The sequence below is a fragment of the Pseudoalteromonas sp. T1lg75 genome (genome assembly GCF_002964705.1).
GTDB lineage: Bacteria > Pseudomonadota > Gammaproteobacteria > Enterobacterales > Alteromonadaceae > Pseudoalteromonas.
The window spans coordinates 9,538-123,177 of sequence record NZ_PQCD01000018.1; the positions used below are offsets into that span (position 1 = coordinate 9,538).

Annotated in this window: 113 protein-coding genes and 2 tRNA genes; 39 read left to right on the plus strand and 76 right to left on the minus strand. The window is 48.7% G+C overall.

The genetic code is table 11. From position 1 onward, the window contains the following. Nucleotides 1-398 precede the first annotated feature (398 nt). From C2M36_RS04595 to argC, 7 genes are all read right to left on the minus strand, one after another. Nucleotides 399-962 (minus strand): hypothetical protein, encoded by a 564-nt coding sequence (locus C2M36_RS04595; RefSeq protein ID WP_105253908.1) that lies wholly within the window; start codon nucleotides 960-962, stop codon nucleotides 399-401. A 20-nt stretch (nucleotides 963-982) separates the two neighbouring features. Continuing rightward, complete coding sequence (locus tag C2M36_RS04600; RefSeq protein ID WP_105253909.1) at nucleotides 983-1,192, minus strand: hypothetical protein; 210 nt, start codon at nucleotides 1,190-1,192, stop codon at nucleotides 983-985. Between the two features lie 152 nt (nucleotides 1,193-1,344). Continuing rightward, nucleotides 1,345-3,210, minus strand: a complete 1,866-nt coding sequence (argH, locus tag C2M36_RS04605) for an argininosuccinate lyase (RefSeq protein ID WP_105253910.1) — start codon at nucleotides 3,208-3,210, stop codon at nucleotides 1,345-1,347. Nucleotides 3,211-3,224: 14 nt separating this feature from the next. Continuing rightward, nucleotides 3,225-4,424, minus strand: a complete 1,200-nt coding sequence (locus C2M36_RS04610; protein WP_105253911.1) for an argininosuccinate synthase — start codon at nucleotides 4,422-4,424, stop codon at nucleotides 3,225-3,227. Nucleotides 4,425-4,433: 9 nt separating this feature from the next. Beyond that, nucleotides 4,434-5,351, minus strand: coding sequence for an ornithine carbamoyltransferase (locus C2M36_RS04615; protein ID WP_105253912.1), 918 nt, complete (start codon nucleotides 5,349-5,351; stop codon nucleotides 4,434-4,436). Nucleotides 5,352-5,359: 8 nt separating this feature from the next. Then, complete coding sequence (gene argB, locus C2M36_RS04620; RefSeq protein WP_105253913.1) at nucleotides 5,360-6,130, minus strand: acetylglutamate kinase; 771 nt, start codon at nucleotides 6,128-6,130, stop codon at nucleotides 5,360-5,362. Nucleotides 6,131-6,140: 10 nt separating this feature from the next. After that, complete coding sequence (gene argC / locus C2M36_RS04625) at nucleotides 6,141-7,148, minus strand: N-acetyl-gamma-glutamyl-phosphate reductase (RefSeq protein WP_105253914.1); 1,008 nt, start codon at nucleotides 7,146-7,148, stop codon at nucleotides 6,141-6,143. A 228-nt stretch (nucleotides 7,149-7,376) separates the two neighbouring features. On the opposite strand from argC, the gene argE reads away from it, so the two are divergent. Continuing rightward, nucleotides 7,377-8,522, plus strand: coding sequence for an acetylornithine deacetylase (argE, locus tag C2M36_RS04630; protein WP_105253915.1), 1,146 nt, complete (start codon nucleotides 7,377-7,379; stop codon nucleotides 8,520-8,522). Nucleotides 8,523-8,598: 76 nt separating this feature from the next. Here argE and C2M36_RS04635 read toward each other — a convergent pair whose 3' ends face one another. The 13 genes from C2M36_RS04635 to C2M36_RS04695 all read right to left on the minus strand — a co-directional run bounded on the left by C2M36_RS04635 (nucleotide 8,599) and on the right by C2M36_RS04695 (nucleotide 19,895). Next, nucleotides 8,599-9,567: a PstS family phosphate ABC transporter substrate-binding protein gene (locus C2M36_RS04635; RefSeq protein WP_105253916.1), complete on the minus strand. Its 969-nt coding sequence runs from the start codon at nucleotides 9,565-9,567 to the stop codon at nucleotides 8,599-8,601. An 88-nt stretch (nucleotides 9,568-9,655) separates the two neighbouring features. Further along, complete coding sequence (phoR, locus tag C2M36_RS04640) at nucleotides 9,656-10,987, minus strand: phosphate regulon sensor histidine kinase PhoR (RefSeq protein ID WP_105253917.1); 1,332 nt, start codon at nucleotides 10,985-10,987, stop codon at nucleotides 9,656-9,658. A gap of 67 nt (nucleotides 10,988-11,054) precedes the next feature. Continuing rightward, complete coding sequence (gene phoB / locus C2M36_RS04645) at nucleotides 11,055-11,744, minus strand: phosphate regulon transcriptional regulator PhoB (protein WP_105188390.1); 690 nt, start codon at nucleotides 11,742-11,744, stop codon at nucleotides 11,055-11,057. A gap of 436 nt (nucleotides 11,745-12,180) precedes the next feature. Further along, nucleotides 12,181-13,245, minus strand: coding sequence for a class II fructose-bisphosphate aldolase (fba, locus tag C2M36_RS04650; protein WP_105213364.1), 1,065 nt, complete (start codon nucleotides 13,243-13,245; stop codon nucleotides 12,181-12,183). A 145-nt stretch (nucleotides 13,246-13,390) separates the two neighbouring features. Next, nucleotides 13,391-14,569, minus strand: coding sequence for a phosphoglycerate kinase (locus C2M36_RS04655; protein ID WP_105253918.1), 1,179 nt, complete (start codon nucleotides 14,567-14,569; stop codon nucleotides 13,391-13,393). Nucleotides 14,570-14,610: 41 nt separating this feature from the next. Then, the gene (epd, locus tag C2M36_RS04660; protein ID WP_105253919.1) at nucleotides 14,611-15,621 is read right to left on the minus strand and encodes an erythrose-4-phosphate dehydrogenase; all 1,011 of its coding nucleotides are present in this window, start codon (nucleotides 15,619-15,621) and stop codon (nucleotides 14,611-14,613) included. A 165-nt stretch (nucleotides 15,622-15,786) separates the two neighbouring features. Next, the gene (ampE, locus tag C2M36_RS04665) at nucleotides 15,787-16,635 is read right to left on the minus strand and encodes a beta-lactamase regulator AmpE (RefSeq protein WP_105253920.1); all 849 of its coding nucleotides are present in this window, start codon (nucleotides 16,633-16,635) and stop codon (nucleotides 15,787-15,789) included. 17 nt (nucleotides 16,636-16,652) lie between these two features. Continuing rightward, complete coding sequence (gene ampD / locus C2M36_RS04670) at nucleotides 16,653-17,225, minus strand: 1,6-anhydro-N-acetylmuramyl-L-alanine amidase AmpD (RefSeq protein ID WP_105253921.1); 573 nt, start codon at nucleotides 17,223-17,225, stop codon at nucleotides 16,653-16,655. A 37-nt stretch (nucleotides 17,226-17,262) separates the two neighbouring features. Then, on the minus strand, nucleotides 17,263-17,520 hold the full coding sequence (locus C2M36_RS04675) for a hypothetical protein (protein WP_105253922.1): 258 nt from the start codon (nucleotides 17,518-17,520) through the stop codon (nucleotides 17,263-17,265). Nucleotides 17,521-17,625: 105 nt separating this feature from the next. Further along, complete coding sequence (gene gpsA / locus C2M36_RS04680; protein WP_105253923.1) at nucleotides 17,626-18,636, minus strand: NAD(P)H-dependent glycerol-3-phosphate dehydrogenase; 1,011 nt, start codon at nucleotides 18,634-18,636, stop codon at nucleotides 17,626-17,628. Nucleotides 18,637-18,639: 3 nt separating this feature from the next. Continuing rightward, nucleotides 18,640-19,119: a protein-export chaperone SecB gene (gene secB / locus C2M36_RS04685; RefSeq protein ID WP_105253924.1), complete on the minus strand. Its 480-nt coding sequence runs from the start codon at nucleotides 19,117-19,119 to the stop codon at nucleotides 18,640-18,642. A gap of 67 nt (nucleotides 19,120-19,186) precedes the next feature. Then, a complete protein-coding gene (gene grxC, locus C2M36_RS04690; RefSeq protein WP_105253925.1) occupies nucleotides 19,187-19,444 on the minus strand; it encodes a glutaredoxin 3 in 258 nt (85 codons plus the stop codon). Nucleotides 19,445-19,463: 19 nt separating this feature from the next. Further along, nucleotides 19,464-19,895 (minus strand): rhodanese-like domain-containing protein, encoded by a 432-nt coding sequence (locus tag C2M36_RS04695; RefSeq protein WP_105188400.1) that lies wholly within the window; start codon nucleotides 19,893-19,895, stop codon nucleotides 19,464-19,466. Nucleotides 19,896-20,044: 149 nt separating this feature from the next. On the opposite strand from C2M36_RS04695, the gene gpmM reads away from it, so the two are divergent. From gpmM to C2M36_RS04720, 5 genes are read left to right on the plus strand one after another with little or no spacing between them, the layout of a single operon-like run. Then, nucleotides 20,045-21,580: a 2,3-bisphosphoglycerate-independent phosphoglycerate mutase gene (gene gpmM / locus C2M36_RS04700; protein WP_105253926.1), complete on the plus strand. Its 1,536-nt coding sequence runs from the start codon at nucleotides 20,045-20,047 to the stop codon at nucleotides 21,578-21,580. Nucleotides 21,581-21,591: 11 nt separating this feature from the next. After that, the gene (locus C2M36_RS04705; protein ID WP_105253927.1) at nucleotides 21,592-22,746 is read left to right on the plus strand and encodes a murein hydrolase activator EnvC family protein; all 1,155 of its coding nucleotides are present in this window, start codon (nucleotides 21,592-21,594) and stop codon (nucleotides 22,744-22,746) included. Between the two features lie 32 nt (nucleotides 22,747-22,778). Then, entirely contained in the window at nucleotides 22,779-23,312 is a 534-nt protein-coding gene (locus C2M36_RS16965; protein WP_105253928.1) for a S41 family peptidase, read from the plus strand. Further along, nucleotides 23,243-23,980, plus strand: a complete 738-nt coding sequence (locus C2M36_RS16970) for a S41 family peptidase (protein ID WP_105253929.1) — start codon at nucleotides 23,243-23,245, stop codon at nucleotides 23,978-23,980. The genes C2M36_RS16965 and C2M36_RS16970 overlap by 70 nt, the downstream gene beginning before the upstream one ends. Before the next feature lie 59 nt (nucleotides 23,981-24,039). Next, nucleotides 24,040-24,852: a divergent polysaccharide deacetylase family protein gene (locus tag C2M36_RS04720; protein WP_105253930.1), complete on the plus strand. Its 813-nt coding sequence runs from the start codon at nucleotides 24,040-24,042 to the stop codon at nucleotides 24,850-24,852. Between the two features lie 73 nt (nucleotides 24,853-24,925). On the opposite strand, the gene tkt is transcribed toward C2M36_RS04720, so the two are convergent. Further along, nucleotides 24,926-26,917 carry a transketolase gene (gene tkt, locus C2M36_RS04725; RefSeq protein WP_105253931.1) on the minus strand — a complete coding sequence of 664 codons (1,992 nt, stop codon included), beginning with the start codon at nucleotides 26,915-26,917 and terminating at the stop codon, nucleotides 24,926-24,928. 348 nt (nucleotides 26,918-27,265) lie between these two features. Between tkt and metK the strand changes: the two genes are divergently transcribed. After that, nucleotides 27,266-28,417, plus strand: a complete 1,152-nt coding sequence (metK, locus tag C2M36_RS04730; protein WP_105253932.1) for a methionine adenosyltransferase — start codon at nucleotides 27,266-27,268, stop codon at nucleotides 28,415-28,417. A 46-nt stretch (nucleotides 28,418-28,463) separates the two neighbouring features. On the opposite strand, the gene C2M36_RS04735 is transcribed toward metK, so the two are convergent. Together C2M36_RS04735 and C2M36_RS04740 are read right to left on the minus strand one after the other, a co-directional pair. Beyond that, nucleotides 28,464-29,138 carry an START domain-containing protein gene (locus tag C2M36_RS04735; RefSeq protein ID WP_158678855.1) on the minus strand — a complete coding sequence of 225 codons (675 nt, stop codon included), beginning with the start codon at nucleotides 29,136-29,138 and terminating at the stop codon, nucleotides 28,464-28,466. Next, on the minus strand, nucleotides 29,098-30,621 hold the full coding sequence (locus C2M36_RS04740) for a CYTH and CHAD domain-containing protein (protein WP_105253934.1): 1,524 nt from the start codon (nucleotides 30,619-30,621) through the stop codon (nucleotides 29,098-29,100). Before C2M36_RS04740 ends, C2M36_RS04735 begins: the two co-directional genes overlap by 41 nt. Nucleotides 30,622-30,810: 189 nt before the next feature. Between C2M36_RS04740 and C2M36_RS04745 the strand changes: the two genes are divergently transcribed. Further along, nucleotides 30,811-31,401, plus strand: coding sequence for a TIGR04211 family SH3 domain-containing protein (locus C2M36_RS04745; protein WP_105253935.1), 591 nt, complete (start codon nucleotides 30,811-30,813; stop codon nucleotides 31,399-31,401). Nucleotides 31,402-31,451: 50 nt separating this feature from the next. On the opposite strand, the gene C2M36_RS04750 is transcribed toward C2M36_RS04745, so the two are convergent. After that, nucleotides 31,452-31,934: a winged helix-turn-helix transcriptional regulator gene (locus tag C2M36_RS04750; RefSeq protein WP_105253936.1), complete on the minus strand. Its 483-nt coding sequence runs from the start codon at nucleotides 31,932-31,934 to the stop codon at nucleotides 31,452-31,454. Nucleotides 31,935-32,219: 285 nt separating this feature from the next. Between C2M36_RS04750 and putA the strand changes: the two genes are divergently transcribed. Continuing rightward, nucleotides 32,220-36,023, plus strand: coding sequence for a bifunctional proline dehydrogenase/L-glutamate gamma-semialdehyde dehydrogenase PutA (gene putA / locus C2M36_RS04755; RefSeq protein ID WP_105253937.1), 3,804 nt, complete (start codon nucleotides 32,220-32,222; stop codon nucleotides 36,021-36,023). An 84-nt stretch (nucleotides 36,024-36,107) separates the two neighbouring features. On the opposite strand, the gene C2M36_RS04760 is transcribed toward putA, so the two are convergent. Genes C2M36_RS04760 through C2M36_RS04770 form a run of 3 tightly spaced genes read right to left on the minus strand, consistent with a single transcriptional unit; the run spans nucleotide 36,108 to nucleotide 38,115 of the window. After that, nucleotides 36,108-36,293, minus strand: coding sequence for a general secretion pathway protein GspB (locus C2M36_RS04760; RefSeq protein WP_158678856.1), 186 nt, complete (start codon nucleotides 36,291-36,293; stop codon nucleotides 36,108-36,110). Next, nucleotides 36,253-37,182: a hypothetical protein gene (locus C2M36_RS04765; protein ID WP_105253939.1), complete on the minus strand. Its 930-nt coding sequence runs from the start codon at nucleotides 37,180-37,182 to the stop codon at nucleotides 36,253-36,255. Before C2M36_RS04765 ends, C2M36_RS04760 begins: the two co-directional genes overlap by 41 nt. 9 nt (nucleotides 37,183-37,191) lie before the next feature. After that, on the minus strand, nucleotides 37,192-38,115 hold the full coding sequence (locus tag C2M36_RS04770; protein WP_105254006.1) for an ExeA family protein: 924 nt from the start codon (nucleotides 38,113-38,115) through the stop codon (nucleotides 37,192-37,194). Nucleotides 38,116-38,280: 165 nt separating this feature from the next. Here C2M36_RS04770 and C2M36_RS17100 point away from each other — a divergent pair, with 165 nt between their 5' ends. Then, nucleotides 38,281-39,387, plus strand: coding sequence for a tRNA nucleotidyltransferase (locus tag C2M36_RS17100; RefSeq protein ID WP_105253940.1), 1,107 nt, complete (start codon nucleotides 38,281-38,283; stop codon nucleotides 39,385-39,387). Between the two features lie 56 nt (nucleotides 39,388-39,443). Here C2M36_RS17100 and C2M36_RS04780 read toward each other — a convergent pair whose 3' ends face one another. The 3 genes from C2M36_RS04780 to folB are packed head-to-tail and all read right to left on the minus strand — an operon-like array spanning nucleotide 39,444 to nucleotide 41,082. Next, nucleotides 39,444-40,247, minus strand: coding sequence for an undecaprenyl-diphosphate phosphatase (locus C2M36_RS04780; RefSeq protein WP_105253941.1), 804 nt, complete (start codon nucleotides 40,245-40,247; stop codon nucleotides 39,444-39,446). Beyond that, nucleotides 40,244-40,726: a 2-amino-4-hydroxy-6-hydroxymethyldihydropteridine diphosphokinase gene (gene folK / locus C2M36_RS04785; RefSeq protein WP_105253942.1), complete on the minus strand. Its 483-nt coding sequence runs from the start codon at nucleotides 40,724-40,726 to the stop codon at nucleotides 40,244-40,246. The genes C2M36_RS04780 and folK overlap by 4 nt, the downstream gene beginning before the upstream one ends. Before the next feature lie 2 nt (nucleotides 40,727-40,728). Next, nucleotides 40,729-41,082, minus strand: coding sequence for a dihydroneopterin aldolase (gene folB, locus C2M36_RS04790; protein ID WP_105253943.1), 354 nt, complete (start codon nucleotides 41,080-41,082; stop codon nucleotides 40,729-40,731). 171 nt (nucleotides 41,083-41,253) lie between these two features. Here folB and plsY point away from each other — a divergent pair, with 171 nt between their 5' ends. Beyond that, nucleotides 41,254-41,865, plus strand: coding sequence for a glycerol-3-phosphate 1-O-acyltransferase PlsY (gene plsY, locus C2M36_RS04795; RefSeq protein WP_158678857.1), 612 nt, complete (start codon nucleotides 41,254-41,256; stop codon nucleotides 41,863-41,865). Between the two features lie 21 nt (nucleotides 41,866-41,886). On the opposite strand, the gene tsaD is transcribed toward plsY, so the two are convergent. Further along, nucleotides 41,887-42,903, minus strand: a complete 1,017-nt coding sequence (tsaD, locus tag C2M36_RS04800) for a tRNA (adenosine(37)-N6)-threonylcarbamoyltransferase complex transferase subunit TsaD (RefSeq protein ID WP_105253945.1) — start codon at nucleotides 42,901-42,903, stop codon at nucleotides 41,887-41,889. Between the two features lie 196 nt (nucleotides 42,904-43,099). Between tsaD and rpsU the strand changes: the two genes are divergently transcribed. The 11 genes from rpsU to C2M36_RS04855 all read left to right on the plus strand — a co-directional run bounded on the left by rpsU (nucleotide 43,100) and on the right by C2M36_RS04855 (nucleotide 55,206). Continuing rightward, entirely contained in the window at nucleotides 43,100-43,315 is a 216-nt protein-coding gene (gene rpsU / locus C2M36_RS04805; protein ID WP_105188416.1) for a 30S ribosomal protein S21, read from the plus strand. Between the two features lie 21 nt (nucleotides 43,316-43,336). Next, on the plus strand, nucleotides 43,337-43,783 hold the full coding sequence (locus tag C2M36_RS04810; protein WP_105253946.1) for a GatB/YqeY domain-containing protein: 447 nt from the start codon (nucleotides 43,337-43,339) through the stop codon (nucleotides 43,781-43,783). A gap of 149 nt (nucleotides 43,784-43,932) precedes the next feature. Further along, nucleotides 43,933-45,705 (plus strand): DNA primase, encoded by a 1,773-nt coding sequence (gene dnaG / locus C2M36_RS04815; protein ID WP_105253947.1) that lies wholly within the window; start codon nucleotides 43,933-43,935, stop codon nucleotides 45,703-45,705. 124 nt (nucleotides 45,706-45,829) lie between these two features. Continuing rightward, nucleotides 45,830-47,677: an RNA polymerase sigma factor RpoD gene (gene rpoD / locus C2M36_RS04820; RefSeq protein ID WP_105253948.1), complete on the plus strand. Its 1,848-nt coding sequence runs from the start codon at nucleotides 45,830-45,832 to the stop codon at nucleotides 47,675-47,677. 86 nt (nucleotides 47,678-47,763) lie between these two features. Next, nucleotides 47,764-48,642, plus strand: a complete 879-nt coding sequence (prmA, locus tag C2M36_RS04825; RefSeq protein WP_105253949.1) for a 50S ribosomal protein L11 methyltransferase — start codon at nucleotides 47,764-47,766, stop codon at nucleotides 48,640-48,642. A gap of 276 nt (nucleotides 48,643-48,918) precedes the next feature. Next, nucleotides 48,919-49,884 carry a tRNA dihydrouridine synthase DusB gene (dusB, locus tag C2M36_RS04830; RefSeq protein ID WP_105253950.1) on the plus strand — a complete coding sequence of 322 codons (966 nt, stop codon included), beginning with the start codon at nucleotides 48,919-48,921 and terminating at the stop codon, nucleotides 49,882-49,884. Nucleotides 49,885-49,910: 26 nt separating this feature from the next. Further along, on the plus strand, nucleotides 49,911-50,201 hold the full coding sequence (gene fis, locus C2M36_RS04835; protein WP_010374122.1) for a DNA-binding transcriptional regulator Fis: 291 nt from the start codon (nucleotides 49,911-49,913) through the stop codon (nucleotides 50,199-50,201). A gap of 208 nt (nucleotides 50,202-50,409) precedes the next feature. After that, on the plus strand, nucleotides 50,410-51,996 hold the full coding sequence (gene purH, locus C2M36_RS04840) for a bifunctional phosphoribosylaminoimidazolecarboxamide formyltransferase/IMP cyclohydrolase (RefSeq protein WP_105253951.1): 1,587 nt from the start codon (nucleotides 50,410-50,412) through the stop codon (nucleotides 51,994-51,996). A 106-nt stretch (nucleotides 51,997-52,102) separates the two neighbouring features. Next, nucleotides 52,103-52,924: a class I SAM-dependent methyltransferase gene (locus tag C2M36_RS04845; protein WP_105199446.1), complete on the plus strand. Its 822-nt coding sequence runs from the start codon at nucleotides 52,103-52,105 to the stop codon at nucleotides 52,922-52,924. A gap of 12 nt (nucleotides 52,925-52,936) precedes the next feature. Beyond that, nucleotides 52,937-54,220 carry a phosphoribosylamine--glycine ligase gene (gene purD, locus C2M36_RS04850; RefSeq protein ID WP_105253952.1) on the plus strand — a complete coding sequence of 428 codons (1,284 nt, stop codon included), beginning with the start codon at nucleotides 52,937-52,939 and terminating at the stop codon, nucleotides 54,218-54,220. A gap of 155 nt (nucleotides 54,221-54,375) precedes the next feature. Then, nucleotides 54,376-55,206 carry a DUF2797 domain-containing protein gene (locus tag C2M36_RS04855; RefSeq protein ID WP_105253953.1) on the plus strand — a complete coding sequence of 277 codons (831 nt, stop codon included), beginning with the start codon at nucleotides 54,376-54,378 and terminating at the stop codon, nucleotides 55,204-55,206. Here the strand turns inward: C2M36_RS04855 and C2M36_RS04860 are convergent. Together C2M36_RS04860 and C2M36_RS04865 are read right to left on the minus strand one after the other, a co-directional pair. Next, nucleotides 55,154-55,969, minus strand: coding sequence for a putative bifunctional diguanylate cyclase/phosphodiesterase (locus C2M36_RS04860; RefSeq protein WP_105253954.1), 816 nt, complete (start codon nucleotides 55,967-55,969; stop codon nucleotides 55,154-55,156). The genes C2M36_RS04855 and C2M36_RS04860 overlap by 53 nt on opposite strands. Further along, nucleotides 55,966-57,681, minus strand: a complete 1,716-nt coding sequence (locus C2M36_RS04865; RefSeq protein ID WP_105253955.1) for a diguanylate cyclase domain-containing protein — start codon at nucleotides 57,679-57,681, stop codon at nucleotides 55,966-55,968. Before C2M36_RS04865 ends, C2M36_RS04860 begins: the two co-directional genes overlap by 4 nt. Nucleotides 57,682-57,754: 73 nt before the next feature. Here C2M36_RS04865 and C2M36_RS04870 point away from each other — a divergent pair, with 73 nt between their 5' ends. Then, on the plus strand, nucleotides 57,755-58,030 hold the full coding sequence (locus C2M36_RS04870; RefSeq protein WP_105253956.1) for a hypothetical protein: 276 nt from the start codon (nucleotides 57,755-57,757) through the stop codon (nucleotides 58,028-58,030). A gap of 15 nt (nucleotides 58,031-58,045) precedes the next feature. On the opposite strand, the gene C2M36_RS04875 is transcribed toward C2M36_RS04870, so the two are convergent. From C2M36_RS04875 to C2M36_RS04895, 5 genes are all read right to left on the minus strand, one after another. Then, nucleotides 58,046-58,978 (minus strand): histone deacetylase family protein, encoded by a 933-nt coding sequence (locus C2M36_RS04875; RefSeq protein ID WP_105253957.1) that lies wholly within the window; start codon nucleotides 58,976-58,978, stop codon nucleotides 58,046-58,048. Nucleotides 58,979-59,100: 122 nt separating this feature from the next. Then, a complete protein-coding gene (locus C2M36_RS04880; protein ID WP_105253958.1) occupies nucleotides 59,101-60,657 on the minus strand; it encodes a serine hydrolase in 1,557 nt (518 codons plus the stop codon). A 58-nt stretch (nucleotides 60,658-60,715) separates the two neighbouring features. Continuing rightward, the gene (locus tag C2M36_RS04885; RefSeq protein ID WP_105253959.1) at nucleotides 60,716-61,228 is read right to left on the minus strand and encodes a gamma-glutamylcyclotransferase family protein; all 513 of its coding nucleotides are present in this window, start codon (nucleotides 61,226-61,228) and stop codon (nucleotides 60,716-60,718) included. After that, nucleotides 61,225-61,851, minus strand: coding sequence for a LysE family transporter (locus C2M36_RS04890; RefSeq protein ID WP_105253960.1), 627 nt, complete (start codon nucleotides 61,849-61,851; stop codon nucleotides 61,225-61,227). The genes C2M36_RS04885 and C2M36_RS04890 overlap by 4 nt, the downstream gene beginning before the upstream one ends. Next, the gene (locus C2M36_RS04895) at nucleotides 61,848-62,627 is read right to left on the minus strand and encodes a hypothetical protein (protein ID WP_105254007.1); all 780 of its coding nucleotides are present in this window, start codon (nucleotides 62,625-62,627) and stop codon (nucleotides 61,848-61,850) included. The genes C2M36_RS04890 and C2M36_RS04895 overlap by 4 nt, the downstream gene beginning before the upstream one ends. Before the next feature lie 211 nt (nucleotides 62,628-62,838). On the opposite strand from C2M36_RS04895, the gene C2M36_RS04900 reads away from it, so the two are divergent. Beyond that, nucleotides 62,839-63,168 carry a 5-carboxymethyl-2-hydroxymuconate Delta-isomerase gene (locus C2M36_RS04900; protein WP_105254008.1) on the plus strand — a complete coding sequence of 110 codons (330 nt, stop codon included), beginning with the start codon at nucleotides 62,839-62,841 and terminating at the stop codon, nucleotides 63,166-63,168. On the opposite strand, the gene C2M36_RS04905 is transcribed toward C2M36_RS04900, so the two are convergent. Beyond that, complete coding sequence (locus C2M36_RS04905) at nucleotides 63,165-64,088, minus strand: amidohydrolase family protein (RefSeq protein ID WP_105253961.1); 924 nt, start codon at nucleotides 64,086-64,088, stop codon at nucleotides 63,165-63,167. The two genes, C2M36_RS04900 and C2M36_RS04905, sit on opposite strands and share 4 nt — an antisense overlap. Further along, on the minus strand, nucleotides 64,069-64,797 hold the full coding sequence (locus tag C2M36_RS04910) for an SDR family NAD(P)-dependent oxidoreductase (protein WP_105253962.1): 729 nt from the start codon (nucleotides 64,795-64,797) through the stop codon (nucleotides 64,069-64,071). Before C2M36_RS04910 ends, C2M36_RS04905 begins: the two co-directional genes overlap by 20 nt. Nucleotides 64,798-64,871: 74 nt before the next feature. Here C2M36_RS04910 and C2M36_RS04915 point away from each other — a divergent pair, with 74 nt between their 5' ends. Next, nucleotides 64,872-65,264: an acyl-CoA thioesterase gene (locus C2M36_RS04915; protein ID WP_105253963.1), complete on the plus strand. Its 393-nt coding sequence runs from the start codon at nucleotides 64,872-64,874 to the stop codon at nucleotides 65,262-65,264. Between the two features lie 3 nt (nucleotides 65,265-65,267). On the opposite strand, the gene C2M36_RS04920 is transcribed toward C2M36_RS04915, so the two are convergent. Further along, nucleotides 65,268-65,681: an META domain-containing protein gene (locus C2M36_RS04920; protein ID WP_158678858.1), complete on the minus strand. Its 414-nt coding sequence runs from the start codon at nucleotides 65,679-65,681 to the stop codon at nucleotides 65,268-65,270. A 178-nt stretch (nucleotides 65,682-65,859) separates the two neighbouring features. On the opposite strand from C2M36_RS04920, the gene C2M36_RS04925 reads away from it, so the two are divergent. Both C2M36_RS04925 and C2M36_RS04930 read left to right on the plus strand, forming a co-directional pair. Beyond that, on the plus strand, nucleotides 65,860-67,428 hold the full coding sequence (locus C2M36_RS04925; protein ID WP_234399088.1) for a S41 family peptidase: 1,569 nt from the start codon (nucleotides 65,860-65,862) through the stop codon (nucleotides 67,426-67,428). Then, entirely contained in the window at nucleotides 67,428-67,799 is a 372-nt protein-coding gene (locus C2M36_RS04930; protein ID WP_105253966.1) for a hypothetical protein, read from the plus strand. The genes C2M36_RS04925 and C2M36_RS04930 overlap by 1 nt, the downstream gene beginning before the upstream one ends. A gap of 54 nt (nucleotides 67,800-67,853) precedes the next feature. On the opposite strand, the gene C2M36_RS04935 is transcribed toward C2M36_RS04930, so the two are convergent. The 4 genes from C2M36_RS04935 to C2M36_RS04950 all read right to left on the minus strand — a co-directional run bounded on the left by C2M36_RS04935 (nucleotide 67,854) and on the right by C2M36_RS04950 (nucleotide 70,938). Then, on the minus strand, nucleotides 67,854-69,029 hold the full coding sequence (locus C2M36_RS04935) for a mandelate racemase/muconate lactonizing enzyme family protein (protein ID WP_105253967.1): 1,176 nt from the start codon (nucleotides 69,027-69,029) through the stop codon (nucleotides 67,854-67,856). A gap of 12 nt (nucleotides 69,030-69,041) precedes the next feature. Continuing rightward, nucleotides 69,042-69,809: a class II aldolase/adducin family protein gene (locus C2M36_RS04940; RefSeq protein ID WP_105254009.1), complete on the minus strand. Its 768-nt coding sequence runs from the start codon at nucleotides 69,807-69,809 to the stop codon at nucleotides 69,042-69,044. 128 nt (nucleotides 69,810-69,937) lie between these two features. Continuing rightward, nucleotides 69,938-70,237 (minus strand): c-type cytochrome, encoded by a 300-nt coding sequence (locus C2M36_RS04945; RefSeq protein WP_442792640.1) that lies wholly within the window; start codon nucleotides 70,235-70,237, stop codon nucleotides 69,938-69,940. A gap of 158 nt (nucleotides 70,238-70,395) precedes the next feature. Further along, on the minus strand, nucleotides 70,396-70,938 hold the full coding sequence (locus C2M36_RS04950) for a DUF2058 domain-containing protein (RefSeq protein WP_105253969.1): 543 nt from the start codon (nucleotides 70,936-70,938) through the stop codon (nucleotides 70,396-70,398). Nucleotides 70,939-71,149: 211 nt separating this feature from the next. Here C2M36_RS04950 and C2M36_RS04955 point away from each other — a divergent pair, with 211 nt between their 5' ends. Beyond that, entirely contained in the window at nucleotides 71,150-72,292 is a 1,143-nt protein-coding gene (locus C2M36_RS04955; protein WP_105253970.1) for an MFS transporter, read from the plus strand. On the opposite strand, the gene C2M36_RS04960 is transcribed toward C2M36_RS04955, so the two are convergent. Then, nucleotides 72,238-72,795, minus strand: coding sequence for a prolyl-tRNA synthetase associated domain-containing protein (locus C2M36_RS04960; RefSeq protein WP_105253971.1), 558 nt, complete (start codon nucleotides 72,793-72,795; stop codon nucleotides 72,238-72,240). The two genes, C2M36_RS04955 and C2M36_RS04960, sit on opposite strands and share 55 nt — an antisense overlap. Continuing rightward, nucleotides 72,795-73,187: a hypothetical protein gene (locus C2M36_RS04965; RefSeq protein WP_105253972.1), complete on the minus strand. Its 393-nt coding sequence runs from the start codon at nucleotides 73,185-73,187 to the stop codon at nucleotides 72,795-72,797. The genes C2M36_RS04960 and C2M36_RS04965 overlap by 1 nt, the downstream gene beginning before the upstream one ends. A 152-nt stretch (nucleotides 73,188-73,339) precedes the next feature. Here C2M36_RS04965 and C2M36_RS04970 point away from each other — a divergent pair. The 4 genes from C2M36_RS04970 (at nucleotide 73,340) to C2M36_RS04985 (ending at nucleotide 76,762) form a co-directional block, all read left to right on the plus strand. Further along, nucleotides 73,340-73,415: transfer RNA gene (locus C2M36_RS04970), tRNA-Ala, on the plus strand. A 423-nt stretch (nucleotides 73,416-73,838) separates the two neighbouring features. Next, complete coding sequence (locus C2M36_RS04975) at nucleotides 73,839-74,702, plus strand: DMT family transporter (RefSeq protein ID WP_105253973.1); 864 nt, start codon at nucleotides 73,839-73,841, stop codon at nucleotides 74,700-74,702. After that, nucleotides 74,699-75,418, plus strand: a complete 720-nt coding sequence (locus tag C2M36_RS04980) for a glycerophosphodiester phosphodiesterase (protein WP_105253974.1) — start codon at nucleotides 74,699-74,701, stop codon at nucleotides 75,416-75,418. The genes C2M36_RS04975 and C2M36_RS04980 overlap by 4 nt, the downstream gene beginning before the upstream one ends. 123 nt (nucleotides 75,419-75,541) lie before the next feature. Beyond that, nucleotides 75,542-76,762: a methyl-accepting chemotaxis protein gene (locus C2M36_RS04985; RefSeq protein WP_234399090.1), complete on the plus strand. Its 1,221-nt coding sequence runs from the start codon at nucleotides 75,542-75,544 to the stop codon at nucleotides 76,760-76,762. A 72-nt stretch (nucleotides 76,763-76,834) separates the two neighbouring features. On the opposite strand, the gene C2M36_RS04990 is transcribed toward C2M36_RS04985, so the two are convergent. Then, a complete protein-coding gene (locus C2M36_RS04990; protein WP_105253975.1) occupies nucleotides 76,835-78,082 on the minus strand; it encodes a glutamate-5-semialdehyde dehydrogenase in 1,248 nt (415 codons plus the stop codon). Further along, nucleotides 78,079-79,185 (minus strand): glutamate 5-kinase, encoded by a 1,107-nt coding sequence (gene proB, locus C2M36_RS04995; RefSeq protein WP_105253976.1) that lies wholly within the window; start codon nucleotides 79,183-79,185, stop codon nucleotides 78,079-78,081. Before proB ends, C2M36_RS04990 begins: the two co-directional genes overlap by 4 nt. A gap of 544 nt (nucleotides 79,186-79,729) precedes the next feature. On the opposite strand from proB, the gene C2M36_RS05000 reads away from it, so the two are divergent. Further along, on the plus strand, nucleotides 79,730-81,580 hold the full coding sequence (locus C2M36_RS05000) for a cation:proton antiporter (RefSeq protein ID WP_105253977.1): 1,851 nt from the start codon (nucleotides 79,730-79,732) through the stop codon (nucleotides 81,578-81,580). A gap of 107 nt (nucleotides 81,581-81,687) precedes the next feature. Here the strand turns inward: C2M36_RS05000 and rpmG are convergent, their stop codons facing one another. From rpmG to radC, 3 genes are all read right to left on the minus strand, one after another. Further along, nucleotides 81,688-81,843 (minus strand): 50S ribosomal protein L33, encoded by a 156-nt coding sequence (rpmG, locus tag C2M36_RS05005; protein WP_099643121.1) that lies wholly within the window; start codon nucleotides 81,841-81,843, stop codon nucleotides 81,688-81,690. A 12-nt stretch (nucleotides 81,844-81,855) separates the two neighbouring features. Beyond that, nucleotides 81,856-82,092 carry a 50S ribosomal protein L28 gene (gene rpmB / locus C2M36_RS05010; protein ID WP_010364213.1) on the minus strand — a complete coding sequence of 79 codons (237 nt, stop codon included), beginning with the start codon at nucleotides 82,090-82,092 and terminating at the stop codon, nucleotides 81,856-81,858. 336 nt (nucleotides 82,093-82,428) lie between these two features. Next, the gene (radC, locus tag C2M36_RS05015; RefSeq protein WP_105253978.1) at nucleotides 82,429-83,103 is read right to left on the minus strand and encodes a RadC family protein; all 675 of its coding nucleotides are present in this window, start codon (nucleotides 83,101-83,103) and stop codon (nucleotides 82,429-82,431) included. A 116-nt stretch (nucleotides 83,104-83,219) separates the two neighbouring features. Between radC and coaBC the strand changes: the two genes are divergently transcribed. Beyond that, nucleotides 83,220-84,407 carry a bifunctional phosphopantothenoylcysteine decarboxylase/phosphopantothenate--cysteine ligase CoaBC gene (gene coaBC / locus C2M36_RS05020; protein WP_442792639.1) on the plus strand — a complete coding sequence of 396 codons (1,188 nt, stop codon included), beginning with the start codon at nucleotides 83,220-83,222 and terminating at the stop codon, nucleotides 84,405-84,407. A 95-nt stretch (nucleotides 84,408-84,502) separates the two neighbouring features. Then, on the plus strand, nucleotides 84,503-85,090 hold the full coding sequence (slmA, locus tag C2M36_RS05025) for a nucleoid occlusion factor SlmA (protein WP_105253980.1): 588 nt from the start codon (nucleotides 84,503-84,505) through the stop codon (nucleotides 85,088-85,090). Between the two features lie 5 nt (nucleotides 85,091-85,095). Here slmA and zapE read toward each other — a convergent pair whose 3' ends face one another. Continuing rightward, a complete protein-coding gene (gene zapE / locus C2M36_RS05030) occupies nucleotides 85,096-86,241 on the minus strand; it encodes a cell division protein ZapE (RefSeq protein WP_234399092.1) in 1,146 nt (381 codons plus the stop codon). 54 nt (nucleotides 86,242-86,295) lie between these two features. Between zapE and rsuA the strand changes: the two genes are divergently transcribed. The 3 genes from rsuA to C2M36_RS05045 all read left to right on the plus strand — a co-directional run bounded on the left by rsuA (nucleotide 86,296) and on the right by C2M36_RS05045 (nucleotide 89,110). After that, nucleotides 86,296-86,994 carry a 16S rRNA pseudouridine(516) synthase RsuA gene (rsuA, locus tag C2M36_RS05035; protein ID WP_105253981.1) on the plus strand — a complete coding sequence of 233 codons (699 nt, stop codon included), beginning with the start codon at nucleotides 86,296-86,298 and terminating at the stop codon, nucleotides 86,992-86,994. Between the two features lie 233 nt (nucleotides 86,995-87,227). Then, nucleotides 87,228-88,592: an MBL fold metallo-hydrolase RNA specificity domain-containing protein gene (locus C2M36_RS05040; protein WP_105253982.1), complete on the plus strand. Its 1,365-nt coding sequence runs from the start codon at nucleotides 87,228-87,230 to the stop codon at nucleotides 88,590-88,592. A gap of 53 nt (nucleotides 88,593-88,645) precedes the next feature. Continuing rightward, a complete protein-coding gene (locus C2M36_RS05045; protein WP_234399093.1) occupies nucleotides 88,646-89,110 on the plus strand; it encodes an REP-associated tyrosine transposase in 465 nt (154 codons plus the stop codon). A gap of 252 nt (nucleotides 89,111-89,362) precedes the next feature. Here the strand turns inward: C2M36_RS05045 and galE are convergent, their stop codons facing one another. The 23 genes from galE to C2M36_RS05160 all read right to left on the minus strand — a co-directional run bounded on the left by galE (nucleotide 89,363) and on the right by C2M36_RS05160 (nucleotide 113,047). Next, nucleotides 89,363-90,379, minus strand: a complete 1,017-nt coding sequence (gene galE, locus C2M36_RS05050; protein WP_105253983.1) for a UDP-glucose 4-epimerase GalE — start codon at nucleotides 90,377-90,379, stop codon at nucleotides 89,363-89,365. 18 nt (nucleotides 90,380-90,397) lie between these two features. Further along, nucleotides 90,398-91,399, minus strand: coding sequence for an NAD-dependent epimerase (locus C2M36_RS05055; protein ID WP_105253984.1), 1,002 nt, complete (start codon nucleotides 91,397-91,399; stop codon nucleotides 90,398-90,400). Between the two features lie 11 nt (nucleotides 91,400-91,410). Beyond that, nucleotides 91,411-92,577 carry a nucleotide sugar dehydrogenase gene (locus C2M36_RS05060; protein WP_105253985.1) on the minus strand — a complete coding sequence of 389 codons (1,167 nt, stop codon included), beginning with the start codon at nucleotides 92,575-92,577 and terminating at the stop codon, nucleotides 91,411-91,413. A gap of 152 nt (nucleotides 92,578-92,729) precedes the next feature. Continuing rightward, nucleotides 92,730-93,605 (minus strand): UTP--glucose-1-phosphate uridylyltransferase GalU, encoded by an 876-nt coding sequence (galU, locus tag C2M36_RS05065; RefSeq protein WP_105253986.1) that lies wholly within the window; start codon nucleotides 93,603-93,605, stop codon nucleotides 92,730-92,732. A 184-nt stretch (nucleotides 93,606-93,789) separates the two neighbouring features. Further along, nucleotides 93,790-94,866, minus strand: a complete 1,077-nt coding sequence (gene wecA / locus C2M36_RS05070) for a UDP-N-acetylglucosamine--undecaprenyl-phosphate N-acetylglucosaminephosphotransferase (RefSeq protein ID WP_105253987.1) — start codon at nucleotides 94,864-94,866, stop codon at nucleotides 93,790-93,792. 128 nt (nucleotides 94,867-94,994) lie between these two features. Beyond that, on the minus strand, nucleotides 94,995-95,840 hold the full coding sequence (rfbD, locus tag C2M36_RS05075; protein WP_105253988.1) for a dTDP-4-dehydrorhamnose reductase: 846 nt from the start codon (nucleotides 95,838-95,840) through the stop codon (nucleotides 94,995-94,997). A gap of 42 nt (nucleotides 95,841-95,882) precedes the next feature. Next, a complete protein-coding gene (rfbB, locus tag C2M36_RS05080) occupies nucleotides 95,883-96,962 on the minus strand; it encodes a dTDP-glucose 4,6-dehydratase (RefSeq protein ID WP_105253989.1) in 1,080 nt (359 codons plus the stop codon). Nucleotides 96,963-96,965: 3 nt separating this feature from the next. After that, a complete protein-coding gene (gene rfbC / locus C2M36_RS05085; protein WP_105253990.1) occupies nucleotides 96,966-97,514 on the minus strand; it encodes a dTDP-4-dehydrorhamnose 3,5-epimerase in 549 nt (182 codons plus the stop codon). Then, nucleotides 97,511-98,389 (minus strand): glucose-1-phosphate thymidylyltransferase RfbA, encoded by an 879-nt coding sequence (gene rfbA, locus C2M36_RS05090; RefSeq protein WP_105253991.1) that lies wholly within the window; start codon nucleotides 98,387-98,389, stop codon nucleotides 97,511-97,513. Before rfbA ends, rfbC begins: the two co-directional genes overlap by 4 nt. Before the next feature lie 38 nt (nucleotides 98,390-98,427). After that, nucleotides 98,428-99,243 (minus strand): 2OG-Fe(II) oxygenase, encoded by an 816-nt coding sequence (locus C2M36_RS05095; RefSeq protein ID WP_105253992.1) that lies wholly within the window; start codon nucleotides 99,241-99,243, stop codon nucleotides 98,428-98,430. Further along, nucleotides 99,244-100,317, minus strand: coding sequence for a glycosyltransferase family 4 protein (locus C2M36_RS05100; protein ID WP_105253993.1), 1,074 nt, complete (start codon nucleotides 100,315-100,317; stop codon nucleotides 99,244-99,246). Next, complete coding sequence (locus C2M36_RS05105; protein WP_105253994.1) at nucleotides 100,317-101,117, minus strand: glycosyltransferase family 2 protein; 801 nt, start codon at nucleotides 101,115-101,117, stop codon at nucleotides 100,317-100,319. The genes C2M36_RS05100 and C2M36_RS05105 overlap by 1 nt, the downstream gene beginning before the upstream one ends. A 20-nt stretch (nucleotides 101,118-101,137) precedes the next feature. Further along, nucleotides 101,138-102,376, minus strand: coding sequence for a hypothetical protein (locus tag C2M36_RS05110; RefSeq protein ID WP_105253995.1), 1,239 nt, complete (start codon nucleotides 102,374-102,376; stop codon nucleotides 101,138-101,140). Then, nucleotides 102,366-103,187 carry a glycosyltransferase family 2 protein gene (locus tag C2M36_RS05115; RefSeq protein ID WP_105253996.1) on the minus strand — a complete coding sequence of 274 codons (822 nt, stop codon included), beginning with the start codon at nucleotides 103,185-103,187 and terminating at the stop codon, nucleotides 102,366-102,368. The genes C2M36_RS05110 and C2M36_RS05115 overlap by 11 nt, the downstream gene beginning before the upstream one ends. 2 nt (nucleotides 103,188-103,189) lie before the next feature. Next, nucleotides 103,190-104,293, minus strand: a complete 1,104-nt coding sequence (locus C2M36_RS05120) for a CDP-glycerol glycerophosphotransferase family protein (RefSeq protein WP_105253997.1) — start codon at nucleotides 104,291-104,293, stop codon at nucleotides 103,190-103,192. Then, on the minus strand, nucleotides 104,283-105,482 hold the full coding sequence (locus C2M36_RS05125; RefSeq protein WP_105253998.1) for an oligosaccharide flippase family protein: 1,200 nt from the start codon (nucleotides 105,480-105,482) through the stop codon (nucleotides 104,283-104,285). The genes C2M36_RS05120 and C2M36_RS05125 overlap by 11 nt, the downstream gene beginning before the upstream one ends. A 9-nt stretch (nucleotides 105,483-105,491) precedes the next feature. Further along, entirely contained in the window at nucleotides 105,492-106,112 is a 621-nt protein-coding gene (locus C2M36_RS05130; RefSeq protein WP_105253999.1) for an SDR family NAD(P)-dependent oxidoreductase, read from the minus strand. After that, the gene (locus tag C2M36_RS05135) at nucleotides 106,112-106,567 is read right to left on the minus strand and encodes an adenylyltransferase/cytidyltransferase family protein (protein WP_105254000.1); all 456 of its coding nucleotides are present in this window, start codon (nucleotides 106,565-106,567) and stop codon (nucleotides 106,112-106,114) included. The genes C2M36_RS05130 and C2M36_RS05135 overlap by 1 nt, the downstream gene beginning before the upstream one ends. After that, the gene (gene wecB / locus C2M36_RS05140; RefSeq protein ID WP_105254001.1) at nucleotides 106,560-107,687 is read right to left on the minus strand and encodes a non-hydrolyzing UDP-N-acetylglucosamine 2-epimerase; all 1,128 of its coding nucleotides are present in this window, start codon (nucleotides 107,685-107,687) and stop codon (nucleotides 106,560-106,562) included. The genes C2M36_RS05135 and wecB overlap by 8 nt, the downstream gene beginning before the upstream one ends. 2 nt (nucleotides 107,688-107,689) lie before the next feature. Beyond that, nucleotides 107,690-108,634, minus strand: coding sequence for a Wzz/FepE/Etk N-terminal domain-containing protein (locus C2M36_RS05145; RefSeq protein ID WP_105254002.1), 945 nt, complete (start codon nucleotides 108,632-108,634; stop codon nucleotides 107,690-107,692). Nucleotides 108,635-108,647: 13 nt separating this feature from the next. Further along, nucleotides 108,648-111,323: an SLBB domain-containing protein gene (locus C2M36_RS05150; RefSeq protein ID WP_105254012.1), complete on the minus strand. Its 2,676-nt coding sequence runs from the start codon at nucleotides 111,321-111,323 to the stop codon at nucleotides 108,648-108,650. Nucleotides 111,324-111,426: 103 nt separating this feature from the next. After that, nucleotides 111,427-112,206: a DUF481 domain-containing protein gene (locus tag C2M36_RS05155; protein ID WP_105254003.1), complete on the minus strand. Its 780-nt coding sequence runs from the start codon at nucleotides 112,204-112,206 to the stop codon at nucleotides 111,427-111,429. A gap of 19 nt (nucleotides 112,207-112,225) precedes the next feature. Further along, nucleotides 112,226-113,047 carry a mechanosensitive ion channel domain-containing protein gene (locus C2M36_RS05160; RefSeq protein WP_105254004.1) on the minus strand — a complete coding sequence of 274 codons (822 nt, stop codon included), beginning with the start codon at nucleotides 113,045-113,047 and terminating at the stop codon, nucleotides 112,226-112,228. A 289-nt stretch (nucleotides 113,048-113,336) separates the two neighbouring features. Between C2M36_RS05160 and C2M36_RS05165 the strand changes: the two genes are divergently transcribed. After that, a tRNA-His gene (locus tag C2M36_RS05165) sits at nucleotides 113,337-113,412 on the plus strand. Nucleotides 113,413-113,640: the final 228 nt, after the last annotated feature.

Sequence of the window (113,640 nt, forward strand, 5' to 3'; positions counted from 1 at the left end):
TAATACACCCAAAGGTGAAGAAGGCCGTTAACGGTGAGACCAGCGATGCAATAGTAGAGTGCGGCTATTTTCTTCTTTCTTAATTGCACCAAATAGAGAAGTAATACGGTGGCCGCATCGGCAAGGGACCAGTATATATACATGTAGCGACCCCACTCGAGGTAATAGGTGCTTAAATAAGATAACACCAAGACCACACATAACCCCAAAGGGGACGAGTCGCGTTTTTCCGGGGCTGAATAAGTCACCAAATTGAATAGCAGTGCCATCATCAAGCCCCAATTGATGAACACATTGAAAAGCCGAGCTATGTCCTCAAAACTAAAAAGTAAGAATATTTCTTTTAATGAAAAAGTCATTGTGATTGTTTCTTACTCAAGCCCTAATTGAGGAGCTGATTAACTTTGTTGTATTTGAAAGTTTTGAGAAAATTTACTTAAAAAAGATGATGAGTGGGTTGTAACTCTATGCTTAACGTAGTTTTTAAGAGTAATAAAACCGAAAATATCTTTATCGACAATTAGCACTACTATCATAAAGAAGTCGATAACGTTTACCCCAATTGAGTATACACTCCATAGCCACCACTCCTCTCTGTTGCCTTGGACTGTGATATCTAAATGCATAAATAAAAACAGTAAGGAATTGAGTGACAAGCCAATTATTACATATACAACGCCGGGAGAGACTTTCGATTTACCAATTGTTAATGCTGGAAGAATGATTAAGAGAGTGACTAGGTCATAGATAAACCAAGTCAGATACATATCTGATGTGCTAAAAAAGCCAAAAAAGTGATCGCTAATAAAATACGAGATGAACATGATGATGCTAACCAGGACAAGCTTAAAGTCCTTCTTGGCTTTAAAACCGATCAGCATTAAATTGAAAAGCATAGCCATCAGGAAACCCCAAACTACAAAGGCCCCCATAAATACGCCTATACTTTTTTCAAAATACATCCTTCATCCCGCATTCACTGTTAATTCTCTTTTTTAGGTGGATCTAAAATTACTGTACCACCGCCGCGCTGAATTTCCGCGTTACTTGCGGCTAATGCATCGCTTGATAAAGTTACTGTATCAGATTGTAGCGTCTGAGTGCTAGTAGTTTGCACTGTAGGCTGTTGAGTTTGCTGCTGTAACTTGGTGTAAGCTTGTGCTTGAATTTGTGTGTTGGCATTAACTTGCATAGTTAATCTCCTTTATAAACTAAGTTAAATTTTTATTAACACCAGTGTCAAAATAACACACTTGGTGCTGCTGTCACACTACAAAGAAAAATCTTAGCGACTGATATAGTTAATGCAGAACGCGTGCCAAAGTTAGCAACGCGTTCTCAATTTTAAGCAATTAACTTACAAGGTATCTCGCCTACGGAAGCATGTTGGAGGTAGAAATCCATGGCAACCTCGTCACAGTTCTCCTTGCGCAGGCAGAGTTCACAGTCTTTCATGACCTTTTCCGGTAAGCTGTCTTTACTGCTTTGCTCAAAACCAAGTTTAGCAAAGAAATTGGGTACACGCGTTAATACGATCACCCTTTTCAACGCCAATTTTTTGGCTTTTATCAGCAAATGATCCACCAGCATACGTCCCTGCCCTTTGACACCACATTCCGGGTTTACCCCGAGTGAGCGAATCTCCGCCAAACCGGTATCATAGATATAGAGTGATGCACAGCCGGTGACCTTGCCGTTTACCTCGGTAACAGCGAACTCATTAATCGAGTGCACCATGTCACTTTTAGCGCGCGGCAAATTCTCGCCGACCTTGGCCCAATACTGAATTAACTCGCTGATGGCTTCAACATCATGTAAGTTGGCATCGCGTACCGTAATGCAGTGCTGTTGTTTGGCATGTTTAATGGCGTGCGCCACCTGTTGCGGCGAGGTGCCGCCCAAAGCCTTACGCGCCTGCAAGCAAGCATCCAATTCAAGTACAGGATACACATCCTCGTCAATAACGCTGCTCACCGCTTGAAATTGCTCAAGCGTCAGTTGTTCCAGGTTTTTACCTTCGCCGATGGCCACCTGCACCAATTGACCGACGATATGGTGCCCTTCACGGAAAGGGATCCCTTTAGCAACCAGGTAGTCGGCCAGCTCGGTGGCATTCGCATGACCGCCTTGTGCCGCCGCTCTGGTTTTATCGCCGTTAACCTTAATACCGTTGATGCAGGATTGTGCCATATGCAAACAAGCCAACCAGGTTGGTAGCGCATCGAACAAGCCTTCCTTATCCTCTTGCATATCCTTGTTATAGGCCAGGGGCAAAGACTTAAGCGTCATCATCATGGCACTCATGGCGCCAAAAACCCGTCCGGTTTTACCACGGATCAGTTCCAGGGCATCTGGGTTTTTCTTTTGCGGCATCAAGGACGAGCCCGAGGTGACGTTATCCGCCAGCTCAACAAACCCCGCTTCGCCGGAGTTATAGAAGATCAGATCTTCGGCAAAGCGCGACAGGTGCAGCATGGAAATCGACGCCGTGCTCAATAGCTCAACCACAAAGTCTCTGTCCGACACTGCATCCAAGCTGTTGCGGGTTGCCTGGGCAAAGCCCAGATCCTGCGCCAACAGCTCACGGTCGATGGCATAGGCAGTACCGGCTAAGGCACCGCTGCCCAAAGGACATTGATCCATGCGCTTAACGGCATCTTGTAAACGGCTGGCATCACGCTCAAGCATTTCCATATAGGCCATACACCAGTGACTAAAGAGCACCGGCTGAGCCCGTTGCAAATGCGTATAGCCAGGCAAAACCGTACCGAACTCACGCTCTGCCAGGGCAAGTAGCGACTGCTTGGTAGCAATAAGGGCCTCGGCAATGGTGCTCGCGGTTTGCTTGCACCACAGGCGGAAATCCGTGGCCACCTGATCATTTCGACTGCGCCCGGTGTGCAACTTCTTACCCAGGTCACCTACCTTATTGATCAGCGCCGCCTCAACATGCGAGTGAATATCTTCTTCACCACTGAGCGCGACACTGCCTGGATTAGCCTGAACCTCTTCAAGTAACTCATACAATGCCGCCACCAAACGCTGGTGTTCGTCATCGGTTAACACGTCAACGCGATTTAACGCTCCCGCCCATGCCACAGAGCCAATAATGTCTTGCTCAGCCATCACATAGTCAAACGGCAAAGAATCGTTAAACTGTTTAAATGCTTCATCTGGACCCGATGAAAACCGTCCGCCCCAAAGTGCCATTGCCTTCTCCTACCTTACTTCTTCAACGCCGATATTCTGCTTGATAACGAGAACAAGCGAATAAAGCCTTCGGCGTGTGATTGGTCGTACACATCATCGGCACCAAAGGTGGCGAAATCTTCGCTGTACAGGCTGTTTGGAGATTTCTTCTGCACCGCGACAACCTGACCCTTATACATTTTCAACACCACTTCACCACTGGCAAACTCGGCAAAGGCCTCGGCCGCCGCCAGGATGCTGTCTTTCAATGGCGTAAACCAACGACCGTCATAGACCAGATGCGCAAACTCGCCGCCCAGGGTTTCTTTCCACTTGCGGCTGGCCTTGTCCAGTACCAATTCGTCAATGGCCTGCAGCGCCGCCATCATTACTGTGCCTCCCGGAGTTTCATAACAACCGCGCGACTTCATGCCTACCAAACGGTTCTCGACGATATCGACGCGACCAACACCGTGAGGAGCGGCTAATTCATTCAGTTTCACCAGACACTGATACGGGCTGAGTTGCTCGCCATTTACTGCAACTATCTCACCTTTTTCTAAGCTGATGCTGACCATTTCCGGCTGATCTGGTGCCTGCTCTGGTGAATTGGTCCAGGTCCACACCTGATCGCTTGGCTGACACCAAGGGTCTTCCAACTCGCCGCCTTCATGGGAAATATGCCAGGCATTGGCGTCACGGCTGTAGATCTTAGTCGCCGACGCGGCACAAGGAATATTGCGCTCGGCCAGATAATCCAACAGGGACTCACGGCTGGAAAGATCCCACTCACGCCAAGGGGCGATCACTTTAAGATCCGGCGCCAGAGCGGCAAAACAGGACTCGAAACGCACCTGATCATTACCCTTACCGGTACAACCGTGCGACAAGGCATCGGCGCCAACCTTACGGGCTACTTCAACCTGGGCCTTGGCAATAATAGGACGAGCCATCGAGGTACCAAGCAGATAGGTGCCTTCATAAATAGAGCCGGTTTTCAGCGTCGGATAGATATAATCGGCAACCATTTCTTCTTTAAGGTCAACGATGTGACACTCGGAAGCGCCCGAAGCAATGGCTTTTTCTTCCACGCCCGCCAGCTCTTCTGCGCCCTGGCCCACATCGGCCACAAAGGCAACCACTTCACAGCCGTAGTTTTCTTTTAACCAAGGCACAATTGCCGAGGTGTCCAAACCACCCGAGTAGGCCAATACAACTTTTTTAATAGTGCTCATCTCAAGTCCTTAAAAATTTGGGTTTAATAATGTAACTAACAGGGCGTTTTGTGCATGCATGCGGTTTTCCGCCTGTTGAATAATCTTAGAATAGTCGCTGTCCATCACATCCGAGGTAATTTCAAACTCACGGTGAGCGGGCTGACAATGTAAAACCGTTTGTGCGCCAGTCATATCTAACAGCTGTTTGTTAAGCTGATATGGCATATATTTTTCTTTTACCTGCTCAAGCGGGGTGTTATCGCCCATAGAGACCCAGGTATCGGCATACAGGGCGTTGGCTCCTACCGCCGCTTCAACTCGGTCGCTGACTAGGATAGAAGCGCCCTTGCTGGCAGCGATTTGCTCCGCCTGCTTCACAATTTGCGCATCCGGGCTACTGCCTTTAGGGCATACGGCCACAAAGTCGGTGCCCAAGGTGGCCGCCAACAGCATCAGTGAATGGGTAACATTGTTTCCTTCACCTAAATAAGCCAGCTTAAGTTGGCTTACATCGCCATGCACTTCCTGGAGCGTCAAAAAGTCGGCTAATGCCTGACAGGGGTGGTAAAGATCGCACAGCGAGTTCACTACAGGCTTGGAAGAAAACTCGCCGAGCTCTTCAAGCGTTTTGTGCTGGTTAACTCGAGCCACGATGGCATCGGCCCAGGTGCTGATATTCAGGGCAAAGTCTTTCACCGACTCCCGTGAGCCCATGGCACCATTTTGCTGGTCAAGGTATACCGCATGGCCGCCAAGCTTGTTTATGCCAATATCAAAGCTCAACCGCGTACGCAGGCTCTGCTTTTCAAATAATGTGACGATGGACTTGCCGGCCAGCGCCTGAGCATAATCCTGAGGTTGCGCCTTCATTTTTTGCGCTAAGGATAAAAGCGTTAAAATCTTTTTTTCATCCAACTCTAGGCCGGTAATAAAATCTTGTTTCATGGTGTTATCTACATAGTAATTTGGGTGCCAACATGCTCCCCTTGGAGCAATGCAATAAGGTTTTCTGGCTTTTGCCAGCTGGAGATGTACACACCACGTCGTAAGTGCTGGGCAGCAAGAAGGCTGGTCTTTACTTTGACCTCCATCCCGCCCGAGATAACTCCTTGTGCAATCAAGTCATCGATTTGTGCTTTATCTAGCTGATGCAGGGCTTTGCCCTGTTGGTCCAGTACCGCCTCCACATCCGTCATAAAAATGAGCTCGGCGCCCAGTAACTTAGCGATGGCCGCCGCCGCTTCATCGGCGTTAACGTTGTACCATTTCCCCTGCTCATCAAAACCGATGGAGCTCACCAGAGCGAGCCGTCCAGCATCAATCAGCAGGGGTAAAATTGAGTCAGCACTGGGCACACATTCGCCGACCTGACCCAGGGCTTTTAATTTTTGCTCGGCATTAATGCCCGCCTCAAACAGGCTTAAGCCCACCGGTTGCAGTTTGTTTTTAAGGGCCACGCCCAATAGTTGCTTATTGGCACACCCGGCCAGAGCGCCGACGATATAAGGCATTTGCTCCGCCGGACTAATGCGTAAGCCCTGATGTTTGGCGGTGGCAAAACCGGCGTCATGTAACCAGCGATCCACAAGGGCACCGCCGCCATGGACAACCACGAAATTAGCCTGTTGCTGAGAGCCCAGGGCCACAAAAAGCGCATCGAGCGCCGCGGGATTATTCAATACCGCTCCACCGAGTTTGATTACCCAAGTTTTCTTAGTAGTCATCATGTGTTCCTCATACCAAACCGGTGTTAATAGCCAGGCCCGCATTCAGGTTCATGCACTGCAATGCCTGACCCGAAGCGCCTTTAAGTAGGTTGTCTATGGCGACGCTGACAATCAGCTGTTGCCCTTTTACATGCCAACCGATGTCGACATAAGGCTGATTTTCAATGCCCTTGATGGATGCCACCTGGTTGGCGCCCAATAAGCGAATAAGGGGTTCGTCGGCCAGCACCTGATAGGCACCGCTGACATCATCCAGCGTTACATCGGCATTCAAGGTGGCATAAATGGTGGCCAAAATGCCGCGCTTAAAATTACCCAGGTGCGGTGTGAATAACACCGGATGCTGCAAATACTGTTCGATTTCCGGGGTGTGGCGATGGTTGAACAGGCCATAAGGCGCCAAAGAGACTTCGCAAAAATGGGTGCCGATATTAGCCTTACGCCCAGCTCCGGTTACCCCGGATACCGCATTGATGATCACCTGCTGATCGGCGGCCAATAAACCCGCTTGCTGCAATGGCTTCAGAGCATTTAAACTGGCGGTCGGGTAACACCCGGCCACGGCCACCAGCTGAGCGGTTTTAAGCGCTTCGCTGTGCCATTCCGCCAAACCATATACGGCCTGCGCTAATAGCTCAGGGTGTTGATGGGTGAAACCGTAGAATTGTTCGTATAAATGCGCATCGGCAAGACGAAAACCGCCTGATAAATCAAAAACCTTCAGTCCATGGGCGAGAAACTGGGGAGCCAGATCTACACTGACTTTATGGTCCGTACACAGGCATACGGCATCAGCTTGTGCAGCAATGGTGGCAATGGCGGTATCGTCTATGCCCTGCAACGGCAGATCCACTATGCCTTTGTGCTCTGGATACAGGGCACTGAGGGGTTTATTAAGATCCGCACTGCCGGCCGATACATAACAGCCAACCAGTTCAAAGTGAGGATGTGTTGCGACTAATTTGGCTAGCTCTGCACCGCTGTAGCCACTCGCGCCAATAATTACAATATTCATTAATTACACTCAAAAATCAGAAAGTAAGTAACGGGCGAGATGCCCGACGAAAAAAGCGAGTACACACAAGGGAGTTTGTGAGTACTCGAACTATCGTCGTGACGCTATGCTAAAGAGGTATTGAAGCATTTACTTAACCAATATTTATGCTGAAAATGTGAATTGATATTCACTATAAAGACATTTATATTATTATGCAATAGATATGAATAAATATTTGGAATTTATATGTCAAACCCAGATTTTCTTACGCGCTACCAGCAACTTATTGCCGCCCCCTCGATCAGCTCGCTCGATCCGGCGCTAAGTCAAAGTAACCGCGGTGTTATTGAGTTGCTGGCAACCTGGTGCGAATCCTTGGGTTTTCACAGTGAGGTCATCGAGCTGCAAAGCGCCCCCGGCAAATACAATTTACTGGCCAAACGCGGCAGCGGTGCAGGTGGCCTGATGCTCGCCGGGCACACGGACACAGTGCCCTTTGATGAGGGACGCTGGCAGCGGGATCCCTTTAAGCTTATAGCCGAAGACAACAAGCTCTACGGCTTAGGCAGTATTGATATGAAAGGATTTTTTGCTTTTGTTCTCAATGCCATTACCGAGCTTGATAGCAGTAAACAGCAGCGCCCTTTATTGCTGTTGGCCACCGCCGATGAAGAAACCACCATGGCCGGAGCTCAGGAAGTGGCTCGCTATCCAGATCTAAAACCCGAGCGTTGTATTATTGGCGAGCCCACCGACATGGTGCCCGTGTTTACCCATAAGGGGCATATGACTTCGGCGATTCGCATCATTGGTAAAAGCGGTCATAGCTCGGATCCGGAGCGCGGTATTAATGCCATTGAAGTAATGCATCTGGTGATTCAAAAGCTGCTGAAATTAAAAGAGGAACTAAAGAATAAATATTCAGTTCCTGATTTTGCAATTCCCTACCCGACACTGAACCTGGGTCATATCCATGGCGGCGACAATGCCAATCGTATTTGCGGCTGTTGTGAGCTGCAACTCGATATGCGCCCGCTGCCCGGCCTGAGCATCGCCGAGCTGCAAGCCATGTTGCTTGATGCCACCAAGGACATCAACGCACGTTATCCGGGCTCGGTGGAAGTGTGGGATATGCACGATCCCATTCCGGCCTTTGCCGGTACCAAGGACAGCGCCCTGGTCAAATTGGCGGAAAAGCTCTCTCAGCAACCGGCGGTCGCCGTTAACTACTGCACCGAGGCGCCCTTTATCCAACAACTGGGTTGTGAAACCATAGTGATGGGGCCTGGCTCCATTGAACAGGCGCACCAGCCCAATGAGTATCTGGCCATGGAACGCATTGCCCCTTCACAACAGATCATTAAAGAGCTTATCTATCAAAGCTGCTGGTAAGCCAAACCCTAAAACACAGGCATAAAAAAAGCCCCTCAATGAGGGGCTTTGCTATCTAATCAACAAGATTCAAAGATTAGTTTAAGCCTAGCTTCTTAAGCTCGCTTTCAACCATTTTTGCAGAAAGTGGTACATAGCCGTCTTTCTCAACAATCTTTTGACCGGTTTGTGAAAGTACCATTTTGATAAACTCGGCTTCGATTGGCGCAAGCGGTTTATTTGGGTGCTTGTTCACGTAAACGTATAGGAAACGTGATAGTGGGTACTTACCAGTAGCAACATTTTCTAACGTTGCATCTACGAACTTATCGCCTTTCTTCGCTAGAGGTACGGTACGAACACCCGATGTTTTATAACCGATGCCCGAGTAACCAATCGCGTTCACTGATGACGAGATTGACTGTACTACAGACGCAGAACCAGGTTGCTCGTTTACGTTGTTACGGAAGTCACCTTTACAAAGTGCTTTCTTCTTGAAGTAACCGTAAGTACCTGATACCGAGTTACGGCCGTAAAGCTGGATGTCTTTAGCAGCCCAGTCACCTTCTAGACCTACTTCACCCCAACGATTCACTTCTTCTGATGCACCACATTTACGAGTAGATGAGAAAATAGCATCTACCTGGTCGATACGAAGACCTTCGATTGGGTTGTCTTTGTGTACGAATACGGCAAGCGCATCAATCGCTACACGGATTTCAGTAGGCTTGTAACCGTGACGCTTTTCGAATGCTTCAATTTCTTTCGACTTCATCTTACGGCTCATAGGGCCAAAGTTAGCCGTACCTTCGGTCAATGCCGGTGGCGCAGTAGATGAACCAGCCGCTTGGATCTGGATATTTACGTTAGGGTAAATACGCTTATATTCTTCGGCCCAGAAAGTCATCATGTTGGCTAAGGTATCAGAACCTACTGATGAAAAGTTTCCAGAGATGCCGCTTGTTTTTTCATACTCTGCGATAGCTTTATCTGTGGCCATCGCCTGACCTGCAGTTAGGGCACTAACAGCAACGCCCATTGCAGCAACTAAGTTTTTAAATTTCATTGGGTTCTCCAATTTGTGTGTCCCATGTTTCAACTGCGACCATTGTGCAGCGACAAAATGACAGTTAGATTACTCGAAAATGACACTTTTATGACTTTGCCGAAAGTGGAGCATTTTGATTATTTGTTACTATCCAGCTCGGCGCAAAAGCAAACCAAAAACACGACCCCTTACCCACGGTGCTTTCTATATGCAGCTGTGAATCATGGCGTGATAACACGTGTTTGGTAATGGCCAGACCCAGTCCCGAACCACCTGTCTTACGGCTGCGGGCCTTATCAACACGATAAAAGCGCTCGGTTAAACGATTAAGGTGCTCGGGGGCAATGCCCTCACCGTTATCGCTGACGCTAAAGTGGGCGTAGCCATCCTTGCGCTGCCAGCACACGGTGATCTGCCCACCTTCTGGGGTGTAATGCACGGCATTGAAGACCAGGTTTGAAAAGGCACTGCGCAATTCATCGGCGGCACCGAGAATATCGAGCTCCGCGTCCACCTCAAAGACCAGGGTATGGCCCTTATCCTGATTCAGCGACTGCGCCTCGGTATGAATTAATTCCAACATCTGCGGCACATGCACCGGCTTATCGTTGTCGTGCTTACGCGCTCCTTCGATACGGGACAAAGACAACAGCTGATTGACCAGCGAGTCCATGCGTTGACACTGCTCTATCATGGTGCCATGCGCCTTATTCCACATCGCTGGCGGCGGCATATTGTCACCATCCATCATTTCCAGATAGCCGGTCACCACGGTCAGCGGCGTACGCAGCTCGTGGGACACATTGGCGACAAAGTCTTTACGCATCTGCTCAAGCTGTTTTAAACGGGTAATATCGCGCACCACCATCATGATCTGTGATTGCGCATAAGGCATCACCCTAAACTCCAGCACCTGTTCGCCATTGTGGGCTATGTCCAGCTCCAGGGCTTCTTCATAGGCCCCCTCGGCCATATAACGGCTGAATTTAGGATGGCGGATCAGGTTATCAATACGCTGACCATGATCGGTGGGCCATTGCAGTCCTAATAATCTCAGTGCCAATTGATTACACCAGACGATGCTGAAGTCCCGCTGCAGCACGATCACCGCATCGGGCACTGCCTCGGCGCCTTCGCGAAAACGACGAATTAAATCCGCTAACTCATTTCGCTTTTTGCGGTTGCGCTGTTGCAGGTGGTAGATCCCTTCAAAGACTTGCTCCCAGGCCCCTTCCCCTTCGGGAGGGTTAAAGCTGCGCTGGTTTATTAACCAATCGCTAAGACGATAAAGTTGGCGATAATGCCATAACAAGAGGGTAAAGGCGCCGAGGAAAAGAAGCAAAAAAGGCGCGCCTACAAGCACGCCTATCAGCACCAATGGTAAGAAATACATAAACAAACGCTTGGTTAAGGTTCGCTTATTAACTACTCGATACATACAATATCTCTGCTCTATGCCTGGCTAGGCATAAACCTACTCATCCATGAAAGTAATTGATGGCAGGCTAAACCTTACTGGAAAAACGATAACCGGCGCCACGCACAGTTTGTACTAAACGATCATGGCCCATGGGTGAGATCGCTTTACGTAAACGACGAATATGCACATCCACCGTTCTGTCTTCAACATACACATTTGTGCCCCACACATGATCAAGCAATTGCTCGCGACTGTAAACGCGCTCAGGGTGGGTCATAAAGAAATGCAATAAACGGAACTCGGTCGGACCCATATCCAATTCACTGCCCTGCGAGGTAACGCGGTGTGAAATAGGATCTAGGCGTAAGCCATGCACCTCGATGGCCTCTTCCAATGACGTAGGTGCCACACGGCGAATAACGGCTTTAATGCGCGCCATAAGTTCTTTCGGCGAGAAAGGCTTAGTCACATAATCATCGGCACCGACCTCCAGGCCTCGCACCTTATCTTCTTCCTCACCACGCGCGGTCAGCATGATGATGGGGATCTGGCGAGTGTGTTCGCTTTGCTTAAACTTTTTGGCAATTTGAATACCACTGCCACCTGGAAGCATCCAATCAAGTAGCACCATATCAGGGTAAGGCTCAACCATGGCCGCTATCGCAGAGTCGTAATCTTCAGCTTCGATAGCCTGAAAACCATTCTGTTCTAATACAAACACCAGCATTTCGCGGATTGGTGCCTCATCATCAACAACAAGAACTTTACGTGACATTCCATTTATCTCTAATCAGTTTCATTGGACTGATGTCATTATTATGACTTTTTGTGACAGTTTTATGAAAGACTACACCCTTAATGGTGATCTCGCAAAAATCCTTTTGATCCGCAGGGATCAGCGTTTTACTAAGCGAGCTTGGCAGGATCAGATTTGTACTAAGCAGGCTATTAGGGATCAATATTTTACTAATTGATCCCACCAGGGATCAGTTTTATACCAAGTATGACTAAGCCCTCTTCAACTAACCAACTGATAATTGCTCACTTCTTAATCAGCGCATCAAGCCTGAGCGCGGCAATCGATAAAATATTGATCCGAAAACGCCCCCGTGTTGATAAAAATCTGATCCCAAGGATCCTTCCTTGATAAAACCTTGATCCAAAAAAGCCCCGTGAAACACGAGGCTTTTTATTGGACTAAGTCGCTAAAATTACTTAATTTTAGGGCTTAGCTCACCGCTTAGGTAACGTAGGTGCATGTCATCAAGCGAGATAGGCTTGATCTTGCTCGCCTGACCCGCTGTACCGAATGCTTCATAACGCGCCACACAGATCTCTGTCATGGCTTTCGTTGCTTCGGCAAGGAACTTACGTGGATCAAAGTTCGCTGGGTTCTGAGCCAAGTGACGACGAACCGCACCTGTTGAAGCCAAACGCAGATCCGTGTCGATGTTTACCTTACGAACACCGTGCTTGATACCTTCAACGATCTGCTCCACTGGCACACCGTAAGTTTCAGGGATCTCACCGCCGAACTCGTTGATCACCGCTAGCCATTCTTGTGGAACCGACGACGAACCGTGCATTACTAGGTGCGTATCAGGAATACGGCTGTGGATTTCTTTGATGCGGTCAATCGCAAGAATATCGCCCGTTGGTGGACGAGTGAACTTGTAGGCACCGTGTGAGGTACCACAGGCGATCGCCAGCGCATCAACACCGGTTTTAGCAACGAAGTCTGCCGCTTCTTCCGGATCGGTCAGCAGTTGGTCGTGAGATAGTTTACCTACCGCGCCAATACCGTCTTCTTCACCCGCTTCACCGGTTTCCAGTGAACCTAGAACACCTAGCTCACCCTCAACAGATACGCCACAGGCGTGGGCCATTTCTACGGTGCGACGAGTTACGTCTACGTTGTATTCATAAGATGAAGGCGTTTTACCATCGTCAAGCAATGAGCCATCCATCATGACCGATGAGAAACCAAGCTGGATAGAACGCTGACATACCGCCGGTGAAGTACCGTGGTCTTGGTGCATTACTACCGGGATGTGTGGCCACTCTTCGATTGCCGCCAAAATCATATGGCGAATAAAAGGGGCACCCGCGTATGCACGCGCGCCGGCTGAACCTTGCACAATAACCGGGCTGTTTGTTTTATCGGCCGCTTCCATGATGGCACGCATTTGCTCTTGGTTATTTACATTGAAGGCAGGTACGCCGTAACCAAATTCCGCCGCATGGTCGAGAAGTTGACGCATACTGATCAAAGCCATTTCGCTTATCTCCAATTTTTGATAGCACCAGACTATCGGGTTTTTTGAACGGGATGATGCTTGGCTTTACCAAAGGTTTTACCAAGCGGAGCCCTAAGCTCCAAACACAAGGCCGGCGAAAGTGAGAGGCCGGCCTTAGAGTATCTTATTGTTTTGCTCGCTCTTCTAGCATAGCAACCGCAGGTAGTTTTTTCCCTTCCAGGAACTCCAAGAAGGCACCACCACCGGTAGAGATGTATGAGATCTTATCAGCCACATGATATTTATCAATGGCTGCTAGAGTGTCACCCCCCCCGGCAATCGAGAAGGCATCCGACTCGGCGATCGCTTTGGCAATGCTTTGAGTGCCGTTACCGAACTGGTCAAACTCAAATACGCCAACCGGGCCATTCCATACAATGGTACCGGCTTTGGCAATGATATCGCCAAGCTCTTTCGCCGTGTCTGGGCCGATATCGAAGATCATGTCTTCATCGGTCACTTCCTGCACGTCTTTAAGCTGAGCAACGGCCGATTCCGAGAACTCGTTACCAACCACTACATCAACAGGCACCGGAATATCGCCGCCGTTAGCACGGGCTTTCTCGGTTAGCTTTTGCGCTTCGCCAATCAGGTCTTGCTCATATAAAGATTTACCTACCGGGTGACCGGCTGCAGCAATAAAGGTGTTAGCGATACCGCCACCGGTAACCAATTGGTCCACTACATTTGATAGTGAATCAAGGACGGTTAGTTTGGTTGAAACCTTAGAACCACCAACAATGGCCACCAATGGACGTCGTGGGTTATCAAGGGCCTTACCTAGCGCGTCTAATTCCGCAGCAAGCAATGGGCCTGCACAGGCTACAGGCGCATGCATACCCACACCGTGGGTTGAAGCCTGAGCGCGGTGTGCGGTGCCGAATGCGTCCATTACGTACACGTCACATAAAGCGGCTAATTGCTTCGCCAGCGCTTCATCGTTGGCTTTTTCGCCTGGATTAAAACGCACGTTCTCGAATACCACCACTTCGTTGTCAGCAACGTCGACGCCATTTAGGTAATCTTTGGCTAAACGAACATCTTGCGACAGTTTGTCGTTAAGGTAATCAACAACCGGAGCCAGAGAGAATGCTTCATCGTATTGGCCTTCTGTAGGACGGCCCAGGTGCGACATAATCATCACCTTAGCGCCCTTGTCTAACGCCAATTGAATGGTCGGCAAGGCGGCACGTAGACGCGCATCAGAACTTACCTTACCATCTTTAATAGGCACGTTTAGATCTTCACGGATCAATACGCGTTTGCCTGCTAAATCCAAATCCGCCATCTTAATGACCGACATTCTCATCTCCTTAGTTATACGTTTTATACAAAGTTAGATGCTTATTTTTGCATCCACGCAGCCGAGGTATCGAGCATTCGATGAGCGAACCCCCACTCGTTGTCACACCATACTAGTAGTTTTATCAAACGTTTATGACTAACCCGTGTCTGTGTACCGTCGATGATGCAAGAATGTGCATCATGGTTAAAATCGACCGACACCAGAGGTTCTTCGGTATAGTCTAAAATGCCTGCTAAGCGCCCGTGCACCGCCTTGGCAATGGCTTGATTAACATCACTGAGCGAAACATCGCTATTGACTGTCACGCTCAAATCCATGGCGGTCACATTAATGGTCGGCACGCGCACCGCAATGGCCTCAAAGCGGCCATGAAATTTAGGTAAAATGCGTTCGATGCCACGCGCTAATTTTGTATCCACCGGAATTATAGACTGACTTGCGGCACGTGTACGGCGCAAATCGTCATGATAGGCATCGATTACCTGCTGATCATGCATCGAGGCATGAATCGTGGTGATAGCACCGGACTCGATACCGAAGGCATCGTCCAGCACCTGGATCACCGGGACGATACAGTTGGTGGTACATGAGCCATTGGACACTATGGTCTGCTGGGCATTTAATTCATGATCGTTAATGCCATACACTATGGTGGCGTCGACATCGGCATCAGCAGGTTGTGAAAACAACACCTTCTTGGCACCGGCATGCAAGTGTTTTTGCGCATCAAGACGAGAGTGATAGACCCCGGTGCACTCAAGCACAATATCCACCTCGTGCTGCTGCCAGGGCAAGGCAGAGGCATCTTCTTCACAATAAAGGGCAATCTTGTCGCCATCGACGATCAAGGCCTGCTCGGCGAGCTCCACGGGAAAGGCAAAACGCCCATGGGCCGTGTCGTATTTTAGTAAATGAGCAATGCCTTCTGGCTTAGCTAACTCATTGATCGCAACAATTTCAAATTCGCTGCGGCGTCCGCTCTCATATAAAGCTCGTAAAATATTGCGACCGATGCGGCCAAAGCCATTAATTGCCAGCTTAATTGCCATAACTACAGACTACCGCCTTGAAAAGTTGCCCAAATGCAGGTCTTAAAAGAATGGCCGCTATTGTAATAGACCTAGGCCTTGAGTGTAAGGGGGGAGTATAAATAAAAACCGCTGTGACTTAGGTTGTAAACCTGTGTGGTAGACAACCTAAGCTTATCCTCGGCCCTAAGACAAACCGCCAAACAGGGTAAGTAAGGCGATTAATGCTAAGAAGAAGAGCACATTACGTTTTACCAAACGCATCATACACTGGGCTTCTATAGTGCAGCCATAGTGCTCAATCTCAATTTGTTCGGCGGCCAAGGCGGTTTCGGTGATCACCTGGCGGTTTGACACCGAGAAATCGAGCACGTGGCGCAACCAACATTGGGTACCCTTGGAAAAGTTACCTATCACCAGATAACCTAAGCTGGCCACCCGAGCTACCGGCCACTCAAGCCAGTAGAGGATTTTACCCAGGGCGTGATGCCAGGGCGACAGCTCATGCTCTGTTTGTTCACTGAAATCGTGAAAGCTGCGCACCAGGGCATAAAACAAGGCCCCCGCCGCCCCGAGAAAAACAAACCAGAAAATAACCGTACAGTAAAAACGAAAGTTCACCCAGGCCAGGGTTTGCGCAAAGGTTTCACCATTTTCTTCATCTTCGGTGCGTTTTTGTCCCATTTGCAAGGCGTACAGAGTGGCCGCTTCGCCATCATCCCGAGTCAGGGCATTTAAATACCCCTTGTAATAGCCGCGCAGAGTGGCGCAACCGAAACAGGTGAGCACCACTGTGGTATTCACCAGCAACTGCCACAGGACAAAGTCACTGAGATTAGCCAGGGCAAAAACCAAGGCACTGGGGATCAATAACCACAGGATCATTCCAGCTTCTTTACCAAGGCCGCTAAAACGTTTGAGTAGCGAAACGCTTTGCCCTTGATACCAATGGGCATAGGTGGCAATTTGCCAGTTCTTTGAGCGCGCTCCGAGGCGTTCGGCGATAAGCGCAAATATGATAGCGATCAGAGTCATAGCGGCAATAACTTAACTTATATTTCCTTTAGTCTATCGCAATTACCGCTAAATGTAAGGTCAAAAAAGTATGTCCAATCAAACGCTTCGCCCGGATCTGTCTTACGTCCAGGGGCTATATCACTGTGCCCGACAATGCGCTCGCGGGTGATCTGCGGGTAGCGTTGTATGATGGCCAGGGTCAGTTGCGCCAGGCTCTGATATTGGGCTGGGGTGTAATCACTGTGGTCTGTGCCTTCAAGCTCAATACCTATGCTGAAGTCATTACAGCGCTCACGCCCGGCAAATTGTGAGACGCCCGCATGCCAAGCCCGCTCGCTAAAGGGGACGTATTGGCGCACCCGCCCCTGGCGGTCAATTAAACAATGGGCCGACACCCTTACCCCTTGCAAGGAACTAAAACTGGGATGGGCATCACAATCGAGGCAACCGGCAAACAAGGCATCAATATGGGGCGTGCCGTACTGTCCTTCGGGTAAGGAGATACAGTGGATCACCAGCAGTGACACTTCCCCTTGTGGTCGCGCATCAAAATGCGAGCAGGAATACTGCCGTGCGTGGGCGTATACCCCTTGTTCATTAATTGCCATAATCCTTCCCCTACAGCTTTACCGCCATGGTAAAAGTCTAGGGTTGATGGCGCAAGGGCAAAGCAGGTGAAAAGTCACAGATGCCGTGAGGATCAACCGTTACCAGCTCATTATTACGGTGTAATACCGCCAATTGCGGGGGCGGGCAATCGGTCCGTACAAAATCCAGCTGGAAGCCCAATTTGGTCAGGCTGTATACCTTATTAACCTGCTCACCTGTGAGCCTGGCGAAGTGTTGATTGAAGGTTCTTTTACCGTGACGGCGCTCCGTGCCCACTAGCTTTGTTGTTGCCATAATGTCCATCCTTTAGACGTTAGCTTGACCTTTAAGCATAGAGCAAAAAAAAGCACGGGCAAAATCCGTGCTTTTTTCTGTGACTGAAAGAACCTGGTCGGGCACTTACTCGGCGCGCTGTTCGCGCCCTAGCAAAGCCATGGCGGCTTCTTTCACGTCTTTGTTTTCATACAGCACCTGATAGATTTGCTCGGTGATCGGCATCTCGATACCACAGCGCTTGGCCAGCATATAGACTTCTTTGGTATTTCTATAGCCTTCAACCACCTGGCCGATTTGCTGCTGCGCCGCTTCCACATCCAGGCCCTGCCCTAAGGCTAAACCAAAGCGTCGGTTACGCGACTGGTTATCGGTGCAGGTCAGGATCAAATCTCCCAACCCGGCCATCCCCATAAAGGTTTCCGACTTGGCTCCAAGGGCACAGCCCAGGCGACACAATTCGGCTAAACCTCGGGTGATCAGCGCGGTACGGGCATTGGCGCCAAAACCAAAGCCATCAGAGATACCTGCACCTATGGCGATGACATTCTTGACCGCACCACCAAGCTGGATACCAATAAAGTCATTATTGCGATACACCCTGAATGAGCGACCACAATGAAGCAGACTAGATAAACGCTCGCAGAAGCTATCGCTGGTCGCCGACACCGAAATCGCCGTGGGTAATCCCGCGGCCATTTCTTTAGCAAAGGTAGGCCCAGACAACACCGCCAGTTCCACCTTATCGCCCAGTTTTTGCGTGGCCACATCTTGCAATAAGCGCCCGGTTTCTGGCTCAAGGCCCTTGGTTGCCCAGGCAACCTTGGCGTCGCTGCGCAACATAGGGGCAATGGTTTCCAACAGCCCGGCAAAGGCATGGCTGGGAACCACCACCAAAACGATGTCGCTGCTTTGCACCGCTTTTTCTAGCGAGCTTTCAAGGGCCAAGGTTTCAGGGAAAGGGATATCGCCGAGATACTGTTCATTTTTGCGTTCGCGAGCGAGCTTTTCGACTTGCTCGGCGTCACGGCCCCATAAGGTCACCGGATGGCCGTTACGGGCGAAACAAATAGCAAGGGCGGTGCCATAAGACCCCGCCCCTAGAACAGTAACAGCTGAAGGTGCTTTTATGCTCATAACTTATGCGTCAGCTTGTTGTGCTTGCTCTGCAGCACGTTGCTGCATGTATTGGGCAAATAGCGCGTCAAAGTTAACTGGAGCCAGGTTCAACTGTGGGAAAGTACCACGGTTAACCAGGTTCGACACGGCCTCACGAGCATAAGGGAAAAGTACGTTCGGGCAGAAAGCGCCAAGCATATGTGCCGTTTGTAACTCTTCTAGTTCACCGATAGTGAAGATACCAGCCTGTTGGATTTCACATAGGAAAGCCGTTTCTTCGCCGATAGTCGCGGTTACTGTGAGTGCCAACACCACTTCATAGATGCCGTTCTCTAGCTTGTTTGAACGCGTATCAATGTCTAGCTTAACTTCTGGTTTCCACTCTTTTTGGAAAATAGCCGGTGAGTTAGGCGTCTCGAAAGATACGTCTTTAGTGTAGATACGTTGAATTGAGAATTGCGCTTGTTGTTCTTGTGCTGCGCCTTGATTTTGCTCTTCCATTGTCGTTCCTATCAATCTGTTGATGGTACTGAGCCGCCTTCGCTGCGGCTCGATACCTAATAAGTTGTTATACGTTTAATAACGCGTTTAATTCGCCACGAGCTTCGAGTGCCATCATATCGTCGCAGCCGCCTATGTGCTGGTCGCCGATAAAGATTTGCGGCACTGTGTAGCCGCCATTTGCGCGGGCGATCATCTCGTCACGTAGCTCGGGCTGAAGGCCAATATCATACTCGGTATAAGTGACACCTTTTTTATCTAGCAGTGCCTTGGCACGCTGACAAAAGGGACAATAATCTTTGCTGTATAAAACTACATCGCTCATAACTTGCTCTTAATATTTCTTAGCGGCCCGATACCTGAGGTAATCCGGCACTTTGCCATGACTGCATGCCACCAGAAAGGATAAATACACTCTCAAACCCAGCTTTTCCTAGGTTGTTGGCAATGCCTGAGGCCGTCATACCCGTAGCGCATACCAATATAATGGGTTGGCTTTTATGCTTTTCAAGCTCTGCAAAGTCACTTTGTTTCGCTTTTTCCGCGCTAAGGTGGATGGCATTGGCAATACGCCCCGCCGTAAAGTCTTTCTGGGCGCGAATATCAACCACGACCGCGTCCTCGCGATTCACCAACAAGGTGAGCTGCTGCGGATTGATCTGCTTAATGGCCGAAAACTTACTTTTAAACCATCCCGAAATAAGCATAAACACGATAACCAACCAGATAATGCTTAAAATCGGATGATTACCGATAAATTCTATGTATTGTTCCATACGTTTTACTTTGTTAGTTCAAACCTTGAGGGCGGCACAAGTATACACATTTGCCTTGCACTTACCAATTAGTGAAATATTTTCTACTGCGATATTGCGCAAAAAACGGTAGGATATTAACAGCACGTGCACATTACCCAGGAGATACAATGACACAGCCCAAAAAGCCACTCGTTTTGATGATTCTAGACGGATGGGGTTATCGTGAAGAAAGCGAAAGTAACGCCATTTTGGCCGCTAACACCCCGGTTTTAGACAAACTTTGGCAACAATGCCCACATACGTTAATTTCCGGTTCCGGCATGGACGTAGGTCTTCCCGATGGGCAAATGGGCAACTCCGAAGTGGGTCATGTAAATCTTGGTGCCGGTCGCGTTGTGTACCAGGACTTTACCCGTATCACTAAAGCCATTGACGATGGCACCTTTGCCACTAACCCAGCGCTGGTTAACGCCATTGATGCCGCCGTAAATGCGGGCAAGGCGGTACACCTAATGGGGCTGATGAGCCCAGGTGGCGTACACAGCCATGAAGACCATATTATCGCCGCCATCGAGCTTGCAGCTGAGCGTGGCGCACAAGAAATTTATGTTCATGCCTTCTTAGATGGCCGCGATACGCCACCACGCAGCGCCGAAGCCACCTTGAAGAATATCGACGCCGCCTTTGCGCGCGTAGGTAAAGGCCGCATAGCCAGCCTTATCGGCCGCTACTATGCCATGGACAGAGACAACCGTTGGGAGCGTATTGAAAGCGCCTACGACTTGATGGTTTTGGGTGAAGCCGAATATCAGGCTGCCGATGCCGTAAGCGGATTGCACGCCGCCTATGAGCGCGGTGAAAACGACGAATTCGTTAAGGCAACCGTGATTGGCGATACTGCCGCCACCATTAATGATGGCGATGCGGTGTTGTTTATGAACTTCCGCGCCGATCGCGCCCGTCAAATGACGCGCACCTTTGTCGATGCCGACTTTAACGGTTTCAGCAAAAAGAAAACCCCACAGCTGGCGGCCTTTGTCATGCTCACCGAATACGCTGCGGATATCGACGCGCCGGTGGCCTTCCCACCCGAGCCGCTTAACAATGTGCTGGGCGAATGGCTGGCCAAGCATGATAAGACTCAGCTGCGTATTTCAGAAACCGAAAAATACGCGCACGTCACCTTCTTCTTCAGCGGTGGCCGCGAGCAGGAATTTGCAGGTGAGAGTCGTGAGCTGATCCCATCGCCGGATGTGGCTACCTATGATTTGCAGCCGGAAATGAACTCAGAGCTACTGACCGATAAGCTGGTCGAAGCGATTCACAGCGGCAAGTACGATGTGATCATCTGTAACTACCCCAACGGCGATATGGTTGGTCACTCGGGTGTTTTCGAAGCGGCAGTGAAAGCCTGTGAAGCCGTTGACCATTGTATTGGCCGTGTCGTGGAAGCCTTGGAACAAACCGGTGGCGAAGCCTTGATCACCGCCGACCATGGTAATGCCGAGCAAATGCAAAATGCACAAACCGGCCAGGCACACACCGCCCACACCAGCGAACCTGTGCCCTTTATCTATATCGGTCGCGATGCCGAGCCGGTAGCGGGTAAAACCTTGAGCGATGTGGCCCCGACCATGTTGCACCTACTAGGCATGGAGCAGCCTGCAGAAATGACAGGCTCGCCGATCATGCTGTTGCGTTAATCGTTACGCGTATGTTTAGGTTTATCCACCTAGGCTCACACACAGGAGTGTCGCTGCTAGGCGCGGCACTCTTGTCTTTGTGCGCCCTACCCGCCAGCGGTAATGAAAACCGCACCAAGCAAGACTTAACCGAAGTTCAGCAAGAGCTGAAGAAAAACCAGCAAAACTTTAAAACACAAAAACAGTCTCTGGGCTCGTTACAACAACAACTAAAAAAATCAGAGCAAGCCATAGCCAATAATGCCAAAGAGCTCAGAGAGCTCGATGGCCAGATCAGCGCCAATCGCAGGCAATACACCGAATTACAAACGCAGGCTGAGCAATTAGAGCAGCGCCGCAAAACCTTAGACATCGCCTTGGCGGCGCAGCTAAAAAGCGCCTACATGGTCGGTGGTCACGATTACTCCAAGTTACTACTCAATCAGCAAAACACCGCTAAGTTAGAGCGCACCATTAGTTACTATGACTACCTTAACAAGGCGCGCTTAAAACAACTGGATGAACTGCGCCAAACCCTCGAAGAAATTGAACAGAACCAATTGGCGCTGGCACAAAACCGCGAGCAACTAGAACAACTGCGCAGCCAAGAAGAACAGCAAAGGCAGCAATTGTTGGCTGCGAAATCCGAGCGCCAGGCTCAGGTACAGGCGCTGCAAAGCGAATTAAACCAGCTGCAAAGCTCCATCGCCTACCTAAAAGACAACGAACAAACCCTGATCACCACCATAGAAGAACTGGAAGACTCCAAGGCGCGCCAGGTTGCCATGCTCGGCCTTGGCAGCAGTAAGGGCAAATTAAGCTGGCCGACACGGGGGCCGTTAAAGCATCGCTTTGGCACCCGAAAACGCCCCGGCTTTAATTGGAAAGGGGTGGTGATCAATGCCAAAGAAGGCAGTAACATCAACAGCATCGAAGACGGTCAGGTAGTGTTTGCCGACTGGCTGAAGGGCTTTGGCTGGGTCATGGTGGTTGACCATGGCAAGGGCTACATGAGCCTCTACGGCCATGCTCAAGCCCTGCTCAAGGAAGTGGGCGATCAGGTCTATCAAGGTGAGACCATTGCCCTGGTTGGTCAGAGCGGCGGCCAGGTTGATCCTGGTCTATACTTCGAGATACGTCACAAAGGACGTGCCGTTAACCCAACTACCTGGTGCAGGTCCTCCTAAATGAATAGCGGCTGCGCCACAAGGGGCAGCCTATGTTTGCACATATCGCACTCATTTTTAGGCACTTTTCAATCTGGTGCATAGCCATTGCGCTAAGCATTTTCAGTGCCTCAGCAGCGGCGCAGGAGAGCCCGCTCGAAGAAGTTTTATTCCATATTAACCACTTTTATGTCGAGGAAGTGGACCGTGCCAAACTGGATCATCATGTGCTAAGCAGCCTGCTTAGTGAGCTTGATCCCTACAGCGAATACCTCGACGAGAAGGAATTAAAACGCCTGTTTGACGTCACCAATGGCGAATATAAGGGCCTGGGTATCGAGGTCGAAAAACGTCAGGACCATGTGGTGATCGTTTCGGCGCTGCCCAATTCTCCGGCCCAGGCCGCTGGTTTGCTTGGTGGTGATATTTTATTGGCAATCAACGACGTCGCTGTGCTCGATAAATCACTAGAAGACGTTTCAAAACTGATCAACAGCGTGAAAATGGTGAGGTCACTTTGGCCATTGCCCGCGCCGGACATTCACAACGGCTCGATTTTCACCTCACCCGTCAGCCCATCCATATAGAAAGCGTGAACAGCGAGCTGCAAGCGAACCGCACCGGGTACTTGCGCATTAACAGCTTTAATAACCACAGTTATCATGACGTCGCCCGTCATATCACCAAGATGCAGCAGCAAAGTGGCACGGCATTGAAGGGCCTGCTGATCGATTTACGGGATAACCCAGGCGGCACCTTCGATAGCGCTATCAATATCGCCGACCTGTTTCTTTCCACCGGCACCATAGTCTCAACCCGAGGCCGCTTTATTGAGGCCAATCAACGCTTTGTTGCCCAGCCTGGAGATATTTTAGAAGGCGCTCCCATCGTCGTGCTGATTAACCAAGGTTCGGCCTCCGCGGCGGAGATAGTGGCTGGTGCATTAAAAGATAATCACAGAGCCAAGGTGGTGGGAACCCGCTCTTATGGCAAGGGTTCGGTGCAATCGCTGATCCCATTAGGCGATGGCCGCAGTGCCTTAAAACTGACTACCGCCAAATACTATACCCCGGCGGGTATTTCAATTGAGGGGACTGGGATCACCCCGGATGTCGCAATTTTGCAACCAGACCTTTCCCAATCAAATAAAGAGGTTATAATCAATTTAGCGGCTGGGAAAAGTGCCAATAGCAATCTTACCGCTTTATTGGACACACAGTTGATAAAAGCCCAGCAACTGCTAGAAGAATACTAAACAATAATAATAGTGAGCCAATGCACAATGCATTGGCTCGAATAAAACCAATCGCATTAATGAAATTGGTTAATAACATCAACAGAAGAATAAATATTACTGTGCACACACTTAAATGGATTGCTGTGGTTGTGCTGCTGGTTTGCCCATTGGTAAGTCAAACGGTACAAGCAAAACAGGTGGCCATCGTTATCGACGATATTGGTTATCAACGTAATGATATAGCCGCCTTAAACTTACCCGGCCAGCTCACTTTTGCCATCTTGCCGTTCACTCCCTATGCAACCCGCTTTGCCACCCTGGCCAATGAGCAAAACAGAGAAATATTACTCCACGCGCCCATGCAATCCCTCAATGATCTTGCCCTTGGACCCGGCGCCCTGACCATGAATTTGCCTAAGGAAGACTTTCAAAGCCGCTTACGCGAGGCGTTAAACAGTCTGCCAAATATTAAAGGGGTGAACAATCATATGGGCTCGCTCTTAACGCAACAAAACATGCCGATGAACTGGACCATGGAAGTGCTGAAGGAGCAGGACCTGTATTTTCTCGACAGCAAAACCACCCCGCACTCCAAAGCACAAAGTATTGCCACCCTTTATGGCGTCGAGAACATAGCGCGACATGTATTTTTAGATAATATCACCAGTGAAAAACAGCTACGTTTTCGCTTTGATCAGCTCAAGCACATCGCCAAACGACATGATTATGCGGTGGCCATTGCCCACCCTTACCCGGAAACCTTTGCCTTTTTGCAAAGTGCCCTAAATGAGCTTAAAGCGGAAGGCATTGAGTTAGTGCCACTGTCACAGCTAGTACAGCAACGCACCCTGCGCCTGGCTCAAGCAAAAACGGCGAAGACCAGCGAATAACAATCGCTCGTTTTTCTGAGGACATAAAAAAACCGCGCCATGCGCGGTTTTTCTGATGTCTTTAAACAAGCGATTAGAATTGGCTGTTAGCCGCAGCTACCACATTGTCCACGGTGAAACCGAACAGCTTGAACAGCTCACCCGCAGGCGCCGACTCACCAAAGGTAGTCATGCCGATCACCTTGCCATTTAGGCCTACATACTTGTACCAGAAGTCGGCGATGCCGGCTTCAACGGCAACGCGACGAGTCACCGCTGCCGGCAGTACAGATTCTTTGTACGCTGCGTCTTGCTCATCGAACAGATCCGTCGAAGGCATAGATACCACACGCACCTGCTTGCCTTGTGCACGCAATTCGGTGGCTGCATCCATAGCCAGCTGTACTTCTGAACCGGTAGCGATCAGAATCACCTCTGGGTTACCGTCACAGCTTAGTACATAGCCACCCTTCTTAACGTTTGCCAACTGCTCTGCGTTACGCTCTTGCTGGGCTAGACCTTGACGGGTAAATACCAGTGAGGTTGGACCGTCTTTGCGCTCGATCGCTTGTTGCCAGGCGATAGCCGACTCAACCTGATCGCAAGGACGCCAGTTAACTAGGTTAGGGGTATAACGCAGGCTCGCCATTTGCTCTACCGGCTGGTGCGTTGGACCGTCTTCACCCAGACCGATTGAATCATGGGTATACACGAAGATGCTTGGCGTTTTCATCAGCGCCGCCATACGTACCGCGTTACGAGCGTATTCCATAAACATCAAGAAGGTCGCACCGTAAGGAATAAAACCTTTGTGCAGTGCGATACCATTCATGATCGCCGACATACCGAACTCACGCACACCGTAGAAGATGTAGTTGCCGTTGGCATCATCACTGGTCAAGCCTTTAGAGCCGCTCCATAGCGTTAGGTTTGAGCCGGCCAAGTCCGCCGAACCACCCATAAACTCAGGTAGCATAGGACCGAAGGCATTCAGGGCATTTTGTGATGCTTTACGCGTTGCCGGGTTATCCGGGTTTGCTTGCAGCTGCTCGATGTAGGCTTGTGATTTTTCAGCCCAATCCGCAGGTAGCTCACTGTTTTGACGACGCTCAAATTCCGCTGCTAGTTCAGGGAACTCAGCCTTATAGGCAGCAAACTTATCTTTCCAGCTTTGCTCTTTTTGCTGACCCGCTTCTTTTGCGTCCCACTGGCTGTAAACGTCCTGAGGGATCACGAAAGCGTCATGGCTCCAACCTAGGAATTCACGTGCCGCTTTAATTTCTTCATCACCTAACGGTGCACCGTGGCAGTCATGGCTGCCCGATTTATTCGGTGAGCCGTAACCAATCACGGTTTTACAACAAATAAGGGTAGGCTTGTCTGAGTTAGCACGACCTTCTTCGATGGCCGCGCGAATCGCTTCGCTGTCGTGACCATCAACGCCACGCACCACGTGCCAGCCATAAGACTCAAAACGTGCAGGAGTATCATCGCTAAACCAGCCTTCTACCTCACCGTCGATGGAGATGCCGTTGTCATCCCAAAATGCGATCAGCTTGCCAAGGCCCAGAGTACCCGCCAATGAACAGGCTTCGTGCGAGATACCTTCCATCAAACAGCCATCACCCATAAAGGTATAGGTGTAGTGGTCAACAATGTCGTGACCTTCGCGGTTAAATTGCGCAGCCAGGGCTTTCTCGGCGATAGCCATACCCACGGCATTAGTGATCCCTTGACCTAATGGACCCGTAGTGGTCTCAACACCCGGCGCATACCCATACTCTGGGTGACCCGGTGTTTTTGAATGTAGTTGACGGAAGTTTTTAATTTCTTCCATAGGTAGGTCATAGCCGCTTAGGTGTAGCAGCGAATAAATCAGCATTGAACCATGGCCATTGGACAGGATAAATCGGTCGCGATCAGCCCACTGAGGATTAGTAGGGTTGTGCTTTAAATAGTCGCGCCAAAGGACTTCGGCGATATCGGCCATGCCCATAGGGGCACCCGGGTGACCTGATTTAGCTTGTTGAACGGCGTCCATAGACAAGACGCGGATGGCGTTAGCGAGTTCTTTGCGAGATGGCATGAATTCTCCTACCTTTAAGTGTATTTGCGCTGGAAGATTCGCCTTTGCTCATGCTAGCGAAGGCAAAATAGGTGCCCATTTTTACTTATTCATACGCCCCCTGCAAATAAAACTTATGGCCAAAGCGGGTGACTTTAGAATTACTCATCAACTAGAGTAAAAACTTTAGCTTATTTAAGGGCAAGCAATAGGCTTGGAGAATGGAAATAAGTAATTTGGACGTCTAGGCGTAAAATTGCTATGCAAGGTGCGATCATTTAGCTAGAATACGCGCCTTATTTTTATGCTGCGCTGCGCCCAGAGGTTGGTGACGAGTTTGGGAAGCGCGAGACTTGTGAGAAAAGACCAATGGCAAAACATTTATTTACTTCTGAGTCAGTATCCGAGGGACATCCGGATAAAATCGCTGACCAAATTTCAGATGCGGTATTAGATGCTATTTTGGAGCAAGACCCGCACGCCCGTGTCGCTTGTGAAACCTATGTAAAGACCGGCATGGTTATGGTTGGCGGTGAGATCACCACCAGCGCTTGGGTTGATATCGAAGAGCTTACTCGTAAAACAGTACGTGAAATTGGTTACACCCATTCAGATATGGGCTTTGATGCGGATTCATGCGCCATCCTAAACACCATTGGTAAGCAGTCTCCAGACATCAACCAAGGTGTTGACCGTGCACGCCCTGAAGATCAAGGCGCCGGTGACCAGGGTCTAATGTTCGGTTACGCCTGTAACGAAACAGACGTATTGATGCCGGCTCCTATTACTTATTCACACCGCCTAGTACAGCGTCAAGCGCACGTTCGTAAAAACGGTGAGCTACCTTGGCTTCGCCCTGATGCAAAGTCTCAGGTAACCTTTGCCTATGAAAATGGTAAAGCGGTTGGTATCGACGCAGTTGTTCTTTCAACTCAGCACTGTGACACCATTTCACAAGACGCCCTGGTAGAAGCTGTGATGGAAACCATCATCAAGCCAACACTTCCGGCCGAGCTTATCACCAAAGCCACTAAGTTCTTTATCAACCCTACCGGTCGTTTTGTTATCGGTGGCCCTATGGGTGACTGTGGTCTGACTGGTCGTAAGATCATCGTAGATACATACGGTGGTATGGCCCGTCACGGTGGTGGTGCCTTCTCTGGTAAGGATCCATCAAAGGTTGACCGTTCAGCAGCTTACGCAGCCCGTTACGTAGCGAAAAACATCGTTGCCGCCGGCCTTGCAGATCGTTGTGAAATTCAAGTGTCTTACGCTATCGGTGTGGCCGAGCCTACCTCTATCAGCGTAGAGACCTTCGGCACAGGTAAATTAGACGAAGAGCACCTAATTGCACTTATCCGCAAGCACTTCGACCTACGTCCTTACGGCCTGATCCAGATGCTTGACCTTGAGCGTCCTATTTATCAGCCTACCGCTGCTTACGGTCACTTCGGTCGCGACGAATTCCCATGGGAAGCGACGGACAAAGTAGAAGCATTAAAAGCAGACGCGGGCTTCTAAGGCAACCGCAAACCGCATAGAAAAAAGCGCTCACTGAGCGCTTTTTTTATTTCTGCTTAAAGCCGGAGCAATCACCTTCTTGCAAAGGCAGAGGTGACATGACCTGGGTCTTAGGCAGCAACCGGCGTAAATTCATCAGCGTCTTGTAGACACTGTTTAGCGACACCCTGTTACTCAGCCAGGTGGGAATGGCACCGCCCGGGTCGGCCACGACCTCATATTCCAACACCAAACCATCCGTTCGCGGCGTTAGCGTCCACAGCGCTTCTAACTCTTTGATACGTACTCGCCCTCTCCCCACCTCTTGGTCGGGGTCCAGACTCTGGATTAACAAGCGTGAGCTTTGCCCCTGCAGGGCTTGGTAACAAGATTCGGTGTAGAGCTCCCTGTCGGCCACCGGCCAGGGCGAATTTAGAAGGGTAAAGACCAGGGTTTGATTGGCACTGGGACTGCCGAGTAAGTTAACGCGCTTAACGCCCTCAAGCCAATCGGGCGCATGCTTGGTGTCGTGCAACAGGCTAATAAACTGCGCCTTGGTGGCCTTGGCAATAAACAACTTTGCCTTTATGGCATAGTGTCCTTCCGCATTTTTATAATAGTGCACCTGGTATTGCTGCGAGTGCTTCCAGGTGCGCCAATTTGCTTGCTCCGCAAAGGCGTAGCTTTGCGCGCTCAGTAGACTAATCGCGCCAATAAGGCTGAATATTACGCGTTGCTTCACGACTTTGCTCCATGGCACCCAGTAGACTTTCCGTTTTCTGTGCCAGCCAGGCCTGGATTTTCGCCAGCTCCTCGCTGTCCTTGCCTTGGCATAGTTGGCCAAGGTAATTAAGAGTGAATAACTCGAAGGTGCCATGAATGATATCCAGCCAGGGGGCTCGGAAATTCATTCGCGCACTTTCATCGAACAAGGCGCCTAAACAACACCCGCTCAATAAATTACGCTCAAGACGATGTTTTAAGTTCAAGTATTCACTGCTTGAAAGCGGTGAATACTTGTCGACTAAGGCGCGCATTTCATGCCAGTCAAACTCCAGCAAATGAGCGGCGATCTCATGGATGTTTTTCTCCGCCGCCTGGAATTGCGACTGTCCCCAGGACTGTCGCCAGCCACGCTCGGTTAACCAGATGGTGAGATCTAACAGCAAGAGATTATAGCGTTTGCTGGTAAAGACCTTTTGCACTTCGTCAATGCTCGGTTGAATCGCTTTTAAATCGTCTATTACCTGCGCCAACTCGGGTGCCGCATTGATCTTTTTATAGTAAGCGTGCTTTTTCGAGGTAAAGGTTTTCAGTTGGATGGCGGTTTCCACCCAGCTTAATTCACTTAACAGCCATTTCAGCTCTGAGCGTAAGCGCTCGGTGTCCTGCTTTTCAACGATGTCGCTAAACAACCACAGGCTATGGCGAATAAGGCTAACTCCGTCGGTAATGCGTTTCAGGGTTTTTAAAGTAGGCTTTTGGAAATAGCATTCCTCGTGCTTTTGCACAAAGGTGATGCCATGGCTTAGACACTTCTCCAGCGCCCGCTCCTGTGAGTCGGCGTTGCTCAATGCCACCATGTCGATTTCCTTACTCGCCACCAGCGGCTGGTCATCGGCCAAACGGTAACCGCGCGCCGCCTTGGAGTAGAGTCCCATGCGCAGCGGCAGATTTTCAATCAGTTTTTCAGCGAGGGAGAAGAGTTCGCTGCGCTCGCCTTTAATCAATTCAATTTCTAATTCGCAGATCGGCTCAACGCTGGCATTGGCGGCCACCTCGCCCTTATCCAACACCACTTCAATCAAGGTGCCGGCCTGGGTTTCTAACAGCCAGGTACGGCGAATAAAGTTGGTACTAAAGAGCGGGTATAAGTTATCGGCGATGGCCTCGACCTGCACCCCGTGCGGCCAAATGCCGGCATCGAATTCACTCAACTCGGGACGGTTGCCTTCAATGGGCAAGTTAAACTCTGGACGCTGATGCAAGCCCCCGACATTGTCGCCGGCAAGCTTAATGGTTTGCTCGCATTGACCATCGCAGCAGCGTGTACGTAGACCTATATCCAAGGCCCGCAGTTCACGACTGGGAGTATCAAAGTAGGCGTTTTGCAGATTACGTGAAGGCTTGTTGGTTACGGTTTTTGCAAACTGTGTGATAAGTGCTGGAATTGACGGAATGACCGCCTCAGAAACTAAAAATTTCAGCTCTATTTCAGTGTCCATGCGTTATAGAAGACCAATGAAATTGACAAGAAGACAACATAAACAAAGCCGTCAATGAATGCAAACTTTTTGCATGCTTTTAGGCCCTTAGAGACAGGGCTGGGTTACAAAATCGGCCTTGCCAATCGCCACGTCAGCCAATACTATGCCTCAATCAACATCTTATTTACGTAAACAAGGTTTAGTTGCATGCTAAAACACCTGTGTGTTGCGCTACTTTTTATTTCCAGCGCACTAATCACCAAGACGGCCCATGCCGCACCAAGTACCGCTTATATCAGTGACGATTTATACATTTTCATGCACTCTGGCGCGGGTAAAAACTACCGTATTGTCGGCTCTGTTAATGCCGGCACCGAAATCAAGCTGGTTACCGGCACCGAAAATAACGGCTTTTTCGAAATTGTCGACGATAAAGAGCGCCAAGGCTGGGTAGAAAGCAAGTTCATCAATCAAGAGCAAAGCCTTAAGGTAAAACACCAAAACCTGGCCGAAGAGTTGGCCAGCACCCAGCAGAAGTTACGTGATGTGCAGGCTCAGGTACCACAATTACAAAGCATGAACAGCGATTTAACGTCGCAATCCGAGCAATTACAGGCCCAGCTTGATCAAGCCATTGCCGAGCGCGACGCCATTCAAACCAAACAGCAGAATCTGCGCGCCAAAGAAAAGCGTCAGTTACTGACCTATGGCGGTGCCATTGCCTTTATCGGTTTATTCCTGGGGATCATTTTAACCATCTTCCTATCGCGCAGAAAGCGCTACGATGGTTGGGCGTAAACTCGCCTTTACATGACTTACAATAAAAAAGAGCGCTTAGGCGCTCTTTTTTATAACTCAATTCGCAAGCCGGTGTCTTCTTTCACCTTTTCAATCACCATATAGGTATGGTGTGTGCCCACCCCGGGGATATCAACCAAATCGCCAAGCACCTGACGGTACTCATTCATATCACTCACCCGCACCTTAAGCAGGTAGTCATAGCCGCCAGCCACCATGTCACACTCCACGACTTGCGGGGTGTTCATGATGTGCTCCTTAAAGGTTTTAAACACCGAGGTATTGGAGGTTACCAGTGACACCTGTACATGAGCCAAGAGGCTTTGGTTAAGCTTTTGCTCGCTCAGTTTGGCGTAATAGCCCTCAATAAAACCATCTGTTTCCAGGCGTTTAACCCGATCCAGGCAGGGACTGGGACTTAGGTTCACCTGTTTAGCCAGGTTTACATTAGAGATGCGACCATTTTTTTGCAGCTCATCAAGGATGGCTAAATCGATTCTATCTAGGACTCGAGACTTGGCTATAAACGACATAACAGAATTTTATACGGGCAAGCTACAAATATACCCTGTAAATTATCGTAATTGCCAAAATTAAACCAGCATATTCTGCGGTATTTTCTTTAGAATGCCCGCGAATGTGTATTCCTTAAGAGCGCAATCTTAACCGCACACACTGAATATCCACGTAGGTAAAATCTACACTCTCGCAGTTAGAACCTACAATGTAGTAATTGTCGTAACCGAGGCCCCACCATCTCACCTTGTGGTGTAGGGTACAGTTGCTATGTTTAGACTCCGTTATTTTGAGGGTTGCTTATGTTATTTGAAGGCAATTTGATTACTGAATGCCCTATTCGCCAGAAGATCCGTGATTTTTATCGTATTGATGAGAATGAAGTTATTGATCACATTCTTCCTCTGGCCGAAGTAGGCGTTACGGCACGCAGCCGCGCATGGGAGCGCGCTCGTCAAATGGTATTGAACATCCGTAAGGACCAAGATGGTCAAAGTGGTGTTGATGCATTATTGAATGAGTTCTCTCTGTCGACTGAGGAAGGGGTGGTGTTAATGTGTTTGGCGGAGGCGTTATTGCGCGTGCCAGACAAAGCAACACAAGAAGAATTAATTCGCGATAAGCTAGCCAAGGGCGACTGGAGCTCACACTTGGGTAGCAGCGACTCACTGTTTGTTAACGCTTCATCTTGGGGCCTATTGGTAACCGGTAAAATGGTTAACTACAGTGACAAAAATAAAGAAGACCAATTTGGTCTACTCAAGCGCACCGTAGGTCGTTTGGGTGAGCCGGTGATCCGCAAGTCTGTAAACTTTGCGATGAAGATCATGGGTAAGCAATTCGTTATGGGTCAAACCATTGACGAAGCCATCGAACGTGCAGCAGAAACCGAAAGCAAGGGTTACGTGTATTCGTACGACATGCTGGGCGAGGGCGCTCGCACCATGCGTGATGCAGAACGTTATTACAACAGCTATGTCACCGCGATTCATGCCATAGGTAAAGCGGCCAACGGTCGTGGCCCGGTGAAAAGCCCGGGTATCTCGGTAAAACTTTCGGCAATTCACCCACGTTACGAGTTCACTCACCGTGAACGCGTGATGGAAGAGATCGTACCTAAGCTTAAAGACTTGGCGCTACTTGCCAAGCAATACGACATCGGCCTTACCGTTGATGCCGAAGAAGCGGATCGCCTCGATATCTCATTAGACATCATCGAAGCGGTATTCAGCGACGCCGAGCTTGGCGACTGGCAAGGTTTTGGCCTAGCCGTTCAAGCCTATCAAAAGCGTGCAATCTTCGTTATCGAGTGGCTAACCGACCTAGCTCGCCGCGTTGGCCGCAAGCTTATGGTGCGTTTGGTTAAGGGTGCCTACTGGGATACCGAAATCAAAACCACACAACAAGATGGCTTAGATCACTTCCCGGTATTTACCCGTAAAGCCACTACCGACGTTTCTTACAAAGCCTGCGCCATTAAAATGATGGATGCACGGGACGCTCTTTACCCTCAGTTTGCAACCCATAACGCCTACACAGCGGCAACCATTTTGGAAGTAGCTAAAGGCGACAACGAAGGGTTTGAATTCCAGCGTCTACACGGCATGGGCGAGTCTTTATTCGACCAAATCGTGATCAAAGAAAAAATCCAGTGCCGCGTATATGCACCAGTTGGTCAACATGAAGACCTGCTTGCTTACCTGGTACGTCGTCTACTTGAAAACGGTGCTAACTCGTCATTCGTTAATGCCATCGTTGATACGTCTAAGCCGGTTGAAGAATTACTGCCGGATCCGGTAGAAACCCTGCAAGGCTTGCGTAACAAGTACAACAAGCAAATCAAACTGCCGATTGAACTATACGGTGACGAGCGTCCTAACTCCAAGGGTATGGACCTAACCGATATCAATGCCATTACGCCATTAAAAGCGAATCTGGATGCCTGGTTTGCCGAGCACCTTATCAGCGAAGATCAGGTTGCCGAAGGAAACCTAGCGGTGCGCAACCCTGCAAACCACAAAGAGATCATCGGTCAGCATCGTTTGCACAGTGGCGACGATATGCAAGCCCTGCTTGAAAATGCCGAGAAAGAGTTTATTTCTTGGTCGGCTACCCCGGTTACCGAGCGCGCCAACTTACTACGTCGCATTGGTGACATTCTTGAACGTCACCACGATGAACTGGTTGCCTTGTGTATCAAGGAAGCAGGTAAGGTGACTCAAGATGGTATCGATGAAGTACGTGAAGCCGTTGACTTCTGTCGCTACTACGCTGCCCGTGCCGAAGAGCTAGCAGAAGATGAGCGCTTTGAAGCCCGTGGTGTGGTGCTATGTATCAGCCCATGGAACTTCCCTCTGGCCATCTTCCTAGGCCAGGTGGTAGCTGCGATCGTGACCGGTAACACGGTTATCGCCAAGCCAGCTGAGCAAACCAGTCTAATCGCGCTGCGCGCCATTGAGCTAATGCAGTCTGTAGGCCTGCCTGAGCACGTTGTTCAGCCGGTGATCGCCCGCGGTAGTGAAGTGGGTAAGCACATAGTGCCTGATGAGCGCATTCAAGCCGTAATGTTCACCGGTTCAACGGAAACCGGCACGCTGATTTCGCAAACACTTGCAGCGCGTAACGATATCCAGGTACCACTGATCGCCGAAACCGGTGGCCAAAACTGTATGATCGTTGACTCTACAGCCCTGCCTGAGCAGGTTGTAGACGATGTGATTAATTCTGGCTTCCAAAGTGCCGGTCAACGTTGTTCTGCACTGCGCGTATTGTTCCTTCAAGACGACGTTGCCGACGGCATTATCGAAATGCTTAAAGGCGCGATGGCCGAGCTCCATGTTGGCGATCCGGCTTACCTATCTACGGATATCGGTCCGGTTATCGACGACAAAGCACTGAAAGCGCTCACCGCGCACGTTGAGTACCTAAAAGGCAACGCCACACTGCACTATCAGTGTGAAATCCCTGATAACAACGAAAACGGTGCCTTCTTCTTTGCACCACGTTTGTATGAAATCAAGGATTTGTCGGTACTTAAGCGTGAAGTATTTGGTCCTGTTGTTCACATCGTTCGCTTTAAAGCGGGTGAGCTGGATAACGTGATTGATCAAATCAATAACACGGGTTACGGCCTGACCATGGGCGTTCACTCACGTATCGAAGAGCGTTGTGAGTACGTTGCCCGTCAATCGCGTGCCGGTAACGTCTACGTTAACCGTAATATGATCGGTGCTATCGTTGGCGTGCAGCCATTTGGTGGCCGCGGTCTTTCTGGTACGGGCCCTAAGGCCGGCGGTCCTAACTACCTGCTACGTTTGGTTAAAGAGAAGGCATCTCCAGAGAACGTGCAGATGACCAACCTACCAGCGGATGAAGCGGATCTACACCACTACTCAGGCGCCAATGAAAAAGTAGAGGCGCTTATGGCAACCTCTATGCGCGATGAGAAAATCTGGCGTGCAACGGCGCTAAACGACCGCGTATCGGCACTGCGTCAGCTATTGGCAAAAGTGGCTACGGTAGAGATCATCGACGAGCTAGCAGACGACCTGGCCAAGACCTTAAGCGATGCACGTACGCAGCTTAACCGCATTGAAAAGCGCATGAAGCGTCCTAAGGTATTGCCTGGACCAACGGGTGAGTCGAACATTCTTTACCTAGAACCTCGTGGTTGCGTGGTGTGTTATGCCGATAAGAGTACTTCGTTCAACTTCTGGGCGATCTCGATTATCACCGCGCTGGCCGCGGGTAACACGGTTATCACCGTTGCTTCAGAGCTCTTCTATGAGGAAGCCTTGGCATTCCGCGACAAGTTCATCGCAACCGGTGTAGCCGAGGGCGTACTGCAGGTAGCTAAGCCGAACCAGCTACAAGCCATCTTGGCTCACCCTCACCTAGCCGGTGCGGTTGTAGCGGCACGCTCATCTCGCTTGGGCTACTTCGCACAGCAGTTAGCTAACCGTAAGGGTGCTATCCTGCCGGTGATCAGCGCCGAGTACTACGATACCCTGATCAACCGTCTACTGACGGAAAAGACCATCAGTATCGATACCACGGCATCGGGTGGTAACACCTCGCTGATGACCCTAGTAGAAGACGAAGAATAAATCGTCAGCTACTGAAAAAGGCGCCAATTGGCGCCTTTTTTATTATTCTCTCAACGCCTAAACGCCGATAAGCCGGTGCCTCTCTTAAGGCCAATCCTGCATCGCTTCCAGTGAGAACTCATAGTTATCGACGCTTAGAATTGTCTGCTCCGGGGTGATCTCCACCACCCGCAAACGCCCCACTGTATCGCCTTCATACAACTCATAACCATTGAGCTTAATCCAGCGTCTATCCTGCGCGGTAGCATAAATATGGGCTTGATAGACCAAAGGTGGAATACGGCTCTGAATTGCGTCCCGGCAGCAACTCGATGGGCTCTACCATGGCACTGCTGCGCGACGCGGTGGTGACGGTATCATCGTTTTGCATGCCTTCGGTGGCGGCAACGGCGTCGGCAAACGCACGTTTTAGATCGTTTGACACCCCTTGTAACTCGGCATCGTTATAGCTGGGAGTCGAAGAGTAGTTCTGCTGGGTTTGCTGATAATCATTATTGCCCTGCTCCATTGGCTTACCCACCACCTTGTATTGGCTGGTATCGACCTGCTGCGCCGCAGGATTAAAGCCCTGTGGGTACTGGCCTGCGTTTGCCATCATTGGATTGCCATAGGCGGGCACCCATTGCATATAAGTGCCGGGACCATAGGCCTGTGGCATTTGTCCCATCACATACACGGGCACCATTTGCTGATAGGGCTGAGCGAATTGCACCGGCACCTGCAGGGCATTTACATTAACCTGCCCCTGCGGTAGCCCCTGCAGTTGCCCCTGCTGTGAATTCATCTGAGCAACCCGTTGGCCATTCTGCGGATTATCGGTTGGCTGTGCTTGAGACAAAGCCAACTCGGCATTCACCTGAGCCGGAGAGGCCGATTGCGCCGTACCGACATTCGCATTGGTCGGCTGCTGCCCCTGTGATTGCATCTGCGCTTGCATCTGTGTCTTGGCCTGCACCAATAGCTCATTGCTATTATCCTGCCACCATTTGCCGGCAAAATAACCAACAACCAGAACCACGGCGACTACCACCAGGGCGACTAAACCCCAACTTAGGCGGCGATAAAAATCTAGCGCCTCTTGTTGCGATGTATCGGGCTCAGATTCTAGGGCACTCGATTGATTTTGTGATTGTTTTAATGCGTCTAATAACAGCGACATAGTAGAGCCCTAAATAAAGTAAGATAAGCCAATGCCCACGGCGAAGAGCATCATAACCCCGCCCAGGGTAAAAACAAAACGTTTACCGCGGCTCTCGGTACCGTTATTTTTCTGACTTGGTAAGGTCTCCGGCAAGGCTTCCTGAGCTGCCCGAGTGACCAATTTTTTGCTGACCTGATTTACCTGGGCCGAATAGGCACCGAGCAAGGCGCGCTCGCATAACAGGTTGATCAAGCGAGGAATACCGCCGGTCAGTTGGTGAATTTGCTTTACCGCGGCACGATCAAAAAGGATCTGCCTGCCACCGGCAATTTTAAGGCGGTGTTTAATATAGGCATCGACCTGGGCCAGCGTCAGTGGTAACAGGTGGTATCGGGCGGTAATGCGCTGTGCAAGCTGGCGCAACTCATTACGACGCAACAAGGCCTGCAATTCCGGTTGGCCAACGAGAATAATCTGCAACAGCTTTTTATGGTTGGTCTCTAAGTTGGTAAGTAAACGCAGCTGCTCCAATACCTGCGGCGCCAAATGTTGTGCTTCATCGATGATCAGCATGGTATGACGGCCATTAACATGGTTGCTTAGCAAACGGCCCTTAATGCGGTCTGTCAGCGTCTTCAGGGTGGCGTTTTGGTGATCATACTCGATCTCCAGTTCATCACAGATACTCGCCAACAATTCCAGCTCGGACAAGGTGGGGTTTAGAATAAAGGCCACCTGAGTCGAGTCCGGCACCTGCTCAAGCATGCACCGGGTTACCGTGGTTTTGCCGGTGCCCACCTCGCCGGTCAGCAACACAAAGCCGCCGGACTCACCCAAACCATGCGTCAGGTGCGCCAACGCTTCATTATGGCGCTCACTGAGATAGAGATACTCGGGGTTTGGGGCGATGGAAAAGGGTTTTTCGGTTAAGCCAAAGTAATCTAGATACACAAATAGGTCCTTAGTTTTTGCCACAGGCCTTACCCGGAAAACCTCCCTGGTAGGCACTAAGCGCTGCGGTTTAATTAAATTATCACTCGCACTTCTTATAATGGCAAAAAAACCGCCATGATAAAACTCTGTTACAATCATCTTTTTAGCCGCTCGGGAAAACGGATGCAAACATATTTAGTCGGTGGCGCTGTACGCGACCAGTTATTAGGGCGACATGTCAAAGAACGCGACTATGTGGTGGTGGGCGCCACCATCAAAGAAATGAAACACCTTGGTTACACTCAGGTCGGGAAGGATTTTCCGGTATTTTTGCATCCGCAGAGCAAAGAAGAATATGCCTTAGCGCGCACCGAACGTAAACAAGGCCAGGGCTACACCGGTTTTATTTGCGACTTTAATCCGGATATTACCCTAGAGCAGGATTTAGAGCGCCGCGACCTCACCGTCAATGCCATCGCCCAAGACGAACAGGGACAGCTAATCGACCCTTTTGGTGGCCAAGACGACATTGAAAAACGCTTGCTCCGCCACGTCAGCCCCGCCTTTAGCGAAGATCCACTGCGGGTGTTGCGGGTGGCCCGTTTCCGCGCCCGCTATCACTACCTGGGCTTTAATGTTGCTGAAGAAACCCTGACCCTGATGCGCAACATTGCCCATAGCGGCGAGCTTCAAGCGCTGACCCCAGAGCGAGTGTGGATGGAATGGCAAAAGGCTCTTGACGATGGTTATATCCATGTTTTTATCGACACCCTCGCCCAATGTGATGCCCTTAGTGCACTGAGCCCAGCTTTAGCTACCTGCTGGCCCACGGAAAAACAGCGTTTAGAAGCGCGCATCGACTATGGCCGCACTCACCACTGTGCTCCCCCCTGTCAGTTTGCGCAAGTGATGCAACCGCTGGATGACACAGCAAGACAGGCGTTTTATGAGCACTACCGAGTGCCAAAGCAATATATCGAGCTGGCCGAAGCACTGGCCAATCATGGAACCCTACTCGGACAAGCGAATTGGCAGGCCAAAGAGCTGATTACGCTTTTTAATCGATTGGATATTTGGCGTCGTCCACAACGACTGGACGATTTAGTTCAGGCTTATGGCTGTGCCCAGTTGGGCGATTTTGGCGGCCAATCCCAACTGCTCGAGGCGGCCGCGGCGGCGCAACTGGTGAATGCGCAGACCTATATTCGCCAGGGCATCCAGGGAGCGGCCATAAAAACGGCGCTGGCCCAGGGACGAGTTGAGGCCATAGAGAACATTTTGGCCCCATGAAAACAAGGGGCCAAGTTTATTTCTTACTCGCCAAGGAGATAAAAGGAAAGCCTGGGCTATTGATATAGCAAAAACGCCAAGAGGCCAAAGCCCAGAAGCAGGCGGTAAATCACAAAGGGGAACATGCCCATGCGTTCGATAAATTTAAGGAATAAGAAGATACAGGCATAGGCGGCCATAAAGGATAAACCGGCGCCAAGGATCAGCGCTTGCCAGTCTACCGCTTGTTCGCCGGTGGCCAACTGAATGGTTTTAATTAACCCCATCCCACCTATCACGGGTACCGACAGCAAAAACGAAAAACGCGCCGCACTTTCTTTGGTGAGACCCAAAAACAGGCCCGCGGTCATGGTGATACCCGAGCGTGAAGTACCGGGAATAAGGGCAATGGCCTGGGCACAACCGATCAGCAAGGCCGACTTCCAATTCAGTTGATAGATATTCTTCGTTTGCTTGGCCTTAATATCTGCCAACCAGAGCACTAAACCAAAGAAAATGGTGGTAATGGCTATGACTATGGCCGCTCGCAGATGTTGCTCAATCAGGTCTTCAAAGAGCTTGCCGGCTAAGCCGGCGGGAATGGTGGCCAACAGAATATACCAGCCCAGCTTGCTGTCGTCGGTGGCTCCCTGAGAGCCGAAGGATTTAAACCAGGCAACCAGGATATCGCCTATTTCCCTACGAAAATAAATCATCACCGCCATGAGCGAACCAACATGCACGGCCACGTCAAAGGCCAGGCCCTGATCCTGCCAGCCCAATAACTGCGAGGGTAAAATAAGGTGGGCGGAGCTCGAAATGGGGAGAAATTCTGTCAGTCCTTGAATCACAGCCAGTACAACAATAGCTAGAATACTCATTCGATAGTGACCTTCCATAGGTTTTGTTTTGATTTATCATAGTCTTGCCATAGTTTGGCAATGGTGGTTTGAGTAACGGGGTGCACCAGATCTGGGGCGAGCTCAAACAAGGGCCAGAGTACAAAGGCATTTTTGGTGATCTCATCGCGCGGCAGCTGCGCCGGTGAGTCACAGATCATGTCGTCATAAAACAACAGATCTAAATCCAGGGTACGGGGGCTAAATTTTTTATCGTCGGGGGTGCGGCCGTTATCACGCTCAATCTGCTTAAGCAGGCTACAGACCTGAGCCAAGCTCATATCCGTGTCGGCCCCAGCCACAGAATTATAAAAGTTACTGCCGTTAAACCCCACGGCTTCGCTTTCATACACACTTGAGTGTTGCAACACGCCGAAATGTTGGCGCAGCGCGCTTAACCCATTAAGAAGGTTTTCGCGCTTATTGATATTGGAGCCTAGGCTAATATAAATGCGGGCCATAACTAACTTTTACTACGTACGATTTTAACGCCAACGGTTTGCGCCGCTGGCACCGCAGCGGGCTTGCTGACGGTAATGGCCACCTTGGGCGTGTTGAATTCATTAAGGATAAGCGCGGCCAGTTGCTCTACCAGGGTTTCCAACAGTTCCACCGGTTTAGCTAAACAGTGCTCGGTAACACGCTGACTGACCTGGGCATAGTCTATGGTAAAAGAGAGATCGTCACTGTGGGCAGCCTGGCGTAAGTCACAGTCCATTTCGATATCGAAATAAAGGCTTTGTTTACTTTCTTTCTCAAAGTCGTACACTCCTATAATGGTGTCCACTTTAAGTTGTGAGATATAGACTTTATCCATATGTGCAACTCCAATGCCAGCTGGTCGGATACCCAAAAAGGATTAGAATCAGTACCCTGACCTTGCGTAACCGCGTTTACCCGGATGCGCTTGGCATAAAAAAGCTCGGCGCACACTCATAATGAGCGGCGATAATAGCTTAAAACGTACAATTAAAAAATAAGGATGACAGTGTTAGCGGCGTTAATGTGCATTTTTGCCTACCTTCTCGGTTCGGTCTCTTCTGCAGTACTGATCTGTCACCTTTTTGCGCTGCCCGATCCTCGTCAAGCCGGTTCAAAAAACCCCGGTGCCACCAACGTCTTGCGTATTGGCGGCAAGCTTCCCGCGATCCTGGTATTAGTGTTCGATATTCTTAAAGGCACGATCCCGGTCTGGAGTGCCTATTTTATGGGCATCGATCCCATCCATTTGGGCTTGGTCGCCGTGGCCGCCTGTCTAGGACATATCTATCCGCTGTTTTTCGGTTTTAAGGGCGGCAAGGCCGTGGCCACCGCCTTTGGCGCCTTATTACCCATAGGTTTATCCCTTGGCGGCTTGCTGATCCTCACCTGGGCCTGCGTTGTCGCCCTGACCCGCTACTCATCTCTGGCCGCCCTAGTGACCGTCTCCCTGGCCCCCTTGTACACCTGGTGGATTAAACCCTTGTACACAGAGCCGGTGCTGTTTTTAACCGTGCTGATCATCTTTCGCCATCGCACTAACATAGTGCGCTTGCTTAAGGGTAAGGAGCCCAAGGTGGGGAAAAAGAAAGAAAAAGAAGAGGTAGCGCCGGAGAAATAATCGCCGGCGCTTCAGGCCCTACTAGCGAATACTAGGCAAGGTGTCTATCGGCCAGCGTGGCTGAACCCGGGTATCCAGGGTGGCCGTTTGTCCTGCTTTAAGACGCTGCATGCCCGCATAAGCGATCATCGCGCCGTTATCCGTACAAAATGCCGGACGCGGATAAAACACTTCCCCTTGCATGCCCTTCATAACCTGCTCTAATTGCTCACGCAAATAGGTATTGGCACTTACACCACCGGCAATCACCAAACGCTTGATGCCGGTTTCCTTGAGCGCGCGTTTGCACTTGATCGCCAAGGTATCGATAACGGCAGTTTGGAACGCATGGGCAATATCCGCCTTGGTTTGCTGATCGTCGCCTTCGCTGCGAATGGTATTAGCGGCAAAGGTTTTCAAGCCGCTAAAGCTAAAATCCAGACCCGGTCTGTCGGTCATAGGACGGGGGAATTTAAAGCGTTCCGGGGTGCCTTGCTCGGCTAATTTCGCCAACAAGGGGCCACCTGGGTAATCCAGGCCCAGCAACTTAGCCGTTTTATCAAAGGCCTCACCGGCGGCGTCATCCACCGACTCGCCTAATACTTCATATTCACCAATGGCACTGACCTTCACCAGCAGGGTGTGACCACCGGATACCAACAAGGCCACGAATGGGAATGCGGGAACCTTTTCTTCCAACATGGGGGCAAGCAGGTGACCTTCCATATGGTGCACGGCCACGGTAGGCAGCTTCCAGCCATAGGCCAGGGATCGTGCGATCGACGATCCTACCAACAGTGCGCCCACCAGGCCTGGGCCCGCGGTATAGGCCACACCATCGAGATCCTCTGGGCCACAGTTCGCCTCGGCAAAGGCCGCTTCAATCAAGGGCAGAGTCTTACGCACATGATCTCGCGACGCCAGCTCAGGCACCACACCGCCGTAGTCGGCGTGCATTTTTACTTGGCTATAGAGTTGGTGGGCCAACAAACCTTGTTCGTCATCATAGATGGCGATCCCGGTCTCGTCACAGGATGATTCAATCCCCAAAATGCGCAATGTCTGTCTCCTCGCTGGGCGATGTGGCTGATAAGGCCGCATATTCTACTCCCTTGCTGCAATTTTACCAGTATTGTGATATTTATTCTTTACACACCGGGGTAACTCGGATTACAATGCCGCACCATTTTTGAACCACATGATCATTATTTGATCGAATGAGTGCAGCTCATTAAGTTAGGTAGGTGAGATTTTAATGCCAGTAATTAAAGTAAGAGAAAACGAGCCGTTTGACGTAGCCCTACGCCGCTTCAAGCGTTCATGTGAAAAAGCAGGTATCCTTTCAGAAGTTCGTCGTCGCGAGCACTATGAAAAGCCAACCGCTGCGCGTAAGCGTAAAAAAGCGGCTGCTGTTAAGCGTCACATGAAAAAGCTTTCTCGCGAAAACGCACGTCGCGTTAAATTATACTAATCACTGTCCGGTCTTGTTGTCATGAGTCTATTAGATTCGTTAAAAGATGCACAAAAAGACGCGATGCGTGCCAAGGACAAAATGCGCCTTGGTGCTATTCGTTCAGTACTCGCTGCAGTTAAACAGCGTGAGATCGACGAGCAAATCACATTAAACGAAGCCGATATTACGTCGGTTGTTGTTAAACTAGTGAAGCAACGCCGCGATTCTTATACTCAGTATAAGGATGCCGGTCGTGACGATCTTGCCGATGTAGAAGCAGCGGAAATGTTTGTTTTGGAAGAGTTTCTACCAAAGCAGCTGAGCGAAGATGAAATCAGTCAACTGATTGATAAAGCCATCGCCGATACCGGTGCTCAAGGCATGCAGGACATGGGTAAAGTGATGGGCGTGATTAAGAGTCAAGCTGAAGGCCGTGCCGATATGGGCAAACTATCAGGTCTTATCAAACAGCGTCTTAGCGCCTAATTCGCGAAAGCAAATTCAAGCAAACCGAGCCTAGTGCTCGGTTTCTTCGTTTTTAGGCCGGTAAAAATCAAGGCGTAAATTTATAACCCCTTTTCTTATCGCCCTTGATATACTAGTTTGGTTCTCTCTCTTCTTCTTAGGTGTTGCTAATGGCAGGTAAGATCCCCCGACAATTTATCGACGATCTTTTAGCGCGTACCGACATAGTCGAGTTGATCGACTCCCGTGTTAACCTGAAAAAAGCGGGCAAGGATTACCAGGCCTGCTGTCCATTCCACAACGAAAAGAGTCCGTCCTTTACCGTCTCCCAGGATAAACAGTTTTATCACTGCTTTGGCTGTGGCGCCAACGGCAACGCCATCAGCTTCGTAATGGAGTACGACAAACTCGATTTTGTTGATGCCATCGAAGAGTTGGCCAGCCTGTTGCACCTGGAAGTGCCCAGAGAGCAAGGCAATCACAACCAAAACGATCGTCCGCCCGTCTCCCAGGAGCAAAAACGCTCCGACTACGATTTAATGGAGCAAACCGCGCGCTATTACCAGCAGCAATTGCGCCATCATGCCAATGCCCAATTGGTCATTGACTACCTCAAGGGTCGTGGCTTAAGCGGGCAAACGGTGAAAGACTTCGGCATCGGCTATGCCCCCAGTGAGTGGGAAGCGCTGTGTCAAACCTTAGGGAAAAACCCGAAACAAAAGCAACAGCTGATCGAGCTCAAGCTGGCGACACAAAAAGACAATGGTCGCACCTTTGACTTCTTTCGCGATCGTCTGATGTTCCCTATTCGCGATCGTCGTGGTCGTGTTATCGCCTTTGGCGGACGCATTATGGGCCAGGACGATAATGGCCCCAAATACCTGAACTCGCCGGAAACCCGAATCTTCCATAAGGGCTTTGAGTTATATGGCTTTTATGAAGCCAAGCAAGCCCATAAAAAGCTTGAGCAGTTACTCATCGTTGAAGGCTATATGGATGTGGTGGCGCTGGCCGAGCACGATATTAAATACGCAGTGGCGGCCCTGGGTACGGCGACCACCAACGAGCATATGCAAATGTTGTTGCGTGCCACGGATAAGGTGGTGTGTTGTTATGACGGCGACCGCGCCGGTCGCGATGCCGCCTGGCGGGCCATGGAAAATGCCCTGCCCCATTTAAAGGACGGCAAGGCACTGAAGTTTGTGTTTCTGCCCGATGGCGAAGATCCAGACTCTTTGGTACAACAAGAAGGCAAGGCCGCATTTGAACAGCGCCTGGTTGATGCCAAGGACTTTAGCGACGTCTTCTTTAGCCGCTTAAGCGACGATATCGACCTCACTCAGGACGCCGGTAAAGCCAAACTGTTAAGCCTGGCTCTGCCCTTGATTGAAAAGATCCCCAGCGAATTCTATCAGGAAAACCTGCTGGAGCGCCTGGCCCGCTTTATCGGTCGTACCCGAGAGCAGCTCAATGCCAAGCTAAAAACACCGCGCCAACAACATAGGGTTGAAAGCCAGTTTAAGATGACGCCGATGCGCACCGCCATCGCCCTCATGCTGCAACATCCGCAACTGGCGGACAAGGTCGACTATATGCCGGAGCTGGCCAGCCTAGGCTTGCCAGGCCTGGAATTGTTTTTAAGCATTCAAAAGCATTGCCTGGATAACCCCGGGGCACGCACAGCGCAACTGCTGGAGCATTACCGCGAGCGCCCGGAATACGGCGCTTTGACCAAGCTAGCCGCTTGGCCTCACCAAATAAACGATGAGGTATTGGAACCTCATTTCCAACAAACGGTCAAATTCATTGAAGATCAGTGTTTAAATCACCGTTTAGAGTCCTTATTAATAAAGGACAAGACCCAAGGTTTAAGCGTGGCAGAACGGCGGGAATACGCCCTGCTGACTCAAGCACTTAAAGGCAGCGAAGTGCTCGAAAGCTAGCCAGAAATTTCTCGGTCTGTTATACTACGCTATTCACTGCGTCAAACCGGCTTGGGGCACCCAGCTTAGGTTCTTAAGCTGACGCCTGTTGTATTAATTTATCAGGGTGGAAGAGCAAATCTCTATGGATCCAACTCCTCAGTCACAACTAAAACTTCTGATTCAGAAAGGTAAAGAGCAAGGTTATCTGACATTCGCTGAAGTGAATGATCACCTTCCACAAGACATCATTGATTCGGATCAGGTCGAAGATATCATTAGCATGATCAATGACATGGGTATCAAGGTTTGCGAAAGCGCGCCGGATGCCGATGAATTGATGATGGCGGAGACCACCACCGATGAGGATGCGGCAGAAGCTGCCGCCGCGGCACTCGCCACCGTAGAAAAAGAAATCGGTCGTACCACGGATCCGGTACGTATGTACATGCGTGAAATGGGTACCGTGGAACTATTGACGCGCGAAGGCGAGATAGATATCGCCAAGCGTATCGAAGAAGGTATCAACCAGGTACAAATTTCTGTCGCCGAATACCCGGAAGCCATTTCTCACCTGCTTGAGCAGTGGGATATGTTCGAAGCGGAAGAAATCCGCCTGAGCGACATCATTACCGGCTTTTTCGATCCTAACGAAGATGAGACGCAGATTTCCGCCACCCATATCGGCTCGGAACTAAGTGACGATGACTTAGACGACGAAGACGATGATGGCGATGACAGCGACGACGATAGCTCGGAAGAAGAAACGGATAACGGTCCAGATCCGGAAGAAGCGCGCGAGCACTTCGAAAACTTGCGCACCTTGTACAGCAACGCCCGCGTAATTTTCGAGGAAAAGGGTCGTTCACACCCGGATGCGAAAGCCGCCATCATTGAGATCGGTGAGCTATTCCGCACCTTTAAACTAGTGCCTAAGCAATTCGACCGCATGGTTAATAACATGCGCGACATGATGGATAAAGTGCGTGTACAAGAGCGCATCATCATGAAGCAAGCGGTACAAGTTGCGAAGATGCCGAAGAAAACTTTCGTTAAGCACTTTGCTAACAACGAAACAGACGGCGCCTGGTTAGACCTTGAAATCGCTGCTGGTGAAAGCCACTCAGCCAAGTTGGCCGAGTTGAAGCCGGAAATTGAGCGTTGCATCAATAAGCTTAAGCATATTGAGCAAAGCACAGGTTTATCAATCGAGCGTATTAAAGACATCAACCGTCGCATGAGCATTGGTGAGGCGAAAGCACGTCGCGCCAAGAAAGAGATGGTTGAAGCGAACTTACGTTTGGTTATCTCAATCGCGAAGAAGTACACCAACCGTGGCCTGCAATTCTTGGATTTAATCCAAGAAGGTAACATTGGTCTGATGAAGGCGGTTGATAAGTTTGAATACCGTCGTGGTTACAAGTTCTCGACTTACGCGACTTGGTGGATCCGTCAGGCAATCACGCGTTCAATCGCTGACCAAGCCCGTACCATTCGTATTCCGGTACACATGATTGAGACCATCAACAAGCTAAATCGTATCTCACGTCAGATGTTGCAGGAAATGGGTCGTGAACCGAACCCGGAAGAACTTGCAGAACGCATGATGATGCCGGAAGACAAGATCCGCAAGGTATTGAAAATTGCCAAAGAGCCAATCTCGATGGAAACTCCTATCGGTGACGATGAAGATTCGCATCTTGGTGATTTTATTGAGGATACCACCATTGAATCGCCAATCGACTCGGCGACCATGGAAAGCCTCAAGGGTGCGACGCACGAAGTACTTGCCGGCCTGACGGCCCGTGAAGCCAAGGTACTGCGTATGCGCTTTGGTATCGACATGAATACCGACCACACTCTAGAAGAGGTAGGTAAACAGTTCGACGTAACCCGTGAGCGTATCCGTCAGATCGAAGCTAAGGCACTGCGTAAATTGCGTCACCCTTCACGCTCAGATCTACTGAAAAGCTTCTTAGACGCGAACAAATAACACGCGTCTGACTAAAGCATTACAAAGGCCGCTTTTTAGCGGCCTTTGTGTATCATTTATTCAATTCATCCAACATGGGGATTAACATGGCTTGGATTCAAATTCGCATTCGTGCCACCGAATCAACGGCTGACGCCATCAGCGAGCACCTAATGGATATTGGTTGCCCATCGGTCACCTTTATGGACACCAAAGACACGCCCATCTTCGAACCCCAACCGGGCGAGATCAGATACTGGGCTGAAACCACAGTAATTGGCCTATTCGAAGCCAACCATGATATGCAGGCTGTGGTTGATTACTTAAAGGTACAACCTGAGTTGCAAGAGCAGTTCCACTATAAAATAGAGCAGCTAGAAGATAAAGACTGGGAACGGGAATGGATGAAGAATTTCCAACCGATTCAGTTTGGCGAACGCCTATGGATTTGCCCAAGCTGGTTAGATGTTCCAGATCCATCCGCGGTCAACGTCATGCTCGACCCGGGTCTGGCCTTTGGTACCGGCACCCATGCCACCACGGCCTTATGTTTACGCTGGCTTGAGAGCCTGGATTTAAGCGGCAAAACCGTGGTCGATTTCGGCTGTGGTTCAGGCATTTTAGGTATCGCCGCCATTAAACTCGGCGCCGCACGCGTTATAGGCATAGATATCGATCAGCAAGCACTGGATGCCAGTATCGATAATGCCGAGCGCAATGGCGTGGCCGACCAACTTGAGGTTTACCTGCCAGAGAATCAGCCGAGCTTTGAGGCCGATGTGGTCGTCGCAAATATTCTTGCCCAGCCTCTGCGCGAATTAAACGAGGTGATCCTCAGCCTGTTGAAATCAGGGGGCGAGCTGGCACTATCTGGGGTCCTTGAGGAACAGGCGGATTCTGTAGCCAGTTGCTATGAGCATAAAGTGACCCTAGATCCGATTGCCCTGGAAGGTGAATGGGTGCGGATCAGCGGGATTAAAAAATAACCGCTTTGGATCCTTGACTGCGCAGCGGACAAAAGTCCCTGCGCAGGCGCTTTCGCACTCTTTTTACACTGTTTACGCCCCATCAACACCCCGCCACATCAGCCCTGTCAAGCCAGTGTTCATAAAACACACAAAAAAATCTTTGCCCTCCCTCGTTATAAAATGTCAATACAAAAAGTTTAAAAAAAAAGCACTTTTGTTCAATTTATAGCCTTTGATTTTGCCTCAAAAAACCGTAAACTTAGCGCCCCTTGAAACGAGGTAAATTGTAACGCTGTGCAAATTGGTCCTTACCAGTTAGAAAACAATTTGATGGTTGCACCGATGGCGGGGATCACCGATCGCCCCTTTCGGCAATTGTGTCGTCGCTTAGGCGCGGGACTGGCCGTATCAGAAATGTTGTCTTCCAATCCCAAGGTGTGGCAAACCGCCAAATCCATGGGGCGTATGGATCATAGCGGCGAATCGGGTATTCGCTCCGTGCAAATTGCGGGGGCTGACCCAGAGCTGATGGCGCAAGCGGCGCAGTTTAACGTTTCCAATGGCGCGCAGATCATAGATATCAATATGGGCTGCCCTGCCAAAAAAGTGAATAAAAAGCTCGCAGGCTCTGCCCTGTTGCAGTACCCCGACCTAGTCGAAGCCATAGTGAAAGCTGTGGTGGAAGCGGTAGATGTGCCCGTCACATTAAAAATCCGTACCGGCTGGGATGTGGACAACCGCAACGGCGTCGAGATTGCAGCCATAGCTGAACACAATGGTATTCAGTCATTAGCCGTACATGGTCGCACCCGCGCCTGTATGTACAAAGGCAATGCCGAATACGACACGATCAAAGCGATCAAGGGTTCAGTGTCAATTCCTGTGGTTGCTAACGGTGATATCAGTTCACCGCAAAAAGCGAAGCAGGTATTAGAGTATACGGGCGCAGATGCCATCATGATTGGACGAGCCGCTCAAGGTCGCCCCTGGATTTTCCGGGAAATTGACCATTACTTAAAAACCGGAGAAATACTCCCGCCCCCGGCTATTACCGAGGTGCGCAGTATTCTGATGGAGCATTTAGTTAATCTCCATCAATTCTACGGTGAGGCCATGGGGCCGCGGATTGCTCGAAAGCATGTTGGATGGTATTTGCAAGCCCACGACGAAGACCGTCAGTTTAGGCGAGTATTTAATGCGCTAGAAACACCTGAGACTCAGGTGGATGCACTGAATGAATACTTTGAAACTTATTGCTAATCCAGAAAGAAAGAGACAATACAACGATGTTTGAACAAAATGTGACTTCTCCTTTTATTACTAACGCTCACGTTCAGTCACAAGAGAAACCACAGCCTCTTCGCGACGCTGTTAAAAAAGCTGTTCACCACTATCTTAAGCAGCTTAACGGCCAGGACGTACAAGACGTTTATGAACTTGTTCTTTCTGAGCTTGAAGCGCCACTTCTAGAAGAAGTAATGACCTATACGCGCGGTAACCAAACCCGTGCCGCCATCTTACTGGGTATCAACCGTGGTACTTTACGTAAGAAGCTGAAAAAGTACGGCATGAACTAATTTATTCGCAGCTTTGAGCTGCACTGAAAAGCACCCTAGGGTGCTTTTTTATTTTCGCCCATACGCGAAAGCGACCGATGCGTCGGTCACGGTGTTATACAAAAACACCATCATTGTTTAAAATAGGGTTCTAAATAACCCCTTGCCTAACCCCAAGGCGAACGCCTTTGGCAAGATTATCTACTCAACTGAGGTAACAAAAACTACCATGGATACACATCGTCCAATTCGTCGCGCGCTCCTGAGCGTATCTGATAAAACGGGTATCGTTGACTTCGCTCGTGAGCTAGCCGCTCAAGGCGTCGAAATTCTTTCTACCGGTGGCACCTGCAAGCTACTTGCAGACAACGGCATCAAGGTAACTGAAGTATCTGATCACACCGGTCACCCTGAGATCATGGATGGCCGCGTTAAAACATTGCATCCAAAAATTCACGGCGGCATCCTAGCCCGTCGCGGTCAAGACGAAGGCGTCATGAGCGATCACAACATAGATGCAATCGACATGGTAGTTGTAAACCTATACCCATTCGCACAAACAGTAGCAAAAGAAGACTGCTCGCTTGAAGACGCGATTGAGAACATCGATATCGGCGGCCCAACCATGGTTCGCGCCGCAGCGAAGAACCACAAAGACGTGACCATTATCGTTAATGCCGCCGACTACGGCCGCGTTATCGACGAAATGAAGGCGAACGAAGGTTCTACCTCACACGCAACGCGTTTTGACCTGGCCATTGCCGCATTTGAGCACACGGCTCAGTACGACGGCATGATCGCCAACTACTTCGGTAAAATGGTGCCTGACTACACCGAAGAAGCTGTGGCAGACACAAAGTTCCCGCGCACCATCAACATGCAGTTCACCAAGAAGCAAGACATGCGCTACGGTGAGAACTCACACCAGGATGCAGCCTTCTATGTTGAAAACGACATTGAAGAAGCCTCGGTTGCCACGGCCAAGCAAATCCAAGGTAAGGCGCTTTCTTACAACAACATCGCCGATACCGACGCAGCCCTTGAGTGCGTAAAAGAATTCGATGCGCCGGCCTGTGTGATCGTGAAGCACGCTAACCCATGTGGTGTGTCTGTGGGTGAAAACATCCTTGAAGCCTACGACCGTGCCTTTAAAACCGACCCGACGTCGGCATTTGGCGGCATCATCGCCTTCAACCGCGAGCTGGATGCGGATACCGCAGAAGCCATCATCGCCCGTCAGTTCGTAGAAGTGATCATCGCCCCAAGCATCAGCGAAGAAGCGGCGCAAATCGTCTCTGCTAAACAAAACGTGCGTCTACTTGAGTGTGGTCAATGGCAAGCGCAAACCACCGGTGTTGATATCAAGCGCGTAAACGGCGGTATCCTGGTACAAGACCGTGACCAGGGCATGGTAAGCATGGGCGACCTTAAGGTAGTGTCTAAGCGTCAACCGACCGAGCAAGAGCTAAAAGATCTTATGTTCTGCTGGAAAGTAGCCAAATTTGTTAAATCAAACGCCATCGTATACGCCAAAGACGGCATGACTATCGGTGTGGGCGCCGGCCAGATGAGCCGCGTATACTCGGCGAAAATCGCCGGTATTAAAGCAGCCGATGAGAACCTTGAGGTTAAAGGTTCGGTTATGGCTTCTGATGCCTTCTTCCCATTCCGTGACGGTATCGATGCTGCGGCCGAAGCTGGCATTACTGCGGTGATCCAGCCGGGTGGTTCAATGCGTGATGAAGAAGTGATTGCCGCCGCCGATGAGGCTGGCATGGCAATGGTCTTCACCGGCATGCGCCACTTCCGCCACTAAGAAACTCACCGCCAGGGCCATTTAGGCTCTGGCGTGTTTTCGTAGACTATTCAAATCAATCTGCTATTTTGTGTTAACACATAATAAATATCACAAGGATTCGATTATGAAATTTGGCTTTAAAACCGCGCTAACCGCGGCCATCGCGCTTTCACTAAGCGCCTGCGTAAGCACCAGCACCAGTGAACAACTGACTGAAGCCAGCCAAGGCGAGCTAAGAAGTGCACAAGCACAAGCCAGAGATCAATATCGTCACCCGGTAGAAACTCTGACCTTTTTCGGTATCGAGCCGAATATGACAGTGGTTGAAGTCTCTCCAGGCGGTGGTTGGTACACGGATATTCTCGCTCCTTTACTTAAAGACGAAGGCACCTTGTATGCCGCCCACTTCCCGGCCGACTCGGACGTGAAGTATTACCAGCGCTCATTGGCTGGCTTTAAGGAAAAGATGGCCAATACTCGTGCCTATTCCGACATCCGACTCACCGAGTTCTACCCCGGCACCCACCATAATATCGCCCCGGAAGGCAGTGCCGATATGGTGCTGACATTCCGTAATCTGCATAACTGGTATATGAATGCCGACGAGCAAGGGGTAAAGGATGCCATGCGCGCCTTTTATACCGCCCTTAAACCAGGAGGTGTGCTAGGTATCGTGGATCACCGTTTACCGGAAACACGCGATAGCGGTAAGGCCAAGCGTTCGGGTTATGTTAAAGAGAGCTGGGTGATTGCGCTGGCACAAGAAGCTGGATTTGAACTGGTTGCGAAAAGTGAAATCAATGCCAATCCGAAAGACTTCGCCAACCATCCAAAAGGCGTGTGGACATTGCCACCAAGCCTGAGTCTGGGTGAAGAAGATCGCGCTAAATACGAAGCGATCGGCGAAAGTGACCGGATGACGCTGAAATTCATCAAACCCCTATAGGATTTATAAGCCATGAATGTACTAGTCATTGGCAGTGGCGGCCGCGAACACGCACTTGCGTTTAAGGCCGCTCAATCAAACAAAGTAGAAAAAGTATTTGTTGCTCCGGGTAACGCCGGCACCGCACTTGAGCCAAAGTTAGAAAACGTGGCCATTGGTGTTGAAGACATTGATGCACTTATCACGTTTGCGAAAGAAAATAACGTTGAACTGACTATTGTTGGCCCTGAAGCACCGCTGGTTATCGGTGTTGTTGATGCCTTCCGAGAGCAAGGCCTGGCAATATTCGGCCCAACGCAAGGGGCAGCGCAACTTGAGGGCTCGAAGTCATTTACTAAGGACTTCTTGGCACGTCACAATATCCCCACTGCGTTTTACAAAACCTTCGAGCAAATCGAGCCTGCACTTGAGTACATCAAAGAGCAAGGCGCTCCTATCGTTGTTAAGGCCGATGGCTTGGCGGCAGGTAAAGGCGTAATTGTGGCCATGACCGAAGCGGAAGCGGAAGAAGCGGTACGCGACATGCTAGCGGGTAATGCCTTTGGTGAAGCCGGTAGCCGCGTGGTTATCGAAGAGTTCCTTGAGGGTGAAGAAGCCTCTTTCATCGTTATGGTCGATGGTAAGAATGTATTGCCATTTGCAACCAGTCAGGACCATAAGCGCGCTTACAACGGCGACCAGGGTCCTAATACAGGTGGCATGGGTGCCTACTCTCCAGCGCCGGTAGTGACAGCTGAAATTCATGATCGCATCATGAATGAAGTGATCAACCCGACCGTTGCAGGCATGGCTGCGGAAGGTCACCCTTACACAGGTTTCCTATACGCCGGTCTTATGATTGCTGCAGACGGCACGCCTAAGGTAATTGAGTACAACTGCCGCTTTGGCGACCCAGAAACTCAGCCTATTATGCTGCGTCTACAGTCGGACTTGGTTGAGCTAATCGAAACCGCAAACCGTGAAGAGCTGGATAAGACCGACATCCAGTTCGACCCGCGCGCCGCAGTTGGCGTGGTACTGGCAGCCAAAGGCTACCCAGGTTCATACCCTAAAGGCGATGCCATCTCGGGCCTGCTTGTTGAATACCCGGAAGGTGAGAAAGTCTTCCACGCAGGTACCAAGCAAGACGGTGACAAGGTAGTAACCGCCGGTGGCCGCGTACTCTGTGCCACCGCACTAGGTGAAACGGTTACCGCAGCACAACAGCGTGCCTACGAACTGGTTAAAGCCATCGATTGGGACGGCGTTGAATACCGCACCGATATCGCTTATCGCGCCATTGCCCGCGAAAGCTAATCTGGCCGCCAAGGCCTATTGAAAAAGCGAAGCTCCGGCTTCGCTTTTTTATTGTCTGAAGTTTATTCGCCCAATCGCTGCAATCCCAGCTAGCCGAAGACAGTGCCGCGGTGGTCTGATACCATAAGCCCATACTTTTGCCATTGGGACGCAATATGCAAGGCACACTAAAGAAAATGAAAACCCAGCTCGGTGATGAGCAGAACCCGGCGGTGCAATACCAGCTTCCCGTTGGCGACGAACTGTTACCACTGAACGACTTGATAGGCAAAACCCTGACCTTAACCTACAGCGGTAATATTTTCTGTTCCAGCTGCGGTAAAAAAACCAAAAAGAGCTACTCTCAGGGCCATTGTTTTGTCTGTATGCGCAAGCTTGCCAGCTGCGATATGTGCATTATGAAACCGGAAACCTGCCACTATGATCAAGGCACCTGCCGCGAGCCGCAATGGGGCGAAGAAAACTGCATGATCCCCCACTATGTGTATCTGGCGAACACCTCAGGGCTCAAGGTAGGCATCACCCGTCACACCCAGATCCCGACCCGCTGGATAGACCAGGGTGCCACGGCAGCCTTGCCTATTATCAGGGTGCAAACACGTCTGCAATCCGGTTTAGTGGAAGTCGCCCTGGCGGAGTTTATTGCCGATAAAACCAATTGGCGCAATATGCTTAAGGGCACTCAGGTTGATGTTGATCTACTCGCCGCGCGGAACGAACTCTTGCCGCAGATCCAGGCCAAACTGGATGAACTGGCCGAGCTGTTCGGTGCCACCGCGGTGGAAGTGCTGGATGAAAAGGTTGTCGAGATCACCTATCCGGTGGAAACCTACCCAAGCAAGATCAGCTCCTTTAATTTCGATAAAGAGCCAAAGGTAAGCGGCGTGCTCCTGGGAATTAAGGGCCAATACCTGATCTTTGATACCGGCGTTATCAACATTCGTAAATTTGGGGCGTACGAGGTTGAGGTAGACTATAGCGCTTAGCAAACTCCTCGCTACTGCAAGGCTTACCCAGTAAAAAGCCTTGCAGATAGTCACAATGCAATCGCTGTAAGAACTGGTGCTGACAAGGCTTTTCCACCCCTTCGGCCACCAGGGTTAGATTCAAGTTCTTGGCCATGGCCACTATAGCGCTAACGATTTCGCTGTTACCATATTCATCCGGCACCTTGGCGACAAAACTGGAGTCGATTTTCAACTTGTCGATGGGCAGCTTGGTTAAATAGCTCAACGCCGAATAACCGGTGCCAAAATCATCCAGGGCAATTTTTACGCCCAATAACTTCAGCTCCAACAGCACCTGTTTGGCTCGAGAAAACGACTGAATAAAGCTGCTTTCGGTGATCTCCAGCTCCAACTGGCTGGCATCGATTTGGTAACGGTCAATGGCCTCGCGCAAGGCTTTTACCAGGCCATCCTGACAAAAGTGCGCCGCCGAGATATTAATGGCCAGCCGCCCTTGCCAGCGCTTGTCTTGCTGCCACTGCGCCAGCAAGGCACAACTGCGATTGATCACCCAGCGGTCAATATGGGTAATTAACCCCAACTCCTCCGCCAAGGGAATAAACTGACTGGGAGAGATCATCCCCAATTGCGGGTCTTGCCAGCGGATAAGTGCTTCGGCACCGGCCAAATCCCCACCCTCGGCACGAAATATCGGCTGTAAATGCAGGGCAAATTCATTGTGCTCCAGCGCCTGTTTAATACGACTGGTCATGGTCAGACGCTCTAACGAGCGCGCATTCATGGTGGCCTTATAAGCTGATAGGAGTTACGCCCCAGGTCTTTGCAGCGATACATGGCTACATCCGCATGCTTAAGCAGGGTTTCCATTGAACCACCATCATCCGGGTACAGGGAAATACCGATGGAGGTGGTAACCGTGATGCTCTTTTGCGCCAATGAAAAGCTGGCATTAAATTGCGCCAGCACCGTCTCGGCGCAGCGGATCACCTCATCAAGGCTGTCTACCTCATTCAGCAACAGGGTAAATTCATCACCGCCCAAGCGCGCCAGGGTATCACCGCTGCGCACACAGTGCTGCAAACGCTGCGCCACCTGTTTTAGCAGCTCATCGCCTATGCTGTGCCCGAGGCTGTCGTTGACGCCCTTAAAATGATCCAGGTCGATAAACATCACGGCCAAACGTTGCTGTTGACGCTGACTATGGGCCAGGGCCACGCTCAAACGGTCTTTAAACAAGCGGCGATTGGGCAGCCCGGTTAAGTCGTCAAAATAAGCAAGCTTAGCAATCTTACGCTCCGCCGCCTTGCGCTCGGTAATATCGGTGAAGATGCCAGCATACACCAGGTTTTCATCGTCCTGCTCCTGAATGGCGATAATGGTCAACCATTCCACATAGGTATCACCATCCTTGCGACGGTTATGTATCTCACCCTGCCAGACGCCATCACGGGCCAGGGTCTGCCACATACTGTGATAAAAGGCTTCATCATGGTGCCCCGAGCTCAGCAGCTTGGGGGTTTTACCCACCACCTCCTCGGCGCTATACCCGGTCAAGCGGCTAAAGGCCGGGTTCACCTGCAAGATCACTCCGCTATGATCGGTGATCATGATGCCATCCAAGGAAGCGGCAATGATTTTATTGGCCAGATAGAGATCCTTTTTTGACGCCTGCAACGCTGAGTCGCGCTCTGCCAGCACCGCCCTCAGCTCGGTTAAATAGGCCGACTCAATCTCTGTGTTAATATGCTTTAAGGTCAACACCCCCAGCTCGCAGCGACTGTGGCTGTCGACTACCACCAGATGGCGAATGCGGTGCTGATGCAGTTTATGATAGGCACACAGCAGGGTGTCTTTGGGGGTCACCGTCACCAGTTCGGTACTGGCATATTGCCAGCAAGGCTGTTGCTTATCGCGGCACAGCAGCATATCGAGCACATCGGCGGCGGTGATAATGCCTAACTCCCCCCGGTGCTTAACCAACACCGCATGGGTGTTGGATTTAGCCATTTGCTGGGCTACCTGGGTCAGGGTACTGTCCCCCTGCACACAAGGCACATGGCGGTCAAAGTGCGTGCCGATGATTTTCAAATGAAGGTAATGCTCAAGGCCCTGGCTGTCGACGATATTTCCCAGGGACAACAAGCCGCTCGGCTGCTCATTTGGGTCGACTACCAGCAAATGACGAATGCCAAGGTTAGCGCACTTTAACGCCGCATCACTGAGTTTGTCCTCGCTGTCGATGCAATGAACCGGTGTAGACATCAGCTCACTGATAGGCTGGCGGGTATAACCCTGGTTTTGGGACTGCATACGCACACAATCGGACTCGGTCCAAATGCCCACCACCTTGTCGTGCTCACGCACGGCAATGGCGCTGACATTGTGTTGACGCATTAAGGCAACTACGGTTAATACATCCTGTGTTGGCGTACAAAAATAAAGCGGTGAGGTTCGTGCGTCCTTGACCCTGTAATCCCTTGTACTGAGTTGCATTGTTTATCCTGCTGATTGTAACATCACGATACTAATGAATACGGCTCTTACAGAGCTTGACCTAGGACAAAAAATGCCCAGTTTAGATTTCCCGGTGCTGGCCGTTGAATCAGACTTTATTACCCTGTGCCAGAATGCCAAAGAGCTTAAGGCCGCGGATAACGGCCAGCTGCTGTTTGTCCTCGATAGCCGTCATCACTACTTTGATGCCAAGGGTCAGCCCATAGACAGTCAATGGCCACTGCTGTGTACCGCCCTGCAAGATTATTTAAGCGCCGAAGGGCATTGCTGCGTGGCCAAATTACAGCTTCAGGATGAGAGTCAGATCTGGCCTTTGCTCGACGACTAAATAGGGGACGGGCTGTTATAGCCCTTCATAGGCTGCCAGTTGCCCCCGCAAATAGTGCTCAACACCGCGGGCCAGGGCCGATAAATGGTAACCCCCTTCTAAAAACGACACTATGCCCAGCACGCCATGAGCCTTGGCAAACTCGCCGATACGCTGACTGAACCAGGCGTAATCCTGCTCGACAAATTTGAGGGCCGCCATATCGTCTTCCAAGTGACCGTCGAAGCCGGCGGAGACAAAGATCAGTTGCGGGGCAAAATGAGTTAAGGCGGGTAGCCACTGACTTTCGACCAGGCGGCGCAAGTCATTGCCATCACTGGCCGGCGGCAGGGGCGACTGGATCAGATTTGACCGCTCTACCGGCTCGGGATTGGGATAGAGAGGGTTTTGGAACAAGGAGCACAGCAGTACATTGCGCTCATCGGCAAAGATGTTTTGGGTGCCATCGCCATGGTGCACGTCTATATCTAAAATAGCGATGCGCTGTATCCCCTGTTGCTGCGCGTAACGCACGGCGATGGCCAGGTTGTTGTAAACGCAAAAACCGGCGCTGTGCTCTCGGCTGGCATGATGGCCGGGCGGACGAACCGCACAAAAGCCGGCATCGATATGTCCTGCCAAAACCTCATCCACCGCCGTTAAGCCTGCCCCAACGGCCCGCTCTATGGCCTGCATGGACTCGGGACACAAGCGCGTATCGCCATCGAGGTCGGCATAACCAATATCCGGGATACATTGTTCTACCAGGGAAACCAACTGCTCCGAATGGACACTAAGAAAATCCTTACGCTCGGCCTTACGCGCCTGTAATTGCGCTATTTCCAAGTCCAGGCCACTGGCGAGTAGGCGGTCTTGAATAACATCAAGGCGAGCGGGCGAGTCGGGATGATCGCTGCCCATTTGGTGGCGGCGACAGGCGGGATGAGTGATAACGGCGATACGGGACATAGGCTGGCTACATTAAACACTTTAATCAACAGCTTAACAAAGTCGCAGTGCCTTGACCCTGCGACTTTGGTGTTAGCTCGCTAGTAGCTTGCGAGTAGCTCGCTATTAGCTGTGTTCCATGACTAGCGAGACAACTTTTTCGGGCGTAAATCCAGGTTACGGAAATCAAAGCTAAAATCGGTGACCTCAGTGGAGACGGCATGCATTTTGGCGCTGTGCACCTTGTTTTGCTCATCCAAAGTAAAGTGAATAAAGGCATCCGCTTCGAGCAGAGGTTCATCCCACTTAACAATAAAGCTGTTGCCGCTGTGATGCTGCAATTCACCCTTTAAGCGCTTGGTGTGAGTAAAATCGATACGCAGCTTGCCATCGAGTTGCTCGATCACCACATCACCATACCAGGCATCATGAAGAGTCCCGGTATAGTAGATAGGCGGTAAGGCGCTTTGGTAGTCCTCAACTAAGGCCGCCTTAGCATTGGCATAGGCCTGCTCCTTGCCTTTGAAGTGACGCTCGGCAAAACGCTCAACATAGTCTTTATCTTCAAGTTCCAGAGCTTGTTCAAAGATTTCCTCGGTCACCGCCGAGAGGGCCGCAAAAGCCTGCTGGTTTGACAGCACCACGACGCCTAGCTTTTTCTCCGGCAACAGGGAAACCTGCGACACCATACCGAGAATGCCACCACCGTGACCGACGCGTTTATAACCGTGGTAATCGACAATAGACCAACCTAAGCCATAGCCGCTGAACTGTTGTCGTGTGGCCGCAAAGGCCGCCTTGCTCACGGGGCGATTAATATGTGGCTGCCACATTTGCTGTTGTTGCTTAGCGCTAAACAGGGTCTCGCCATTGGCCATGACCCCGGCGTTAAGCTGGGTATTCAACCACAGGCTCATTTCCTTAACGTTAGAAGCAATGGCACCGGCACCGCGAAAATCTTCCAGGTAATTGACAAAGAATGGGTGGAGCTTGCCATTTAAAGGAATATGGCCGGTGGCATAGTTGTCGTTATCGTCATCGATACGGGAAAAACCGGCGCGCGACTGTTTCATGCCCAGAGGCGTTAGCATCTTTTGCTCGATAAAGTCCTGCCAGGACATGCCGCTGACGCGCGCAACCACCTCACCGGCGGTGACAAACATCAGGTTGTTGTAGGCATAGGTGCTGCGAAAGCTGGACTGAGGTTTCAGGTGTTGTAGACCTGCAATGATGTCGTCCACCGATTTGTCCGTGTCCGGCCAGATCATCAGATCACCCTGCCCCAGTCCTAAACCACTGCGATGACTAAGCAAGTCGCGAATCGTCATCTCACGCGTGGCGTAGGCGTCATACAGGCGAAACTCGGGAAGATGGTCTATTACCTTGTCATCCCAGCTTAACTTACCCTGGTCCACCAGCATGGCCAAGGCCGCGCTGGTAAAAGCCTTGGTATTTGAGGCGATGCCAAACAGGGTCTCCGCGGTCACCGGCTCTTTGCTGTCGAGATGACGTACACCAAAACCCTTGGCATATACCAGCTCCCCCTCGGCAACCACGGCCACGGCCATGCCTGGCACATCAAAACGAGCCATAGACTGCTCAATGGCGGCGGTAATTTTTTGTTCTTCGAGCTTGGCTTGCGCCGGGTTATTAAACCCCAGCAGCACGGCACTGCACAGCAGCAACGTTTTAAATTTCATTATTATTCCTTGTTGAGTTACTTCTAAATCCTGATCTTTCAGCAGCGCCTATTGCGCCCTAACTGCCACCCTTCTCGACTTGGTCGGCGTGGATCTGCATTTCCCGCAGGTGCCGCTCGCGATTGAGATCCTCAATGCTGGCTTGGCGGCCAATCTCGGCAATGTAGTGCTGTGGCAGGCTGGCCTCTTGGGCACCACGATACACATGCTGTAAATACCAATCGAACGGCAAGGCCACCTGATCCAGGGTGTTGGCAATATAACAGTAGGCCCGAACCTGCTCTTGCTGATCGACTAAGGTCACCTCAATATGCTCAACGTCATAGCGTGGCCCCTCAATTTGATGCAGGAACTCCTGCTGCTCAACATCGAGTAACCACACCACACCATACACGCTGGCGTCGCTATCGCGGTGAATGGTGTATTTCCCCGAGCCATCCAGGCTCAGCATATCAAAGCCCAGACGATAGCCTGGCAAGTGTGCCACTCCCACACGTTGTGCATCGGGCAAGCGCTCGCCAAGACGCTGTGCCGACATATTGGAACCGAAAGCAAAATAATATTGTGTCATAACAACACCACCTGAATCGCTAATACTATTAATACCACGCCGATAGCGCGGTCAAACCAGAACCCCTTGGCATTAAAAAAGCCGCGAACCTGCTGCTTAGAAAGCAACAGCGACAACAGAGAAAACCAGGCCCAGGTTGCCAAGGCCATATACAGACCATAGCCTAATTGCACCATTTTTGGCGTTTGTACCGATACTACTAGGGTAAAGAGCGAGAGAAAAAACAAGGTCGCCTTGGGGTTCAGGGCATTGGTTAAAAAGCCGCGTCTAAAGGCCACCAGCAAGTTCTGATGCAGCTGCGGTTGCGGCTGAGCCTGCTCAGACTCCCCCGTCGCTGGCTTGCTTCGTAGTGCCTGCACGCCTAAATAACCAAGGTAGAGAGCGGCCAGATATTTCAGCACCATAAACAAGGTCGGTGCCTGAGAGATCAACAAGGCAACACCGAGCAAACAATAAAAGATATGCACCAGAATCCCGGCGCCCACCCCGGCACTGGTAGCCAAACCGTTAGCGCGACCATAACTGACACTGTGTTTGAGTACCACGGCAAAGTCTGGGCCAGGGCTGGCAACGGCAAAAAAGTGGGCAATGGCGATGGCGGCGAACTCGGGCCAATAACTCATGCCTGCTCCTTAGTGAGCAGAGATAGCAACAAGGGATCGGGGCTGGTTTGTGCCAGCGCCTGCAATGTTTTTGTCGCCTTCTTAAAATAGCTACGCAGGTGTCCTTTTAGATGCGCTGCCCCCTTGTCGATGCCCTTAATATGACAAAACAGCGCCAACAGAAACACCTGTTGCTGCTCGGACAGCTCACTGGAGCGATTCGCGTAGGGGTTATAACACTTGCCGCACCCACCGCGGAATTGATACACGGTGTTACTCAGCATAACCCCAAAGCCAAAGAAGCTGGCCAGCACTTCGGTGGCGGCATCCACATATTGCTCACCGCCGGGTGGCAAGTGACCGCCTTGATAAATCATGACCCGCGCCATCCCTTGTGCAAAGCTGGCGATCAGATCCTGTGGCTGATTGATCTGTTGCGGGTTATAGGACAGCTGCACCTGGCCATCGTCACTGACTAATTGAGCCTGTGGGCCGCGTAAACAATTCGCAAACTCCATACGCGGGAAGCGCTGCGGCTGACTGAGTTCGGGAGCGACCAATACCAGAGGCCACTTTTCAAGACCAGCGTACTGTTTTACCTGGGTAAAAACCTGCTCCGCCATTTGCGCCACACTGTGACTCTGACCGGCGAAAAACGCATTGGTGGGCAGCACCAATTGCGTGTGCTGGCGAAAATAATCACCATCGAAATGCTCATAGGCCCATAAAAAGGTATCCAAGAGCCATTGCTGCTCTTGCTCTTGAAGTAACGGCGAAGGTTTTAACCAGCTCAACATAGTCATTTTAATTGCAACTTAAGTTCTTACCTGCAAGCATACCAACTCAGTTAAAAAATAACAGCCGGGTGCGATAACACACGCTCGGTGAACAAGGCGCCAAGGCTTCGCTCTATGGGCTTTGCTGAGAGAAACTGGCATTTTTATAAAAATGTGCTAAACCAGTTTAGTACTCACTGGCGCTACTTATGTAATGTTAACGAGTTTTACCATGCCCCATATCATCATAGAACATTCCGAAGACCTGCCGGTGTTACCACAAGTATTAGTGGACAAGGTGCACCAGGCCACCTATGCCAGCGGCCTATTCGAACTCGCGACCATCAAAACCCGCGCCATTGCCTACCAACATTATGAATTGGGCGATGGTAAGGATGGCTTTATCCATATATGTGCCTACATTATGGCCGGGCGCACTCGGGAGCAAAAGCAGCAACTCAGTAGTCAATTACTGGAATGTTTGCGCACCTACTGCCGCCGTTCAGATTGTTTAAGCGTGGATGTGCGTGATTTAGATCCAGAGATCTATATGAAGTGCTAAGCGCCGGGAATCTGTGTCTCGGTGCTGTAAAGTCGCTGCGCATTAGCACAGGCCAACGCACTAAAATGAGGTAACTCCATGGCTTGGTAACCCTGCCACAGCTCTTCGTAGCTCGTATTGAATAAACAGAGGGGGAAATTGCTGGCGAGCATGACACGCCGGTATCCCAATTGTGATATGGCCGTGCGAATCACCTTTTGCTGCCAGTTTACATCACCATCCGGGTAAGTAATTTCCCAGCCGCAACATTTAAGATAGATATTGTCGCATGCGGCACACAGGATTAGGCCTGCCACCCAGGCATCCCAGGTGTCTGGTGTCACCAAGCCGGCATGATTGATCACTATATTCAGCCTTGGGTTGGCCTTGGCATGGGCCACCACAGCCGCCGCTAGCTCGGGCTCGCACAGGCTGAACTGGGCCTCAAAAAGTAAGCCTTGCGTGGCAAGGTGAGCGAGGTTTTGGCCAACATTTGGGCTTAACAGCCGTTTACCCTCGGACTCTTCGGTGATATCACGAATGCCGCGCAATAAGGGGAATTTTAACAGCTCCAAAGAAACGGCAAATTGCTCAGGTGCTTGGTCTATGGCCGCATAACTGATTGCCGGCCCCTGGAAGTCTTGCTCTTGCAACCAACTTAACTCCCTGCCGGGATGCTGGTTATCGAAGCCAGCCTCAATATGGGCCACGCCCTTGAGTACCCAGCCATCACCGAGTATCAAGTCAGCCCTAGAGAAGTCACGCTGGATACAGCGCTTTTGTGGCCAAAACGGCGGTCCCTGTTGTTTAAGCCAATAATAATCCCCGCGGGCATAAGCAAAAAAATGCACATGGGGATCAAACACAGGCAGTGCCAAGGGCTGTGCCGAAGGCGTTGCCGCTAGGGAAGCCACGGCCTCATTACTGCGCCGTATAGCCACCGTCGATCACTTGCAGCGAACCTGTAATAAAGCTGGCGTCCTCACTGACCAAAAACGCCACCAGATTGGCCACATCTTCCGGCTGTCCTAAACGGCCAAGGGGTTGCAAAGCCGACTCTTCGGCCACCACAGCATCCTTATCGGCACCGGTATTGGCACAGTAGTTATCGATTGCACTGTGGAATAATGGCGTTTCTATGGTACCCGGACACACGGCATTAGCACGAATGCCAAATTCGGCGTAATCCAGTGCCGTGGTTTTCGCCATGGAAGCGAGTGCCGCTTTCGACAGGTTATAGGCGAAGGAGTTGCGTTTACCCACCAAGGCCTGATCGGAAGAAATATATACGATAGCCCCGCGCTGGGCGTCACGCATCAGCGGTAACACGGATTGCGTAGCGGCAAAGGCACCTTTAATATTCAGGGCAATCACCTCATCGAGCATGGCCTCTGAGGTTTGTTCTATGTTGGCACTGCGATGGATACCGGCGTTGCAGACCAAGACATCTACCCGCTCTTCGCGCTCACAGATATCCGCAATCACCCGCTGTACACTGGCCACATCGCGAACGTCACAGTGGCGATACTCGCCCTGATCGGACGTAACAATATCCAGGTTGTAAACTCGATATCCTTGGTTTACCAGCTTTTCTACAATGGCCAGACCAATTCCCTTGCTGCCACCCGTTACAATAGCGACTTCACTCATATTCATTTACGCCTTGATGTACATATCAGCTAATACTAGCATCAGCGCTAAATAAAAATATAGGATTAAAAATAATGACTTTTCGTCTTGATATGAAAGTGCGTGACTACGAATGCGATTTGCAAGGGATAGTTAATAACAGCGTGTACTTCAACTACTTAGAACACGCCCGCCATGAGTACCTGCTAGCACAGGATGTAGACTTTGTGGCCCTGGCCAAAGAGGGCATTAACCTGGTGGTGGTACGCAGCGAAATGGATTACAAGGCCTCACTGGTGCCGGGCGATGAGTTCTATGTCAGCGTCGAGATGGTGCGCGAAAGCCGCCTCAAGTTTGCCTTCATCCAAAACGTGCATCGAAGCCGTGATGACAAACTGGCGTTAAAGGCCAAGGTTATCGGCACCTCGGTTAACGCCGATGGGCGCCCCTTCTTGCCCGAGCAATTAGAGCGTTTATTTACGGCTTAGGGCTTACTGGTTAGGCGCAGCGCCAAGAATAAAAGTAAGTGTATGAGTCCCTGTTAAGGTCAGGGTCTCATTTTCCATTTGCAGCAAAGGCGACGATTTTAAGGTACTCAGTAAAGCTTGCTCGTTACTCTGAGCCTCTCCCTCACAGACCCGATAGGTCATTCCCAAACCACTCACCTGCAGTCTTTGCTCTTCCACCGCGGTGCTGGCGAAAAAATCATTGCAACCAGTGTGGCCATTTAACTGCAGCGCATCGATAAAGCCAACATAGGTGTTATCGGTGGCAACCGCTTGACCATCTATGCTGGTTAAATACCAATGTTGAAATTTCAGGGCATCGGCCGTGTGCTGGTCGTTTGCGGCACACGCCGTCAATCCACTTAGTAACGCCGCCGCTAATATTAAATTTTTTCTCACCTTTGCGACCTTAGACTCGCAGCTACTTATAAGTTCCAATGCTAAAGCAAAGACCGCCAATTTGCACCGCAAAGACCGCAAGAAAGTGCTAGAAACCATAACTTTTAACTTCCTTTTTACACCCACATACGCTTTAGTATAGAGTTAGTAACAGAGCACCTAAAAAATGGATTTCATTATGACGACCCAGCTTATTAAACCTTTACTTATTAGCGCCTTGAGCGCCTCACTGCTCGCCTGTGGCGGAGGTAGTGGTAATGATGGCAGCGACGGCGGCACTTCTTCCGGCTGGACTCCAGGCGTCTTTGCATCGTCGAGTCAATTTAAAGGGCAATGTAATGCCCTCGACGAGAAAAACTGGCTACGCTCTTGGAGCAATGAAACCTATTTATGGTATGACGAAATCACCGATCGCGATCCCGCTTCCATTGTTGGTGTTATCGATTACTTTCACACCTTAAAAACCGAAGAGAAAACCGCATCTGGTGCGGAAAAAGATAAGTATCACTACGCAATTCCCACAGATGAATGGCAACAACAACAAAGCGGTGCTGGAATAAACTATGGCTTTAATTTCAAACTGCTCCGCAGTGCTCCGCCACGCGAAGTAGTAGTCAGTTATACCGAGCCAGGCACCCCTGCCAGTGCAGCAGGTGTTAGACGCGGCTGGGAAATCGTCGCCGTTAATGGCGTCGACATGATCAACAGCAATGATGTAGATGCCCTAAACAATGCCCTATTCCCGAGTTCTAAGGGCGTCCAGACCGACTTCACCTTTAAATTGATCGGTTCAAACGAGGAGCGCAACATCACCCTGACCACGAGCGATTTTGTGCGAGATCCGGTGATGAATGTGAGCACCATAGCCACCAATACTGGTAATGTCGGCTATCTACAATTTAATTCACACAACGATCCTGCCGAGCGCCAGCTGTATGATGCCTTTAATCAAATGTTAGGTAGCAACATCAGCGATCTGGTAATCGACATGCGCTACAACGGTGGCGGGTATTTAGCCATGGCCGCGCAGCTGGGCTATATGGTCGCGGGAGCATATAATACGGACGGCCTAGTTTTTGAAAAAACCATTTTCAATGACAAACACCCGACCATCAACCCGGTAACAGGCCAAGAGATAAAACCCTATCTCTTTATCGACGAATATCTGGGCTTTGAACCTGATTCTGGCGTAAGCGAAGGCACCAAGTTGCCCAGCCTCAACCTGGAGCGCGTCTTTATTCTATCATCTAGCAACACCTGCTCGGCCAGTGAGGCGCTAATCAATGGCCTACGTGGCATTCCTCTGGCGCGCGGCTTTGAAGTAGTGCTCATTGGCGGTAAAACCTGTGGTAAGCCCTACGGTTTCTATCCTACAGATAACTGTGACACCACCTTCTTCACCATTCAGTTTACCGGTGAAAACCATGCCGGTGAAGGGGAATATGGCGAAGGGTTTGCACCTGAAAACTTCACCGACCCTGAGTTCAGCCCAGTACCAGTTACTGGTTGTGCGGTGGCCGATGACTTCACCCACCAACTGGGGGATAAAAGCGAAGCTATGTTAGCGGCGGCGCTGAGCTATCGTGCCACAGGCTTGTGCCCTACGCCAAGTACAGCAGCAGGCTTAAAGGGCTATGCGGTGCAAAGCTCAGCCTCAGAGATGGGACTTAGCATTGGCGATAACCGCGTGCAGACCCAGATGCAGAACAACCGGGTGCTGACGCCCTTACCTAAGGAGTTAAACTAATGCGTAAGTTTTTGCTTCACAGCCTGCTGGCGGCGCTTACACTGGCCACCAGCAGTGGCTGTAACAGCACGGTCAATCAAGACGAGTTGCGCCCGGCATTACTGACCGAGCCTAGCCAACAAGAGGTAGCCACCCTGGTCGCGCAGGCCTTGAATACCCAAGGAGTGAAGGTGCGCGAAGATGTGTTTATGCAAAAAAGCTCCTTGGTACTCGAGTCGCCGCCCTTTACCGATGCGCAGGGTAACCCCCTGATGGGTAAGCAACTTGAGATGCCACAGCGCTTTATGCTGCTCACCGATGGTCAGCTGTGTTATTTGCAGCATCTTAATAGTGAGCAGCTCCTGCCCGCACCGACTCTTTCTTGTCGTTAATAAAAAAAAGCGCCGGCTAATACCGGCGCTTTTTTCTTACCCATTTTTGAATATCTATTTTATCTCTACCCGAGCCGAGCGCATCACCACCTCATCGTTAAGCTCGATACCAATACCCGGCTCCTCGCTCACCTTAAACTTACCCTTAACCGGCTGTGGGTCTTGGATACACAGCTCGCGGTTCCATTTTTTAATGGCATAGGTGTGATGTTCATGAATTAAGAAGTTAGGGATCGCCGTCTCCAGGTGCAGGGACGCCGCGGTCGCCACCGGCCCACCACAAACATGAGCCTGAATACGTACATCGAAAATATCGGCGTAATCGCACACCTTTTTGGTTTCGGTAAACCCACCACACAGGCCGATATCCGGCTGCAACACGTCGATGCTCTGATCTTCCAGATACGGGCGTACCCCCCAACGGTTATACAAGCGCTCGCCACCGGCAATGGGCACGGCGACCTTGTCCGCCACCTTGGCATGCAAGGAATGATTCAGGTAATTCACCGGCTCTTCGTAATACATACAGTCGAACTCTTCGGCAATTTCACCAATTTGAATCGCCGATGTGGCGCCGGGCAGACTGTGACATTCAAAGATAATATCAACTTCGTCACCTACGGCCTCGCGGATGGCTTGCATGCGCGCACGATACAGCTTCATTTCCGCACGGGAAATTATCTTGGTGCGATCATAATAGGTGTTGCCGTGCTTATCATACTGAATGGGGTCCACCTTCACTGCATCATAGCCCTCGGCCACGGCTTTAAGTGCCGCCTCGGCATACTCTTGCGGCTGCACCAGGGCTTTAAATTCGCTGTCCCAGTCAAATTGCAGCTGTGATGCATAGGTGCGCAGCTCATCGTTCACCTTACCGCCGAGCAATTGATACACAGGCAGGCCTAGCGCCTTGCCCTTGATATCCCACAGCGCCGTATCTATGGCACTCATGGCGGCATACACTACGGGACCACCGCCCAATCCCCAGAAGCTTTCACGCAACATGCGCGACCACAGCAGCTCGGTTTGAAACGGGTCATGGCCGATCAAAAAGGCCTCGGCCATTTCCTTAATCATGGCCGCCGCGGCACTGTGGCCGAGATCATAAGCCAACCCAGCCTCGCCAACACCGCTAATGCCCTCATCGGTGTGAATACGAACAAACACGGGCGTCCACGCCGGGCGATCTGGGCAGTGAATGTCGAAAACTTCAACGCGATTAACTTTCATATTCTTTCCTTCTTATTCGGCAAAGCCAGGGTCCAGGCGATAGGCCTTACGCAGCATGGCCGGCCAGGCCTTTTGCCCACCGGTGCTGCCACTGTGTACCACGTTGGCCTGATGATAAATATTGTCGATAATGGCTTGAGGAACCCGCACCGGGTTCTGCTTCATGCTTTGTATGGCCACCTGAATCTCACAGGCGCGTTGCAAATCATAAAAGCGCATAAAGGCATCACCCACAGTTGGCCCCACGGTTAATCCCCCATGATTCACCAGCAGCATATGATTGGTATTACCTAGGTCGCGTTGCAAACGGGCTTTTTCATCCTCGTTAACCGCTAACCCCTCATACTCGTGATACGACAAAGATGGCAGGGAAAACATCGAGTGCTGTGAATAGGCTTGTAGTCCGCCTTCGACGCTGGCCACGGCGATAGTTTCCTTGGTGTGCAGGTGGATCACGCAGTGGGCATCATCGCGCACTTCATGAATGGCGCTGTGGATGGTAAAACCGGCGGGATTAATCTCATGCGGGGTCTCATCTAAAACCTCCCCTTTGAGATTTACCTTCACCAGATTCGAGGCCGTCACTTCGTCAAAGCTTAGACCAAAGGCATTGACCAGGTACTCGTCTGTACCGGGAATGCGCGCCGACATATGGGTGTAAATTAAATCGCCCCAACGCATATGCTCGACCAGCCTGTAACAGGCGGCCAGATCAACGCGCAAACGCCACTCTTGTTCACTGACCTTATCTTTGAGATTTAATTTAGGTAACTGGGGGATCTGGGTCATGCACCACTCCACACGCTTAATAGATGTATAGAAGTCTAAACACTTATAGACCGCCATTCAACAAAAAACCACCGCAGAGTAAACTCATACGGTGGTTTTTTTGATACGGATCGCGAGCGTTATTTAACGCTGGCTAGGTACTCGGCAATAGCTGCAAATTCTTCGTCAGAAACATTGGCTACCATGGCTTTCATCGCCATTGACATACCATTTGAGCGAGCACCAGACTTGATGTCTTTCATTTGCGCCACTAGGTATTCTTTGTTTTGGCCAGCCAGCTTAGGATAAAGCGCCATAATGGGTGCGTTGCCATCTGCACCGTGACAGGTGTGGCAGTTTTTCTCTGTGTATAACGCCTTGCCGTCTGCTGCTTGTGCATTCATCGCCATCGCAGACATTGCAATCGCACCGGCTCCCATAAGTACTTTAGTGATCTTTTTCATAATATTTACTCTTATAATTGACGGTAAAACAAGAGGGGATCCCCCCTCATTAGCAATGAGTGTAGACCCTTGTTCTTTACTGTAGCAACTAAGAATTAACAGACACTGAGCATCCAACAATCAAAAATAGCGTGTTACCACATCAGATCATCAGGAACTTCGTAGCCTGCGTAAGGATCGTCCTCATCGACATCTTTATCATCGTTTTCAACATGGAAAACAATATATTTTTCATCTACTTCAGCAATTTTACGTGCTGGCTCATCCTGCAATACGTAAAACTTTCCTTCAAGTACACAAATGGCTAATCGGCCACCGGCCAGGGCTTTTTGCGTTTGCGCATTCACCTCAATTTCCTTGACCTTGTTTTCATAGGTAAAGTTAAAGGTCAATGGGCCGCGAATTTCGTCCTGGTTGTGATGCTCTAAAATCTGCTTCACACGGGCAACCTGTTCACGCTCTTTCAGCTCTTCCTGACGCTGCTCATTTAGCTGCGCCGCCTTCTCTTGCTGTGCCTTTTTGGTTTGCTCGATATGCTTTTGCAAATCACTTTGATCGCTAGTGGCACCTTTTTTCTTCTTTTTCTTTTGTGCTTTGCGCTTTTCTGTTTTTGCCACCTTTGCCTTATGCTCGGTGGTTAAGCCTGCTTTTAGCAGCTGATCTTGTAAAGAACCCATAATTGTCACTTATTACCAACAAAACGAATTAAGCTTATTCTATACCAATTGCATCAAAATTTTGACCACCGAGAAAGAATATTGCACCTAGGTGACAACGCGGTGACGGTAACATGAGCGAATAGTGCAGGCTTTGATTAATCGCAAGCTTTCCCCCTACCCTTGGCGCTATGATACACTCCCTCGCGCCTGATCTTCGACGTCCCTTATTATGTCCTATTGGTTATTGCTGTGTTGCTCCGTGGTGATATTTTTTGTGCTTTATGCCGTGCAGCCCCTGCTTGCATTGTTTGCTCAGCAATACCAGGTGAGCCCGGCCACTGCCGGCTCGCTGATGACCTTGACCATGCTGCCTTTAGCCATTGCGCCCTTGTTTTATGGCGTCTTGCTTAACCGCCGGAACCTCTATCGCGTGCTGCAATGGGTGATGCTGGTGCTGGCCTTTAGCAATGCCTTGGTGCCCCTGTGCACCGAGTTTTGGCAGTTACAGTCGCTGCGTTTATTGCAAGGCCTGGCTCTTCCTGCGGCACTCACGGCCATGACCGCCAGCATTGCTCTGCGCTTTAAGGGCGAAGATATCAACGCCAAGATGAGCGGCTATATTGGCAGCACCATTGCCGGCGGCTTTTTAGGTCGCGCTTTGGCGGCAAGCTTTGCCGAATACCTCAACTGGCAGAGCTTCTTTTGGCTGAACTCCCTGCTGTTACTGGTGCTGGCACTGCTGATTCGCGCTAAGTCCGACCCTGTCTCTCAGGCCCACACGCCATGGCGGGGCAATATAAAGGCGCTGGCCTCGATGCGTATTATCAGCCTCTACGGGGCGGTGTTTTGTATGTTCTTTTGTTTTGCCGCACTGCTGAACTACCTCCCCTTTATACTGCGCAGCACCTATGCCATGAGCAGTACAAAAAACATTGGTTTGGTATATAGCGGCTATTTGCTTGGCGCCCTGGCAACGCTGCTCACTCCCTATTTGCACAAGCGCTGTAACAACGTGTTTGCCTTGCTCGGCGGCGTGTTTTTATTCTATTGCGCCACCATAGCAATGATGTTTTACCAGCATTTACCCGTGTTTTTAATCGCCTTTACCTGTTTCTGCGCCGCCATGTTTATTATTCATGCCAGTGCGGCTCCGCTGGTGAATCGCCTTAGCAGTGCCAGCGCCAGCCTCACCAATGGCGTGTATGTGTCGTTTTACTACAGCGGCGGCGCCTTAGGTTCATTTCTACCTGGGTTGCTTTACCAGGAATATGGTGAATATGCGTTTTTGAGCTGTCTGTTGTTGGTGTGCTTAGTGGGCTATGGCTTGATTGTGCTACCGCAACGTTTGGCAACGGGAAGTACCAAGGGCTGACGTTGCCAATGCGCAAACAGGGCCTTGAGTCCAGCCTTTGGCAGCAACCAGGTCTGTTCGTTATCAAAGGGGTGGCAATGGTATAGGGTGTCGTCTTGGGGATCGCCTTCGGTCTCGCCGGAAGGATCGGACCAAATAGCCTCATCCAGCCACAACTCCACCTCTTGCTCTGGATCATTCATCAGCGCCAGCATGGACACACACCCTGGACGCACTCCCAGGTAGCGTAGCAGCCGCTCATCGGAGGCAAAACCCAAACGGGAAACTTGTTGCGCCTTCGACAGCGCCTTTAAATCCACCAGCGCATCATGGGCGGTGATCAGCAAAAAGTGACGACGGCCGTAATTGTCGCGCAAAAACAGGTTCTTCAAACGCATGCCGGGACGATGTAAGGCGATCTCATCGGCTGCACGAGCGGTGGCCAGCGGCGGGTGGGTCACCTTTTCACAGTCGATATTCAGCCGTGACAACAACGCGGCAAGCTCTTCGATGCTGGCTGCCATCACAAACAAACACCACGTAATTGCACGCTAAAATCGCGCCATAACACTTCATTGATTTCGTAGGCATCGGGGCAGTACTTGCGCTCTTTGAGCTCTTTTTTAAGTGCCGCCGCCGCCTCATCTTCGAGTTGTAATTTAAGCACACGGGACTCATCGAAGTGTTCTTGCTCGATATAGCGTTTTAACTGCTGGCGACTAATGGGCTTGCTGGAGTCCAAAGCCGCCCGTTTATTGGCTTTAACTGTCATGACATAGGCAAATATCTTACGTCCCTGATCATCAGTCTTGGCGTAAAAATCTTGACTATGTACTTCATATTGACGCTCATCCGGGGCGGAAGAGCAACCCAGTAACAAGGCGGTAAATAACAAAAGAGACAGAGCGCTTTTCATAACTTCGGCTGTTTTTCTTATACTTACTGGCTACTGTAACAAAGCCCGAAAATTTTTGGTCGATTTATCGCGATTTTTTCTGCTCCATGCTTGACCGGGAGTCCATAATTTATAAAATAATCTGCGTTCCTTCGGGAACTCACCTAAGAAGTGGGGCTATAGCTCAGCTGGGAGAGCGCCTGCCTTGCACGCAGGAGGTCAGCAGTTCGATCCTGCTTAGCTCCACCATTTCTTTCTATATCTAATTTATTGGTAGCATCCCTGCGACCACCCAGCTCGGTATCCTTACCTCACGTTCAAAACTAAAAAAGCAGTGCTTTTTTCGGGCGTTTTTCACCCTGCTTAGCTCCACCACTTTCTTACTAAATACCTTTTAAGTAAACCAGGCATCCAAGCCCATCCCCCAGCTCGGTATCCTTACCTCGCGTTCAAAACTAAAAAAGCAGTGCTTTTTTCGGGCGTTTTTCACCCTGCTTAGCTCCACCACTTTCTTACTAAATACCTTTTAAGTAAACCAGGCATCCAAGCCCATCCCTAGCTAATTATCCCCCTAGATTAGCCCTTAGTCGCATTTGCATGAAAATGCCTGATACCTTCATATCTCTGCCTTAAATGCCATGATATGCTTGCAAAAAAGTCAGCCGTGCCATTATGAATTCCCATAAGCAAAGCCTCATTTATCTGCATATTGCGGTCCTCTTATTTGGTGGCACCGCCTTGTTTGCCAAGTTGATCCATCTCTCGGCCTTAGATATTACCGTCTATCGCACCGCGGTGGCCGCGGGTGCCCTGGCTCTGCTGCTTGGCTTTCAGGGTCAGCGCATACGTTTAAATAGCCGTAAAGATTATGCCATTGCCCTGGGCTTGGGCATGATTGTTGGTATCCATTGGGTTACCTACTTTGCTGGCATGCAACTGGCGGGGATCACCATAGGCATCATCGCGTTTTTCAGTTATCCGGTACTCACTGTTTTAATAGAACCCTTGTTTCATCGCCAGTGGCCAAACGCCAAGGATATAGTCAGCGCCTTAGTTGTTAGTATGGGCATTTATCTCCTGGTGCCCGAAGCGGATCTAGGCAACGATGTCACCCTAGGTATTGTTACCGGGGTCTTTTCGGCGCTGTGCTTTGCCCTGCGCAATATTTTTCAAAAGCGTTATTTCACTCATTACAGCGGCCCGCAGACCATGTTTTACCAAACCCTGGTGGCGGCGCTGATGCTGTGCGCCTTTGTCGAAGTGCCGGTGGCGGCTATCCCCGAGCGCGACCTTGCCCTGTTGCTCCTGGTGGCCGTGGTCTTTACCGCTGCACCCCATGCCCTATTTGCCGCCTCATTAAGGGGGCTCAGCGCCACCACCGCAGGTCTTATCTCCTGTTTACAACCCTTGTATGCGACGATTTTGGCGTTTATGCTGCTGCAAGAGCGCCCAGATATGGCGACATTAATCGGCGGCCTGATGATAGTCAGCGCCGCTCTATTTGAAACCTGGTCAGTCTCGAGGCAACCCAAATGAAGGTTTTTGCACACCGCGGAGCCAGCGGCAATTATCCTGAAAATACAGAAATCGCTATTAACTCGGCGTTAGACGTAGGCGTTGATGGCATTGAGGTCGACCTACAAAGTTGTTTAGATGACTACGTCATCATTCACGATTCCTGGTTAGACAGAACCACTTCGGGGCAAGGCAAGGTCAATGCCACCCCGTTTAGCGCCATTCAACAAGTGGATGCCGGGCAAGGGCAAAAAGTGCCGGGACTGCAAGACGTGATCAACTGGGTGGGCAACAAGACCCTGTTAAACTTAGAGTTAAAGCATACCTTCTCTCTGGATAAGCTAGTCAGCACCTTGGAGCACAATGTTGCGCAAGGCCGGCTCAATCGCGAGCAACTTATTGTCTCTTCTTTTGATCACCATCAACTACTTTGGTTGAAGCAGAACCTGCCCTGGGTCAAAATTGGCGCATTAACATCGTCTATTCCTTTGGGCTACGCCGAATTTGCGCAGCGCTTAAATGCCTACAGCCTACATTTGGACAAAAACTTTGTTAATCATCAGTTTGTCGCCGATGCCAAGGCGCGGGGGCTGGAGGTCTATGCCTACACGGTAGATAAGGATGAAGACATTTTAACCATGCAGGCACTCGGGGTAGATGGCGTCTTTACTAATTATCCACGCCACACCAAGCAACTATTGGCGCAACAAAGAGACGCCCAAGAGGGAACCGCTTAGCCAGACTTTACGTCATTGCGCACTATAGTTTTCCTGCTCCCGGCCGATAAGAATCTAAGCGATTTTATTTCGCCAACCCTGGGCAGGAAATATCCGCTCTACAGGCACATGGAGCAGCATTTAATGAGTCGGTTTATGCGCATTTACAACTATATTGAACAAACCTTTTTTTACACCCTGACACGCAAGATTGTTGGTAACCTCAGCTTTTTGCTGCTGTTACAACTGCTCAGCCTATTTTGGCTTTATCAGGCGCTGGCGGCGAGCGGCCAAGGACTGGGGCTATTTATTGTGCTCACCTTGGTCATTCTTAGCGGCTTTGTCTTCACCATTTTCTATATGCGCCATCTCATGGTCCGTCCGGTGCAGGCAATGCGCGACACCCTGATCCAAATAAACAGCCAGGACGCCACCCTCAATGCCCGACTGCCGCAATTTACCTTTGACGAATTTCGCGAACTCAGTGAGCAATATAATCAGTTTGTGCATCACCTCGGCGAGTTGCTTACCAGCACTTACCATGGCGCGGCTCAGGCCGCTAACAGCAACCAGCAAGTTAATCTGTCGATGCAAAACACCGCCGAACTCGGCGCCCAACAACTGCAATTTAGCAATGATATTGCCGCCGGCACCGCTCAGGTTACGCAAAGCCTGGAGCAGATAGTCGCCAGCACGGACGCGGTGTTTTATGCCAACAGCGATAATTTAAGTTTTGTGCAGGGGTCGTCTCAAGAGCTCGGTCAACTGGTGGCAAAAATCCAGCAAATCACTCAGCTCTTGGCGCGCTTTTCCGATACCGTAACCGGGTTAAAAGAGAATTCGGAAAACATTCGCAATATCCTTAAGATGGTCGAAGGTTTTGCCGACCAAACCAACTTACTGGCGCTGAATGCCGCCATTGAGGCCGCTCGAGCCGGAGAAGCCGGTCGCGGCTTTGCCGTGGTTGCCGACGAGGTCAGAAGCCTGTCGCTTAAAGTCAGCAACGCAACTGGGCAGATCAGTGATTTTATCAACCAAATGAACAGCCTGGTGGCCGATACCAGCGAAGAGTCGCTGTTGCTGATAGACCACTCCTCACAAGCAGAACACGCCATCAATAGCACCGCCAATGGTTTTAGTCAGTTGGTCAGCGACTTCGAACAAAATCAACGCCAACTGCAAGAGATAGTCGCCGCGGTACATGAGCTGGAGCAGAGCCAGGCACATACGCAAAAATCGGTGGAGCATATCAGTTTGCTGGGACAAGACGCCAAAACGCAAATAGATCAGGCCGCGGAGCAATGTGCCCACTCCGAGCATTTAACTAGAAGTACCCAAAGCGACTTACAGCGCTTTGTCAGCTAAGCTTTGTCAGCCGAGTCGCAACCCGCATAAAAAAAGCCGCTCTTAAGCGGCTTTTTACATTACAGACCCGGTTTAATCGCGCACCTGGCCGATGCCATTTACCAGGTATTTTTCCGTGGTAAGTGACTCCAGTCCCATAGGGCCGTAGGCATGCAACTTGGTGGTGGCAATGCCTATTTCGGCGCCTAATCCCAACTGCGAACCATCGGAGAAGCGTGATGACGCATTCACCATGACCACAGAAGCATCTACACTGCGCTGGAACAGCGCTGCCGTTTGCTCGTTTTGGGTGCAGATCACCTCGGTGTGAAAGCTGCCGAAACGATCGATATGCGCCACGGCGGCGTTAAAGTCTTCTACCATGCGCACGGCGATTTCTAAATCCAGGTATTCTTCACCGAATTCGTCTTCATTGATGACCTTGGCACCGTCAAAATACTGCGCGGCCTGGCTATCGGCGTTAATACGAACACCTTTTTCGGCCAACGCCTTGGCGGCAATAGGCAAGAATTGCGGGGCAATATCCTGATGCACCACCAGCCCTTCCAAGGCATTACATACACCGGTGCGTTGCGTTTTACCGTTTAACAGCAGATTTAGGGCAATATCCAGGTCGGCATCTTTATCCACATACAGGTGGCACACGCCCTTAAAATGCTGGATCACCGGAATAGTGCTGTTTTCGGTGACAAAATTAATCAGGCCTTCACCGCCGCGAGGGATGATAAGGTCGATTGTCTCGCGCTGGCGCATCAGCTCCATCAGCAGGCCACGGTCCGGATCCGGGATCACCGAGATCAGCGCCGTTGGCAAATTATGCTGTGCCAGCACCTGATGCAGTACCTCGGCGATAGCCATACTCGAAGCCAAGGCTTCTTTACCACCGCGCAGAATAACCGCGTTGCCGGATTTAAAACACAGGGCACCGGCATCGGCGGTGACATTGGGACGCGCCTCATAGATCATGCAGATAACCCCAAGCGGCACCCGCATTTTATTAATTTTTATGCCATTGGGGCGCTCGCCCAACGAGCGTAACTGACCCACAGGATCGTCTAGCTCGGCAATGGTCTCTATGCCAACAGCCATATCTTCAATACGCTCATCGGTCAGGGTCAGACGGTCAACCATGGCCGGGGCCAGGTTATTGTCTCGGGCCTGGGCAAGGTCTTGCTCGTTACGTGTTTTGATCTGCTCTTTATTGTCACGCAGTGCCTTGGCCATGTCGCGTAATACGGCATTTTTACTCTCGGTATCAAGCAAGGCCAGTACCTTGGCGGCCTTGGCTGCTTGGACGGAAATATCCTTTACTAAACTCATGATTTCTCCAATACTGCGATGTCTTCATCTGAAATAATCGGGCCGATTGAATCCTGCACCTCATCGCTGAATTCTGTGCTTTCGTTCTCGGCTATAAAGTTCAACAAACAACTACTGTAGTTGGCCTTGGCCTTGGCGAGCCTAGTACCATCGTCGCTACGCACTAAAATGGTGTCGCCTACCGCAAACTCGCCCCTCACCTCGACTATTTCATGGGGATTAAGCTGCTCGCTGTTTTTATCCAAGGGCTCAGAAAAACTCCCTTCAATCACCACCTCGCCCTGCTCGCTGGCGGTATGAGTGCGCCAATGAATTGCTTCCTGCATTGGCTTTTCGTAAGGCTTGAAGATAGTACCCGGATTCTCCCCATCAAGTAAACGATTAAAAGTTTGCTCCTTAAAACCATTTAGAATGAAGGTGGTGATCCCGTGCGACGTCGCCTTCTCTGCTGCTTCGATTTTGGTTTTCATGCCACCGGTACCCACGGCACTTGTGGCACACCCAGCCATGGCATAAATCGACTCATCGATCTTGCCTATCTCGGGCAACAACACCGCATCGCTGTGCAAATTCGGGTTTTTGTCGAATAAACCATCAACATCGGAGCAAATCATCAAGGCATCGGCATCGGCGGCCCCCGCAACCATGGCGGAAAGGTTATCGTTATCGCCCACTTTTAGATCGTCCGTGGTCACGGTGTCGTTCTCATTAATAATGGGCAGCACACCATGATCAAGCAGGGTAAAGATGGTCTCGCGAATACTTTTATAACGCTCACGGTCACGCAAGTCACCATGGGTTAGTAATATTTGCGCCGACGGGAAGTCGAAAAATCGGTCCCAGGTCGCCATCATCTCGGTTTGTCCAGCCGCGGCCATGGCTTTTTTCATGGCCACAGAACGGGCTTTGTCGGCCGGAAACAGATGCGAGCCGGCAGCCACCGAGCCGGAAGAGACTAAGATCACCTCAATACCTTGCGCACGGCAACGAACGATGAACTGCGCAATACTGAGCAGGTAGCGGGAGCTGCAACCATTTTGCTCCGGCGCAATTAAGGCGCTACCCACTTTGAGTACGATACGTTGCCATTTAAAATTTTGCATGTGCTTCGAATTCCTTACCAACAGTTATAAGCCAGCTCATAGCGTCGCCTGTCGCCTTGCGATAGCACGAACTGGAAAAAGGCCTAATTTAAATATATTAAAAAGCCACTATGGAGCGGGCCGTGATTAACTAGGGTTGGCCAGCACAGCGACTGACGCATAAGGCTTAGCCACAACCCAAGGGAGTTAAGAAAAAGCACTAACAGTTGTGGTTTTGCCTGCTCAATTCTGAGCAAAACCACAATTAATTAGCACTCTAATATTTTGTCTACGAACGTTATTATGCGGATCTGCAGTTAAATATCAAGGATTACTGGGCTATAGAGAACATAAAACCCATTTATAATACGTATTTTCAAGGCAAAAAATCGCTAGATGAAAGTCAAAAAACCAACAAAAAGATTAGACGTGATATTAATTTCGAGACCAAAGCCCAATATTGGGATATGGGTGCACGCGGCGTAGGGATTTTACCTAGCCGACATTGTCATCAACGCTCACTTACCTCATACTTAAGTTTCACGGATAGACAAAAAGGGTCTTTATGTCAGCAATTTATATTGCAGGAATTGCGCTATGCAGTGTTATTGCGCAGTGGCTCGCCTGGGCCTTTCGCGTTCCCGCCATTTTATTTCTTCTTCTTATCGGACTCATACTTGGGCCTGCCACTTCCTTACTCAAACCCGATGAACTCTTAGGTGAACTGCTTTTCCCCGTGGTGTCCTTATCGGTGGCGGTGATCCTATTCGAAGGCGCATTAACCCTGCACTTTCGCGAGCTAAAAGGGATAGGCAAGGTGGTGCGAAATCTCTGCTCGGTGGGGATGCTGCTGACCTTTGCGGTAGTCGGCATTAGCGCTTACTGGCTACTTGAACTGGACTGGCGAGTAGCTGCGGTACTTGGCGCCGTACTAGTGGTAACCGGACCCACTGTCATAGCCCCGCTCCTCAATGCCATGCGCCCGACCCAGGACATCGACCGAGTGCTGCGCTGGGAAGGGATAGTGATTGACCCCATTGGCGCCTTATTCGCGGTGTTAGTGTTTGAAGCCGTAATGCTGGTTGGCCAAAGCGATGTCTTTAGCCACACCATTGGCGCCCTGATCACCACCTTGAGCGTCGGCTTTTCACTCGGTGCCGCCGCCGGCTGGATCACCACCCAGCTGATCCGCCGCGAATGGTTGCCTTATGATCTGCATAAATTCTTTACCCTAGCTCTGGTGCTGATCAGCTTTACCGTTTCTAATCACCTAAGCCATGAGTCGGGCCTGTTGGCGGTGACCGTATTTGGTATCTGGTTAGCTAACCAGGACGATTTGGAAATAGACTCGGTGCTGGAGTTTAAGGAAGACCTGTCTATGATCCTGATCTCCACCCTGTTTATCCTGTTAGCGGCGCGCCTGGAGTTGTCCGATTTAATGGCCTTGGATGCCCAGGTATTTATTTTTCTCGCCATCGTCTTATTTGTGGCACGGCCACTCAATATTTTGCTCTCCACCTATGGCAGCGACTTACCATTTAAGTCACGCTTAGTACTGGCCTGGATAGCACCGCGAGGCATAGTGGCGGCGGCAGTAGGCTCGGTATTCGCCCTGAGCATGGCCGAGGCCGGTATTGTCGATGCAGAGAAAATGGTGCCCCTTATTTTTACCGTGATCATAGTGACCGTGGTGCTAAACAGCCTCAGTGCTGTGCCCTTGGCAAAACTGCTGGGAGTACGCCAACCGGCCCCTTCCATCCTGCTGATTATCGGTGCTAACCATGTTTCTCGCGCCATTGCTCGCGGCTTAAAGGAGCAGGAAATCGATGTGCATCTCTCCGATCCGGCCTGGGAAAACTGCAAAATGGCGCGTATGGATGGCCTGCCCTGCTACTATGGTAACCCGCAATCTGAGCATGCTGAGCGTTACCTGCCGCTGACCAACATCAGCAAGGTATTGGCCTTGTCACCAAACCGCCACCATAATGCCCTGGGTATTCAATACTTTAGCCACTTATTGGGAGAGAAGAAGGTATTCTCACTCAAGTCATCGCAAAGCCATGCCAAGGCCAATAAGGACAGCGCCACCTTCTTGTCACGGCAGATCCTCTTCGGCGACAATGGCTCTTATGCCAAGCTAAGCAGCCTGATAGCCAAAGGCGGTAAGGTCAGTGCGACGCGTTTAAGTGAAGAGTTTGACTGGCAGCAATACCAGGAGTTTAATGCCGAGGCCATTCCCCTGTTTATTATTGGTGCCGAGAAATCGGTGCGTATCATCACCGAGGATATGGAGCGGCCGCCGGAAGAAGGAGAGAAGGTCGTGGCCTTGCAACCACCGAAAATGTCTTTGATCAAAGATCAACATAACGCCCCGACCAAAAACCCGCAGTTACAGGCGACTAAAAACCCAGGCTAAGGCCTGGGTTTTCTGCACCTTATAGCGCTGCTCACTTTTTTCAGGTAACAAAAAACCCGACATGAAGTCGGGTTTTTTAGCATATGCTGTTAAAGCAGAGAATCAAATTACTTGATTTTCGCTTCTTTGAAGATCACGTGTTTACGAGCTTTAGGGTCGTATTTTTTGATCTCCATTTTTTCAGGCATGTTACGCTTGTTCTTGTCGGTAGTGTAGAAGTAACCAGTACCGGCAGTTGAAACTAGACGAATCTTATCGCGCATGACTTAGGTTCCTTAAACTTTTTCGCCGCGAGCACGGATTTCTGTTAGAACCGCGTCGATGCCTTTCTTGTCGATAATACGCATACCTTTAGTAGTAGTGCGTAGTGATACAAAACGTTTTTCGCTTTCAACCCAGAAACGGTGAGTTTGTAGGTTAGGTAGGAAACGACGCTTAGTCGCGTTGCGCGCGTGTGAGCGGTGGTTACCTACCACTGGGCGCTTACCTGTAACTTGACAGACTTTAGACATGTCTATTTATCTCCAATAACTTCGCTCGAGCTTAATTTTCCCTTATGGCCTTTTTGTATACTGCCCCGGGATAAATCGAAGGGCGCTCTTTATACAGCATAGACAGGCAAAGATCAAGAAACCTGATCTCAGAATCAGCTCATGTATGAATTTTGATAGCGGCCAATTATAGAGATCTAGGCGGCAAAGGGAAAGCAAAAACTGCATTTAAATTGCACTAAAGCCGTTTATTTTTGCGCTTTACCCTGTACGTCACCAAAACCCATTCCATTCACTGCCTGAGTTAGGCTCCTAGCGGCACTTGGTCACTAACAAACAGCAGGGTGCCGGCGATGTTTAGAGCAGCCCCTGCTCGGCAAAAGACACGCAGTGGCTACCGCCTACGACCAAATGATCCAGCACCCGAATATCCACCAGCGCCAGACCCTGGGTTAGTTTATGGGTGATCAGCTTATCCGCCTGGCTGGGCTCGGCCACGCCGCTGGGGTGGTTATGAGCGAGGATCACCGCTGCCGCATTGTGCTTAAGCGCCGCCTTTACCACCTCGCGCGGGTAGACCGATGCCGCATCTATGGTGCCCTGAAACAAGACTTCCCTGGAGATTAAACGGTGTTGCGCATCTAAAAACAGCACCAAAAACTGCTCCCGCTGCTGAGTTTTGAGCTCAAGCAATAAAAAGTCACGCACCGCTTGCGGTGAATCAAACAGGGTGTCGCGCTCTAAGGCGCTGAGCAAATGCCGTCGTGCCAGCTCGATGGCCGCCTGTAATTGCACATACTTAGCCGTGCCCATACCGCGCCAGCGGCAGAACTCATCATGCTCAGCGCTCAACAAGGGCGATAGCCCCTGACTGTGGCCCAGCACCTGTTGCGCCAACTCCACGGCATTGGCGCCGGGTACGCCGGTGCGAAAGAAAATAGCCAGTAATTCGGCATCGGATAAGCTTTGGGCGCCCTGCGCAAGCAGCTTCTCGCGCGGCCTTTGAGCATGGGGGATATCGGTGATACGCATAAGCACTCCTTGCTTCGCTAATTGCTAAACTATAGTGCAAGGGGCCGACATCTGGTATCTTTTACCCCAGTTTGAGGCGTTAAGCCTTTTAAATATCAACTGAATTATTGTTCGCTATGCAAAACAAAAAAGTGGTCCTTGGGATCAGCGGCGGCATTGCCGCCTACAAATGCGCCGAGTTAACACGCCGTCTAAAAGAGCGCGGTTGCGAGGTTAAAGTGGTGATGACCGACAGTGCCAAGCACTTTATCACGCCACTGACCATGCAGGCGGTGTCCGGTGAAATGGTGTCGGACTCCCTGCTCGATCCCCAGGCCGAGGCGGCCATGGGCCACATCGAATTTGCCAAATGGGCGGATCTGATTTTAGTCGCCCCGGCGACGGCGAACATCATTGCCAAAATGGCCGCCGGCATTGCCGATGATCTTCTCACTACCTTGTTGCTGGCCACCGATGCCGACGTTGCCATCGCCCCGGCGATGAATCAGCAAATGTATGCCCACCCGGCCACCAAAGCGAATTTAGCCACCCTAGCTCAACGCAACGTCGCCATTTGGGGCCCGGGCAGCGGTGAGCAAGCCTGTGGCGATGTGGGCGCTGGACGTATGCTTGAGCCGATGGAATTGGTTGAGCTGATCTGCACTCCCGCGCACGAGCAGGTGTTGGCGGGCAAAACCGTCACCATCACAGCCGGACCAACTCGCGAGCCACTGGATCCAGTGCGCTATATTTCCAATCATAGCTCGGGGAAAATGGGTTATGCCCTGGCCGAAGCGGCACTGGCCCTGGGTGCTAAGGTGAATTTGATTTCCGGTCCGGTAAGCCTGACGCCACCAAGCCAATGCCAGGTGTATGGCGTCCAAAGCGCACTGGACATGCACCAGCAAGCACTGGCCTTGGCGCCGCAATCGGATATTTTTATTGGCTGTGCCGCGGTGGCAGATTATCGTGCCGCCGATATTGCCGAGCAAAAAATGAAGAAGCAAGGGGATGAACTCACCCTCACCCTGGTGAAAAACCCGGACATTATTGCCGACGTGGCCGCCTTAACCAAACAGCGTCCATTTACCGTTGGTTTTGCCGCAGAAACCCAGGATGTCGCCGCTTATGCCAAGGGCAAATTACGCAATAAAAACCTGGATATGATCTGCGCCAACGACGTGGCAAAACAGGGACAGGGGTTTAACAGCGACAGCAACGCCCTCACCTTGTTTAGCGCCGACAGCGAACTAAGCCTGCCCTTAACCGACAAGCGTAAGTTAGCACTCACTGTCATGGAAAATATTGCCGCAAAGTTGATTTAAAGCACGCAAAAGACTGGAAAGGGATTTCAGAAAGCATTAATATGGCGTTCATAATAAAGGTCAAAGACCACTAAAGAGCTTTAAAAAGGAACGCCATGGCTGCCACACGCCGCACTAATCGCAAAGAGCAGATCCTCCAATCACTTGCGCAAATGTTAGAGACTAGCCCGGGTCAACGTATTACCACCGCCAAGCTGGCAGCTGAGGTGGGGGTATCGGAAGCGGCGCTGTATCGTCACTTTCCGAGCAAGGCACGTATGTTTGAGGGCTTGATCGAGTTTATCGAAGACACCCTGCTCTCACGCATCAACATCATTTTAGAAAACGAAAAAGAAACGCAAAGCCGCGTGTATAACATGCTGATGCTGGTGTTGGCTTTTGCCGAGAAGAATCCGGGCATTACCCGCATTCTTACCGGCGATGCGCTACAAGGGGAAAATGAGCGTCTGCGTGAGCGCATCCAAAGCCTGTTTGAAAAACTGGAAACCCAGTTTAAGCAGGTACTGCGCGAGCGAAAACTCCGCGAAGGCAAGGCTTTTGCCAGCGATGAAGGCACGCTAGCCAACCTGTTTCTCGCCTATGTAGAAGGTAAGATGAACCAGTTCGTACGCTCTAACTTTACCGCCAAGCCCAGCGCTCAATTTGAGAAGCAGTGGCAAGAGCTGCAAAAAATCTGGCTTTAACCGCCTTATTCAGCGCTGACCCTAGGTAGTGGCCAGCGCTGCATCTCTATCAGGCGCGACTGAGTACGGGCAAATTCAAACGCCAACCGCTCGCCCTGGTATAAATGCGTCAGCTCCCCCTGAGCGGCGATGACAACCAATTTTCCGGTGTCGTAAAACTCATCCACCAGCGCAATAAAACGCCTTGCCTCATCATCAAGCAGAGCATGACTAACCTGTTCACGCTCGCGTATGTAGCCTTCCTCAATCCCCTGAGCGGTATTCTGCTGCACTTTTTCCACGCCCATCAAAGGCACCTTGTCCACATAGAGCACATCGAAACGCTGGGCGAGAAACATATAATCGGCACTGGAGCGCCCCAACCCACACAGCTCAAAGAAATCAATACAGGCAGCACATTCACCAAGGGCTTGAAAACGCACGGCCCTATGGTGGATCAATAAGGCCTTGCTGTGGGCAGCTTGTTTTTGTTCCTTGCTAAAACGCTGTAACAGGCGCTCGGGCTGATACTCGATATAATGTCGAAAGCCGTTAAACCCATGCAGACGATAATCCTGCTCGCCGCTGACATCACAGACCTGACAATGCGCTTCAATTAAGGCAATTGTCGGCTCAAAACGAGCGCGCTGCAGACCATTGCGGTATAACTCACAAGGCTGGCAGTTACTGGTTGCCACCAGCACCACGCCTTCGGCAAACAAGGCCTCAAACAAACGCGCCATGATCATGGCATCACCGATGTCGCTGACAAAGAATTCATCAAAGCAGAGCAAGCGTGTCTGCGCCGCATAGTCCTTGGCAAGTTGTCGCATGGGATTTGTAGTCCCTTGCAATGCCTGCAAGCGCTCATGCACCCAGGCCATAAAGTGATGAAAGTGTAGGCGCTGTTTATTTGCTATCGCTACCTGCTCATAAAATAAGTCCATTAACATGGACTTACCCCGCCCTACCGGACCATGTAAATAAAGGCCATGAATGATGCGTTTGCGCTGCCAGAAAAAATGAGGTGATTCCTGTTCAGCCTCCAACTGCGCCGCCAGCTTTGCCAGCGCCTTGATCGCACTCAACTGCACGGGATCGGCGAGGATCTGATTATTGCCAATAAGCTGGTTATATTGGGAGAGGATTTTACTCAAGGTGGCTGTTTTCACTATGCTGCATGGGCTATACTCGCGCCATTGTAACCAAGTTTAAGCCCGTCCCCAATGAAGTTCCCCTGCCGATTAGACAAGTTTATTAGCAACCTGGCGGAAATCCCGCGCACCCACGCCAAAGCAGCAATCAAGAAAAAGCGTGTTACCGTTAACGGAGAAGTTACCAGGCAGCTTGATCAAGCAGTGACTGAACAAGATGAAATCATGCTCGATGGTGAGCTCATCACCTATCAAGGGCTGCGCTACTTTATGCTCAATAAGCCGGAAGGCTTTGTCTGCGCCAACAGCGATGAACTCCACGCCACCGTTTTCGAGCTGCTTGATGAGCCTAATCTGAGTGAGTTACACATTGCCGGACGCTTAGACATAGACACCACGGGTCTGGTGTTGATCAGCAATGATGGCCAGTGGAGCCACCAGATCACCAGCCCGAAAAAGCAAAAATTCAAAACCTATCTGGTTGAGCTTGCCGAGCCCTTGGAAAAGCAAGCCGTTAGTGAACTTGAGCAAGGCGTGCAGCTTCATGGTGAGCGCGATCTCACCCTACCCGCCAAGGTCGAAGTGTTGGCGCCATACCAAATTCGCCTGCATATAGTCGAAGGCAAATACCATCAGGTTAAGCGCATGCTGGCCGCGGTTGGTAACAAGGTGGTGACTTTGCACCGCGAAGCCATTGCCGGCATTGAGCTTGACCCGGATCTGGCACCGGGTGAGTACCGTCTCCTAAGCGAAGAGGAAATCGCGCTCTAATTAGCAGCAAGGCAGCTAGGTAACCGCTCCTGCGTTACCCTAGTACCGCCATCCATAGCGGCAAAGCCTCGTCCACAGATAACCGTAGGTATTTTTTTGTAAGCCAGACCCTGTAGGTCAGACTTCAGTCTGACAATAAAGCAATACAGAAGCAGCTTTTAGATAAGCCCATTGCACTGGTGTGCGGTTCACCTATAGTAATAGGTATGTACCGATTAAGCCTATGAGTAGCAATGGAAATCATTCACCACGGAGCGGTCAATGGCGTAACCGGCTCTTGCCACCAGTTGAAGGTGAGCGAGAGCGAGTCCTTATTGGTCGACTGCGGCCTGTTTCAAGGGCTTGAAGCGCGCCAGGATCTCGGCATCGAATTTGATATCAGCACGGTGCGGGCACTCCTAGTAACCCACTGCCATATCGACCATGTGGGTCGTATCCCTTACCTGCTTGCCGCCGGTTTTAGCGGCCCGATTTACGCCTCCGAAGCCACTGCCGCCCTGCTTCCCCTTGTGATTGAAGATGCTCTCAAACTTGGCGTCACCGAGGATGAGCAACTGGTTACCACCTGCTTAAGGCTTATTCGCCAGCAACTGGTACCGATCGCCTTTAAACAGTGGCAGATGCTGGACCAATTTAAGACCCCATTGCGCTTTCGCCTGCAACGGGCCGGACATATTCTCGGCTCCGCCTATATCGAAATCGATGTAGGTCAAGGAAAGCAGGCGCAACGAGTGGTGTTTTCCGGTGATTTAGGCGCCCCCCACACGCCCTTGCTGCCAGCGCCTAAACCGCCCTACAAGGCCGACACCCTGGTGATTGAGTCGACCTATGGTGATACCCTGCATCAGGGGCGTAAAAACCGCAGTAAACGACTTAAGGAAGTGATTGAAAAGGCGGTACGCGATAACGGCGTGGTGCTGATTCCCGCCTTTAGCATAGGCCGCACCCAAGAGCTGCTCTATGAGCTGGAGCAGATCATCCACAGTGCGCCAAAACACTCTTTTTGGCAGGACATTGAAGTGATTATCGACTCACCCATGGCCGCCAACTTCACCTGCGAATATAGACACTTTAAATCGCTCTGGGATAAAGAAGCCAAGGCACGTGTGGCCAAGGGCCGCCACCCCCTTAACTTTGAACACCTGTATACCCTGGATAGCCATCAGGAGCATGTGCAAACCCTAAGCTACCTGAAGCAGAGGCAAAAGCCGGCGATTGTGATCGCCGCCAGCGGCATGTGCAGCGGTGGGCGCATAGTCAATTATCTGGAAGCCTTTTTAGAGGACCCCCGTACCGATGTGATCTTTGTTGGCTATCAGGGGCAAGGGACGCCGGGGCGTGATATTCAAAAGTACGGCCCACTCGGTGGTTATGTGGTGCTAAACAACCAACGAATTGATATTAAGGCGCAGATACACACCATTAGCGGTTACAGCGCCCATGCGGATCAGGCCAATTTAGTGCGCTTTGTTACCGGCATGACGAAAAAGCCCGGGCATATCAAAATCGTACATGGCGATATAGAGGCAAAACAGGCGCTGGCGGATAAACTTAAAGAGAACCTCAAGGGCGAAGTGAAGATAGAAATCGCGACCTAATTCGGCCTTTTTAAATGTGCCAGTACAAATAAACTACAATGATTAGAGCAATCATGTTCAAAGGAAGTGAATATGTCTTATCATGCATTACAAAAAGGTCGTTACTCGCAACCCCAACAGGAATACTTCATTACTTTTTGCTGCGCTCGCGCGCTCCTCTTTTCCTATGTCCGCAACTTGCACAGCGGTTTTGTTCCAGCATCGCTTATAATGAGCAGGCCACTTGTTGCCGGTGGCTAACTTGGGTATTAATGCCCGACCACTTCCACGGACTTATCGTGCTTCAAAAACATGATTTAAGCTCTTGCGTACAACACTTGAAGGGATTTACAGCTAAACGAATCAACCAAAATTTGGGCAAAAATGGACAGGTATGGCAAAGAGGGTTTTATGATCACGCCTTAAGGAGTGAAGAACATCGGTTGGGTATTGCCCGATATATTATCGCTAACCCAATTCGTAATGGTCTTGTCAGTAATATCAAAGATTATCCATATTGGAATTCGGTTTCTTTATAAGCTGGCCTCTTCGCAAGGCTAAAGCCTCGCCTACAGATAACCGCAGGTACTTTTGTGTAGGTCAGACTCTGTAGGTCAGACTTCAGTCTGACAATTGAACAATACAGAAGCGATGACCTAGCAGTTTGCCATTTAACCCCCTCGCAAGGCTAAAGCCTAGCCCACAGGTATTATCTAGCCCCGTTGTAGGCCATTAAGGCGGCCTACAGGTATTATCTAGCCCCGTTGTAGGCCATTAAGGCGGCCTACAGGTTATGACTCATAACCATTGGGGTTTTGGCTTTGCCAGCGCCAGGCATCCTGCATCATTTGCATTAAGCCGCGCTCTGCCTGCCATCCCAGCTCATTCAAAGCTTTTTGCGCACTGGCATAACAGGTGGCGATATCGCCATCACGACGCGGGGCAATTTGATAGGGTACGGGTTTATCCGACGCCTGCTCAAAGGCCTGCACCATTTCCAATACCGAGTAACCGTTGCCGGTTCCCAGGTTATAAATATGCACGCCGCTGTGCTCAAGAAGCCAGTCCAGGGCTTTAAGGTGACCCAAGGCCAGGTCGACAACATGAATGTAATCGCGCACTCCAGTGCCGTCTTTGGTAGGGTAATCATCCCCAAATACCGCCAGCTTCTCCAGCTTACCTACGGCTACCTGAGAGATATAAGGCAAGAGGTTATTGGGAATGCCGTTAGGGTCTTCACCTATTTGCCCACTGTGGTGGGCGCCAACCGGGTTAAAGTAGCGCAAGATAGCAAAACGCCAACGAGGGTCGGACTTGGCTACATCTTCTAAAATCTGCTCCACCATCAATTTAGAGGTGCCATAAGGGTTGGTGGTGCCGCCTACCGGAGCGTTTTCATCTATGGGTAAGGTTTGCGGGTCGCCATAAACCGTAGCGGATGAGCTAAATACCAAAGAGAACACTTCGGCTTCGCGCATCGCTTCAATCAGGGTAAGCGACCCCTGAACATTATTTTGATAGTACATCACCGGCTTGCTCACCGACTCACCCACCGCTTTAAGGCCAGCAAAATGGACCACGGCGGTGATATGATGATCGCTAAACACCTTATCCAAGGCTGCTTTATCGCGAATATCACCTTGAACAAAGGCCACCGTCTTACCCGTTAGTGCCTCAACGCGACGTAGCGACTCTTGCGAGCTGTTGCTCAGGTTATCAAAGACCAGCACTTCACTGCCCTGTTCGAGCAGCTCAAGTACCGTGTGTGAGCCGATATAGCCAGCTCCTCCGGTGACCAAGATAGCCATACCTTTTCCTGCGTTGAATTAGGCGTAAAAGCCTTTGTACCATTTAACCAACTCCTTCACCCCGGAGGTAACATCGACCTGAGGGCGATAGCCGGTTGCGGCAAAAAGATCTTCGGTATCGGCATAGGTTTTATACACATCGCCCGGCTGCATTTCGCGGAAGTTTTTAACAGCTTCGATGCCCAGCTCATCTTCAATGGCCTTAATAAAGTCCATTAAGTTAATCGGGCTGCCGTGGCCGATATTGTAAACCTTGTAAGGAGCCGAGCTAGTGGCCGGCGAGCCAGACTCAACCTTCCACTGGGGGTTAGGCTCGGGCAACACATCGGCAATACGCACAACCCCTTCGACAATATCGTCGATATAGGTAAAATCGCGCCACATATCGCCATGATTATTCACGTCTATGGTTTCGCCGTTAAGGATTTTCTTGGTGAAAATGTAGGGAGCCATATCCGGGCGACCCCAGGGGCCATACACGGTAAAGAAACGCAGCCCGGTAGTTGGCAACGCATATAAATGAGAATAGCTATGAGCCATTACTTCGTTGGACTTTTTAGTGGCCGCATAGAGTGAAACCGGGTGGTCAACGGAATCACTGGTAGAAAAAGGCGTGGTTTCATTTAAACCATAGACAGAGCTGGATGAGGCATAGACTAAGTGCCCAATCCGGTTATGACGGCAGGCTTCCAATATATTGAGGTGACCGACCAGGTTACTTTCAGCGTAGGCCTGAGGGTTATCAATGGAATAACGCACACCGGCCTGCGCCGCCAAGTGAATAACGCGGTCAAACTTTTCCTGCTCGAACAGTTGCGCCAGCGCCTGCTGCTGAACAAGATCCAACTCAACAAAAGTAAAACGTTCGTGCTTTATGTGCTCAAGGCGCGCCGTTTTTAGGGCAACATCATAATAATCATTGAGGTTATCTATACCAACAACTTCATGGCCCTGTGCCAATAGCTTGTCACTGACCGCGGCGCCTATAAAACCCGCGGCGCCCGTTACTAAATACTTCATAGCTAACCTTATTAATCACTGCCAAACAGGTCGCGAGTGTACACCTTATCCGCGACATCACTCAATTCATCGGTCATCCGATTGGAGATTATGACATCAGAGCACTGTTTGAGTTCCTCAAGCGAGGTAGTGACCTTAGAATGGAAAAAGGTATCCGACTCGAGTGTAGGCTCATATATCAGCACTTCGATACCCTTGGCCTTAATACGCTTCATTACGCCTTGAATTGCCGACGCCCTAAAATTGTCCGAGCCAGCCTTCATCACCAGACGATACACACCCACAACCTTAGGTGCGCGTTTAATGATTGAGTCGGCGATAAAATCCTTACGGGTAGTATTGGCATCAACTATGGCGCGGATCATATTGTTAGGCACATCCTTATAGTTGGCCAGCAACTGCTTGGTATCTTTTGGTAGACAGTAACCACCGTAACCAAATGAAGGGTTATTATAATGGCTGCCGATACGCGGGTCCAAGCCCACCCCTTCAATTACCTGACGGGCATCCAAACCGTGCGACTCGGCATAGCTGTCTAGCTCATTAAAATAGGCTACACGCATTGCTAGATAAGTGTTGGAGAACAGCTTAATGGCTTCGGCTTCGGTGGAATTTGTCAGTAATACATCCACGTCGGGCTTTTCTGCACCTTGCTGTAAAAGGGCTGCAAACTTAGCTGCGCGCTCACTTTGCTCACCAACAATAATACGCGATGGATATAGGTTATCGTGTAGCGCCTTGCCCTCACGCAGAAACTCAGGCGAGAACAGAATATTATCGACGCCAAACCTTTCCTTGATACTTTTGGTGTAACCTACTGGCACGGTTGATTTGATAACAATCAGCGCCGAGGGGTTGATGTGCAGCACATCCTCAATCACCTTTTCCACGGTTTGAGTGTTAAAGTAATTGGTCTCTGGGTCATAGTCGGTGGGCGTGGCTATCACTACGAACTCAGCCCCTTGCAGTGCCATTTCTTTATCCGTGGTGGCGACCAGGTTGAGCGGCTTATTTTGCAAAAAGTGGCTTATTTCGTTATCGACTATGGGGGATTCTTGCTTATTCAGCAGGTCAACTTTTTTACTGTCGATATCCAGGGCAACCACTTCATTGTGTTGCGCCAAAAGTACTGCATTAGACAGACCGACGTAGCCGGTACCAACTATAGTAATTTTCATAACAATCTTCTGCGAAAACTAGGTTCAAAAATAATTTCGTATTAGGTAAACACTATCGTATAGATATGAATGTTAGATTAAGTTCTGCGAAGGGAAGCTTATGAGGTATAAGCTATCTAAGCTGGCTGTAAGCTTAGCCTACAGCCCATGCCTTAGAGGCTTTTTAGATGCGCGGTAAACGCATCACCTAAATCTGGGTGCTGCTGTGCGTAACGTACAAACGCCTTGAGGTAGCCCAGTTTATCACCACAATCGTGTGATATACCGCTCATACGAAACGCTTCTACAGGTTCTTGTTCAATAAGCATATCAATGGCATCGGTCAGTTGAATTTCTCCACCTGCGCCAATGGGCGTCTTCTTCAACAGCGGCCAGATATTATGAGAAAGTACATAGCGACCTACCACGGCCAGGTTTGAAGGTGCTTCTTCCACCTTAGGCTTTTCCACCATGTGTTTGATAATGGCACTTTCACCAGGTTCAATTTGAACGCCATTAATATCGGCAATACCGTACTTGCTTACGTCCTGCGTAGCTACTGCCTCAAGCATGATTTGGCTGGTTTGAGTGTCTTTAAAACGTTTAATCATAGCGGCCAGGTTTTCACTGCTTTGATCGGCACTGAACTCGTCGAGGATCACATCCGGCAAGATTACCGCAAAGGGGTTATCACCAACGATTGGCCTGGCACACATAATGGCATGGCCCAAACCTTTAGCTTCACCCTGACGAACATGCATAACGGTCACATCTTCTGGGCAAATAGAGCGCACCTCATCAAGTAGCTGACGCTTCACCCGCTTTTCTAGGGTAGCTTCTAACTCAAAGCTGGTATCAAAATGATTTTCGATGGCATTTTTAGAAGAGTGCGTTACCAGCACTATCTCTTTAATGCCCGCCCGTACACACTCGCTAACTATATATTGAATCAGTGGCTTGTCGACGAGTGGAAGCATTTCTTTAGGAATGGCTTTGGTCGCCGGCAACATGCGTGTACCAAGACCGGCTACAGGGATAACAGCTTTCATATGATTTTTACGTAAGTATTTGAGCAACCTTGGTAGCTAGCATACAAACTCGCTACCAAGATTACTATGACAAGTTTATTAACGTTTAATTTTAACGATATCCGCCATCGGCGATTGCTGTTTTTGTCGCTCCAGCCAAACGAGATCGCAAATGCCGTCTGCAGGATTAAAGGCTGTAGGCGCTTTATTTCCTATTTTTTTTAATGCGCGCGAAATTTCTCTTTCGCTGTATAAGGTGAATCCATTTCAATAGCTTCCATATATGCATTATGGCGTAATTATAAACTGCAAATAACGCTAAAAAGCCAAAAAACATTATACTTTCAGCCACTTGATAGTAGTCACACACGACACCAACCGCAGCGAGAAGAATAGAAACACTGCAAATAACGGCAAGCGCCCCTCTTGAGGTCATACCCGCACGCATAAAAATATGATGAAGATGATCCCTATCTGGTTTAAACGGAGACTGGCCCTTTTTGATACGTCTGAAGACTATAGCCACCATATCCATCAAAGGAACAGCGATAATCCACAATGCCGTTACAGGACGAAATGAAGGATTTTCTCCTTGCGTGCCTAGAGTCAACATCCAAATCACGCTCAATCCGATAAACATTGAGCCTGCATCACCCATAAATATTTTACGCGCTTTGCCTGGGAGCAGGGATAAGTTAAAAAGCAGAAAAGGAATTACTGAAAAAGCGATGATGATCGGCAGCATGGCTTGGTTACTGTCACCGCTCATATAGAACAAAATAGCTATGGCAGTGAAAGAGTTAAGCGCCAAACTTCCCGCCAAACCATCAATACCATCTGTCATATTGAAGGCGTTTATAGCAGCTATCACTGCAATAATTGTAAAGACAGTACCAACAACACCTATGTCAATATTGCCAAAGTAGAACAAATCACCGAGATTGTGAATGTAGTGACCTGCCCCATAAACAAGGATGCCACCTATCAGTACTTGCGCAACAATACGCGTACTTACTGGCAAGTCTTGTTTGTCATCAAGCATACCCAGAAAAACAATAAGAGCAGCAGATAGCAGGAAAAGCCGAACGGTAGCATCGGTAGGAAAAGCAATAAGTGCAGCGGTCAGTGTTCCCAAAAATATGGCAATCCCGCCAATTAGCGGAACGGCGCCCTCATGATGCTTGCGCGCATTGGGAAGATCCACCAACCCAGCCTTTATCGCCAAAGGTTTAAGAATAGGTATAACAATCAATGTTGTTAAAAGCGCAACAAAAAACTCCACACTTATTTCTCCGTAATCCCTCAAAATCCTTGAGAGGCATGTATCCAAATTTAGGCCGCAATTATAACACTTGCTCTTCGCCTTTGAAGTTAAAAGTTGTGATTAGACTAAAGCTAACACTGACTTCTTTACATTGACTTAAGCTCTTCGAGCATATTTTTCAAGTTAAATTGCCACTCCAAACTGCTCGCACTATCAGCTTTAAGCAAGCTGAAAGACGGCCTTGTAGCAGGGGTTGGGTAATCACTCGTGCTAATCGGGCTTATTTTCACTTCCTTGGAGAGAAGCCCCAACTTCATAGCCTGATTATATATTTCTACAGCAAAATCATACCAACTCGCAGCTCCAAGATCAGACCAATTGTAAATCGGGGAGACTTCACTAACTTCAGCTAAGTTCCAGATAAATTCGGCTAGCCCTCTAGCGTATGTTGGACACCCAATCTGATCTGCCACTACGCCTAATTCATCACGCTCGGCCATTAATCTAAGCATGGTTTTTACAAAGTTATTTCCATAAGTAGAATACAGCCAAGAAGTACGAACAATAGCGTACTCACTATCCATTAGTTCTTGTATTGCACACTCACCGGCTAACTTCGAGGCGCCATAAACGCTTACAGGTGATGTTTTATCATTTACCTCATAAGGAGTTTCTTTTTTACCATCAAATACAAAGTCGGTTGAAACATGTATAAATCTAACGTTATTTTCGCTGCAATATTCGGCCAGACTCGCTACTGCATCACAATTCAACTTAAATGCGGCTTGCTCATCTGATTCGGCCTTATCTACCGCAGTATAAGCAGACGCATTGATGATTACCTTGGGCTTGTATTTATTCAGTTTTAATGTTAGGGCGTCTTCGTCGAACAGATTAATATCTTCTCGCCCTAGGAAAATTACCTGCTTGTTTGCGCTTGTAGCTTTTAGCTCTTGCGCCAGTTGGCCCGACTTACCTATAACAACAATCATAAAACACCTAAAAATAAAGCGGTGTTAACACCGCTTAGAAATTCAATTTTTAGAGCCTAGTCGCTCTCGCATATAACTACCATCTTGAACATGTTGGCACCAAACACTGTTTTCTAAATACCACTCAATGGTCTTTCTTATACCGGTTTCGAAAGTTTCAACAGGCCGCCAACCTAATTCGCGCTCTATCTTGGTTGCATCGATTGCATAACGAACATCATGCCCTGGCCTGTCCGCCACATAGGTTACTAGACTCTCAAACCCATCACCGCCAGATGACTTTGCCAATGCATTGTCAGGTGCTAGTTCTTCAAGAAGAGCGCAGATGGTGTGAACCACTTCAATATTTTGCTTTTCATTGAAACCGCCGATATTGTAGGTTTCACCAATCTCACCCTCTGTCACAACCTTATACAAAGCTCGCGCATGGTCTTCAACAAACAACCAGTCACGTATTTGCTTACCATCGCCATAGACTGGTAATGGCTTACCTTCTAATGCATTCAAAATCATTAAAGGAATTAACTTTTCAGGGAAATGATATGGTCCATAGTTATTTGAGCAGTTGGTAACCACGACAGGCAAACCGTAGGTACGATACCAAGCTCTAACAAGGTGATCGCTGGCTGCTTTAGAGGCTGAATACGGAGAACTAGGTTCATAGGATGTTTCTTCGGTGAACAACCCGGTGTCTCCTAAATCGCCATAAACTTCATCGGTTGAAATGTGATGGAATCTAAATGTTTGTTGTTTTTCTTGTGGCTGTTCTTTGTAATATTCACGAGCAGCTTCTAATAATGAGAATGTACCAACCACGTTAGTTTGAATAAACTCACCAGGACCATCTATTGATCTATCGACATGACTCTCTGCAGCTAGATGCATCACATAATCAGGTTGATATTTTGCGAATAAACTCCGCATAGCATCTTTATCCACAATATCCGCTTGCTCAAAACTATAGCGCTCGTTTTGAGCAATGCTCTCCAGCGACTCAAGATTGCCGGCATACGTAAGTTTATCTATATTAATAACTTGATTATCAGTTTCATTAATTAAAAAACGAACCAGTGCAGAACCAATAAAACCTGCGCCACCCGTTACAAAAATCGTCTTTTTCATTTTTTACTCAAAATAATCTGCATTAACAAATAACTTTGCATCTGCGTCTTTGGCAGATAATAGAGGCTCTTGCCCTTGAACGAGTGGCCATTCTATTGCCAGCTTCGGATCATTCCACAAAAGACTACGCTCATGTTCAGGCGCATAATAGTCTGTGCATTTATACACAAACTCAGCTGAATCACTGGTTACATAAAAACCATGAGCAAAACCTTCTGGCACCCAAAGCTGGCGTTTATTGTGCTCAGATAGCAAAACGCCAACTGCTTGTCCAAAGGTTGGACTAGACTTTCGCATATCTACGGCCACATCATATACTTCACCAGCAACAACTCTAACTAGCTTGCCTTGAGTCTGTTTTAACTGGTAATGCAGGCCACGAAGGATACCTTGAGCCGATTTACTGTGATTGTCCTGAACGAACTCAACATTCGCTACATTCTCTTTAAACCAATCGGCGCGAAATGTCTCCATAAAGAAACCACGTTCATCACCAAAAACTGAAGGCTCTAAAATTTTTACGTCTGGTATTAACGTATCAACTACTTTCATGAAAATACCTTATCATCGATAAGTCGTAGCAAATATTCGCCATAACCGCTTTTAATAAGTGGCTGGGCAATATCGCGCAACTCTTCAGCACTTAGCCAACCATTTCTAAAGGCTACTTCTTCGGGACAGTTAACCTTTAGGCCTTGGCGCTTTTCAATGGTCTCGATGAATTGAGCGGCAGCAAGTAAATCGTCATGAGTACCAGTATCAAGCCATGCCGTACCCCGCCCCATGATTTCCACATTCAACTTACCTGCTTTGAGGTAGTGCTCAATCACGTCTGTTATTTCGAGTTCGCCACGAGCTGATGGCTTAACATTCTTTGCAACTTCCACCACATCAGAGTCAAAGAAGTATAATCCTGGTACGGCGTAATTAGACTTAGGCTGTTGCGGCTTTTCTTCTATCGAAATCGCTTTTCCAGTTTCATCAAACTCAACAACGCCATATGCTCTTGGGTTAGCGACATGATAACCAAACACGGTCCCCCCTGAATTTTCACTGGCTGACTTCAGAGATTTAACTAAATCGTGACCATAAAAGAGATTGTCGCCCAAAACTAGAGCGGCAGAACTACCATTCAAAAACTCTTCAGCAAGAATAAAAGCCTGCGCCAAGCCATCTGGGCTTGGTTGCACTTTGTACTCGATATGCACACCGAACTGCTCACCATCGCCTAACAGCTCTTGAAAACGACCCACTTCTTGAGGTGTTGCAATCACCAAAATATCTCGGATCCCGGACTGCATCAGGGTCGCAAGTGGGTAATACACCATTGGTTTGTCATATACCGGCATAAGTTGTTTAGACACAACTTTGGTAAGAGGGTAAAGCCTGGTGCCACTCCCCCCAGCTAAAATAATTCCTTTACGCATTAATAACTCTTTAATAATATTTGTAACTGATTAAACTCTTACTTTTTATAATAGTGCGTTGTTTCTTTGATGCCTTTGGCAAAAACCTTTCTAACCAAGTTTCGAAGCAATGCATCTCCCCTCAGTATAAAATCTACAGCTTTTTGTTCTGGGCGGCCTCTGAACGAAGTTACATGGAAAGTATCATCAACTCTAACTGGCTCCTCAGAAAAATAGTAATTAGAAACGCAACAGCGAGTTGCATCTACTTTGATTGGAGAAACAGAGTGCCAAGAGTGATTATGAGTGGCCATTATCACTAGACGATTAAATTTACTTTCAATCGTTACAGATTCCCCACCAACACCGTTGGGCCATAACTCTAAGTTACCCCCATTTTCTAGTCGCCATGCTGGAGACACATAATATAAGAGATTGAACGCTCTCCAATGCTCTCTATCTTTATCATGTGAATTATCCAGGTGTGGGTTTAGATAATGCCCCTCTCCCATCAATGATATTCCACCGGCGTAAAGTTTATCATCTGGAAGTAAGTCGTACTTACCCACTATTTCACTGACAGTAGACACCACCTCCGGCATCTGAAAAGCATAAATAGCCTCTTCCAAAATCGGGGCATATTTATCCATCTGGGCTGCGATATACTTATATTCTCGCATCGTCTTGTTTAGAGACATTTCTTTAGGATCTGGAAATGCAGCATAAATTGCTTCTGCAATTTCTTGAGGTAATAAGTCATCGATATAAAAATGCTGAACCTTTGATGTGGAGTCATAGCTCTGTTTTAAATCATTTTTCAGGGTTTTAAGCTTTTCTGTAATGTGAAAAGCAATCTGTTGTCTTGTATAGCTCATTTAACTTAATCCTAATACAGTATTATATGCTGCAAGCGTTTGAGCTGCAGTCCTTTTCCATGTGTAATTATCCAGGACATACTCACTAATTTCACGAGGTTCAATTGGCTCCTCCAGCACTTTCAAAACAGCATCACTAATAGATTGAGGTTTGCCAGGTTCGCAATAAGATGCCATCTCTCCAAAGTACTCTTTAGCAGACCCCTTGATTGTAGAGACAATGTTACAACCGCAAGCAGCGGCCTCTAACTGCGACAAACCAGGTGTCTCTAACCAAGATGGTAAAATGTGGAGAAAGTATGAGTTGTAAATTTCAGTCAACTTCGCATTGTCTATCGCTCCCATGAAGCGAATGTTTTTTGGCTTACGCTCATTAAGCTGGTCGAAGTATAATGCGTGATTAGGCGCTTTTGCACCGTAAATATCAAGCTCAATTGGCAGATGTGAGTCTACTAGGGCGCTGATATTTTTCCTAGGATCAATTCTGGCAACGGTAAGTGCTTTTTTCTCTCTTTGTTGTAGCTTTCTCATATTAAAGATAGATTCATCCACTGCATTGTGAACTACATGATACGGTGCATTTTCTAAAACGCGAGAACGTATTAACTCTCCCTCACTTTTAGAGTTCGGCAGGAACAAATCAACACTTTCTAGAGTTTTGTAGAAATTGCTCCCCATATATCTCAAGTATGTGCTTAAATTACCATCTCTGACTCCACGCACGCACTCTTTAAACTTTTCGACAGTAAATTCAGAAAAGTTATTATGCAAAAAACCATGCAATTTTGATTGCCGGCCAACGTTATTAAATTCGGTGAAATCCCAGTAAATACTTGAATAAACAACAGGTATATTAGCATCTTTGGCCTGCCATATCGCCAACGTTCCCTCATATGTTCGCATCAAGTTAAAAAAGTGGACTAAGTCATACTCTCTTAAATCCTTAGTAACTCCCAGATCAATATCAACTGTAACCCCCAAGGATTCGAGTTCCCGTTTAGTATTGAGCATCTGTACCGTATCGCCACCGAAGGATGTGAATGCATCAAAGCGATTTTTAAATAAAACTTTCATTACACATCATTCCGATTTTCGTTGCGTAACAGCCGACTTTTTGGCTTTCCTTTAAAGAGCAAGTAGCGCAGCACACTGTTTACATGCCAATAAAAATGCTTTGAGAAAATCTTTCTGTTAGCATGTTGCGCTAAATGAGTAGCCTTAAATTGCGGATAATAATACAGTTGGGTTCCATGCTGATGTTTTGCACGCCAGCATAAATCTAGGTCCTCGCAATACATAAAGTAACCTTCATCAAATCCACCTAATTCCGCATATAAATCTGCGCGAACTAACAAGAATGACCCTGCTGCCCAATCTACTGCTTTTCGTTTATTAACCGCAGATTTATCAATCAATGACGGGTTTACACCAAACAGAAAAGATTTGACAAAGTCCATGAATGAAGGGAAGTTGCGGATAGAATTGTCAAAATTCTGAAACCCTTTGTCGGTATATAAATTAATCGTCACAAGCTTGTCATTATTCGCCTGTGCTGTTTCTACTAGTGCTGTAACCTCTTCCGGGGTAATAAGCACATCTGGGTTGAGAATCAAGACATAATCATCATCAGTTATTCCTGTATTTTTATTAAAAAAATCATATATGTGATTATTGTTTGCGCCAAAACCTTTACTTTGCTTGGTTCTGATATAACTAACATGATGAATGTCACAATATGCTTCTAGTTCAGTTTCCCCAAAGTTGTCCAATATAACAACGTCAAAACTTGTCAAAGCTAAAGAAGCGGCTGCCCCCAACTCAGATATTTTGTCAAAGTGCCCATGAGAGACCACAGCTATTAATACTTTACTCATATATAAAAACCCTACTAGAATTATTCACTCAGGCAACCCTCACCAAAACTTATATATTTGGGAACATTGAAAACTATAAAAGCAAGAGTAACAGCTGGAACAACACCCGAATAATATAAATTAACACAGCACGACAAGATAAAAAAACAAAGCATAAAACACTTTATAATGTAGTCATTAAAGCTTAACAACCCAGATGATTTCATCTTCCCTAAATGCATAAAAAGAAAAACAAAAGCCATAGTAAAAATGGAAAAGCCAATCAAACCTAGCTTGTAAGCAAATGAAGGAAATTGAGCTTCATAACTATAAGGGGAGAACTCAGAGCGAATATATGAATCCATTGGCACTCCCCAACCTTTCCCTATAATTGGCGAAGACTCTAGTTCGCCAACTATAAAACTAACTTGATTCGTTTTTATAGAGTTAGACTCTGCTGTGGCATCACCACTAAAACGATCCTTCAAACCATTTATGACACCTTCACTACTTACCAAGGCAACACCTGCTAGAAGAACAAAGACTCCCCCATAAAACATGGAATTTTTATACCTAAACAAGAATACAACAAGAGATATAGCAACAATTAAAAATCCGATTCTAGAAAAAGATATATAAATGGATAAAAACAACACAGAGAACCATAAAATTTTGAAGAAAATATTAAAGCCAAAAGATTTCCAATACAATAATGAGTACGCAAATATTGTGAAAACAAATATATCATTAGCATTATTAATTCTCCACATACCTTCTGGTGGAATAGGCAGCGTTGAAAGTGGAACTCCAAATAACATTTCATATGCACCTAAAAACACTGCGATATCGAAATAACCAATGAAAATTAGTAGAGACACACATACTTTCATCATTGCATATATGAAAGAAATAATAATTAGTGCTTTATAGAAGTAAGTTATACTTGCTCGGTGTTCGGAAATTGGGATAAGTAATAAAAAAATAATGATGTAACTCAGTGTAAATGAGTACTCTTCTATAGGGTCCTTAAAATCACCAAGGTTACCCCCTCCAATCAGAACCCAAAAGGAGAGAGAAATCAAGCACAAAAAGTAGCCAACTATATACTTACTAAACCTAAACTTAAATAAAAATAGCCCAACCAAAAAAATGGGCATCATAAGCATTAGAAAAAATTTTTTTACAGGAAAACCTAACAAGCTTCCAGTAGGAAAAATTATAAATATTGAAAGGCAAAAAACCACACAGTTTACATAAATATCGTGGAAACTAATTTTCATATTTGAAAGCCTTTATAAACGATTTCAAATATTTAAAACTATGATATCTAACAGAGGCATATAAAGCCGATAAAAAATTCACAAATAGATATTTAAAATACCCTATCTTTATATACCTATCTTTAATCCTCTTAGAATTAAGAACACTAAAATAAATAGCATTTTCACTCCTAGAGATAGGATTTGGCGCTCTTATAATTTTAGTTTTTGTCGTTGAAATAGATTTATAACCATAATCACGATACCTAAACGCTAAATCTACCTCTTCCCAGTACATGAAAAAATCGGCATCAAATAGTCCACACTGATCTGCCGCTGCTCTCTTTATATACAAACATGAGCCAGCAGCGTAATCAGTATCTATGGTCAAGGACTCTGAAAAATGATACTTGTTTATAAACCCGTCTAGCCTTATGTAGTCATATAAATGCTGACCATTTGTATCGTAGGTACGGCACATAACCAAACCTACATGGTCTCGCAAAGATGCTTTTTGCAGTTCGTGCAAGGTATTGGGGGCGACTGATACATCCGGGTTAATTACCACAAGATCACCGTCAAGGGATTGCTGACGCAAATATTCGTAGCCGGCGTTATTCCCACCTGCGTACCCCAAGTTAGTTTCATTAATAACAACATGAAACTCGATATCGGAATATTTATCAGGGATTGCCCGCAGCTCTTGCTCATCATTTGTCGCATTATGAATGAGAATAATTCGGTATTTAGCGCCCACCGACATACTAAGAGACTGAACCAGTGTTGCGACCTCTGCCGCACTATTCCAGTTTAGAATTAACACATTTATCATAATCAATTGATTCTTATTTTATTCGCAAGATACTCATAAAGCGATCTTGAAGAGCTTTTATGATAGGTTGCATGGTAGCTTTTTAGGAAAGCATTGTCTTTGTGAGCGCCTAAACTCTCGAACTCACTCGCTATTTCATTCCATGAGCCAAATATATGCTCCGCCCCAAGCTCATGATAATCAAAGTACATTTCTCTGTCATTATTGAGGTACTCACTCAAGTCATGAGCTAAAAATAAAATCGGTTTACCCGTTGCCGCGAAATCAAACATAACGCTCGAATAATCTGTTATGAGAGCTCTGGCTCTAGCCAACAAATCATAAAGTTCAACATCATTGTCGAAAATTATATTTGTTGTGTTTGTATAATAATCAGGTAGTTTATTTACCGGATGCAATCTGACAATCAACGTCAACCCCGCCTTTGCAAGCTTTTCGTCAAGTGACACAAGATCAAAGGCTGCATCTTGCAATATATCTATGGATTCTCCTGGTTTGCCTCTAAAGGTTGGTAAATATATTATCAAGTCATCATGCTTTTTAGGTTCTTTCAGCATAATGTCATTCCTTGGAAAACCAACCTCAAGAAGCCTAGAGTCATCAACACCAAAAGCACTCTGAAAATCTTTACTACATAAAGGGCCTAAAGATAATATTATTGAGTAATATTCATTCGATAAATAACGATATATTCTAGTTCTACTAACTGCGTTATGCTTATTGAAAACTGTATCATCGAAGCCAATTTTCTTCAGGGCTGCCCCATGCCACATCTGAACCCGGAGAGTATTATGAGCTATAACAGGTCTATACAAGTCTGAGTTTATACTGTGAGTAACAAAGACTATTTTTGCTGTTGCTTGATGCCATAACCCCCATATACTCTTATAATAGAAAACCCCTTTCTCCTGGCAAACTAAAGACTTATTTTTTACTATCCAAATGCATCTAACATCCTTACTGTTATTTACAATCCACTCCTGAAATGCCTTTGGACTATCAGCTAATCTTGACCCACCCCAACTAGAAAAAACCCACTTTTTCTTATTTTTAGGAATGAAAATGGTTATGAAAGGAATGAAAAATGACATTATTTTATCTATCATACCGAACCTTACATCTCATTAAAAACAGCAACCTCGACAGCAATGTCACTCCCTCAGCTATTAACACGCAAATTGCAAATTTTTCTGGCGAGACAGTAGAAAATGTAAAAGTGATTAGTAGAGATAAAAAGAATGAAAAGACACCAATATGTAATGTGTAATTCGCGTACTTCAATTTATTTAATAAATTAAAAATAGGAAAGCCAAATATGGCTGAGTAAAAATGAAAACACAGAGCACACATTAAAACAAAAAAAACACCCTCAGCCTTTCTATATTCCTCGCCAAAAAACCACGCCAATACATCTCCGCCAAATAAATACGTTACTAGCAACCCTGTTAACAATAAAGGAAGTGAGAAAAACAACAACATAGCAAAGGGTTTCATTGACTTATTTTTCGATACATATGGGAAAAGCGCTTGACTAAATATTGCCGACATACCCTGACCTGCCTGATACAACCTCTCAGGAGCCGAGTATAATGCAACAATCGCAGGGCTTATAAACTGAGACAAAACCAACGAGTTACTTTGGGTATAAAACAAAGAAGAACAACGAGATAGAAAGTATTGGAATGAAACTTTATAGAACCTTAAAACACCACGCAAACAAAAAGAAAAGCAAGATGAAAATTGATTTTTTATAAAGTAAAACGCTAATAAAGCACCTAAGAAATTAGCAAGTGAATAACTCAATAACAATCGCTCAAAATTCAAAGTGGAACTTAAGTAAAAGAAAAAAACCAATACCATAAACGATATTCTTGTGGTTAGTGTAACCCACTTTGAGCACTGCATTTTTTGCAAGCCATGAAAAACAGAGATAAACTGGAAATGTTGAAAAATTACCGTTATAAAAACTAGAAAAATAAATAATAACGGCACCTTTGCTATAAGAAGAAAATAAGCTAGAGGCGCAAGTAAACAAGTGTTAAATAAGACTATTATCGTAGTTTTACTTAATACAGAATTCTTGCTCAACACCCCTTTTGCTAATAACTGCACCCGTTTGACCGAGAAACCAAAATCGCTTAGGACAAACCAAACTTGAGTAGCTGACAATAGAACAGCATACAACCCAAACTCACTGAAAGTGAGGGTTCTAGTTATGAGCGGTAATAGTAACAACGGAGCTATAAAGTTAAAAAACTGAGTAATAGCCAAGTTCTTTATATTGTTTTTTAACACGTATAATTCTTAAGGTATTAAATAATCAGAATCTAAATTCAAAAGTTTGCTTTCATCTTTTCGGTAAAAGTAGACATCGCCATTTGATCCACTCTGAATAGCGTGAAGAATTTTATTAGCGCCTTCTTCAACAGCCATGACATTAGGGTTGTTGATGTTTAAGCCATCTCTAATCTTTGTGTCAATTGCGCCAGGGCAAAAAACATTCACATAATAACCGTCTTTGTAAAGTCCTTTAGAAAGAGTCATGACTCCTGCTTTTGAAGCACAGTAAGATGTCCAATCTCTATAACTTGCAAATGCTGCTGTAGATGCAATATTGAAGATTTTTGTTTTCTTATTACCAATGAGGGCTGAGCGACAAACCAAATACGTTCCAATTAGGTTTACATTTATGTCACGAATCCACATCAATGGGTCTGAATCAGCTACTAAGCTAGAGTAAAGTGTACCTGCATTGTTTATGACAATATCGAAGTACTTACCTTCAAAGTACTTCTCAACAGACTCAGGATCCGTTACATCTAACTCTTGTTTGCTTGGGGAGTATATTATATGGCTCGCTTTTGATAATTCTGAACAAAGAAATCTTGCTAGATCGCCCTCCCCTCCCGTTATTAATATCTTCACTATGCAATTCCTTTAGGCTCAGGAATAGGGTGGTTATCCGATGACTCAATCAACTTCTGGTATTGATCATGTATTTTCTTTTTCAGGTTGGTTGAGCTAACACCTTTTCCATAAGGAAAGTAGAAAACCTTGACTCCCTGCTCTTTCAAATAATCATACTTACCATACCAATCATCACCTATAACAAAAACATCTATATTTAGCTTTTTTACAGTCTCGATATGTTCAAGCGTATGTTGAGGAATGACAACGTCAGGTCCTTTCAACCCTTCAACAATGGCAATTCTCTCCTCAAAAGGTACAGCAGGAGGGTTTTTGTACGAACAGACTAGCTCATCAGTGCTTACTCCAACAATTAAAGTGTCGCCAAGACCCCTACCATAATTAATCATCTTTAAATGATTGCTATGAAACAAATCAAAAGTGCCGGATACATAAACTACAGTTTTACTCATTATTACCTCTTAATAATATGGATATTATTCTTTTTGATGCTTCACCATCTCCATATGGATTATGTGCAAAGCTCATATCATCATATGCAACTTGATTTGTTAGGAGCTCATTAAGTGACTCGATAATTTTAACTTTATCAGTACCAACTAGCTTAACTGTTCCAGCTTTTACCGCTTCGGGCCTCTCTGTTGTATCTCGCATTACTAATACTGGCTTTCCAAGACTTGGAGCTTCTTCTTGAATACCTCCAGAGTCAGTGAGAATAATGTTGGCACGGTTCATTAAATAAACAAACGGTAAATATTGTTGTGGCTCGATCAGCTTAATATTATCTACGTCCGCCAGAATGCGGTTTACCGGCTCTTGCACATTAGGGTTTAAATGCACAGGGTAAACAATTTGTACATCCGAGTGTGATTTTGCTACTTCTACCAAGGCTTCGCAAATGCGCTCAAAACCGCCACCAAAACTTTCGCGTCGGTGCCCTGTAACCAATACGAGCTTTTTATCAGCATCTAAAAATGGAAACTGGGCATCCAGTGTTGTTTGCAAATCAATGTTTGATTCAAGCTTGTCTTTCACCATCAATAACGCATCAATTACCGTATTACCGGTTATATGAATTGACTCACTTGGATAATTTTCCGCGAGCAAATTATCTTTACTGGTTTGAGTTGGTGCAAAATGGAACTTGGTCAGTGCCCCTGTTAGCTTGCGGTTAGCTTCTTCCGGCCATGGACTATATATATTACCAGTGCGCAAGCCAGCTTCAACGTGCCCTACTGCAATTTGCTCGTAATAGGCAGCCAAGCTAGCGGCGAATGTAGTTGCTGTATCGCCATGAACAAGCACAACATCTGGCTTAAACTCTTTGAGAACTGGTGTAAGCTCTAGCAATATGCGACTGCTTACCTCAGGTAAAGTTTGCCCAGCTTTCATTAAGTTCAAGTCATAATCAGGAGTAATTTCGAATAACTCCAATACCTGATCCAGCATTTCACGGTGCTGTGCGGTTACACAGACCTTAGCATCAAAGCGCTCATCTACTGACAAAGCGTGAACTAGTGGCGCCATTTTGATTGCTTCAGGGCGAGTTCCAAATACAGTTAATACTTTCATATTCAACCCTTTTTAGCAAAATGACGCACTAGTACGATGAGAGATGCAAGCATACAACCTAACATGACTCCTAAAATGCATATTAGAGCACGTTTTGGATCACTTTTTTCCTCTGCAATTACCGCTGGATCGATTGTTTTTAGCGTGTACTCATCTCGAACGCTGGCTAGCATTTTTGTTTGTTGTTGTTGTTCGATTAGTTGATAAAATACCTTCTGCATATCGGCTACCGAGGTTTCTTGCAGGGCATTATTAAGGTATTCAATACTATTATCTGCATCTGCAATGTCATTTGCTCGCATCGTATTATTGAGCTGTTCAATTAGCTTGTCTGTAAGCTCTTTGGCTACTACTGGCGAGTAGTGCTTTACAGATATTGTCACTAACCCTGTTTCTTTGTCTTGCGAAACATTTAAGAACTGTTTCGTGAACTTAGCATGCACTTCCAACTGACTGGGCTCAGGTTGTTTAGGTGCTTTAACTTCTCGTATCCAAACACCCTTTTCAGAGTCATAAACCTCTGGGTCGTAAATAACCTTATTACTTGCTTGTTCCCAGCCGTTAGCGGCCATAATCAGGGGTTTTAAGTTGTGTTCTTGTACAAACTCACCAACAAAAGAGCGGCTTTTTAGTAACTCCAGAGCAATAGTGGTTTTATCAGCGCTACCGCCACCTAGATTTACACCAGCAAGAGAGGCCAAACCACCAAACTGACCAGCTAAAGCGGATAACCCACCACTTTGACCATCTTCAGCAGGAGCCAGCAACGCCTCACTTTTATAAATGTTAGGCAAACTAAGCGCGTACGCGACTGCAATAACAGCTGCGATCAGGGTTGTGCCTATAATGATCCATTTACCTTGCCAAAGCGCTAAAAACAGCTCCTTTAAATCGATCTCATCATCGGCTAGCACAGCTTGTTGCATCTCTATATTTTGATTATTCATTATGTGCAACTCCTTATAGGCCGCGAATAGCAGCTAGGCCTACACCGATCTGATAAAAGATCTGCGTGGCCGTGCTCCAAAGCGTAAGATTATCCATATGCGCTGTATCCATGGGTACGACTATAGTATCGCCAGGCTCGATTTGATACCCTGTATTTACCGCAAACCAACCTTTATTTTGTGGTACATATACCGAACCATCAGCCTTAATCACATAGATACGATCTTCATCGGCTCGCGCCTTTGTGCCACCACTAAGGCGAATATATTCATCTAAGTCGGTCTTATTACTGTAAAGGTGAGAGGTTGCATAGTTAACTTCACCAATCACACTTACCGAATCCCGCTTAGAAGGCACATAAAGGGCATCGCCATTTTGCAGTACTAGCTCTTGCTCATCGGCCAAAATTTCCCCGAGATCTATAACTAAACGACCTATCGTTGGCATCGATGATAAATCTGCAATTAACCTATTCATTTCATCATACGATAGGTTATTGCTACCCATTGATTGTTCGAAGCTCTTTGAAGCCAAGTCCCTACGCAATTCATTGGTCAAGCGTTGCAGTTGCTTTTGCTCTTGGGCTTTAATAGATACACGAGTAAAAATAGCCGCATTAAGTGCCGCATAACTTGAAAAACCACCTGCACGCTTAATAACATCATTAATCGTTTCACCGCGACGAATGGTATATTGGCCCGGAAAGGTCACCTCACCATGCAAGGTCACCTTGATATTTTCCTGCCAATTAGGAATGGTCAACACATTAAGAGTGTCTTTACTTCGCAGTAAAGGCATTTGATCAGCATTACCGCTCAGTGCATCTTGCAAGTTGAAGGAAATATGCTGCACATCTGTGTTTGTGCCGCTCTCGGAGCGAGTAATTTCTGCTTGCTCTAAATATGCAGATTCGGTTAAACCACCAGCTGCGGTAATTAGCTCTTTTACGTTCATTCTCTCAGAAAGCGGATAAACACCTGGGAAGCGTACGTTGCCGCTTGCTTCAACCAGCTTAATGCGCTCGCCGGCTCCGGCTTGCATTTGCAACTGATTGACAACTTTTGCTAACAGTTGCTTACGGCTAAAGGTGGCGTAATCTCCCTTATCACCGTCTTGTTTCTCGACAATAACTCGACTCAGGCTATCGCTAGCAACTTCTTCTTCCTCAAGAATAGCGCTCTGGCGAGGCGCACCAACGTGCTTTTCAAACTGGCGCTGTTCAAACAGATGCCATAGTTTTACTTTTTGTTGTAGTTCTTGCTCGGCTTCGGTAAGCGCCAGCTGTTTTAGGGCGTTTTGCTCTGCTTTTTTTGACTCAAAGCGGCTAAATACTATTACCTTATCGCGCGGTTGTAGCGACAAGTTATGTGCACTGTTGCCAGCAATCGCTTCGGCTAGGTTAAACTGATGCACCTCGATATTGCCGTATACATCCACTTCGCGCAGTAGCAAAGCGTAAGTTAAATCAGCCTGAGGGAGTAGGTCACCGCGTAATGACACCAGCATATCTGCAATCCGCTTGCCCTGATACCAGGAGTACTCACCCGGGCGCGTTACAGCACCAATCAGGGTTACCGCATTATTGTATGCACTACTGCTTTCATCAATACGCACCACATCTCCATCCTGAGGAGTGTAGCCTGAGTTTGTCTTAGAGAAATCAAAAGATAGAATTTGCTTATAATCGCCATTGCCGGCGCGTTCTACCGTCACTTTCTCACTGTAGGCATTGGCCTTTAAGCCACCCGCCATAGCTAGTAAATCGGCAGTACTTTCGCCTTTTTTCAGTTCGAAAATAGCAGGACGTTTTACCGCGCCTGCCACACTCACCTGAGCTCCTACCGGTGGAATAAACACCACATCACCGGGCTTTAAGATGATGTCGTTGCTGCTATCGCCTTTAATAAGCAGGTCATACAGGTCGAAACGATTCACCACCTTGCCACCACGCTTAATCTCGATATTACGCAGTGAAGCGATATCGCTTACACCACCGCTGGCAAACAGCGCGTGAGTTACAGTGCTTAGTGAAGACAAGGTGTAACTGCCTGGTTTATAGGCCTCACCTACCACCAACACACGAATGCTGCGCAGTTGACCAAGTGAGACGAAAGCTTTTACGCCGATCATCTCATTGCTAACTTTTTCGCTAACAAGGGACTTTAATTCTTTAAAGGTCATGCCGGCCACATGCACCGGAGCCAGCTTAGGAATACTTAAACGGCCAGAGCGGTCGATGCTCGCATCCACCGTTGCCGACTCTTTACCATACAGGGAAATTTGTACTTGGTCGCCAGGGCGCACTATGTAGTCATCGGGAACAGGCGCACTTTCGCTCGGCATAAAGCTGGTTGGTTCACCGGCGAAGATGTCATAGCCAAAGGGTTTTAGCTCTTCTTGCTTTGGTTTGAACTTTTCTTCTGGCGTTTTTGGCTCAGCGTTTTCACCATAAACTTTACGCTCACCAATTGTGCTTTGCGCTTCTTGGTTGTTTGCACTCGACCTAGAAGAACCGCCAATTATTGAATCAAGGTCAACACCATATTGCCGTGCCAAGGCTTCTTGCTGAGCGCGAGGTAACTTTTTGAACTGCTCAATTTGCGCGGGTGAAGGAGTAAGCGCTTGAGTTATAGTTGTGTAAAACAGTATAAAAATGGCGGAAAAGGCGCCGAGGTAGGTCTTAAACATTTTTCCCTGCATGTTTGACTCCAAAAAGATGCCATATCATACACGACAAAACCCACGAAAAAAATGCGTAAAAAGCAATTTTAGCGTGGGTTTTTATGTGAACTTAGAAGTTATAAACTAAGGTCAGTGCCGTTTCTGTATCGGTATTATCTTTGTCATCCGCAACATCAGAGTTGTGAACGACATTAAAACCAACCTTCATTTGCAACGAACCATTAATTTTGGTTAACAATGCCGACTCAGAGCGGGTTTTGGTGTTGGTATCACCATATTCCATGGCCAGTAACTGAGTAAACTTAGCGCCTTCAGAGATCTGCCAGGAGAAATCAGCTTTAGCAAGGGCAATCACTTCGCCTTCCCATTCATCGGCAAGCGACTGACCATTACCATCAACCTCAGTGCTGTCATCCGGATATCTAAAATACTTATAACCAGGACCAACCTCAGCATTAAGAACCATGGTTTCATCATCGATTAGGCGTAAACCATAACCGCCCGATACTACGAGCTCCTCACGATAGGCACCAAAGTAATCGCTCAGGTATGAGCCATAGATGAATAAGTGTGCGTTCTTCTCGTTTAATTTGTAATTACCTTGCGCGGAACCAAAGTACTTTTCATTGGTGCGCTCAGTAATTTTAGTGCCATCGTCCTGCTCAACTTCATCTTCTTTATACAGGCCGCTTAATTTGTACTCGTTATTCCACTTTTCTAGATTGTGTTTAACGGTAAGCGCACCTTTAAAGGTGGTTGTTTCGGTGTTACCACTGGTGATAATGGCGCCAAGTTCGGCGTTTGCTTCCCAGGTTTTTTTCTCTTCTTCTGCTACAACAGTAGTTGCAGCAAAAGCTGCAACTAATAAAGATAGGTACTTCAATTTCATGTTAGCGATATTCCCCTAATTATTCGCCTGTTTTGTGTAAGTGCACATCCATTTGTGGGTATGGAATACCAACGTCATTAGCGTCTAGTTCAATCTTGATGTTTTCCATTAGATCGAAGTAAGTTGGCCAGTAATCTGCGGTGTTAACCCATGGACGAACAACAAAGTTAACGCTTGAGTCGGCCAGCTCGCTCACAGCAACCGTGTAGGCTGGGTCTTTCAAAATGCGGCTTTCGGCGTCTAGCACTGACTTCAATACACTTTTGGCTTTTTTCAGATCAGCATCATAGCTTACACCAATCACTAGATCGATTCGACGGGTCTGTTCACGAGAATAGTTAACAATAGCGCCTGACATAATGGCCGAGTTAGGCATAACGATGATTTTATTGTCTGGCGTATTTAGCTCGGTCGAGAAGATTTCAATCTTACGTACCGAACCGGCTTTGCCGCCCGCTTCGATGTAGTCGCCCGATTTGAAAGGACGAAGGATGATAATTAGCACACCGGAAGCGAAGTTTGATAGTGAGCCTTGAAGTGCTAAGCCAACCGCTAAGCCCGCGGCACCCAAAATAGCAATAAAGGAAGTTGTTTCAATACCTACTTGAGACAAGGCCATCAAAACGGTACCAACAAAAACGAGTGCATAAATAATGCTACCGCAGAACGAGCCTACAGCTTTATCTACTTTACGTTTGGCAAATGCTTTTTCAGTTAGGCCACCACACCACTTTGCTATGCGTAGACCAACAAAAAAGACAACGAGGGCAAGTACAAATTGTACTGCGTAGTGAAGTAACAGATCCGAGTTTTCCGAGATCCAGTTCGTTACAGTTTCCATTAGCGCTCCTATCATTCGCTTTTTGCTTGATACAACGACAAAATTAAACGACTTCGCTGTACCCAATCCGTAATTATCTCAACTTTCGTATAAACCGCAACTAAACATTGGTACGGTTCACCTAATAATAAAAGTAAGTCGTGCTTTTTGCCTATTTTTTATCTAGTTACACACCTTTAGAGATTAAATTTACAGCAAACAAAAAAAACTCGCCAATTTACTCTTCACAACCTCAATTAAACTATGTATTATGCGCGCCACACATCGAGAGGTGTGTAACTTCTTTATGGCGGCTGTAGCTCAGTTGGTAGAGCCCTGGATTGTGATTCCGGTTGTCGCGAGTTCAAGTCTCGTCAGTCGCCCCATCTCCCCCTTGTTTTTAAATCTCCATTTTATAACCTAATTAGATTCCTTCTAAGTTAAGCTCTATTCGAAGCCAACCTGCATTTGTGCACTGAATCTATTTCAGCCCTTGTTAAATTTACCTGTAGGTCAGGCTTTATCCTGACAAAAGCGCAAGGCTGAAGCAATTGCCGGGAATCTGACAAAGCAACTACAATGATTAGAGCAATCATATTCAAAGGAAATGGATA

Bases quoted from the DNA above. Each gene is read 5' to 3' on its own strand.
- C2M36_RS04865 (WP_105253955.1), bottom strand. From the start codon at position 57,681: ATGCAACTCAGTACAAGGGATTACAGGGTCAAGGACGCACGAACCTCA.
- C2M36_RS05155 (WP_105254003.1), bottom strand. From the start codon at position 112,206: ATGAAATTGAAGTACCTATCTTTATTAGTTGCAGCTTTTGCTGCAACT.
- C2M36_RS05135 (WP_105254000.1), bottom strand. From the start codon at position 106,567: ATGAGTAAAACTGTAGTTTATGTATCCGGCACTTTTGATTTGTTTCAT.
- C2M36_RS04870 (WP_105253956.1), top strand. From the start codon at position 57,755: ATGCCCAGTTTAGATTTCCCGGTGCTGGCCGTTGAATCAGACTTTATT.
- wecB (WP_105254001.1), bottom strand. From the start codon at position 107,687: ATGAAAGTATTAACTGTATTTGGAACTCGCCCTGAAGCAATCAAAATG.
- C2M36_RS05060 (WP_105253985.1), bottom strand. From the start codon at position 92,577: ATGAAAATTACTATAGTTGGTACCGGCTACGTCGGTCTGTCTAATGCA.
- C2M36_RS04695 (WP_105188400.1), bottom strand. From the start codon at position 19,895: ATGGAACAATACATAGAATTTATCGGTAATCATCCGATTTTAAGCATT.
- coaBC (WP_442792639.1), top strand. From the start codon at position 83,220: ATGCAAAACAAAAAAGTGGTCCTTGGGATCAGCGGCGGCATTGCCGCC.
- folK (WP_105253942.1), bottom strand. From the start codon at position 40,726: ATGGCCCGCATTTATATTAGCCTAGGCTCCAATATCAATAAGCGCGAA.
- rpmB (WP_010364213.1), bottom strand. From the start codon at position 82,092: ATGTCTAAAGTCTGTCAAGTTACAGGTAAGCGCCCAGTGGTAGGTAAC.
- C2M36_RS05045 (WP_234399093.1), top strand. From the start codon at position 88,646: ATGTTCAAAGGAAGTGAATATGTCTTATCATGCATTACAAAAAGGTCG.
- gpmM (WP_105253926.1), top strand. From the start codon at position 20,045: ATGACACAGCCCAAAAAGCCACTCGTTTTGATGATTCTAGACGGATGG.
- radC (WP_105253978.1), bottom strand. From the start codon at position 83,103: ATGCGTATCACCGATATCCCCCATGCTCAAAGGCCGCGCGAGAAGCTG.
- rfbA (WP_105253991.1), bottom strand. From the start codon at position 98,389: ATGCGTAAAGGAATTATTTTAGCTGGGGGGAGTGGCACCAGGCTTTAC.
- C2M36_RS04885 (WP_105253959.1), bottom strand. From the start codon at position 61,228: ATGACACAATATTATTTTGCTTTCGGTTCCAATATGTCGGCACAGCGT.
- ampD (WP_105253921.1), bottom strand. From the start codon at position 17,225: ATGGCAATTAATGAACAAGGGGTATACGCCCACGCACGGCAGTATTCC.
- C2M36_RS04860 (WP_105253954.1), bottom strand. From the start codon at position 55,969: ATGAATGCGCGCTCGTTAGAGCGTCTGACCATGACCAGTCGTATTAAA.
- C2M36_RS04600 (WP_105253909.1), bottom strand. From the start codon at position 1,192: ATGCAAGTTAATGCCAACACACAAATTCAAGCACAAGCTTACACCAAG.
- C2M36_RS04675 (WP_105253922.1), bottom strand. From the start codon at position 17,520: ATGGCAACAACAAAGCTAGTGGGCACGGAGCGCCGTCACGGTAAAAGA.
- C2M36_RS04990 (WP_105253975.1), bottom strand. From the start codon at position 78,082: ATGAGTTTAGTAAAGGATATTTCCGTCCAAGCAGCCAAGGCCGCCAAG.
- C2M36_RS04655 (WP_105253918.1), bottom strand. From the start codon at position 14,569: ATGTCGGTCATTAAGATGGCGGATTTGGATTTAGCAGGCAAACGCGTA.
- metK (WP_105253932.1), top strand. From the start codon at position 27,266: ATGGCAAAACATTTATTTACTTCTGAGTCAGTATCCGAGGGACATCCG.
- proB (WP_105253976.1), bottom strand. From the start codon at position 79,185: ATGCAAAATTTTAAATGGCAACGTATCGTACTCAAAGTGGGTAGCGCC.
- rpsU (WP_105188416.1), top strand. From the start codon at position 43,100: ATGCCAGTAATTAAAGTAAGAGAAAACGAGCCGTTTGACGTAGCCCTA.
- C2M36_RS04890 (WP_105253960.1), bottom strand. From the start codon at position 61,851: ATGAGTTATTGGCCCGAGTTCGCCGCCATCGCCATTGCCCACTTTTTT.
- C2M36_RS04930 (WP_105253966.1), top strand. From the start codon at position 67,428: ATGCGTAAGTTTTTGCTTCACAGCCTGCTGGCGGCGCTTACACTGGCC.
- ampE (WP_105253920.1), bottom strand. From the start codon at position 16,635: ATGACTCTGATCGCTATCATATTTGCGCTTATCGCCGAACGCCTCGGA.
- C2M36_RS05055 (WP_105253984.1), bottom strand. From the start codon at position 91,399: ATGAAGTATTTAGTAACGGGCGCCGCGGGTTTTATAGGCGCCGCGGTC.
- C2M36_RS05110 (WP_105253995.1), bottom strand. From the start codon at position 102,376: ATGAAAATTAGTTTCCACGATATTTATGTAAACTGTGTGGTTTTTTGC.
- C2M36_RS04915 (WP_105253963.1), top strand. From the start codon at position 64,872: ATGACTTTTCGTCTTGATATGAAAGTGCGTGACTACGAATGCGATTTG.
- C2M36_RS04960 (WP_105253971.1), bottom strand. From the start codon at position 72,795: ATGGCAGCCAGCATCGAAGAGCTTGCCGCGTTGTTGTCACGGCTGAAT.
- argH (WP_105253910.1), bottom strand. From the start codon at position 3,210: ATGGCACTTTGGGGCGGACGGTTTTCATCGGGTCCAGATGAAGCATTT.
- rfbC (WP_105253990.1), bottom strand. From the start codon at position 97,514: ATGAAAGTAGTTGATACGTTAATACCAGACGTAAAAATTTTAGAGCCT.
- C2M36_RS05145 (WP_105254002.1), bottom strand. From the start codon at position 108,634: ATGAATAATCAAAATATAGAGATGCAACAAGCTGTGCTAGCCGATGAT.
- slmA (WP_105253980.1), top strand. From the start codon at position 84,503: ATGGCTGCCACACGCCGCACTAATCGCAAAGAGCAGATCCTCCAATCA.
- C2M36_RS04745 (WP_105253935.1), top strand. From the start codon at position 30,811: ATGCTAAAACACCTGTGTGTTGCGCTACTTTTTATTTCCAGCGCACTA.
- argC (WP_105253914.1), bottom strand. From the start codon at position 7,148: ATGAATATTGTAATTATTGGCGCGAGTGGCTACAGCGGTGCAGAGCTA.
- galU (WP_105253986.1), bottom strand. From the start codon at position 93,605: ATGAAAGCTGTTATCCCTGTAGCCGGTCTTGGTACACGCATGTTGCCG.
- C2M36_RS04965 (WP_105253972.1), bottom strand. From the start codon at position 73,187: ATGAAAAGCGCTCTGTCTCTTTTGTTATTTACCGCCTTGTTACTGGGT.
- tkt (WP_105253931.1), bottom strand. From the start codon at position 26,917: ATGCCATCTCGCAAAGAACTCGCTAACGCCATCCGCGTCTTGTCTATG.
- C2M36_RS04945 (WP_442792640.1), bottom strand. From the start codon at position 70,237: ATGGGAGCCGGTGCGATTGCAATGTCTGCGATGGCGATGAATGCACAA.
- C2M36_RS04950 (WP_105253969.1), bottom strand. From the start codon at position 70,938: ATGGGTTCTTTACAAGATCAGCTGCTAAAAGCAGGCTTAACCACCGAG.
- C2M36_RS04720 (WP_105253930.1), top strand. From the start codon at position 24,040: ATGAAATTGGTTAATAACATCAACAGAAGAATAAATATTACTGTGCAC.
- C2M36_RS04955 (WP_105253970.1), top strand. From the start codon at position 71,150: ATGTCCTATTGGTTATTGCTGTGTTGCTCCGTGGTGATATTTTTTGTG.
- rfbD (WP_105253988.1), bottom strand. From the start codon at position 95,840: ATGATTGTTGTTATAGGTAAGTCGGGCCAACTGGCGCAAGAGCTAAAA.
- C2M36_RS04925 (WP_234399088.1), top strand. From the start codon at position 65,860: ATGACGACCCAGCTTATTAAACCTTTACTTATTAGCGCCTTGAGCGCC.
- C2M36_RS04615 (WP_105253912.1), bottom strand. From the start codon at position 5,351: ATGAAACAAGATTTTATTACCGGCCTAGAGTTGGATGAAAAAAAGATT.
- C2M36_RS05000 (WP_105253977.1), top strand. From the start codon at position 79,730: ATGTCAGCAATTTATATTGCAGGAATTGCGCTATGCAGTGTTATTGCG.
- gpsA (WP_105253923.1), bottom strand. From the start codon at position 18,636: ATGAGCATAAAAGCACCTTCAGCTGTTACTGTTCTAGGGGCGGGGTCT.
- C2M36_RS04610 (WP_105253911.1), bottom strand. From the start codon at position 4,424: ATGAGCACTATTAAAAAAGTTGTATTGGCCTACTCGGGTGGTTTGGAC.
- C2M36_RS04985 (WP_234399090.1), top strand. From the start codon at position 75,542: ATGAGTCGGTTTATGCGCATTTACAACTATATTGAACAAACCTTTTTT.
- argE (WP_105253915.1), top strand. From the start codon at position 7,377: ATGTCAAACCCAGATTTTCTTACGCGCTACCAGCAACTTATTGCCGCC.
- dnaG (WP_105253947.1), top strand. From the start codon at position 43,933: ATGGCAGGTAAGATCCCCCGACAATTTATCGACGATCTTTTAGCGCGT.
- epd (WP_105253919.1), bottom strand. From the start codon at position 15,621: ATGGCAATTAAGCTGGCAATTAATGGCTTTGGCCGCATCGGTCGCAAT.
- C2M36_RS04740 (WP_105253934.1), bottom strand. From the start codon at position 30,621: ATGGACACTGAAATAGAGCTGAAATTTTTAGTTTCTGAGGCGGTCATT.
- grxC (WP_105253925.1), bottom strand. From the start codon at position 19,444: ATGAGCGATGTAGTTTTATACAGCAAAGATTATTGTCCCTTTTGTCAG.
- phoR (WP_105253917.1), bottom strand. From the start codon at position 10,987: ATGTATCGAGTAGTTAATAAGCGAACCTTAACCAAGCGTTTGTTTATG.
- C2M36_RS04845 (WP_105199446.1), top strand. From the start codon at position 52,103: ATGAAATTTGGCTTTAAAACCGCGCTAACCGCGGCCATCGCGCTTTCA.
- fis (WP_010374122.1), top strand. From the start codon at position 49,911: ATGTTTGAACAAAATGTGACTTCTCCTTTTATTACTAACGCTCACGTT.
- C2M36_RS04880 (WP_105253958.1), bottom strand. From the start codon at position 60,657: ATGAAATTTAAAACGTTGCTGCTGTGCAGTGCCGTGCTGCTGGGGTTT.
- C2M36_RS04705 (WP_105253927.1), top strand. From the start codon at position 21,592: ATGTTTAGGTTTATCCACCTAGGCTCACACACAGGAGTGTCGCTGCTA.
- C2M36_RS05095 (WP_105253992.1), bottom strand. From the start codon at position 99,243: ATGAGCTATACAAGACAACAGATTGCTTTTCACATTACAGAAAAGCTT.
- putA (WP_105253937.1), top strand. From the start codon at position 32,220: ATGTTATTTGAAGGCAATTTGATTACTGAATGCCCTATTCGCCAGAAG.
- C2M36_RS05150 (WP_105254012.1), bottom strand. From the start codon at position 111,323: ATGTTTAAGACCTACCTCGGCGCCTTTTCCGCCATTTTTATACTGTTT.
- rpoD (WP_105253948.1), top strand. From the start codon at position 45,830: ATGGATCCAACTCCTCAGTCACAACTAAAACTTCTGATTCAGAAAGGT.
- phoB (WP_105188390.1), bottom strand. From the start codon at position 11,744: ATGTCACGTAAAGTTCTTGTTGTTGATGATGAGGCACCAATCCGCGAA.
- prmA (WP_105253949.1), top strand. From the start codon at position 47,764: ATGGCTTGGATTCAAATTCGCATTCGTGCCACCGAATCAACGGCTGAC.
- C2M36_RS04750 (WP_105253936.1), bottom strand. From the start codon at position 31,934: ATGTCGTTTATAGCCAAGTCTCGAGTCCTAGATAGAATCGATTTAGCC.
- C2M36_RS05105 (WP_105253994.1), bottom strand. From the start codon at position 101,117: ATGAGTAAAGTATTAATAGCTGTGGTCTCTCATGGGCACTTTGACAAA.
- C2M36_RS04895 (WP_105254007.1), bottom strand. From the start codon at position 62,627: ATGTTGAGCTGGTTAAAACCTTCGCCGTTACTTCAAGAGCAAGAGCAG.
- C2M36_RS04855 (WP_105253953.1), top strand. From the start codon at position 54,376: ATGCAAGGCACACTAAAGAAAATGAAAACCCAGCTCGGTGATGAGCAG.
- C2M36_RS04635 (WP_105253916.1), bottom strand. From the start codon at position 9,567: ATGAAATTTAAAAACTTAGTTGCTGCAATGGGCGTTGCTGTTAGTGCC.
- galE (WP_105253983.1), bottom strand. From the start codon at position 90,379: ATGGCTATCTTGGTCACCGGAGGAGCTGGCTATATCGGCTCACACACG.
- fba (WP_105213364.1), bottom strand. From the start codon at position 13,245: ATGGCTTTGATCAGTATGCGTCAACTTCTCGACCATGCGGCGGAATTT.
- folB (WP_105253943.1), bottom strand. From the start codon at position 41,082: ATGGATAAAGTCTATATCTCACAACTTAAAGTGGACACCATTATAGGA.
- C2M36_RS05120 (WP_105253997.1), bottom strand. From the start codon at position 104,293: ATGATAGATAAAATAATGTCATTTTTCATTCCTTTCATAACCATTTTC.
- secB (WP_105253924.1), bottom strand. From the start codon at position 19,119: ATGGAAGAGCAAAATCAAGGCGCAGCACAAGAACAACAAGCGCAATTC.
- C2M36_RS05115 (WP_105253996.1), bottom strand. From the start codon at position 103,187: ATGATAAATGTGTTAATTCTAAACTGGAATAGTGCGGCAGAGGTCGCA.
- C2M36_RS04980 (WP_105253974.1), top strand. From the start codon at position 74,699: ATGAAGGTTTTTGCACACCGCGGAGCCAGCGGCAATTATCCTGAAAAT.
- C2M36_RS04595 (WP_105253908.1), bottom strand. From the start codon at position 962: ATGTATTTTGAAAAAAGTATAGGCGTATTTATGGGGGCCTTTGTAGTT.
- rpmG (WP_099643121.1), bottom strand. From the start codon at position 81,843: ATGCGCGATAAGATTCGTCTAGTTTCAACTGCCGGTACTGGTTACTTC.
- C2M36_RS05100 (WP_105253993.1), bottom strand. From the start codon at position 100,317: ATGAAAGTTTTATTTAAAAATCGCTTTGATGCATTCACATCCTTCGGT.
- C2M36_RS04875 (WP_105253957.1), bottom strand. From the start codon at position 58,978: ATGTCCCGTATCGCCGTTATCACTCATCCCGCCTGTCGCCGCCACCAA.
- rsuA (WP_105253981.1), top strand. From the start codon at position 86,296: ATGAAGTTCCCCTGCCGATTAGACAAGTTTATTAGCAACCTGGCGGAA.
- purD (WP_105253952.1), top strand. From the start codon at position 52,937: ATGAATGTACTAGTCATTGGCAGTGGCGGCCGCGAACACGCACTTGCG.
- C2M36_RS04810 (WP_105253946.1), top strand. From the start codon at position 43,337: ATGAGTCTATTAGATTCGTTAAAAGATGCACAAAAAGACGCGATGCGT.
- C2M36_RS04780 (WP_105253941.1), bottom strand. From the start codon at position 40,247: ATGAGTATTCTAGCTATTGTTGTACTGGCTGTGATTCAAGGACTGACA.
- C2M36_RS04975 (WP_105253973.1), top strand. From the start codon at position 73,839: ATGAATTCCCATAAGCAAAGCCTCATTTATCTGCATATTGCGGTCCTC.
- rfbB (WP_105253989.1), bottom strand. From the start codon at position 96,962: ATGAAAAAGACGATTTTTGTAACGGGTGGCGCAGGTTTTATTGGTTCT.
- C2M36_RS05040 (WP_105253982.1), top strand. From the start codon at position 87,228: ATGGAAATCATTCACCACGGAGCGGTCAATGGCGTAACCGGCTCTTGC.
- C2M36_RS17100 (WP_105253940.1), top strand. From the start codon at position 38,281: ATGCAAACATATTTAGTCGGTGGCGCTGTACGCGACCAGTTATTAGGG.
- purH (WP_105253951.1), top strand. From the start codon at position 50,410: ATGGATACACATCGTCCAATTCGTCGCGCGCTCCTGAGCGTATCTGAT.
- C2M36_RS04765 (WP_105253939.1), bottom strand. From the start codon at position 37,182: ATGTCGCTGTTATTAGACGCATTAAAACAATCACAAAATCAATCGAGT.
- C2M36_RS04900 (WP_105254008.1), top strand. From the start codon at position 62,839: ATGCCCCATATCATCATAGAACATTCCGAAGACCTGCCGGTGTTACCA.
- C2M36_RS05160 (WP_105254004.1), bottom strand. From the start codon at position 113,047: ATGGAAACTGTAACGAACTGGATCTCGGAAAACTCGGATCTGTTACTT.
- C2M36_RS16965 (WP_105253928.1), top strand. From the start codon at position 22,779: ATGTTTGCACATATCGCACTCATTTTTAGGCACTTTTCAATCTGGTGC.
- argB (WP_105253913.1), bottom strand. From the start codon at position 6,130: ATGACTACTAAGAAAACTTGGGTAATCAAACTCGGTGGAGCGGTATTG.
- C2M36_RS04935 (WP_105253967.1), bottom strand. From the start codon at position 69,029: ATGAAAGTTAATCGCGTTGAAGTTTTCGACATTCACTGCCCAGATCGC.
- C2M36_RS04910 (WP_105253962.1), bottom strand. From the start codon at position 64,797: ATGAGTGAAGTCGCTATTGTAACGGGTGGCAGCAAGGGAATTGGTCTG.